This is a genomic window from Corynebacterium sp. HMSC071F07 (assembly GCF_001810285.1).
GTDB classification, from domain to species: Bacteria; Actinomycetota; Actinomycetes; order Mycobacteriales; family Mycobacteriaceae; genus Corynebacterium; species Corynebacterium simulans.
This window is the reverse complement of the sequence record NZ_KV800712.1, coordinates 85,209-175,836: the sequence shown is the minus strand read 5'-3', so window position 1 is coordinate 175,836 and position 90,628 is coordinate 85,209. Positions and strand designations below refer to the sequence as shown.

Annotated in this window: 84 protein-coding genes and 2 pseudogenes; 61 read left to right on the top strand and 25 right to left on the bottom strand. The window is 59.2% G+C overall.

Annotation, left to right across the window (positions count from 1 at the left end):
* Positions 1–103, bottom strand: a pseudogene (locus HMPREF2724_RS13225) (IclR family transcriptional regulator); the annotation flags it as partial.
* Positions 104–153: 50 nt separating this feature from the next.
* Between HMPREF2724_RS13225 and leuC the strand changes: the two are divergent.
* The 3 genes from leuC (at position 154) to HMPREF2724_RS07610 (ending at position 3,235) form a co-directional block, all read left to right on the top strand.
* On the top strand, positions 154–1,575 hold the full coding sequence (gene leuC, locus HMPREF2724_RS07620; RefSeq protein WP_070588078.1) for a 3-isopropylmalate dehydratase large subunit: 1,422 nt from the start codon (positions 154–156) through the stop codon (positions 1,573–1,575).
* Positions 1,576–1,641: 66 nt separating this feature from the next.
* Complete coding sequence (gene leuD, locus HMPREF2724_RS07615) at positions 1,642–2,232, top strand: 3-isopropylmalate dehydratase small subunit (protein WP_070588077.1); 591 nt, start codon at positions 1,642–1,644, stop codon at positions 2,230–2,232.
* Positions 2,233–2,326: 94 nt separating this feature from the next.
* A complete protein-coding gene (locus tag HMPREF2724_RS07610; protein WP_070588076.1) occupies positions 2,327–3,235 on the top strand; it encodes a hypothetical protein in 909 nt (302 codons plus the stop codon).
* 60 nt (positions 3,236–3,295) lie between these two features.
* Here HMPREF2724_RS07610 and HMPREF2724_RS07605 read toward each other — a convergent pair whose 3' ends face one another.
* On the bottom strand, positions 3,296–4,294 hold the full coding sequence (locus tag HMPREF2724_RS07605) for a bifunctional NUDIX hydrolase/histidine phosphatase family protein (protein WP_061922209.1): 999 nt from the start codon (positions 4,292–4,294) through the stop codon (positions 3,296–3,298).
* 216 nt (positions 4,295–4,510) lie between these two features.
* Here HMPREF2724_RS07605 and HMPREF2724_RS07600 point away from each other — a divergent pair, with 216 nt between their 5' ends.
* Together HMPREF2724_RS07600 and HMPREF2724_RS07595 are read left to right on the top strand one after the other, a co-directional pair.
* A complete protein-coding gene (locus tag HMPREF2724_RS07600; protein ID WP_062035168.1) occupies positions 4,511–5,509 on the top strand; it encodes an NAD(P)H-dependent glycerol-3-phosphate dehydrogenase in 999 nt (332 codons plus the stop codon).
* 22 nt (positions 5,510–5,531) lie between these two features.
* Positions 5,532–6,599: a D-alanine--D-alanine ligase family protein gene (locus HMPREF2724_RS07595; protein WP_070588075.1), complete on the top strand. Its 1,068-nt coding sequence runs from the start codon at positions 5,532–5,534 to the stop codon at positions 6,597–6,599.
* Positions 6,600–6,605: 6 nt separating this feature from the next.
* Here the strand turns inward: HMPREF2724_RS07595 and HMPREF2724_RS07590 are convergent, their stop codons facing one another.
* Positions 6,606–7,508 carry a DUF3515 domain-containing protein gene (locus HMPREF2724_RS07590; RefSeq protein WP_070588073.1) on the bottom strand — a complete coding sequence of 301 codons (903 nt, stop codon included), beginning with the start codon at positions 7,506–7,508 and terminating at the stop codon, positions 6,606–6,608.
* A 61-nt stretch (positions 7,509–7,569) separates the two neighbouring features.
* Here HMPREF2724_RS07590 and HMPREF2724_RS07585 point away from each other — a divergent pair, with 61 nt between their 5' ends.
* Genes HMPREF2724_RS07585 through HMPREF2724_RS07550 form a run of 8 tightly spaced genes read left to right on the top strand, consistent with a single transcriptional unit; the run spans position 7,570 to position 14,742 of the window.
* Positions 7,570–8,526 (top strand): thiamine-phosphate kinase, encoded by a 957-nt coding sequence (locus HMPREF2724_RS07585; protein ID WP_235597052.1) that lies wholly within the window; start codon positions 7,570–7,572, stop codon positions 8,524–8,526.
* A gap of 27 nt (positions 8,527–8,553) precedes the next feature.
* Entirely contained in the window at positions 8,554–9,231 is a 678-nt protein-coding gene (locus HMPREF2724_RS07580) for a uracil-DNA glycosylase (RefSeq protein WP_235591037.1), read from the top strand.
* A 10-nt stretch (positions 9,232–9,241) separates the two neighbouring features.
* Entirely contained in the window at positions 9,242–10,588 is a 1,347-nt protein-coding gene (locus tag HMPREF2724_RS07575; RefSeq protein ID WP_070588071.1) for a DAK2 domain-containing protein, read from the top strand.
* Between the two features lie 2 nt (positions 10,589–10,590).
* A complete protein-coding gene (locus HMPREF2724_RS07570; RefSeq protein WP_070588068.1) occupies positions 10,591–12,717 on the top strand; it encodes an ATP-dependent DNA helicase RecG in 2,127 nt (708 codons plus the stop codon).
* A gap of 10 nt (positions 12,718–12,727) precedes the next feature.
* Positions 12,728–12,943, top strand: coding sequence for a biotin/lipoyl-containing protein (locus HMPREF2724_RS07565; protein ID WP_070588066.1), 216 nt, complete (start codon positions 12,728–12,730; stop codon positions 12,941–12,943).
* The gene (gene rsmD / locus HMPREF2724_RS07560) at positions 12,940–13,515 is read left to right on the top strand and encodes a 16S rRNA (guanine(966)-N(2))-methyltransferase RsmD (RefSeq protein ID WP_070588064.1); all 576 of its coding nucleotides are present in this window, start codon (positions 12,940–12,942) and stop codon (positions 13,513–13,515) included. Before HMPREF2724_RS07565 ends, rsmD begins: the two co-directional genes overlap by 4 nt.
* 10 nt (positions 13,516–13,525) lie before the next feature.
* On the top strand, positions 13,526–14,002 hold the full coding sequence (gene coaD, locus HMPREF2724_RS07555) for a pantetheine-phosphate adenylyltransferase (RefSeq protein ID WP_061922236.1): 477 nt from the start codon (positions 13,526–13,528) through the stop codon (positions 14,000–14,002).
* Complete coding sequence (locus tag HMPREF2724_RS07550; protein WP_062035154.1) at positions 13,999–14,742, top strand: sulfite exporter TauE/SafE family protein; 744 nt, start codon at positions 13,999–14,001, stop codon at positions 14,740–14,742. The genes coaD and HMPREF2724_RS07550 overlap by 4 nt, the downstream gene beginning before the upstream one ends.
* A gap of 27 nt (positions 14,743–14,769) precedes the next feature.
* Here the strand turns inward: HMPREF2724_RS07550 and HMPREF2724_RS07545 are convergent, their stop codons facing one another.
* From HMPREF2724_RS07545 to HMPREF2724_RS07525, 5 genes are all read right to left on the bottom strand, one after another.
* A complete protein-coding gene (locus HMPREF2724_RS07545) occupies positions 14,770–15,264 on the bottom strand; it encodes a hypothetical protein (RefSeq protein WP_062040965.1) in 495 nt (164 codons plus the stop codon).
* Between the two features lie 2 nt (positions 15,265–15,266).
* Positions 15,267–15,827 (bottom strand): hypothetical protein, encoded by a 561-nt coding sequence (locus HMPREF2724_RS07540; RefSeq protein WP_070588062.1) that lies wholly within the window; start codon positions 15,825–15,827, stop codon positions 15,267–15,269.
* 42 nt (positions 15,828–15,869) lie between these two features.
* Positions 15,870–16,358, bottom strand: a complete 489-nt coding sequence (locus HMPREF2724_RS07535; protein ID WP_062040960.1) for a YbjN domain-containing protein — start codon at positions 16,356–16,358, stop codon at positions 15,870–15,872.
* A complete protein-coding gene (locus HMPREF2724_RS07530) occupies positions 16,351–16,854 on the bottom strand; it encodes a YbjN domain-containing protein (RefSeq protein WP_061922251.1) in 504 nt (167 codons plus the stop codon). Before HMPREF2724_RS07530 ends, HMPREF2724_RS07535 begins: the two co-directional genes overlap by 8 nt.
* An 80-nt stretch (positions 16,855–16,934) precedes the next feature.
* Entirely contained in the window at positions 16,935–18,356 is a 1,422-nt protein-coding gene (locus HMPREF2724_RS07525) for a TIGR01777 family oxidoreductase (RefSeq protein ID WP_070588060.1), read from the bottom strand.
* A 469-nt stretch (positions 18,357–18,825) separates the two neighbouring features.
* On the opposite strand from HMPREF2724_RS07525, the gene pyrR reads away from it, so the two are divergent.
* From pyrR to secG, 29 genes and pseudogenes are all read left to right on the top strand, one after another.
* Positions 18,826–19,404, top strand: a complete 579-nt coding sequence (pyrR, locus tag HMPREF2724_RS07520; RefSeq protein WP_070588059.1) for a bifunctional pyr operon transcriptional regulator/uracil phosphoribosyltransferase PyrR — start codon at positions 18,826–18,828, stop codon at positions 19,402–19,404.
* A gap of 1 nt (position 19,405) precedes the next feature.
* Positions 19,406–20,359 carry an aspartate carbamoyltransferase catalytic subunit gene (locus HMPREF2724_RS07515; protein WP_070455610.1) on the top strand — a complete coding sequence of 318 codons (954 nt, stop codon included), beginning with the start codon at positions 19,406–19,408 and terminating at the stop codon, positions 20,357–20,359.
* 39 nt (positions 20,360–20,398) lie between these two features.
* Positions 20,399–21,748, top strand: a complete 1,350-nt coding sequence (locus HMPREF2724_RS07510; protein WP_070455611.1) for a dihydroorotase — start codon at positions 20,399–20,401, stop codon at positions 21,746–21,748.
* A 40-nt stretch (positions 21,749–21,788) separates the two neighbouring features.
* Positions 21,789–22,961, top strand: a complete 1,173-nt coding sequence (carA, locus tag HMPREF2724_RS07505; protein ID WP_062035139.1) for a glutamine-hydrolyzing carbamoyl-phosphate synthase small subunit — start codon at positions 21,789–21,791, stop codon at positions 22,959–22,961.
* A 25-nt stretch (positions 22,962–22,986) separates the two neighbouring features.
* Positions 22,987–26,328, top strand: a complete 3,342-nt coding sequence (gene carB / locus HMPREF2724_RS07500; protein ID WP_070588057.1) for a carbamoyl-phosphate synthase large subunit — start codon at positions 22,987–22,989, stop codon at positions 26,326–26,328.
* Positions 26,312–27,163: an orotidine-5'-phosphate decarboxylase gene (gene pyrF, locus HMPREF2724_RS07495; protein ID WP_070588053.1), complete on the top strand. Its 852-nt coding sequence runs from the start codon at positions 26,312–26,314 to the stop codon at positions 27,161–27,163. The genes carB and pyrF overlap by 17 nt, the downstream gene beginning before the upstream one ends.
* Before the next feature lie 279 nt (positions 27,164–27,442).
* On the top strand, positions 27,443–27,763 hold the full coding sequence (mihF, locus tag HMPREF2724_RS07490) for an integration host factor, actinobacterial type (RefSeq protein WP_005531652.1): 321 nt from the start codon (positions 27,443–27,445) through the stop codon (positions 27,761–27,763).
* Between the two features lie 8 nt (positions 27,764–27,771).
* On the top strand, positions 27,772–28,341 hold the full coding sequence (gene gmk, locus HMPREF2724_RS07485) for a guanylate kinase (RefSeq protein WP_061922273.1): 570 nt from the start codon (positions 27,772–27,774) through the stop codon (positions 28,339–28,341).
* Positions 28,342–28,381: 40 nt separating this feature from the next.
* Positions 28,382–28,684 carry a DNA-directed RNA polymerase subunit omega gene (gene rpoZ, locus HMPREF2724_RS07480; protein ID WP_061922276.1) on the top strand — a complete coding sequence of 101 codons (303 nt, stop codon included), beginning with the start codon at positions 28,382–28,384 and terminating at the stop codon, positions 28,682–28,684.
* Between the two features lie 199 nt (positions 28,685–28,883).
* Positions 28,884–30,101: a bifunctional phosphopantothenoylcysteine decarboxylase/phosphopantothenate--cysteine ligase CoaBC gene (coaBC, locus tag HMPREF2724_RS07475; protein ID WP_070455651.1), complete on the top strand. Its 1,218-nt coding sequence runs from the start codon at positions 28,884–28,886 to the stop codon at positions 30,099–30,101.
* Between the two features lie 134 nt (positions 30,102–30,235).
* Positions 30,236–31,467, top strand: a pseudogene (gene metK / locus HMPREF2724_RS07470) (methionine adenosyltransferase).
* A gap of 11 nt (positions 31,468–31,478) precedes the next feature.
* Positions 31,479–33,515 carry a primosomal protein N' gene (locus HMPREF2724_RS07465; RefSeq protein ID WP_070588051.1) on the top strand — a complete coding sequence of 679 codons (2,037 nt, stop codon included), beginning with the start codon at positions 31,479–31,481 and terminating at the stop codon, positions 33,513–33,515.
* Positions 33,516–33,621: 106 nt separating this feature from the next.
* Entirely contained in the window at positions 33,622–34,131 is a 510-nt protein-coding gene (gene def / locus HMPREF2724_RS07460; RefSeq protein ID WP_061922284.1) for a peptide deformylase, read from the top strand.
* 50 nt (positions 34,132–34,181) lie between these two features.
* Complete coding sequence (fmt, locus tag HMPREF2724_RS07455; RefSeq protein WP_070588048.1) at positions 34,182–35,144, top strand: methionyl-tRNA formyltransferase; 963 nt, start codon at positions 34,182–34,184, stop codon at positions 35,142–35,144.
* Positions 35,141–36,640 carry an RsmB/NOP family class I SAM-dependent RNA methyltransferase gene (locus HMPREF2724_RS07450; protein ID WP_062040932.1) on the top strand — a complete coding sequence of 500 codons (1,500 nt, stop codon included), beginning with the start codon at positions 35,141–35,143 and terminating at the stop codon, positions 36,638–36,640. Before fmt ends, HMPREF2724_RS07450 begins: the two co-directional genes overlap by 4 nt.
* 54 nt (positions 36,641–36,694) lie before the next feature.
* Positions 36,695–37,360, top strand: coding sequence for a ribulose-phosphate 3-epimerase (rpe, locus tag HMPREF2724_RS07445; RefSeq protein ID WP_061922292.1), 666 nt, complete (start codon positions 36,695–36,697; stop codon positions 37,358–37,360).
* 54 nt (positions 37,361–37,414) lie between these two features.
* A complete protein-coding gene (ribD, locus tag HMPREF2724_RS07440; protein ID WP_061922295.1) occupies positions 37,415–38,440 on the top strand; it encodes a bifunctional diaminohydroxyphosphoribosylaminopyrimidine deaminase/5-amino-6-(5-phosphoribosylamino)uracil reductase RibD in 1,026 nt (341 codons plus the stop codon).
* A gap of 53 nt (positions 38,441–38,493) precedes the next feature.
* On the top strand, positions 38,494–39,108 hold the full coding sequence (locus HMPREF2724_RS07435) for a riboflavin synthase (RefSeq protein ID WP_061922298.1): 615 nt from the start codon (positions 38,494–38,496) through the stop codon (positions 39,106–39,108).
* Positions 39,109–39,119: 11 nt separating this feature from the next.
* Complete coding sequence (locus HMPREF2724_RS07430) at positions 39,120–40,424, top strand: bifunctional 3,4-dihydroxy-2-butanone-4-phosphate synthase/GTP cyclohydrolase II (RefSeq protein ID WP_061922301.1); 1,305 nt, start codon at positions 39,120–39,122, stop codon at positions 40,422–40,424.
* A 19-nt stretch (positions 40,425–40,443) separates the two neighbouring features.
* Positions 40,444–40,923: a 6,7-dimethyl-8-ribityllumazine synthase gene (gene ribH, locus HMPREF2724_RS07425; RefSeq protein WP_061922304.1), complete on the top strand. Its 480-nt coding sequence runs from the start codon at positions 40,444–40,446 to the stop codon at positions 40,921–40,923.
* A 30-nt stretch (positions 40,924–40,953) separates the two neighbouring features.
* Positions 40,954–41,508, top strand: a complete 555-nt coding sequence (locus HMPREF2724_RS07420) for a PH domain-containing protein (protein WP_070432909.1) — start codon at positions 40,954–40,956, stop codon at positions 41,506–41,508.
* A 3-nt stretch (positions 41,509–41,511) separates the two neighbouring features.
* On the top strand, positions 41,512–43,563 hold the full coding sequence (uvrC, locus tag HMPREF2724_RS07415; protein WP_061922310.1) for an excinuclease ABC subunit UvrC: 2,052 nt from the start codon (positions 41,512–41,514) through the stop codon (positions 43,561–43,563).
* A 45-nt stretch (positions 43,564–43,608) separates the two neighbouring features.
* Positions 43,609–44,481, top strand: coding sequence for an RNase adapter RapZ (gene rapZ / locus HMPREF2724_RS07410; RefSeq protein ID WP_141744794.1), 873 nt, complete (start codon positions 43,609–43,611; stop codon positions 44,479–44,481).
* Positions 44,482–44,530: 49 nt separating this feature from the next.
* Positions 44,531–45,499: a gluconeogenesis factor YvcK family protein gene (gene yvcK, locus HMPREF2724_RS07405; RefSeq protein ID WP_070588046.1), complete on the top strand. Its 969-nt coding sequence runs from the start codon at positions 44,531–44,533 to the stop codon at positions 45,497–45,499.
* A gap of 158 nt (positions 45,500–45,657) precedes the next feature.
* Positions 45,658–46,647: a DNA-binding protein WhiA gene (whiA, locus tag HMPREF2724_RS07400; RefSeq protein WP_061922316.1), complete on the top strand. Its 990-nt coding sequence runs from the start codon at positions 45,658–45,660 to the stop codon at positions 46,645–46,647.
* A 498-nt stretch (positions 46,648–47,145) separates the two neighbouring features.
* On the top strand, positions 47,146–48,153 hold the full coding sequence (gene gap / locus HMPREF2724_RS07395) for a type I glyceraldehyde-3-phosphate dehydrogenase (protein WP_061922319.1): 1,008 nt from the start codon (positions 47,146–47,148) through the stop codon (positions 48,151–48,153).
* A 138-nt stretch (positions 48,154–48,291) separates the two neighbouring features.
* A complete protein-coding gene (gene pgk, locus HMPREF2724_RS07390; RefSeq protein WP_070588043.1) occupies positions 48,292–49,509 on the top strand; it encodes a phosphoglycerate kinase in 1,218 nt (405 codons plus the stop codon).
* Positions 49,510–49,560: 51 nt separating this feature from the next.
* Entirely contained in the window at positions 49,561–50,340 is a 780-nt protein-coding gene (tpiA, locus tag HMPREF2724_RS07385; protein ID WP_070498428.1) for a triose-phosphate isomerase, read from the top strand.
* A 125-nt stretch (positions 50,341–50,465) separates the two neighbouring features.
* A complete protein-coding gene (secG, locus tag HMPREF2724_RS07380; RefSeq protein WP_061922327.1) occupies positions 50,466–50,702 on the top strand; it encodes a preprotein translocase subunit SecG in 237 nt (78 codons plus the stop codon).
* An 85-nt stretch (positions 50,703–50,787) separates the two neighbouring features.
* Here secG and pgl read toward each other — a convergent pair whose 3' ends face one another.
* From pgl to tkt, 5 genes are all read right to left on the bottom strand, one after another.
* Positions 50,788–51,555, bottom strand: a complete 768-nt coding sequence (gene pgl, locus HMPREF2724_RS07375; RefSeq protein WP_070588040.1) for a 6-phosphogluconolactonase — start codon at positions 51,553–51,555, stop codon at positions 50,788–50,790.
* A gap of 44 nt (positions 51,556–51,599) precedes the next feature.
* Positions 51,600–52,532, bottom strand: coding sequence for a glucose-6-phosphate dehydrogenase assembly protein OpcA (locus HMPREF2724_RS07370; RefSeq protein ID WP_061922333.1), 933 nt, complete (start codon positions 52,530–52,532; stop codon positions 51,600–51,602).
* Positions 52,533–52,545: 13 nt separating this feature from the next.
* Positions 52,546–54,117 carry a glucose-6-phosphate dehydrogenase gene (zwf, locus tag HMPREF2724_RS07365; RefSeq protein WP_083281271.1) on the bottom strand — a complete coding sequence of 524 codons (1,572 nt, stop codon included), beginning with the start codon at positions 54,115–54,117 and terminating at the stop codon, positions 52,546–52,548.
* 63 nt (positions 54,118–54,180) lie between these two features.
* A complete protein-coding gene (gene tal, locus HMPREF2724_RS07360; RefSeq protein ID WP_070588038.1) occupies positions 54,181–55,263 on the bottom strand; it encodes a transaldolase in 1,083 nt (360 codons plus the stop codon).
* Between the two features lie 7 nt (positions 55,264–55,270).
* Entirely contained in the window at positions 55,271–57,340 is a 2,070-nt protein-coding gene (gene tkt, locus HMPREF2724_RS07355; RefSeq protein WP_210386693.1) for a transketolase, read from the bottom strand.
* A 291-nt stretch (positions 57,341–57,631) separates the two neighbouring features.
* Between tkt and HMPREF2724_RS07350 the strand changes: the two genes are divergently transcribed.
* Positions 57,632–58,576, top strand: coding sequence for a heme o synthase (locus tag HMPREF2724_RS07350; RefSeq protein WP_062035102.1), 945 nt, complete (start codon positions 57,632–57,634; stop codon positions 58,574–58,576).
* A gap of 61 nt (positions 58,577–58,637) precedes the next feature.
* On the opposite strand, the gene HMPREF2724_RS07345 is transcribed toward HMPREF2724_RS07350, so the two are convergent.
* From HMPREF2724_RS07345 to mptB, 5 genes are all read right to left on the bottom strand, one after another.
* Positions 58,638–59,609 carry a quinone oxidoreductase family protein gene (locus tag HMPREF2724_RS07345; RefSeq protein ID WP_070588033.1) on the bottom strand — a complete coding sequence of 324 codons (972 nt, stop codon included), beginning with the start codon at positions 59,607–59,609 and terminating at the stop codon, positions 58,638–58,640.
* Positions 59,610–59,745: 136 nt separating this feature from the next.
* Positions 59,746–60,750 carry a COX15/CtaA family protein gene (locus HMPREF2724_RS07340; protein ID WP_062035098.1) on the bottom strand — a complete coding sequence of 335 codons (1,005 nt, stop codon included), beginning with the start codon at positions 60,748–60,750 and terminating at the stop codon, positions 59,746–59,748.
* 271 nt (positions 60,751–61,021) lie between these two features.
* Positions 61,022–61,783, bottom strand: a complete 762-nt coding sequence (locus HMPREF2724_RS07335; RefSeq protein ID WP_061922353.1) for an ABC transporter permease — start codon at positions 61,781–61,783, stop codon at positions 61,022–61,024.
* A gap of 9 nt (positions 61,784–61,792) precedes the next feature.
* Positions 61,793–62,722, bottom strand: a complete 930-nt coding sequence (locus HMPREF2724_RS07330; RefSeq protein WP_061922357.1) for an ABC transporter ATP-binding protein — start codon at positions 62,720–62,722, stop codon at positions 61,793–61,795.
* Between the two features lie 6 nt (positions 62,723–62,728).
* Positions 62,729–64,456, bottom strand: coding sequence for a polyprenol phosphomannose-dependent alpha 1,6 mannosyltransferase MptB (gene mptB, locus HMPREF2724_RS07325; RefSeq protein WP_070432911.1), 1,728 nt, complete (start codon positions 64,454–64,456; stop codon positions 62,729–62,731).
* A gap of 148 nt (positions 64,457–64,604) precedes the next feature.
* On the opposite strand from mptB, the gene HMPREF2724_RS07320 reads away from it, so the two are divergent.
* The 13 genes from HMPREF2724_RS07320 (at position 64,605) to HMPREF2724_RS07265 (ending at position 76,196) form a co-directional block, all read left to right on the top strand.
* Positions 64,605–65,288, top strand: a complete 684-nt coding sequence (locus HMPREF2724_RS07320) for a helix-turn-helix transcriptional regulator (protein WP_061922363.1) — start codon at positions 64,605–64,607, stop codon at positions 65,286–65,288.
* A 16-nt stretch (positions 65,289–65,304) separates the two neighbouring features.
* Entirely contained in the window at positions 65,305–66,750 is a 1,446-nt protein-coding gene (gene sufB / locus HMPREF2724_RS07315) for a Fe-S cluster assembly protein SufB (protein ID WP_070588030.1), read from the top strand.
* Positions 66,751–67,932, top strand: coding sequence for a Fe-S cluster assembly protein SufD (sufD, locus tag HMPREF2724_RS07310; protein WP_070588027.1), 1,182 nt, complete (start codon positions 66,751–66,753; stop codon positions 67,930–67,932).
* A gap of 29 nt (positions 67,933–67,961) precedes the next feature.
* Positions 67,962–68,720, top strand: a complete 759-nt coding sequence (sufC, locus tag HMPREF2724_RS07305) for a Fe-S cluster assembly ATPase SufC (protein ID WP_061922373.1) — start codon at positions 67,962–67,964, stop codon at positions 68,718–68,720.
* An 8-nt stretch (positions 68,721–68,728) separates the two neighbouring features.
* Entirely contained in the window at positions 68,729–69,973 is a 1,245-nt protein-coding gene (locus HMPREF2724_RS07300) for an aminotransferase class V-fold PLP-dependent enzyme (protein ID WP_061922377.1), read from the top strand.
* Positions 69,973–70,422, top strand: a complete 450-nt coding sequence (sufU, locus tag HMPREF2724_RS07295; protein WP_061922380.1) for a Fe-S cluster assembly sulfur transfer protein SufU — start codon at positions 69,973–69,975, stop codon at positions 70,420–70,422. The genes HMPREF2724_RS07300 and sufU overlap by 1 nt, the downstream gene beginning before the upstream one ends.
* Positions 70,423–70,830: a metal-sulfur cluster assembly factor gene (locus HMPREF2724_RS07290; RefSeq protein ID WP_061922383.1), complete on the top strand. Its 408-nt coding sequence runs from the start codon at positions 70,423–70,425 to the stop codon at positions 70,828–70,830.
* A 122-nt stretch (positions 70,831–70,952) separates the two neighbouring features.
* Positions 70,953–72,584, top strand: a complete 1,632-nt coding sequence (locus HMPREF2724_RS07285; RefSeq protein ID WP_061922386.1) for an ABC-F family ATP-binding cassette domain-containing protein — start codon at positions 70,953–70,955, stop codon at positions 72,582–72,584.
* A gap of 53 nt (positions 72,585–72,637) precedes the next feature.
* A complete protein-coding gene (locus HMPREF2724_RS07280) occupies positions 72,638–73,576 on the top strand; it encodes a nucleoside hydrolase (protein ID WP_061922389.1) in 939 nt (312 codons plus the stop codon).
* A 106-nt stretch (positions 73,577–73,682) separates the two neighbouring features.
* Positions 73,683–74,432, top strand: coding sequence for a hypothetical protein (locus HMPREF2724_RS07275; protein ID WP_061922391.1), 750 nt, complete (start codon positions 73,683–73,685; stop codon positions 74,430–74,432).
* Positions 74,429–74,662, top strand: coding sequence for a hypothetical protein (locus HMPREF2724_RS13220; RefSeq protein ID WP_246818229.1), 234 nt, complete (start codon positions 74,429–74,431; stop codon positions 74,660–74,662). The genes HMPREF2724_RS07275 and HMPREF2724_RS13220 overlap by 4 nt, the downstream gene beginning before the upstream one ends.
* A 191-nt stretch (positions 74,663–74,853) precedes the next feature.
* Positions 74,854–75,111, top strand: a complete 258-nt coding sequence (locus HMPREF2724_RS13215; RefSeq protein ID WP_246818228.1) for a hypothetical protein — start codon at positions 74,854–74,856, stop codon at positions 75,109–75,111.
* A 20-nt stretch (positions 75,112–75,131) separates the two neighbouring features.
* Positions 75,132–76,196, top strand: coding sequence for an ATP-binding cassette domain-containing protein (locus HMPREF2724_RS07265; RefSeq protein ID WP_168164878.1), 1,065 nt, complete (start codon positions 75,132–75,134; stop codon positions 76,194–76,196).
* Here HMPREF2724_RS07265 and HMPREF2724_RS07260 read toward each other — a convergent pair whose 3' ends face one another.
* A complete protein-coding gene (locus HMPREF2724_RS07260) occupies positions 76,197–77,561 on the bottom strand; it encodes a PFL family protein (protein WP_061922400.1) in 1,365 nt (454 codons plus the stop codon).
* Between the two features lie 2 nt (positions 77,562–77,563).
* The gene (locus tag HMPREF2724_RS07255; RefSeq protein ID WP_049062390.1) at positions 77,564–77,833 is read right to left on the bottom strand and encodes an ACT domain-containing protein; all 270 of its coding nucleotides are present in this window, start codon (positions 77,831–77,833) and stop codon (positions 77,564–77,566) included.
* A gap of 118 nt (positions 77,834–77,951) precedes the next feature.
* Between HMPREF2724_RS07255 and HMPREF2724_RS07250 the strand changes: the two genes are divergently transcribed.
* The gene (locus HMPREF2724_RS07250; RefSeq protein ID WP_371440786.1) at positions 77,952–78,539 is read left to right on the top strand and encodes an SDR family oxidoreductase; all 588 of its coding nucleotides are present in this window, start codon (positions 77,952–77,954) and stop codon (positions 78,537–78,539) included.
* A 5-nt stretch (positions 78,540–78,544) separates the two neighbouring features.
* Here the strand turns inward: HMPREF2724_RS07250 and HMPREF2724_RS07245 are convergent, their stop codons facing one another.
* Both HMPREF2724_RS07245 and can read right to left on the bottom strand, forming a co-directional pair.
* A complete protein-coding gene (locus tag HMPREF2724_RS07245; RefSeq protein WP_061922406.1) occupies positions 78,545–79,117 on the bottom strand; it encodes a TetR/AcrR family transcriptional regulator in 573 nt (190 codons plus the stop codon).
* A 154-nt stretch (positions 79,118–79,271) separates the two neighbouring features.
* Complete coding sequence (gene can / locus HMPREF2724_RS07240; RefSeq protein WP_210386687.1) at positions 79,272–82,088, bottom strand: aconitate hydratase; 2,817 nt, start codon at positions 82,086–82,088, stop codon at positions 79,272–79,274.
* A 394-nt stretch (positions 82,089–82,482) separates the two neighbouring features.
* Between can and HMPREF2724_RS07235 the strand changes: the two genes are divergently transcribed.
* The 3 genes from HMPREF2724_RS07235 (at position 82,483) to HMPREF2724_RS07225 (ending at position 87,732) form a co-directional block, all read left to right on the top strand.
* On the top strand, positions 82,483–82,980 hold the full coding sequence (locus HMPREF2724_RS07235) for an Rv1476 family membrane protein (RefSeq protein ID WP_061922409.1): 498 nt from the start codon (positions 82,483–82,485) through the stop codon (positions 82,978–82,980).
* Positions 82,981–84,744: 1,764 nt separating this feature from the next.
* A complete protein-coding gene (locus HMPREF2724_RS13210) occupies positions 84,745–86,628 on the top strand; it encodes a DIP1281 family NlpC/P60 protein (protein ID WP_070588021.1) in 1,884 nt (627 codons plus the stop codon).
* 30 nt (positions 86,629–86,658) lie between these two features.
* Positions 86,659–87,732, top strand: coding sequence for a ferrochelatase (locus HMPREF2724_RS07225; RefSeq protein ID WP_070588018.1), 1,074 nt, complete (start codon positions 86,659–86,661; stop codon positions 87,730–87,732).
* 6 nt (positions 87,733–87,738) lie between these two features.
* On the opposite strand, the gene HMPREF2724_RS07220 is transcribed toward HMPREF2724_RS07225, so the two are convergent.
* Positions 87,739–88,506, bottom strand: coding sequence for a hypothetical protein (locus HMPREF2724_RS07220; RefSeq protein WP_070588015.1), 768 nt, complete (start codon positions 88,504–88,506; stop codon positions 87,739–87,741).
* 33 nt (positions 88,507–88,539) lie between these two features.
* Here HMPREF2724_RS07220 and HMPREF2724_RS07215 point away from each other — a divergent pair, with 33 nt between their 5' ends.
* Positions 88,540–89,382: a DUF3097 domain-containing protein gene (locus HMPREF2724_RS07215; RefSeq protein WP_070588013.1), complete on the top strand. Its 843-nt coding sequence runs from the start codon at positions 88,540–88,542 to the stop codon at positions 89,380–89,382.
* Here HMPREF2724_RS07215 and HMPREF2724_RS07210 read toward each other — a convergent pair.
* Both HMPREF2724_RS07210 and HMPREF2724_RS07205 read right to left on the bottom strand, forming a co-directional pair.
* Positions 89,379–89,951 (bottom strand): MarR family transcriptional regulator, encoded by a 573-nt coding sequence (locus tag HMPREF2724_RS07210; RefSeq protein ID WP_070588009.1) that lies wholly within the window; start codon positions 89,949–89,951, stop codon positions 89,379–89,381. The two genes, HMPREF2724_RS07215 and HMPREF2724_RS07210, sit on opposite strands and share 4 nt — an antisense overlap.
* Before the next feature lie 119 nt (positions 89,952–90,070).
* A partial coding sequence (locus HMPREF2724_RS07205) for a TVP38/TMEM64 family protein (RefSeq protein WP_070588006.1) occupies positions 90,071–90,628 on the bottom strand: 558 nt, incomplete at its 5' end.

The window sequence follows — 90,628 nt, the reverse complement described above, 5'->3', positions numbered from 1 at the left end:
CACAGAGCTCGTTGAGGTTGGACGGACGGTTGGCGGCTGCCATCATGATGGCGACGGCGCGATCTAAAACCTTGATTCCGGATATTTCGCTATATTCTCCCATATAATGAAATTTACGTTCCAATTCATGAGATTTCAAGCGGAGTGGTGAATATGTCGGAAAAACTGACTTTGGCTGAGAAAGTCTGGCGTGATCACGCAGTCCAAAAGGGAAGCGATGGCGCACCAGATCTCATCTATATCGACTTTCAACTCCTCCATGAAGTTACCAGCCCGCAGGCCTTCGATGGGCTGCGTTTGTCTGGCCGTCCTCTTCGCCACCCAGAGCTGCACCTGGCAACGGAGGACCATAACGTTCCAACCCGCAGGATTGCCACGGGAAATCTGCTGGAGATTAAGGACGAGGTCTCACGTACACAGGTCAAGACCCTCCGAGAAAATTGCGAAGAGTTTGGGGTGCGGCTGCATTCGATGGGCGAGGAGCAGCAGGGAATCGTCCACACCGTGGGCCCGCAACTTGGAATTACGCAGCCGGGTATGACCATCGTCTGTGGCGACTCGCATACCTCGACGCACGGTGCTTTTGGATCCATCGCCATGGGCATCGGTACCTCCGAGGTTGAGCACGTTATGGCAACGCAGACGCTTTCTTTAAAGCCATTCAAAACCATGGCTGTAGAGGTAAACGGCGACCTGCCGGAAGGCGTGAGCGCGAAGGACCTGATTTTGGCCATCATTGCCAAGATTGGTACCGGCGGCGGCCAAGGCTACATCATTGAGTATCGCGGCGAGGCGATTCGCAACATGTCGATGGAAGCGCGGATGACCATCTGCAATATGTCTATCGAGGCGGGCGCGCGTGCGGGAATGGTCGCTCCGGACGAGACCACTTTTGAGTATGTGCGTGACTGCGAGTTTGCCCCAAAGGGCAAGGACTGGGAAGCCGCCGTGGCCTATTGGAAGACCCTTCCTACCGATGAGGGCGCGCATTTTGATGCGGTCGTGGAAATCGATGCTTCCGAGCTGTCCCCATTTGTCACCTGGGGCACCAACCCGGGCCAAGGCTTGCCATTGAGCGCAAATGTGCCAGACCCAGAGGATATTGGTGATGAGAACCTTAAGGCCGCAGCGCAAAAGGCTCTGGCCTATATGGATCTTGAGCCCGGCACGCCGCTGCGAGACATCAAGATCGATACCGTCTTCTTGGGCTCGTGCACGAATGCGCGAATCGAGGATTTGCGCGCGGCCGCCGCGGTGGTTAAAGGAAAACGCATCCATCCCGAGACAAACATGCTCGTGGTGCCTTCCTCTACCTTGGTCAAGGCCCAAGCTGAAAAAGAAGGCCTCGACACGATTTTCAAGGACTTTGGCGCGCAGTGGCGTACGGCGGGCTGCTCCATGTGCCTGGGCATGAATCCGGATCAGCTAAAGCCGGGGGAGCGTTCAGCTTCGACCTCAAATCGCAACTTCGAAGGCCGGCAGGGCCCAGGCGGGCGAACTCACCTGGTTTCTCCCGCCGTGGCCGCGGCGACTGCGGTCTTAGGGCATCTGGCCAGCCCAGCAGACCTTAGCTAGGCCAATCCACCCGTTTCTAGATTCGGTACCAACATCAAACCCTATTAAGCAAAGAAGGCAACCACCATGGAGAAATTTTCTACCCATATCGGCATCGGCGTGCCGCTGCGCGCTTCCAATGTCGATACTGATCAAATTATTCCGGCCCGCTACCTAAAGTCCGTCAAGCGCACGGGCTTTGCCGAGGGACTTTTTTCAAATTGGCGCGCGGATGAAAACTTCGTGCTTAACCGTGAGCCTTTCTGCAACGGCTCGGTGCTTTTCGCAGGCCCCGACTTCGGTACCGGTTCATCGCGTGAGCATGCGGTGTGGGCGCTGCGGGAATTCGGTTTCAAGGCAGTATTTTCCTCGCGCTTTGCGGATATCTTCCGCGGCAACTCCGGCAAGGCGGGGCTGCTCACTGGCATCATGGCGCAGGAAGACATTGAGCTGATATGGAAGCAGCTGGAACAAAACGAGACTTCGGTGACGGTGGACCTGGCGGCGCGACGCTTAAGCGTTGGCGGCAATCAGTATTCCTTCGAGATTGATGACTACACGCGCTGGCGCCTCATGGAGGGACTCGATGACGTAGGGCTGACGCTGCGCAACGAAGACGCGATCACAGACTACGAAGACCGGCGTCCAACTTTTAAACCTTCTGTTGCTTCTTTTTGATAATTGCCAGTCACTTACCCCTGTTGCGTTAACAATCGGTAACAGGACTGATTTTCTCTAGAAACCTTGCACGCGTCAGAATAGTCTGTGAGTCGTGACTCAAGAATTTGGAAACAATAACGGTTTTAACGCTAACGGTAACTACCCGAACGCTAACCAGAACGACCCGAACAATCCCTTCGGGCAGTCTGGCCAACCTGTTCAGGGCGGACAGCCTAATCCGGGCCTGCCTCCATATGGCGAGTACGGCGCACAGGGCGGCGCGGGTTATGCCGGTGCTGGCAACGCCCCTAATGGCAACCAGATGACTGGTCAGTTGCAGGGGCCGCCGCCAAGGTTAGATGCCGGCGACGCCATCGGACAGGGGTTTAAGGGCTTCTTCCGCAATCCTGGACCGTGGATTTTGGCACCGCTTGCGCACTTTGTCATCATGTTTCTGCTCGCGGGGGTAATAGTAGCAATCGTCGCGGGGCTAGCACCGAGCACTTCCGATCCTTCCGAAGCTGGAAATATTTTGGCACCGATTGGGGGCGTTTTCTGCGTAGTCTTCATGTTGTTCTATTGCTTTTGGATGACAGCAAACGTCTACAGAGCCGCCGCGAAAGAGACGGACGGCCAACGCGCGAGCTTTGGAGACTTCTTTAAAAGCGGAAATACCTTTGGCTTAATGGGTCACTACATCGTGGTCCAAATCATCGTGTATGTGGGCCTTATCCTGCTTATCATTCCGGGTTTGCTTGCCAGCTTCTTCCTCTCCTTCGTTCCATATATCAAGGCGGATAACCCAGAGATGAGTCTCGGCGAAACTTTCCGCACCTCCTTCAATCTGACCAAGAATAACGTTGGCCAGTCTCTCCTGTGCCTCATTGTGGGCGGATTGCTCGTTAGCCTCTTGGCCTGCATTCCAATCGTCGGGCTCTCGTTCGCCCTCGGCATCCAGGCATTCATGATGATGATTTTCTACAGGCAAGCCACTGGCCGCCCGGTTCACCGTTGGGTATAAAACGGCGAAAACCTAAAGAACTCGGATTCCTAAAATAGGATCCGAGTTCAATACGTTTTGCTAGCGAACTGGCAGCGCGCTAGCGAGGTAGTCAGCGCCGGTGAGCACGCCGTTGTTGAAGGAGAGCACCCACACCGAGCCCTTCTTGAAGCGAAGGTCTTCGAAGTCGGTCTTGAGGAACTGTGGCTTTAGGCTTTCGAGAATGCCGGGGATGGTTTCACCTTGGCTGACGATGACCGGCACGCCGCCCTTCGCCACCACCCGTTGGAAGGCTTGCTCGGCAGCTGCGGGGGACTTTTGCCAGCCCTCGTCCCCGAAGTCCTTGTTGACAGCAATGTCGAGCCCGAGTTCGTCGGCAAGCGGCGCTGCGGTTTGCTGGCAGCGCTGTGGGCTCGCCGAGTAAATGGCGGTGGGGTGGTAGGGCGAAAGCATCGGAACGAGCATTTCTGCTTGGCGACGCCCCTTTTTATCCAACGGGCGCAGATTATCGTCACCCTCCCAGTTACGACGCTGATGGGCGCGTGCATGGCGCACATAGAGGACGCGGGTGGTGGGAGCCAAGCGCAGGCGCTTCTTGGCCTTAGTTAAAACGTCAGTATCGACGTCATAGGTAAGCAGCTCGCAGGCCTCATCGATGGGCAGCCAGCGCAGCTCATCGGTTTCGCTATTGTCTCCGAAGCTGCCTTTAAGATACTGGGCCAACCAGTAGTAGACCACCTTCGTGCGGCCTTGGACTGGATAGGTGACCTTGCCGATGAGCTTGCCAAGCTTGACGTCATAGCCAGTCTCTTCAAGGATCTCGCGCGCCGCCGTGGTGGGTAGGGACTCACCTGGATCGACCTTGCCCTTAGGCAAAGACCAATCGTCGTAGTGGGGGCGGTGGATTACCGCTACCTCGGGATCCTGCGGATTGCCACGCCACAGCACGGCGCCGGCTGCCAAGGTCGTGCGCTTGAATTCTTTGGCGGGATCGGTAGGAATTTCCTGATGACGGCCCGAGATGAAGACCTCAGACTTTGCGTCTTTGTCTGTCTCATGCATGTTTTTTGCCTTGGGCATTTCGCTCCTTAACAGATGGCTGCGCAGCTTATTTTTAACTATCTTGCGCTCTTTGGGCGCGCTTTGCATCCGCACGCGCCGGTTCTTCGCGTTCGGTTAGCTGAATATTATTTCACTTACCCCCAGTTGGCCCGCAAGCTGAAAAAGCTTGTCTTTTGTGCGGGTCGGTTGGGCTAATCTAGGTATGTTGCACGAGATACGCAAAGGGGAGAGCTAATGCAAAAGGTTGCAGTAATGGGCGCGGGTTCTTGGGGAACCACCTTGGCGAAAGTCTTCGCTGATGCGGGAAGCGAGGTCCACTTGTGGGCGCGCCGCCCCGAGCTGGCTGAGGCTATTAATACGACGCATATTAACCCTGATTACTTGCCGGGCCTCGAGCTGCCCTCGGGCCTTATTGCGACGTCGGATGCCGCAGCGGCGCTCGACGGTTCCGCCATCGTGATTTTCGGTGTGCCCTCGCAGACCTTGCGCAGCAACTTGGAAAAGTGGGCGCCCTTGCTGCCTGCTGATTCCACCTTGGTGTCCATCTCGAAAGGCGTGGAGGCAGCAACTCTAAAGCGCATGAGCGAGGTCATCGCTGATGCAACTGGTGTCGATGAATCGCGCATCGCAGTACTTTCCGGCCCGAACCTGGCTAAAGAGGTAGCGGAGGAGCAGCCGGCGGCCACCGTCATCGCGTGCACCGACGAGGAGCGCGCGAAGGCTGTCCAGCATGCAGCGGCCGCACCGTATCTGCGCCCATATACCAACACCGATGTCATTGGTGCCGAGATTGGTGGTGCCTGCAAGAACGTCATCGCCCTCGCCTGCGGCATGGCCTCTGGTCGTGGCTTGGGCAATAACACTCTGGCCACGATCATCACCCGCGGTCTTGCGGAGATCACTCGCCTCGGCGTGGCTTTGGGTGCTGACCCGTTTACTTTCTCTGGACTTGCTGGCATGGGTGACCTCGTGGCCACCTGTAGCTCGACCCTCTCGCGTAACCGCACCTTTGGCTACCGCTTGGGCCAGGGCGGCACGTTGGAAGAAGCCAAGGCTGCGACGAATGGCCAAGTGGCAGAAGGCGTTATCTCCTCGGATTCGATTTTCCGGCTGGCTCAGCAGGTGGGCGTCGAGATGCCTATTACCCAAGCGGTCTACGGAGTTTGCCACCGCGGCGTCGACGTCGAAGACATGATCGTCGCGTTGATGGGGCGTTCAAAGAAGTCGGAATAGTGCGAGGGTAAAGTTTGCCGTTATGAGCGAAAAGATCCGTGTAGCCGTTGTATATGGCGGTCGTAGTTCCGAGCATTCTGTCTCTTGTATTTCCGCAGGCGCGATCATGAATCACCTTGACCCTGCGAAGTACGAGGTGGTGCCTATCGGAATTACTAAGGAAGGCCAGTGGACGCCGGGAACCACCGAAGGCCTAGAAATCATCGATGGCGTTATGCCAGAGGTGACCTTGGGCGATGAATTGGCGTTGTCCCTAAACCCAGCCACCAAGGGCCGTTTCCACAACGTCACTCAGCACAACCACTATGCGGAAGTCGATGTCATCATCCCGGTTCTGCACGGACCATATGGCGAAGACGGCACTGTCCAGGGGCTGTTTGAGCTTTCCGATATTCCTTATGTGGGCACCGGAGTTCTGGCTTCTTCGGCCGGAATGGACAAGGAATTTACCAAAAAGCTGCTCAAGGCAGAGGGCCTGCCGGTAGCGCCCGAGGTGGTGCTCAAGGAGCGCACCGCGTTGACCGAGGAAGAAAAGCAGGAACTGGGTTTGCCGGTCTTTGTAAAACCTGCACGTGGTGGTTCTTCCATCGGCGTTTCCAAGGTCAGGGATTGGGCGGATTTCCCGCACGCAGCCGAGGTGGCCTTCGAAAGCGATGGCAAGGTGCTCGTCGAGCCCGAGATCGTGGGTGCTGAGGTAGAAATCGGTGTACTGGAGTATGCGGATGGCTCCATCATTGCCTCGGTTCCAGCACAGCTCAATGGCATCGAGGAGGCCGACGAAGGCTTCTATGGCTTCGATGCCAAGTACATCGATGAGGGCGTGAGTGCACAGATTCCGGCCCCGCTTGCAGAAGACCTAACCAAGACTTTGCGAGAGACCGCCATCGCAGCTTTCCGCGCACTGGGCTGCGAGGGCATTAGCCGCGTGGACGTTTTCATCACCGAAGATGCTTTCTACATCAACGAGATCAACACCTTCCCGGGCTTTACCCCGATCTCCATGTATCCACAGGTATTTGCCGCCACCGGCGTCGATTACGCAGCGCTTCTCGACGCCTTGGTAGATAGCGCTCTCGCCCGCGCGAAATAATCCTCGCTATTGGCCAGGGGTGTGCTTGGCCAAAGTGTCGCTCATGCGCACCAGCGCAGAGTTGGCAACGTCCTGGGGTGCGAACAAGGCTAAGTCGTTCGCACGGCCCAGGGCGAACCAGGTTCCGCCGGTAGTTCCCTCGGCCAAGGTGGTGTCTTCGAACCAAGGCACATCGTTTACTTGCTGGAGCTGTACGCCCGGTTTGTAGTTTTCGGGTTCGCCGACGCCGCAGCGCACCACGATGTCTTCTCGGCCTTCCGCGCTCCAGACGTAGGTGTTTTTGTCCTCGATGTCGCTGCGGCGGGTGTAGCCATCCGCGATGTGCTCCGGTAGTGCCTTTTCCAAAGGGGCACACATCTTGTCCGGGCCGTCGGCAAGCTGCGAAAGCGGTGCCGGGCGGGGCTCGTGGTGCTTCTTGCGCAGCGGCTCGAGCGTCTTATCCAAACCGGTGGGACGCTCGTCGTTGAAGGTGGTTACCGCTACCACGGGGCTGCGATCGGTGTTGTACCACGTGGTGAGGTTGGAGCCTGGGGTCATGTCTTTGACCTTGAGCCAAGCATCGCCGTCGATGTCCTCGGTCTGGGAGTAGGCGGTGTACTGATAAGGCAGGTTGGCGCCGCAGCGCAAGCTGACCGACTCGGAGGAAAGTTTTGCCCACGCAGCGGCGCCTGCCGGAACCGGCTCGGCGATTTCGGCTCGGGGCTGGCCCATGAACTCCTCGGGCGCTGCCGCGACGACGGACTTACACTCCGCGGAGTTAGCGTCGTCTGATTGAATGGGGGACAGCGCAACTGGTGCTTTGGCCGTGTTTTCGAAGTAGAACTTCGCGCCAAAAATAACCGCGAATACCATCGCAATGGATAGTCCAAGTGAGATAAATACGGCGGGGCGGTTAAATTGGTTGGTCATAAGCGTTCATCCTAACGCGTAAAGCAATGTCAGCATTAACCTCCCGTTGAGAAAGGCCATCGTGCATTTGTCGCATACCCTCGGGCAAGCAGGCGAGCAACATGTCATCGGTGAAATCGTAGCCGCGGCGCCCAGCGCGCTAAACGGCGATGACGCCGCCGTCATGTTCCCGGATCCGCCGAACTCACGCACGGTGGCTTGCACCGACATGATGGTGGAGGGCAGGCATTTCCGCCGTGACTGGTCCACTCCGATGGAGGTGGGCCAGAAAGCGATTCTGCGCAACTTTGCCGATATCGAGGCGATGGGCGCGCGTCCCACTGCAGCGTTGCTCGCGATTGCGGCGCCTACGGAGACCCACGTGTCCTTCGTGCGCGGTATTGCGGAAGGCATCGCCCAGCGTTGCGCCCTTTATAACGCAGAGCTGGTTGGCGGTGACCTCACGCGCGGTTCACAGCTGGTTATCACCGTTACCGCAATTGGCACGTTGGGCGGAAGCCAACCCCCATTGACTCTGGATGGGGCACGAGCGGGGCAGAAGCTGGTCAGCCACGGCAAGATTGGTTACTCTGCGGCGGGTCTCGCATTGCTGCAGGAATATGGGCGCGACCTACCGCCCGAGCTCTCGGAGCTATGGCCGCTTATCGACGCCCACTGCAATCCTTCGCTCAAACCGGGCCGCGGCGTAATCGCCCGCGCCACGGGGGCTACCGCCATGACGGATAACTCGGATGGCCTCGTGCCAGATATCGCGGGTGTTGCAAAGCGCTCCAACGTGCACATCGACTTGCACTCCACCGCCATTGCTCCTGACGCTTTGCTCACTGAAGCCGGTGTGGTCTTGGGCGTTGACCCATGGGAATGGGTGCTCACAGGCGGCGAGGACCATACCTTGGTGGCTACCACCAACAAGGAAGCGCCATCGGGGTTCCGCGTCATCGGCACCGTCAACCGCGGCACTGGGCTGACCGTGGATGGTAAGAAGCCGAGGTATGACGCTGGCTGGCAGAGCTTTTAAAGCAGCGAGGAATTTTCAGGGGAGGAAATGATGACTGCGCCGTACTCGCAACTTTTTGATACCTCGGTAATCGATAGCTCGTGGTTGCCGGTCTTGGCGCCGGTACTAGAAGAGCACCTGCCTGCCATCGAGCAGCAATTGCAGCAGCTGCCGGAAGATGGATTCCTGCCAGCGGCCGAAAATGTCTTTGCTGCCTTTCGCGTGCCTTTGCCCGAAGTGCGCGTGCTCATCGTGGGGCAGGACCCTTATCCCACGCCAGGACATGCGGTAGGTCGGTCCTTTGCCACGGCACCTGGGGTTAAACCGCCGCGTTCCTTGCACAACATCTACAAAGAGTTAAGCGAGGACGTAGGCGTTGCCCCGCGCGAAGACGGTGACTTGCGCGCTTGGGAGTCCCAGGGAGTCATGCTTTTAAATCGCGTGCTCACGGTGGCACCGGGTGAGGCGGGCTCGCATCGTAAGCTCGGCTGGCAGGCCATCACGGAGGCTGCAATCCGGGCGCTCAACCGGCAGCCGATGGTGGCCATCTTATGGGGCAATGACGCCAAGGCCTGCGCGAAGTTCTTGCCGGACGTGCCGACTATCTCTTCGGCGCATCCTTCGCCTCTTTCTGCACGCCGAGGATTCTTTGGCTCACGGCCGTTTTCGCGCGCTAATGAGCTTTTGCGCGACCAGGGCGCGCCGGATGTCGACTGGCACTTGTAAACTATTCGGCATGTCATATCCGAGTTCGTTAGATGCCCGTGGTCTTCATAACTGGGCGATCCGAACTGTTGGTGAACTTTCCCACCGACGCGCTGAAATCAATGCGCTTAACGTATTCCCGGTTCCAGATTCCGATACCGGCTCCAACATGGCCCACACCATGGAGGCTGCGCTCGAGCAGGTGGAAAAGGGAGGCGACGTAGCCGAGGCACTTGCTATCGGTTCCGTGCGCGGCGCCCGTGGCAACTCCGGCATGGTGTTATCCCAGGTGCTGCGCGGCATCGCGGATACCACGGTTGATTCCCGCGTAGATGGCCAGACTTTTGCGTCTGCTTTGAGCCTCGCAGTGCAGCTGGTGGAACGCGCCATTGCGCGTCCGGTGGAGGGCACGGTCATTTCGGTCTTGCGTGCGGCGGCAGCTGCGGCTTCCGCGTCTGCTGAGCAGCCTGGCAAGCAATTCCACGACATCGTGGTCGAAACCATCACTGCCGCCCGCACTGCATTGTCCAAGACCCCTTCGCAGCTTGCTGTACTGCGCGAGGCCGGTGTGGTCGATGCTGGCGGTACCGGGTTCGTCATCCTGCTTGAGGCCTTGCTGGCTGAGATCGAGGGCGGCGCGGTGCGCGAGGCCGAACACGAAGACGAGGTTGAGGCCGAGCTCGAGGTGGTCTTCTTCTTCGAAGGGGACCTGGACGCACTTGGTGAAAAGATAGGTGAGCATGGCAATAGCCTCGTCATTGCCCGCGCCACTGAGAACTCCGGCTCGGTACACATTCATACCCGTGAGGCCGGCCCTGTAATCGAGATGGCCTTCGGCTCCGGCGTGGTAAGCAACCTGCGCTTGGAAGTACTGCCGGAGCAAGCAGACGAACCCGTAGCGGAAGTGTCATCCCGGCGCATCTTTGCGGTAGCGCCGGCAGGCCCGGTCGCAGCACTTTTTGAAACCGTAGGCGCCAAGATTGTACGCCCAGGCGAACAAGTCACGGTTTCGCAACCGCAGGATATTTACCTGCCCAACGGCTTTGAGGGCGATGCCGGAGAGGCCCGCGTGGTGCCCACTGAGTCTTTGGTTGCAGGCCTGGCGGCAATCTCCGTCTATGAGCCGGATAATCCTGACACCGATTCCATGGTTTCTGTTATGCGGGATGCCGCGCGTTCCATGCGCGTGGATAAACCTGCGCATGAAGACGCTGAATCTATCTTGGTCAAAAGCCGTGAGATGTTGGCTGCCGGGGGAGAGCAAGTCACCGTCCTCACCAGCCTTAAGCTGGATGATGATTACCTGTCTGAGGCACTCGAGGTGGAGGTCGTTGCCATCCATGTTGAGGGCATCAAGACTGAGATCGGAGTGGAGTAAGCATGCTGGGATGGCGGGACGAGCGGGAGTTGAAAGAAATCTTGCCGGCCAAAGACGCCACCAAAATCAAAAAGGCATTTGGGTACACCACCTGCGGTGAGCTGCTCAGCCACTATCCGCGTGACTACATCCGCCACAACAAAGACGTAGGCCTGGGCGGTGCCAATGAAGGCGATTATGTCACCGTCACCGGCCAGGTGGTGCGTCTGCAGCAGCGGAACACCGGCAAGACCTTCTTGCTCACGTTATCGATGGATAACGGGATCACCGCCACCTTCTTCAACGCGCATTATCTCACCCGCGTGCTGCGCCAAGGCATGCGTTTGATGCTAAGCGGCAAGCTGAAGTTCTACCGTGGGCAGCCGCAGCTTCAACATCCTGACTTCGTGGTTATCGATGCAGGCGGTGCAGGCAGCGCGAGCAACGCGCTTTACGACGCAGCGCCTTCCGGAAGCAGCGGCGGCAAGGTTACGGCTACAGGCTCGCTGCGTAACCTCTCGCAGTTCGGGCAACTGGAATCTTTGCTTGAGCGCGAGTGGATTCCTATTTATCCCGCCAGCGGCAAGGTGACCTCGTGGTACATCATGGGCGCTATCCACATGGTGCTGGAGAATACTCCGACGATCCCCGAGCCGCTGGACTACCGGATGATGGTGGAACTTGACCAAGCTATCCGTGAAGTCCACGAGCCCACAGCGGCTGGCCCGGAAAGAGCTATTCAGCGTTTGAAGTACAACGAGGCTTTGTCCATTGGCCTCGTCATGGCCCTGCGCCAACGCGACTTCAAGGCGCGTACCGCCGTGGCGATGCCTTCCATCTTGGACGGCTACCGTGATGGGCTGCTGAGCAACCTACCCTTCGAACTAACGGCAGGGCAGCGTAAGGTCATTGCGGAAATCGACGAAGACCTCTGCGGCACACTGCCCATGATGCGCCTGCTGCAGGGCGAGGTTGGTTCCGGCAAGACCATGGTGGCTACGTGTGCGATGTTGCAGGCGGTCGATGCAGGCAAACAGGCGGCACTGCTCGCACCGACTGAGGTGCTGGCGGCGCAGCACGGGGCGTCGATTAGCGCGAGCGTGCCCGATGGCGTCAAGGTCGCCGTCCTGACCGGTTCCCAGCGCTCTGCGGAAAAGCGCCAGGCACTGCTGGACATTGTCTCCGGCGAGGCCGACATCGTCATCGGCACGCACGCCATTATCCAGGACTCTGTAGAGTTCTTCGACCTAGGTCTCGTGGTAGTAGACGAGCAGCATCGCTTTGGCGTGGAGCAGCGCGATAGCCTGCGCTCGAAAACTCGAGAGGGCACGAGCCCACACATGCTGGTCATGACGGCAACGCCGATTCCGCGCACCATCGCCATGACTGTCTTCGGTGACTTGGCGGTATCTACCCTGCGCGAGCTGCCTGGCGGGCGCAAGCCCATCCAGTCCAGCGTGGTTCCGGAATGGGCACCAGCCTGGGTGCAGCGTGCTTTAGCGCGCATCCGTGAGGAGGTGCAGGCTGGCCACCAGGCCTATATCGTCTGCCCGCGCATCGAGGGAGAAGGTGGCGTACTCGAGGTGGCGTCCCAACTCCAGGCCGGACCGCTACGTGACCTTAAACTCGACGTTCTGCATGGTCGCATGAACGATAAAGATGAGGTCATGTCGCGCTTTGCGCGGGGTGAAACAGATGTGTTGGTCTCTACGACCGTCATCGAGGTCGGCGTTGACGTGCCCAATGCCACGGTGATGCTCATTCGCGAGTCCGAGAACTTTGGTGTCTCGCAGCTGCATCAGCTGCGGGGCCGCGTTGGCCGCGGCGGCAATGCTTCCATCTGCCTGTTCCATACCACCGCGGCTGAAAACACGGGCTCTTTTAAACGCATCATGCAGATTGCGGACACCACCTCAGGCTTCGAGTTGGCGGAGATTGACCTGCAACAGCGCCACGAGGGAGACATCCTGGGCACCCTGCAATCGGGAACCCAGCGCTCGCTGCGCCTGCTGGACTTGGCCCATGACCGCGACATCATTGAGCGCACGCACGATGATGCGTACCGTTTAGTGCAGCGCAACCCAGAATTGGCGGTGGAATTAACCCGGAACATGACCGAGAGCGAGCAGGAATACCTAGAAAAGAACTAATCTAGAGCCCATGAACATTTGCGCACCTTTTGCCGACACTGTGCGTTTTCACGTGAGCGTGGGCCAAGAGGTCTCTGCGGGAGATGCCATCGCTACCGTGGAGGCCACCAAACTAGAAGCTCCCGTCGTAGTCCCGGGACGTGGAGTGGTGGATAAGTTGTGTACTGAAGACTTTGCCGCAGTCTATGGCGGTGACGTACTAGCGATTATTGGGGAGGCACGATGACCAGAATTATCGCCGGAGAAGCCCGCGGGCGCAGCATCAAGGTGCCAGAGTCCGGCACGCGCCCTACCGCGGACCGCGCACGCGAGGGCCTCTTTTCTTCGTTGAATGTGCGCTGGGGTTTTGCTGATAGCCGCGTGCTGGATTTGTTTGCCGGCTCTGGTGCCTTGGGACTGGAGGCAGCTAGCCGCGGCGCGGAGGAAGTCGTTCTGGTGGAATCTAACCCGGCGGCAGTGAAGGTGATCAAGCACAACGTGGGCGTCGTCAAGCCCCCGCGCGTGGACGTACGCGAGATGAAGGCCTCCACCTACCTGGCCACCGCACCGCGCGGTTACTTTGACATGGTGTTGGCAGACCCACCTTATGCTTTCAACGATGTACAGGGCCTGCTGGACGCCATTGAGCCCGTGCTTGATGATGCAGCGATTGTCGTCATCGAGCGTCACGTAGACAGCCCAGAACCGCAGTGGCCCGAAGGCTTTGAGCCCACCGGCCAGAAGCTCAAGAAGCGCACATTTGGTATAGCGCGCTTTGATATGGCCATCTACCACCGTCCGGATGCAAGCGGGGAGTAAAGGAAAACCTATGCCGACTAAAGCAGTATGCCCGGGTTCTTTCGACCCCATTACCTTGGGCCACGTGGACATCATCAACCGTGCGGCGGCGATGTTCGACGAAGTAACCGTGTTGGTCACCGGCAACCCGGATAAGCCTTCCGGCCTATTTAGCGTGGAAGAGCGCGTGCAGTTTATTCGTGCGACTTTCGACGAGCACATCAAGGTCGATTATTGGTCCGGCCTGCTCGTGGACTACACCACGGAACACGGTGTGGACACACTGGTCAAGGGGCTGCGCTCCTCCTTGGACTACGAATACGAGCTGCCGATGGCGCAGATGAACCGTCGCCTTTCCGGCATCGATACAGTCTTCTTGCTCACCGATGAAAAGTACGGCTACATCAGCTCCTCGCTGTGCAAGCAGGTGGCCAAGTTTGGTGGGGACGTCACGGGCATGTTCCCAGCGCACGTGGGACGCGCGGTGGTGGAGAAGTACGCCCAATGATTGCAATCCCACTCGCGATCCTACTGACCGTGACGTTGGGCTCTTGCCTGCAACGAGTCTCCGGCATGGGGCTTGGACTCGTCGGCGGACCTATTTTGACGCTGCTTCTAGGCCCAGTCCAGGGCATCATGGTCATCAACGTGCTGGCGGTGGTCAACGCGATGCTGACCACGTATTCGATGCGTGCCAACGTGGACTGGGGCAAGTTCTTGCGTATTGCGCCGGTGATGGTGCTGGGCGCAATCCCGGCGGCCTTGCTGGTGGCTAATATCGACTCGGCCGCCTTGCTGGTTTTGGTGGGCGCGGCCCTGCTCATCGCACTGGGCGTGGTGACCTTTGGCAAGCGCTTCGTGCCGGAAATGCACGGCCTTGGCCCCTCCCTGTCAGCGGGTGTGCTCGGCGGTTTCACAAACACGCTAGCTGGTGTAGCCGGCCCCGTTATTACCGTTTATGCGCAGGCGGCGCGCTGGCCGCAGGCGGTCTACGCCGCTACGTTGCAGCCTTGTTTCATCGTGGGCGGTCTATTCTCAGTGAGCACCAAGTTGGCCGTGGGTGCGGGCGGATTCGGTGATGTGACGTGGCTAATTTGGCCCGCCGGCGTCATTGGCATGTTCCTCGGCATCGCCACGGGCACTCGTATTGCGCGCCACGTGCCGCGCGAGAAGGCACGCATTCTTTCTTTGACCGTGGCTTCCCTGGGCGCAGTCAGCGCTTTGATTCGTGGCCTGATTAGTCTCTAAACGGGGACGGAGGCCCCTCAGCCTCCCTTAGCTTTCTGATTCCTGGACCGCGTGAGCGAACTCGTTGAAGCGGTCCAGGGTGCTAAGAAGCGCGTCTTGGGCGGCGATGACCGCGAGGTTCAACGCGTGGAAAAGCTGCTCGTCGTTCATGCCCGCGGTGGTGACGAAGGTGGCGTCGCCACGCAGTTCCACGGTGTCTTCTTCGCTCCGGCCCACGAGAGCGCGGCCGTCGAAAGCAGAAGCGTTGTGCTCGTTGGCGATGACGTGGAAGACGGGGGAGACATCCTCGTAGGAAAGGGTGGTGGGCAGGAGGCACTCCAGCTTCACCAAATCTTCCGCCGCGCTGATGACCCACTTCAAGTTATTAAGGTGAGCACTCAAGGAATCCGGAAAGTCCGGGTTATCCTCCGGAAACATGTTCATCTCCGGGGTGCTGAGTTGCTCGCGCACGCGCTTTAGCGTTACTGCAGGAAAATCAGGCTTGCTAAACAGGTCAAAAGGAAATGCGTTCGGGGTAGACATTCTTAGCTGCGACCTTTCTTGTTTGCTGCCTTATCGTTCCACTTAGCTGCCTGCGGGAAGGCTTCGGCAACGGCGTCGAAAGCCATGCCGAAGCTATCGAAGGCGCTCAAGACGAAGCTGCCTAGCTGGTTAGAGCTAAGGCCGATGCCTACGCCCATCGCGCGGTTGGCGCAGATGGCAATTTCTTCTTCCTCCTGCTTGGCGCCCGCGCCAGTGCCTTTCGGACGGAAGTCATAACTTAAGGTCGGCGCGGACATGTTCCAATTGAATTCCGCAATGAATGCGCCAACCTTGTCTTCCGCGCTTGCCGGGAGGCGACCTTCCCACACCGCGAAGGCACTTAAGGTGTCATCCTCGATGTCGAAGTGGATGGTGATGTGTGGCAAACCAGTCTGCAGCACCAAGCCTTCGCCGACGCCAGCTTCTGCGCCATCGCCGTCAGCGGCAGCGTCCTCCCGGGCGGGGTCTTCGATTTTGTCGAGTAGGACGTAATCGGCCTCGAGCTGCTCGAAGAGCTCTGCGAGCCGGTGAATGTTGACTTCAGAGATGGACTGGTTGGTCACAACGCACGCTTTCTAGAGGTGTTTCGCGGGGTTAAAGGAGCGCTATTCGCCGGCTGAGCTAGCCTCGCCAGCCTGGGCTGCGGTTTCGGAACCGAGCTTGGCCATCTCCTCGGCGGAGGCAACCATGGCATCCTGAGCGCCGATGACGCCGTCGACGGCAACCTTCAAAGCAGCGGTCAGCTGCTCATCGGACAGGCCAGCGGCGCAGGGGATATCGCGCTCGGTACGTACGACAAGCAGGTTCTCGTGCTCGGAGATAACGGCACGTGCGCCGAAAGCGACGGAGTTGATCTGGTTTGCGGCTAGGAACAGGCCAGCATCGGCCTGGGTGTAGACGGCGTCGGTTGGCACATCGCAGCGCACGATGGCGACGGAATCCAGAACCGCGAACAGGCAAGGCAGGCCGTTCAAGTTAGCGGTAGCGGCATCGTCGCGGCCTTCGACCTTGGTCAACTCGATGTCGAAGGTCTGCATTGCGCTAATGATGCGGTCGAGCGTGACCTGCGGCTGAGCATAAGCTTGATTAGTCATTTTCGTGTTCCTCCCAGGTGACGAGTTGCGGGTACTGCTGCTCAATCCAAGCGAAAGACTGCAGGATGGCGTCCAAGGTGGACATAACGAAAGCGCCCAGCTGGTTGCGGGAAGCACCGTGGGTGGTGTCCAGCTCGCGCACGCCGGAGACCGCCAAGGTATTTTCCGGGCCTTCGAAGAAGCGGAAGGTCGGCGCAAAGTGGTTCTGGTTCCACTGGTTAATGTGCATCAGAAGGTTCGGGCCCTCAGATGCCGGAATGGTGCCGCGCCACACGGAATCGGCGGTGATGGCGTTCTCGCGCAGCTGGAATGCGATGGCTGCGTTCGAGAAACCAGTGCGCAGCATCTTGACGGTCTTTTCTTCAGAAACTGGCTGTTCTTCGATGCGGTACTCCAACTTCTCAGAGTCGAAGATTTCCGCAATGCGCTCGAGCGTCACTGGCTCGATAGGGGTATCGGGCAAGATGGTTGGTTGACCATCGGCTTGATCAGTCACTGAAAATAATCCTCACGTTGCTTACATGGTGAATAAATCGGAATCTTGATCAAGGCTACCGGAGCCGGGATGCGTGCCTGCTAGTTGGCCGCCCGCGTGGCGGGAGTCCACAACTCCTCGCCTCCTAGCTCGTGTGCAAGCGCAGCTGCGACTGTGGAGTAACGGAAGGTGTGGCCGAGCTCCTTCAGGCGGGCCGGGATGACCTTCTGGTTAGCCAGAGCGAGCTCGCTTGCGCCCTCCTTGCCCAAGAGCAGTGCCGGGCCGAAAGTTGGAATGGGCACGACCGCTGGGCGCTTGAGCTCCTCACCGAGCGCATGGACAAAATCCTTGTTAAGGACCGGGGTAGGCGAGGCGGCGTTGACTGGGCCAGCAAGTTGCGAATCGACTGCTGCGCGGAAGTAGATATCAGTCAGATCATCCATGGCGACCCAGCTGTACCAGAATTCGCCCTTGCCAAACGCGCCGCCGAGTCCTGTAGAAAACAGCGCCCGTAAAAGCGGTAGCAAGCCGGAATTGCCGGAGAGGGCGATTCCGGTGCGAACATTGACCACACGCTTTCCGGCCTCCCGGGCAGGTTCGCAGGCGCCCTCCCAATCACTGACCACGTCAGCCAAGAAGCCGTCACCGCGACTGGACTCTTCAGTCAGCTCGGTATCGCCCCGGTCGGTGCCGTAGATGCCGATTGCCGATGCACAGACCATTGCCTTGAGCTCAGGCGTTGCGGCGGCAACCTCAGCGAGCAGCTGTGTCGGGTCCACGCGAGAATCCCGTATGTCTGCCTTATGGGTGGCGTTGAAGCGGCCGAAAATGGGTTCGCCGGCCAAATGAATAAGGACGTCGACGCCCTCCAAGAGATCCGGCGCTGGCAGGTTCGGGCGCCATTGGCGCTGGCCGGGCTTCGGGGTATTACGCACCAGCTGGATAACCTGGTGTCCTGCCGTGGTCAGCTGCGCGGTGAGCTTTCGTCCCACACCGCCACGGGAGCCAGTGATGGCGAAAACCAACGGGCGGACATTGTTCGAAGAATCGACGGCCGGTGCCGTAGCGTGGGTGCCAAGGTCGCGCAGACGGTTCAAAAACTGGAAGTCCTCGATGAGCTGGTGTTGGCGGTAAGCAAACACGGAGTTGACGGCCCATGCCGGAATGCGGGTGTCGACGGGGTCGGTGATTTGGGTAGCGCCAGCATCGTTATCGGAACCGGTAGTGGCATCGGCAAAGAGATGGTGATGGCGCCATGTGGCCCAGGAGCGCATGGGAGCGTTGAGGCAAACGTCGCTGAAGCTGACGTTGGTTTGGAAGCGTGAAAGGTCGTGGCGGGCAACCCACTTGAGGCCGCCCGGCAGGCCCAGGATCGAGGTGCCATCAGCCAAGGATTCTGTCTGCTTTAACGGGGTCATGAAAGTAAAAGGAGGAGTAAGGCGCGCTAGTGCGCCGCGACGGGTATGCCATTGCCATACCTGCTCGCGTGGGGCTGGAACTTCGTGTTTGGCCGAAAAGCTCACGTGGTTTTGGTCTTCCTCTCCTTATATCTATGCCGATCGCGCAGGATATTGATACCGACTGTACGGGACAAGAATTCAGCGGATTTAGGTGCCAGTACGGCGGACTCATGGGGAGCCCAAATACTTTTTATTCCCTAAACATTAACAATTGGGCGAGAAGCGCCGCAGTTCAACCGGAACTAGTGTGCAGGCTCACACCTGCGAGCGGGGTTGGGTAGGCTGCGCTGACCGCCGCGATACGTGAAAAGGTCGGCGAAATTGAGATCGTTGCTACTTGTGGGGGTAGTAGCTGAATGAAACGACTTCGAGGAACTATAGGTTGATGCTAAAATCATCGTTGTCCATGTGAGCAACCACGTTGCTCGGACGCTTGAGGCAATTTTCCGCCCACGGTGGGCGCAAAGTTACTTCATTCCCATTTACCGGCATCCTTTAAAGACCGCACTGTGAGGCGGGGAAGGAGGTCACGATGAGTGGAATTGACACCAACGCGGAGTCTAACGAGCTGTTGAGCTCTGATGACGTCGCGCGCACTGTCGCACGCATCGCGCACCAGATCATTGAAAAGACGGCGCTCGACTCTGAGAACGCAACTCGGGTCGTACTCCTTGGCATTCCCTCTGGTGGCGTGCCATTGGCTCAGCGTCTTGCACAAAAAACTGCGGAATTTTCCGGCGTAGAAATCCTATGGGGATCCCTAGACATCACGCTCTATCGCGACGATCTCCACAACAAGCCGCACCGCGCATTGCAGCCCACCAAAATTCCGAACGGTGGTATCAACGGCGCGACCGTCATCCTGGTCGATGACGTCCTATATTCCGGTCGCTCCATTCGCGCTGCACTTGATGCGCTGGCCGACGTTGGCCGTCCGGAAATCATTCAGCTCGCAGTCCTCGTGGACCGCGGCCATCGCCAGCTGCCGATTCGCGCAGACTACGTCGGCAAAAACATTCCAACGGCACGCGACGAAGATGTCATCGTCTACAACGCCGAAATTGATGGCCGGGACGCGGTAGTCCTGACCCGCAAGACCGCGGAGGCTTAAAATGAAGCACCTACTTTCCATCGCTGATCTCAACAAAGACGAAATCGTTGGTCTGCTCGATGAGGCAGACCGTTTCCACGAAGCGCTTGAAGGCCGGGAAGTGAAGAAGCTTCCGACCCTTCGCGGACGTACCGTCTTTACACTGTTCTATGAAAACTCCACTCGTACCCGCTCCTCTTTTGAGACGGCGGGTAAGTGGATGTCCGCAGACGTCATCAACCTGTCGACCTCGACGTCGTCAGTGAAAAAGGGCGAGTCCTTGAGGGACACCGGCCTCACGCTTAGCGCTGTCGGTGCGGATGCCATCATCATTCGCCATGCATCGTCTGGCGCGCCGCAGCAGTTGGCGGGTTGGGTAGCGCCTAACGGCGATGGCCCTTCCGTTATTAACGCCGGCGATGGTGCACATCAGCACCCAACGCAGGCGCTTCTCGACGCCGTGACTATGCGCCAGCGCCTTGGCATCAAGGGCGGCAACTTCTCTGGGCTCAAGGTCAAGATTGTGGGTGACTGCCTGCACTCCCGCGTGGTTCGCTCGAACGTTGACCTTCTTAACGCCCTCGGTGCGGAAGTCACCCTGGTGGCTCCGCCTACTCTTCTCCCATTCGGCGTCGATACCTGGCCGGTTAAGGTCTCCTATGACTTTGATTCCGAGCTGGCCGATGCAGACATCGTCATGATGCTGCGCGTTCAGGCAGAACGCATGAACGGCGGCTTCTTCCCATCGCACCGCGAGTACGCGAACCTTTATGGCCTGTCCAAGGCGCGCGCCGCAGCCATGAAGAAGGATGCAATCGTAATGCACCCGGGCCCAATGCTGCGCGGTATGGAAATCAACTATGCCGTCGCCGACTACGACAAGGCTGCGGTTCTGCAGCAGGTAAACAACGGCGTATACGCCCGCATGGCGGTGCTGTTCACGCTGTTGACCAACGGAGAACACGCCGGAATCTAATTCAGCCGGAATCAAGAAAAGGGAAGAGAGTAAGAGACCATGACTAACTATCCAGAAACCGGCCGTCTTTCTGCCGCTGCGGAAAAGCGATTGCTGATTAAGAACGTGCGCCCCTACGGCGAGGGAGAGCCAGTGCAGGTGCTCATCGCCGACGGTGTCATTGCGGATATGGGCGCTGACCTTGAGTCAAGCGCGCAGTTCGATGAGGCAATCGACGCCGAAGGCAACGTGCTGCTGCCGGGCTTGGTCGATATGCACGTGCACCTGCGCGAGCCAGGCCGCGAGGACACTGAGACCATCGAAACCGGTTCCCGCGCTGCTGCCAAGGGCGGCTTTACCGCCGTATTTACCATGGCCAACACCAACCCGGTGACCGATCAGCCGATTATCGCGGAGTCCGTTTGGGCTAAGGCACAGGCGCTCGGCCTGTGCGACGTTCACCCGGTGGGTTCTATTACCAAGGGTCTGGAGGGTAAGACCCTCACCGAGTTCGGCATGATGGCGCGCTCGGACGCGAAAGTGCGCATGTTCTCCGATGATGGCAAGTGCGTGCAGGACCCGCAGTTGATGCGCCGCGCGCTCGAATACGCCAAGGGCTTGGACGTCTTGCTCGCGCAGCACGCGGAAGACCACCGCATGACCGAGGGCGCATCTGCCCACGAAGGGGAGACGGCAGCCAAGCTGGGCCTGCGCGGCTGGCCGCGCGTGGCGGAAGAGTCCATCGTCGCCCGCGATGCACTGCTGGCGCGTGACTACGGCAATCGCATGCACATCTGCCATGCATCCACCGAGGGCACCGTCGAGCTGCTGAAGTGGGCAAAGGGCCAGGATATTCCACTGACTGCGGAGGTTACCCCGCATCACCTGCTGCTTACTGATGAAAAACTGGTGAGCTATGACGGCGTCTTTCGCGTGAATCCGCCGCTGCGCGAGGAGCGCGACACCTTGGTTCTGCGCCAGGCGCTGCTCGACGGCGTCATCGACGTCGTGGCAACCGACCACGCACCGCATGGTTCCGAAGACAAGTGCGTTGAGTTCGAAAACGCGAAGCCAGGCATGCTGGGCCTTGAGTCCTCGCTGGCGATTATCGCCAAGATTTTCGTGGCCTCCGGTCTCGCAGACTGGCGCTTCGTCGCCCGTGTGATGTCGGAGCGCCCGGCAGAGATCACCAAGCTGCCGGACCACGGCCGTCCGATCGCAGTGGGCGAGCCCGCCAACCTCACCATCGTGAACCCCGAGCACAAGTGGGTCTCCGATTCCACCAAGCTGGCTTCGAAGTCTGAGAATAACCCTTATGAGGGCGAGGAGTTCAGCGCACGCGTCACCCACACTATTCTGCGCGGCACCGTGACCTACGAACTGGCCGCAGACGAAGCTGAAGGCAAGTAACCTTGCCCCCTATAGCCCCACCAAGCCACAGAAAGGCCACATTGTGACTGAGACTAAACCAGCAAGAATCCCGGCAATTCTCGTGCTGGCTGATGGCCGCACTTTCCGCGGATACGGCTTTGGCGCCACCGGCACCACCCTCGGTGAGGCAGTGTTCAGCACTGCAATGACTGGTTACCAGGAAACTTTGACTGACCCTTCCTACCACCGCCAGATCGTCGTTTCTGCAGCGCCGCACATTGGTAACACCGGCTGGAACGACGAAGACAACGAGTCTCATGGCAACCAGATTTGGGTTGCCGGCCTGGTTATTCGTGACCTCGCACAGCGCGTATCTAACTGGCGCGCGGAGCGTTCCCTTTCGGATGAGATGGAAGCCCAAGGCATCATCGGCATCCGCGGAATCGATACCCGCACCTTGGTTCGTCACCTGCGCAACTATGGCTCCATCGCCGCCGGTTTGTTCTCCGGTGAGGACGCGCAGCGCCCAGTAGAGGAGCTGCTTGAGGAGGTCAAGGGCCAGCCATCGATGGAGGGCCTGGATCTATCTGAGCAGGTCGCTACCGAAAAGCCATATACCGTGGCGGAAGAAGGCGAAAAGAAGTTCACCGTCGTGGCCTACGACATGGGTGTTAAGACCGCTACGCCGGGCAACTTTGCCAAGCGCGGCATTGAGACCATCGTGGTACCGGCTAATACCCCTTATGCTGAGATTAAGCAGTACAACCCGGATGGCGTCTTTGTCTCTAATGGCCCTGGTGACCCAGCTACCGCCGACAAAATGGTGGCCATCGTCCGCGACATCCTGGATGCCCGCATTCCCTTCTTCGGAATCTGCTTTGGCAACCAGATTCTAGGCCGCGCGCTGGGCCTAGACACCTTCAAGATGAAGTTCGGGCACCGTGGCATCAACGTACCGGTACGCAACGTCTTGACCGGCAAGATCGACATCACCGCGCAAAACCATGGCTTTGCCATCGCTAGTCCGTCTGGCCAGGAGAACCCGGCTGGCGAGGAATTCGATACCGACTTCGGCCGCGGCATCGTCACCCATACCTGTCTCAACGACAACACGATTGAGGGCGTAGCGCTCAAGGACGGAATGGCTTTCTCCGTTCAGTATCACCCAGAGTCCGCTGCGGGCCCGCATGACGCAAACCCGCTGTTTGATCAGTTCGTTGAGCTGATGACCGAAAAGACCCCTAACAAGTAGGCACCAGGAAGAGGATTAGAAACTTATGCCAAAGCGTAACGATGTAAACCACGTCCTGGTTATCGGTTCTGGCCCAATTGTTATCGGCCAGGCCTGCGAGTTCGACTACTCCGGCACCCAGGCTTGCCGCGTGCTGAAGGAAGAAGGCCTGCGTGTCACGCTGGTCAACTCCAACCCGGCAACCATCATGACGGACCCAGAATTCGCAGACCACACCTACGTGGAGCCGATTGACCCTGAGTTCATCGAAAAGATCATTGTTAAGGAACAGCAAGAAGGCCACAAGATTGATGCGGTGCTTGCAACCCTGGGCGGACAAACCGCACTGAATGCTGCGGTGCAGTTGGACCGCGCAGGCATCTTGGACAAGTACGGCATCGAGCTCATCGGCGCCGACATTGAGGCGATTGAGCGTGGTGAGGACCGCCAGAAGTTCAAGGACATCGTCGAGTCCATCGGCGGCGAGTCCGCGCGTTCCCGCGTGTGCCACAACATGGACGAGGTGCACGAGACCGTCGCAGAGCTCGGCCTGCCGGTAGTCGTGCGTCCTTCTTTCACCATGGGCGGCTTGGGCTCTGGCCTGGCTTATAACCAGGAAGATCTCGACCGCATCGCAGGCGGCGGCCTAGCTGCTTCACCCGAGGCAAACGTGCTCATCGAGGAATCCATCCTCGGTTGGAAGGAATTCGAGCTGGAGCTCATGCGCGACGGCGACGATAACGTCGTGGTCATTGCCTCCATCGAAAACGTCGATGCCTTGGGCGTGCACACCGGTGATTCCGTCACCGTTGCTCCGGCTCTGACCTTGACCGACCGCGAGTACCAGAAGATGCGTGACCTCGGCATTGCGATTATTCGCGAGGTCGGCGTTGACACCGGCGGCTGCAACATCCAGTTCGCCGTCAACCCGGTTGATGGCCGCATCATCGTCATCGAGATGAACCCGCGTGTGTCTCGTTCCTCCGCGCTGGCTTCCAAGGCCACCGGCTTCCCAATCGCGAAGTTGGCAGCCAAGTTGGCAATCGGCTACACCCTTGACGAAGTACAAAACGACATCACCGGCGTTACCCCTGCGGCATTCGAGCCGACCTTGGACTACGTCATCGTCAAGGCACCACGCTTTGCCTTTGAGAAGTTCCCGGGCGCTGATGACACCCTGACCACCACGATGAAGTCCGTCGGCGAGGCCATGGGCATCGGCCGTAACTACATCGCCGGTCTCAACAAGGTCATGCGCTCCCTGGAGTCCAAGCAGCACGGCTTCTGGACCCGCCCGGATGAGTACTTCGCCGGCGATCGCGCGACGGACCTGGATGCAGTGCTCAAGGACCTAGAGCGTCCGACCGAGGGCCGCATGTACGACGTAGAACTGGCTTTCCGCCTCGGCGCTAGCGTCGAACAGCTCTACGAGCACTCCCAGATCGACCCATGGTTCCTTGCTGAGCTCAAGGCCTTGGTTGACTTCCGCGAGGAGCTGCTGAACGCACCGGTCCTGGACGCGCAGCTGTTGCGTGAGGCGAAGTTCTACGGGCTTTCCGACGCCCAGATTGCCGCCCTGCGTACCGAGTTCGCTGGCGAAGATGGCGTGCGATCCCTGCGCTGGTCGCTGGGCATTCGCCCGGTCTACAAGACGGTCGATACTTGTGCTGGCGAGTTCGAGGCGCAGACCCCGTACCATTACAGCTCCTACGAGCTGGACCCAGACGCAGAGTCCGAGGTCAAGCCGATGCCTGCCGATAAGTTGGGCAAGGTCATCATTTTGGGCTCTGGCCCGAACCGTATTGGCCAGGGCATCGAGTTCGACTACTCCTGCGTCCACGCAGCGTTGGAGCTGTCCGAGCGCGGCTACGAGACCGTCATGGTCAACTGCAACCCGGAGACGGTCTCAACTGACTATGACACCGCTGACCGCCTGTACTTCGAGCCGTTGACCTTCGAGGACGTTATGGAGGTCTACCACGCGGAGTTGCAGTCCGGCCCTGTTGCCGGCGTCATCGTTCAGCTCGGCGGCCAGACTCCGCTGGGCCTTGCAGAGCGCCTGACCGAGGCTGGGGTTCCAGTCGTCGGTACCTCCGCTGCGGCAATCGACTTGGCTGAGGACCGCGGCGAGTTCGGCAAGGTACTGGCAGAAGCAAAGCTTCCAGCGCCAGATTTCGGCACCGCAACCTCCTTCGAGGAGGCACGTTCTGTAGCCCGCGACATCGGCTACCCGGTCCTGGTTCGTCCTTCCTACGTGCTCGGCGGCCGTGGCATGGAGATTGTCTACGATGAGGACTCCCTGCGTGACTACATCGACCGCGCAACGGAAATCACCTCCGACCACCCTGTATTGGTGGACCGCTTCCTCGACAACGCAATCGAGATTGACGTGGATGCTCTCTGCGATGGCGAAGAGGTCTACTTGGCCGGCGTGATGGAGCATATCGAGGAGGCCGGCATTCACTCCGGTGACTCCTCCTGTGCACTGCCACCGATGACTCTGGGGCCTGAAGACATCGATAATGTTCGCCGCTCCACCCGCGCGCTAGCTAAGGGCATCGGTGTACAGGGCCTGATGAACGTGCAGTACGCGCTGAAGGATGACACGCTGTACGTCATCGAGGCGAACCCGCGCGCATCGCGCACCGTGCCTTTTGTTTCCAAGGCCACCGGCGTGCCGCTGGCTAAGGCTGCAGCTCGCGTCATGATGGGCGAGTCCATCGCTAATCTGCGTGCAGAAGGCATGCTGCCTACCGAGGCCGATGGTGGTTCCTTGCCACTGGAGCACCCGATTGCGGTCAAGGAAGCTGTGCTGCCTTTCAACCGCTTCCGCCGCCCAGACGGCACGCTGCTTGATACCTTGCTCTCCCCAGAGATGAAGTCCACGGGCGAGGTCATGGGCCTAGCAAGCAACTTCGGCGCGGCTTTTGCCAAGGGCGAAATCGCTGCCTTCGGCCACTTGCCGACTGAGGGCACGGTCTTCGTCTCCGTGGCTAACCGCGACAAGCGCACCCTCATCTTCCCAATCCAGCGTCTGGCCTTCATGGGCTACAACATCGTGGCTACCGCAGGCACCGCGCAGATGCTGCGCCGCAACGGCGTGGAGTGCGAGGTAGCGGTCAAGGTCTCCGAGGCAGCAGATGGCCAGGAGTCCATCGTTGACCAGATTCTTGCCGGCAAGGTCGACCTCATCCTCAATACCCCGGCTGGTTCAGACAACGCGCGCCACGACGGCTACGACATCCGCGCGGCGGCTGTTTCCGTGGGCGTTCCGCTTGTTACCACCGTCCAGGGCGTTACCGCTGCGGTCCAGGGCATCGAGGCGCTGCGCATCGGCAACCTTGAGGTACGTGCACTGCAGGAGCTTGAGCATGACGCAAAGCACTAGCGCCTTCGGTGAGCGGCTCGTCGCTGCCGGCGCCGAGCGCGGCAGGCTGTGCGTGGGCATCGACCCGCATGCGCATCTGCTGCGTGCTTGGGGCTTAAACGACGACGTCGATGGGCTACGGAGATTCGCGCGTACCTGCGTGGAGGCATTCGCCGAGACCGTCGCAATGGTTAAGCCGCAGGTGGCCTTCTTCGAGCGCTTTGGGTCTGCGGGCTTTGCGGTGTTGGAAGAGACCCTGCGGGACTTGCGTGAAGCAGGTTGCTTGACGCTTGCCGACGCCAAGCGTGGCGACATCGGCTCCACGATGGCCGGCTATGCTGCTGCATGGCTTAGCGATGATTCGCCGTTGTCCGCGGATGCAGTGACCGTCTCTCCATATCTAGGAGTCGGTTCGCTCCAGCCGGTGTTCGACCTGGCGGAAGAAAAGGGCAGGGGAGTCTTCGTTCTGGCTGCAACTTCCAACCCGGAGGCCGTGGCGTTTCAGTCCATCATGGACGAAGAAGGCGTGACGCTGGCGCAGGGCGTGGTCAACCAATGCGCCGCGCTCAATGCCGCGTACAAAGTCGCAGGACGTCCGGGCAACGTCGGCGTCGTAGTCGGCGCCACGCTTGCGCAGCCGCCTGTCCTAGACGAGCTGAACGGCCCGGTTTTGCTGCCGGGCGTCGGCGCCCAAGGAGCTACTGCGCAGGACGTGAAAGTAATCACTGCGGCGGCCCCGCAGTTGGGTTTCGCCAACGTTTCCCGTTCGGTTCTTTCCGCAGGCCCGCAGGTTGTTGACCTGCGTGAAGCAGTGAAATCTGCCCTGGCAGAGGCTACCGAAGAGACCGCTTTTTAAGGTTATGGCGCGGCCGATTATAAGGCCCGCCATTTACCTGGTATTTTGAGAAACGCACCGCGATGACGTGCAGGAATTCCGCACAATACGGACCCAAATAATGTCATCGCGTAATCACCAGTGCTAGGATTGCCTGAAGTCGGTTCGCGCCGAGCCTGTGACTAGTGATTTTAGTCGTTTTGCTCGGCACTGCGGGATTTTGATTCCCGTTATCGCGACCGGATTCTGGTAAGACTTACTGGACGGAAATTATCAATCTAATGAAATCGGAGGAAACCCGTGGCCCTTCCAAAGTTGACTGATGAGCAGCGCAAGGAAGCTCTCGCAAAGGCCGCTGAGGCCCGCAAGGCTCGCGCCGAGCTCAAGGCTGCGCTGAAGCGCGGCGAAACCAACCTGAAGGACGTTCTGGACAAGGCTGAGACTGACGAGATCATCGGTAAGACCAAGGTCTCCGCTCTCCTCGAGGCTCTGCCGAAGGTTGGCAAGGTCAAGGCTAAGGAAATCATGGAAGATCTCGAGATTGCTCAGACCCGTCGTCTGCGCGGCCTCGGCGATCGTCAGCGCCGTGCCCTGCTCGAGCGCTTCGGCTACGGCGAATAAGATTCGCGATGTCTGACGCAACTGCACGCGGTAACCTGGTCGTTCTGGCTGGGCCTTCCGCTGTGGGTAAGTCCACTGTGGTTTCGCGTCTGCGCGATGACGTCGATCAGCTGTACTTCAGCGTCTCAATGACGACGCGTCAACCCCGACCTGGTGAGCAGGACGGGGTTGACTATTTCTTCGTTACTCCTGAAGCTTTCCAGCAGCGCATTGACGCCGGTGAAATGCTCGAATGGGCAGATATTCATGGCGGGCTCCAGCGCTCCGGCACTCCTGCACAGCCCGTAAAGGAAGCAATGGAGGCAGGCCGCCCCGTCCTCGTAGAGGTGGACCTGGAAGGCGCTCGCAACGTCAAGGCCGCCCTGCCGGAAGCTAAAACCGTGTTCTTGGCACCGCCGTCATGGGAGGTGCTCGTTGAGCGCCTGACCGGCCGTGGCACCGAGCCGCAGGACGTCATCGACCGTAGGCTTAAGACCGCACACGCTGAACTTGCCGCACAAGACGAGTTCGAGCACGTCGTTGTCAATGAGAATCTTGATGACGCCGTGGCAGCTATTAGTGCTATCCTGCAGGGATAGAACTAGATTTTGACCATTTCCAAGTGAAGTAAAGGTGCATGTGACTAACGTGACCACCCCTGCTAATGCTGAGGCCCCGAAGCCAGAGCCAGTGTTCGATCCGCCAGTGGGCATTACTGCTCCGCCGATCGACGAGCTCCTCGATAAGGTCTCGTCCAAGTACGCTCTGGTGATCTTCGCCGCTAAGCGCGCGCGTCAGATCAACAGCTACTACCAAGAGCAGGATGAGGGTGTCTTCGAGTTTGTCGGTCCTCTGGTAACCCCTGAGGCGGGCGAGAAGCCGCTTTCCATCGCTCTGCGTGAGATTGAAGCTGGTCTCCTCGATCACGAGGAAGGAAAGTAAAAGCTTTCAAATAAGCTTTGTCGGGCCCAGGTGTCCTGCCGCCATCTTGGCGGGGGGAGCCTGGGCCTTTTGGCGTCTTGCGGCCGAAAAGTTTCCGGGCTGTAGAATTGGCCGGGTGAATCAAGCGAACCTTCATTCTTCTGCATCTTCTTCCGCGCCTTCTACTGCATCAGAAACATCCGCTCGGCCGCGCAATATCGTGGTGGGTGTAGCCGGTGGTATCGCCGCATACAAGGCTTGCCATTTAGTCCGCGACTTCAAAGAGCACGGAGATAGCGTCCGCGTTGTGCCAACTCAAGCGGCACTGCAGTTCGTGGGCGCGGCTACCTTTGAGGCGCTTTCAGGCAGCCCCGTGAGCACCTCGGTTTTCGATGATGTGGATTCAGTCCAGCACGTCAATATTGGTCAGCACGCAGACGCCGTTGTTGTAGCTCCCGCCACGGCCGATGTCATCTCCCGCATCGCCGCTGGCCGTGCCGATGACTTGCTGACGGCCACGGTGCTGGTGGCGACCTGCCCTGTCATCGTTGTCCCTGCAATGCACACCGAGATGTGGCAGAACCCGGCCACGGTGGATAACGTTGCCACCTTGCGGCGCCGCGGAATCACCGTGATGGAGCCAGCACACGGCCGCCTAACCGGCCGCGATTCGGGCCCGGGGCGTTTGCCCGAGCCAGAGCAGATTGCCGAGCTCGTGCGCACCGAGTTGGCGGGCTACCGCATGGGCCAGGGGCTTGCAGGCAAGAATGTCGTTATTTCTGCAGGCGGTACGCAGGAGAACCTTGACCCGGTGCGTTACTTGGGTAACCGTTCCTCCGGCCGGCAAGGCTTCGCACTTGCCGAGATTGCCGCACAACGCGGCGCGAACGTCACCCTCGTCGCCGGTAACACGGAGAAGCTGCCTGTTCCGTCTGGGGCAAAGGTTCGCAACGTTGTTTCGACGGCGGAGCTACAGGCGGCGATGGAGGAGGAAGCGCGCGATGCGGACGTGGTCATCATGGCCGCTGCCGTGGCCGATTACCGCCCGGCACACATTGCAGAGTCAAAGATGAAGAAAGGCCAGGCAGATGCCGAGCTTTCTAGCATTCAGCTAGTGGAGAACCCTGATGTGCTCAAAGGGATCGTCGCCAAGCGTGATGCAGGCGAGCTTAACCCCAATGCCGTCGTCGTGGGCTTTGCCGCGGAGACCGGCGATGCCACCCATTCCGCGCTCGATTTTGCCAAGGAAAAGTTTTTAAAGAAGGGCTGTGACCTCTTGATGGCCAACGAGGTTGGCGAGGGTAAGGTTTTTGGGCAGTCCGATAGCGAGGGCTGGATTTTAAGCCGCGATGCGGCGCCACAAGTGGTTGCTCACGGCTCAAAGCATGTGGTCGCGTCCCAAATCCTCGACGCAGTACAAGAGATAATGAGCAACTAGGCCAAGGCCTAATTGATTTAATAGACCGCTTGGTCTATGCTGGCTAGTTGTTAAAGCTTGGGGCCAGAACCATGCATCGAACGCTAAAAGAGCTTTCGCTAGTTAAGCTTTTCTGTCTGCACTAAGGAATATCTGTGACTTTAAACCCTGCACCGGCTACCCGTTTGTTCACCAGCGAATCCGTGACTGAGGGCCACCCGGACAAGATCTGCGACGCTATCTCCGACACCATTTGGATGCGCTGTTGGAAAAGGATCCGAAGGCGCGCGTGGCAGTGGAAACCCTCGTGACCACCGGCCAGGTTCACGTTGTCGGTGAGGTTCGCACCACCGGCTACGTAGAAATCCCGCAGTTGGTCCGCAAGACCTTGACGGACATCGGTTTTACTTCCTCCGACGTCGGATTCGACGGCCACACCTGTGGCGTTAACGTCGCCATCGGCGAGCAGTCCCAGGAAATTGGCGCTGGCGTCGATACCTCTACGGAGGCTCGTGACCGTTCCGATGACTACGACGAGGAAAATGATACCGCCGGTGCCGGTGACCAAGGCCTGATGTTCGGCTACGCCACCAACGAGACCGATGAGTTCATGCCGTTGCCTATCGCACTGGCACATCGCCTTTCGCGCCGCTTGACCGAGGTTCGCAAGCAGGGCATCGTCGATCACCTGCGCCCAGACGGCAAGACCCAGGTGACCTTCGCCTACACCGACGATAACCGACCTTCCCACCTGGACACCGTGGTTATCTCCACCCAGCACGATCCCGAGGTTTCCCAGGAGTGGCTCATGGAGCAACTGCGCGAGCACGTCGTGGAATGGGTTATCAAGGACGCCAAGCTCGAGCACTTCTACGGCGAGGACACCACGCTGCTGGTCAACCCTTCCGGCTCCTTCATCTTGGGTGGCCCGATGGGCGATGCTGGCCTTACCGGCCGCAAGATCATCGTCGATACCTACGGCGGCATGGCTCGCCACGGCGGTGGCGCGTTCTCCGGCAAGGACCCGAGCAAGGTGGACCGCTCTGCGGCCTACGCCATGCGCTGGGTAGCTAAGAACATCGTCGCTGCGGATTTGGCTGACAAGGCTGAGGTCCAGGTCGCCTACGCCATCGGCCGTGCGAAGCCGGTGGGCCTGTACGTCGAGACCTTTGGCACTGCGAAACACGGGCTTGACGACGCCACGATTCAGGCCGCCGTCAACAAGGTCTTCGATTTGCGCCCGGCCGCTATCATCCGCGATCTCGACTTGCTGCGTCCCATCTACCGCCAGACCGCAGCCTACGGCCACTTCGGCCGCACCGACATTGAGCTGCCATGGGAGTCCACCGACCGTGCCGTCGCACTGCGTGAGGCTGCCGGCCTGTAGTATCAGAGCCTATGCCAGCTAGAACACCCGCCGCCCATAAACCGGTCGCGCGGGTGTTGCCTTTATTGGGCGTCGCCCACCTAGACCGCGGCTTCGATTATCGCGTCGACGAATCGCAGTCGGCTGCTGCTAAGCCCGGCGTGCGCGTGCGCATCCGCTTCAATGGGCGGCTGACAGACGCCATCGTTTTGGAGCGCCGCAATGACAGCGAGTTCGACGGCCAGCTGCGCTATCTGGACCGCGTGATTTCGCCTTATGCGGTCTACTCAGCTGAGCTTGCCGAACTCATCGAGTCGCTCGCGGCCCGCTATGGGGCGGTGCGCTCAGACATTATTCGCTCCGCGATTCCGCCGCGGCATGCCAAGGCAGAAGAATCCGATCTCGCCACCCCGTGGGAGGAGATGGGCGAGGCACAAGAACCAGATCTTTCGGGGTGGTCGGCATATCAGCATGGTGAGTCCTTTGTGGACTCGGTATTGGCCGGTGGGCTGGCCCGCGCCGCATGGCAGATTGCGCCGGGCGATGACTGGGCGAGTGCCGTCGCGGCATTGGCCGCAAAAGTGGCACTCGACGGCGGCGGAGTCTTGCTCGTGGTGCCGGACCAACGCGGCGTCGACAAGCTGGAAAAGGCTTTGCGAAAAGTGGTCGCAGCCAAGCAGATCACCGTCTTGGGCAATGCCACGGGTCCGCAGGCACGCTACCGCCGATATCTTTCCGCTTTGGTGGGGCAGGCGCGCATTGTGTTGGGTACCCGCTCGGCGGCCTTTGCGCCGGTACAGAACCTACGCCTGGCGTTCATTTTTGATGATGGCAACGACAACCTCGTAGATAACCTAAAACCCTATGTCCACACCCGCGAGGTGCTGACCACGCGCTCAGCTAAGGAAGGCTGCAGTCTGATTCTGGCGGGGCATGCCCGCAGCGCAGAGACACAGCTGCTGGTCGAATCTGGGTGGGCGCATGACCTGCTCGCTAGTGAATCCACGTTGGAAACACGGCGTCCTGCAATGACTGCGGTAGGGGCGTTTGGCCTGCAGGTTGCGCGTGATCTGCAGGGCGGAACCACCTCGGTTACAGGGCCTGCCTTCCAAGCTGCGAAGCGTGCGCTGGACCGTGCGCAGCCGGTGCTCGTGCAGGTCCCGCGGAAGGGCTACGCACCAATTCTGGCTTGCGGCAATTGCCGAGCCCCCGCGCGCTGCCGCCACTGTAACGGCCCCTTGGGCCTTGCCGCCGATAGACGCGGGGGAGATACGCACCATGCCTCCTTGCCCACGTGTCGGTGGTGTGGCCGCATCGAGTCGAAATTCCGCTGTGTCGAATGCGGCTCGCCGCGGCTGCGGGCTATCGTACTGGGCTCTGAGCGCACGGCGGAAGAGTTGGGACGGGCGTTTCCGAGTACCCGCATCGTTGTCTCGGGCGGCAACAAGGTCGTAGACGAGGTCGCAGATGAGGCGGCACTGGTCATCGCAACGCCGGGCGTAGAACCGGCCGTCGCCCACGGCGGGTACTACGGCGCAGCTTTGCTGTTGGATGCAGGCACGCTGCTCAACCGCCAGGATCTGCGCGCCACGGAGGAAGCTCTCTCTAAGTGGGCGTCTGCAGCTACCTTGGTCTGTTCGCACAACAAGGGCGGTGAAGTGGTCATCGCCGCTGACGGTGAACTGCCGGTCATTCAGTCCTTGCTGAATTGGGACATGGTTGGTGCCGCACGCCGTGAGCTGGCGGGGCGTCGGGAAGTGCGTTTCCCGCCAGCAGTGCACATGGCTGCGGTCGATGGTGCCGATGCCAGCCTGGATCACTTCATGTCTATTGCGGAGCTACCGGAAAACGTGGAGGTTTTGGGACCCGTACCGTTGCCACCGGGGCTGAGCCTGCCCGGCGAATATGACGAGCAGCGATTTGGGCCGCCGCAACGCGTACTGATTAGGACCCCGTTGGGCCCGCGTGCCCAATTGGGCAACGCCTTGCGTAAGGCCAATGCCGCCCGCAGCGCGCGCAAGGACGAGCTTCCTTTGCGCATCCAAGTCGATCCCATCCACATCGGCTAGTCCTTCCATACCCCGTTAGGCGGTGCCGGGGGATTGTTCCACTATTGTCGAGGGCAGCAAATAAAAGAAGAATCAACGTGGATGAGGCGAGGAAGGCTCCTATTAAATGGCACTAAGAGCAATCCGCATGTACGGCGACCCAGTTCTCACCTCCCGTGCGGTGGAGATTGAGAAATTCGATGCTTCACTTGCAGCGCTAGCGGCTGACATGCTGGAGACTATGGACGAGGCAGGCGGAGTAGGACTTGCGGCGAATCAGATTGGCTTGACCAAGCGCATCTTTGTCTACGATTGCTCGCACGTGCAAACGGGTTTGCGTGGCGCAATCATCAATCCCGTGTGGGAGCCCATCGGACAGGCGAAGCAGGATGGCCCTGAGGGCTGTCTTTCCATCCCTGGGATTTCTGAAAATACGGAGCGTTACGAAACCGTGGTTTTAAGCGGCCGCGATATCCGTGGTAACGCCATTTCTATGGTCGCCTCCGGGCTCATGGCGCGCTGTATCCAACACGAGACCGATCATCTCGATGGCGTGTTGTTCCTGGACCGGTTGACTAAGGAAAAGCGCAAGCAGGCCATGCAGGTAATCCGCAATTCTGACTGGTTTAATTCTTAAAAAACTACCTAGTATTTTTCAAAGCATACTTATAAAGGAGACGCCACAGCATGAGAATCATCTTCGCTGGAACGCCGGAACCCGCGGTCGTGGCACTGGAAAAGCTGATTGCCTCTGAACACGAAGTCGTCGCCGTACTTACCCGGCCGGATGCTCGCAAGGGGCGTGGGCGCAGTCTGCATCCGAGCCCGGTGAAAGAGCTGGCGCAAAAGCACGGCATAGAGGTGTTAACTCCTACCTCGCTGAAGCCGGATACCGAGGATGGAAAGGCGCTGCGTGAGCGCCTGCATGAGCTCGAACCGGCTGCGATTCCGGTGGTGGCGTATGGCAATCTGATTACACCGGACCTGCTGGATGTACCCGAGCACGGTTGGGTAAACCTGCACTTTTCTTTGCTCCCGGCATGGCGAGGGGCGGCGCCGGTCCAGGCAGCGATTGCGGCAGGCGATGAGCGCACGGGCGCTACCACCTTCCGCATCGATGAAGGCCTCGATACCGGTGAGATTCTCGGAGTCGTGGAGTCAGATATCTCGGAGACCGACACTGCCGATGACTTGCTGACCCGCCTGGCTTTTAAGGGGGCAGATCTGCTGGTTGAGACAATGGACGGTTTGGCAGCCGGCAGCATCACACCGCGCCCGCAGGAGGGCGAGGCCACGTACGCCTCCAAGATTGCGGTGGAGGACGCGCAAGTGGACTGGACGGCACCGGCTACCGTGGTGGATCGCCACATCCGCGCGCATACTCCGGGGCCAGGCGCTTGGACGCTGCTGGATTCTCAGCGCGTGAAGCTTTCACAAATAAGCCTTGTCGAGGAAGCTGAGTCTGGCGCGGCGCTTGCCGACGTCGCGCTCGAACCAGGTCAGGCGCACATCACGAAGAAGGCCGTATACGTTGGAACGGGCGAGGGGATTGTCAAGCTTGATCGCCTGCAACCCCCAGGAAAGAAGATGATGAACGCTGCAGACTGGGCACGCGGTCTTGGCGGCGCTAAAGAAGTGAGGTTTTCATGAGCGGCGGATTCCGTTCTCGTTCCAAGTCTGGAGACAAGCCTAAGGAAACGTCCCAGAATAAGGGGCGCGGTCAGTCTGGCAAACCTAATAAAGGTAATAGGCGGCCGGTGCGCAACAATGCGCGCGGCAGGAAGGAGAACCCTTCCTTCGTGAAAGCAGCGCGCCGCGCGGGCATCGATGTCCCGCGCGCGGTTGCCTACGAGGTACTGCGCCGCGTGCACAGTGATGATGCTTTTGCGAATCTCACCCTGCCGAAGGCGCTGCGCGTACACAAGTTGGAGGCCCGGGACGCAGCTTTCTGCACCGAGCTGACCTACGGGGCGTTACGCAGTGAGGGCGTGCTCGATGCCGTCATCGAAAAGTGCTCTTCCCGTGGGCTCGATGCCATCGCACCAGAGGTGCTCGACGCATTGCGTCTGGGTACCTATCAGGTGCTTTTCACCCGCGTTGAGGCTCACGCTGCGGTTGATACCACCGTGCGCTTGGTGGAGGCCGCCGGCTTCGAGAAGGCGAAGGGCTTTGCCAATGGCATTATGCGTACGGTAACGCGCACGCCTTCCGAGAAGTGGCTGGACAAGCTCGCGCCGAGTGGTGAGGTAGCAGCGCTTGCCTTCAAGCATGCGCACCCGACCTGGATTGCGGAATCCTTCGCCCGCGTCGTCGGCTTGGGCGAGCTGGAGGCCGCCTTGGAGGGGGATTCGCAGCGCCCGATCGTGCACTTGGTGGCACGTCCTGGTGAGATCAGTGCGGAGGAGCTGGCCCTTATGACCGGCAACGAGGAGGGCAAGTACTCGCCTTATGCGGTGTACATGTCTGCCGGTGATCCAGGCGATCTGGAGCCGGTCAAGCAAGGACTTGCCGCAGTGCAGGACGAGGGTTCGCAGCTTATCGCCCGCGCCGTTGCGGAGGCGCCGCTGGAAGGGGAGGATTCCGGACGCTGGCTGGATCTGTGCGCCGGCCCTGGCGGTAAGGCGGCGCTGATGGGTGCGCTGGCGCGTATTGAGCAGGCCACCGTTGATGCAGTCGAGGTCTCACCGCACCGTGCGGAGCTCATCAAAAAGACCGTGGCGGATCTCCCGGTGCGCGTGCACGTGGGGGATGGCCGCGAACCTGGCCTGGAGCCGGGCTTCGATCGCGTGCTGGTCGACGCCCCGTGCTCCGGCCTGGGTGCTTTGCGCCGCCGTCCGGAGGCTCGTTGGCGGAAGGCTGAAAGCGACATTGCTGACCTCAATGAGCTGCAATTTGAGCTGCTCGAATCCGCGCTGCGGCTCGTCCGTCCTGGCGGCGTGGTGGTTTATTCCACCTGTTCGCCAGACCTTAGGGAAACGCGCGATATTGTGGACCGCGCCGTCGCCAAGCTGGGCGCAGAGGAACTCGACGCGCATACGCTAATTCCAGACATGGGGGATGTGGGCCGCCACAAGTCGGTCCAGATGTGGCCGCACCGTCATGGCACGGATGCGATGTTCTTCGCAGCTTTGCGGCGCACGAACTAGGCGCCGAGCCGGTTTCGCGGCGAGGCGTCGCAGGTTAGGTCTAGACTATGGGGCATGTCCGCTCCGATTATTTCCCCATCCATCCTCGCCGCTGACTTCTCCTGCTTGGGCGAAGAAGTGCGCGCCGTATCCAACGCTGATTGGATCCACGTCGACATCATGGATGGACACTTCGTCCCCAACCTTTCCTTTGGCCCAGACATCACAAAGACCGTTGACGCAGTCACGGACCAGGTGCTTGATGTGCATCTGATGATTGAGGAGCCAGAAAAATGGGTGGAGACCTATGCTGCAGCCGGCGCCGATTGCATCATTTTCCACGCGGAAGCTGTTGCGGATGTGGCGGCCAGCCTCGCCTTGGCGGAAAAGATTCGGGGGCTGGGCGTGCGCGCAGGTATCTCGGTCAAGCCGGATACCGCAATCGAGCCGTGGTTGGACAAGCTCGCTAGCTTTGATTTGGTGCTCGTGATGTCCGTGGAGCCGGGCTTTGGCGGCCAGAAGTTTATGCCGGAGATGCTGGATAAGGTGCGTGCTTTGCGTGCAGTTATTGATGATGAAGGGCTTGCAACTCTCATCGAGATCGACGGTGGCATTTCGGCGGAGACCATCCGTGAATCAGCAATGGCTGGCTGCCATGCTTTCGTTGCCGGCTCTGCAATTTATAAGCAGGAGGATAAAGCTGGCGCAGTCGCGGAATTGCGCGAGCTGGCCACCCTGTAGAAGACCGTGAATAGAGCTTTGAATCGAAGCTCGCAAAAGCCTGAAAGAATTTTCATGAAGCTTGATTTAGAAGCGGCCCTGCTGCGTGCAATGGAGGCTGGCCAGTCTGTCCGCGGTACCACTAGCCCCAATCCGCCTGTGGGTGCCGTCATTTTAGATGCTCAGGGCGAATTGGTTGGTACTGGTGCCACCCAGCCGGCAGGAGGTGCGCACGCGGAAGTAATGGCTCTCAACGAAGCTGGGGAGGCTGCGCGCAATGGCACTGCGGTGGTCACCCTTGAACCGTGTAACCACACCGGGCGCACCGGTCCGTGCGCGCAGGCGCTTATTGATGCTGGGGTTTCGCGGGTCTTTTTCCTGCATGGCGATCCAAACCAGGAAGCAGCCGGGGGAGCGAGCACCCTGCAAGCAGCTGGGATTGAAGTTGCACAGGTTGCGGCACCCGTTGACAAGGATGTTCCCGACGCGCTCTTGCCGTGGTTGCGTGCCATCGAAATGGGCAGGCCACACGTCACCCTCAAATTTGCGCAGACCCTCGACGGGTTCACCGCCGCAGTAGACGGCACCAGCCAGTGGATTACTGGCGAGCATGCCCGCGCCTGGGTGCACGTTGACCGCTCACAACGCGACGCTATCTTGATCGGCACGGGCACGGCTTTGGCCGATAACCCGTCGCTTACCGCCCGCCGCCCAGACGGCAGCCTTTTTGAGCAGCAGCCGCGCCGCGTGGTGATTGGTCGCCGCAACTTGGAGGACGCGGGCGCGGCGGCCAGCAACTTGCGCGAGCTCGGCTACCTGCAGTTTGAGGACATCGACCAAGCCTTGTGCGAGCTCTATGCGGATGGCGCACGCGATATTTTGGTGGAAGGCGGGGCAGGTCTTGCTAGCTCTTTTCTCAACGCAGGCTACGTCGATGCAGTGCAGGCTTATATTGCCCCGGTTCTTTTGGGCGAAGGCCGTGGCGTATTGGCGCATCCGGTGGCCCAGACCTTGAGCGACGCTAAGCGTTTCCGCCGCAGTGCCACCAAGGTCTTGGGTGATGATGTCTTAATTGAGTACGTGCTCAATTCGCCGAGTTAGACGCACAGAGTTAGACACACAGAGTCAACAAATCATAAATAGAAGGAGTTTGCTTGTTTACAGGACTCGTAGAGGAACTAGCCACCGTCTGCTCCGTTGAGGAGCAGGGCGATGCGATTCGGCTGGGGATTAGAGCGCCTCACGTGCTTAGCGACGCCGCGCTCGGTGACTCGATTGCGGTCAACGGAGTCTGTCTTACGGTGGCAGCGCTGGATGGCGATGCTTTCGTCGCCGACGTCATGGCCGAGTCGTTGCGACGCTCGGCGCTGGGGCAGTTGCGCGAGGGCTCCGTCGTCAACGTGGAGCGGGCGCTTTTGCCCACCACGCGTTTGGGCGGACACATCATGCAAGGCCACGTGGACGGCACCGCAGAACTTTTATCGCGTACCCCTTCGCAGAATTGGGAAGTGTTGCGCTTTAGCCTTCCCCACGACCTTGCACGATACGTCGTCGAGAAGGGCTCAATCGCAGTTAGCGGCACCTCGTTGACCGTAAGCGCGATCGGAGCGGACTGGTTTGAGGTGTCGCTGATTCCAACCACCCTGCGCGACACAATCTTCGGCACGATGGGGGTCGGCGCTGCCGTAAACCTAGAAGTAGATGTGTTGGCCAAGTACGTTGAGAAGATGTACGGGCCTAACGCGCAGGACGCAAACCACAGGGGCTAAAGTAAATCCTTATGACCGCAGCAGAATCTTCCGTCAAACTCGACACTGTTGAACAGGCCATTGCTGATATTGCGGCCGGCAAAGCGGTGGTTGTGGTTGACAACGAAGACCGAGAAAACGAAGGCGACCTCATTTTCGCCGCGGAGCTGGCAACCCCAGAACTCGTGGCCTTCATGGTCCGCTACACCTCCGGCTATATTTGTGCGCCGCTGTTGCCAGAAGATTGCGCGCGACTGAACCTGCCGCCGATGATGGCGCTTAACGAGGACGTGCGCGCCACCGCTTACACGGTGACAGTAGATGCAGCGACCGGCACCACGGGAATCTCCGCGGGCTCCCGAGCAGAGACCATCCGGCGCTTGGCTGATCCGACCACCACGGTCTCTGACTTCACCCGTCCGGGTCACGTGGTTCCTTTGAGCGCACGCCCAAGCGGCGTTCTGGAGCGTGATGGACACACGGAAGCTGCGGTAGATCTCGCGCGCTTGGCGGGGCTGCGGCCGGCCGGCGTTTTGTGCGAGATCGTCTCCGAGGAAGACCCCACCGATATGGCGCGTTCGCCGGAACTGCGACGCTTTGCCGATACCCATGGGCTGACCATGATCTCCATCGAGCAGCTCATTGATTGGCGCCGCCACAAGGAAACCCAGATTCGCCGCTCGGTGGCATCGCGCCTGCCCACCGATCACGGCCTGTTCAATGTGCTGGGATACACCCATGACATCGACGGCAACGAGCACATCGCGCTGGTTGCAGGCGACGTCGAGGAGCTTCGCGGCGCGGAAGACGTGCTGGTGCGCGTGCACTCTGAGTGCCTCACGGGTGACGTGTTTGGATCCCGTCGCTGTGATTGTGGCCCTCAGCTCAACGCTTCGCTCAAGGCGGTTCAGGAAGCCGGACGTGGCGTGGTGATTTATCTGCGTGGCCAAGAAGGCCGTGGCATTGGCTTGGTGAACAAGCTGAAAGCCTATCGTTTGCAAGACAAAGGCCTTGACACCGTCGATGCCAATCTCGAGCAGGGCCTGCCCGAAGACGCGCGCGAGTATTCCGTGGCGGGTCAGATTCTGCGGGACCTTGGCATTGCTTCCGTTGTCCTCATGACTAATAATCCGCACAAGGGTGAGGGTTTGGCCGGCTTTGGTGTCGATGCTTCTCAGCACACTACGCTTGCTGTGGAAGCAAACGAGGACAACATCACCTACCTGCGCACCAAGCGTGACCGCATGGGCCATGACCTGCCGCAGGTTGAACACTGGGATATGCAGCATCCAGCAGGTGGTGCCCACGACGCGAATGATGAAGACCACCGCAACTAAGCACTAAGAAAGGTTTCCGATGGCTAAAGAAGGCTTGCCTGAAATTGAATTGGTCCCCGCTGAGGGGATCCGCGTGGCTGTCGTAACCGCGACGTGGAACGCCGAAATCTGCGACCAGCTGCACAAGCGCGCTGTAGAGACTGCTCGTGCATGTGGCGCGCAGGTGACCGAGACTCGCGTGGTTGGGGCACTCGAACTTCCCGTCGTGGTGCAGGCGGCGGCCCGGACCCACGATGCCGTGGTTGCGCTGGGCTGCGTGGTAAAGGGCGGCACCCCGCACTTCGATTACGTGTGTGACTCCGTAACGCAGGGCCTAACCCGCATCGCTCTAGACGAGTCCACTCCGGTGGGCAACGGCGTGCTCACCGTGAACGAGTATTCACAGGCAGTCGATCGCGCAGGCTTTGCCACCTCAGATGAAGACAAGGGCGCGGAGTCGATGGTGGCGGCTTTAGACACGGTATTGAAATTGCGTACACTAGATGGGCTGGCAGGCTAGGCCAGCCTGTAAACCACGAAGAAGGAACTAATGACTGACGCACAAGAATCTGGGGCCCGCGAGACGTCGACACGCACGCAGCTTACCGACGCCGAGGTTCTGGCCTACACCAGTGCGGATCCGTTCGCGCAGACGTCGACGAAGCCGTGGATTTATGAGGCTAAGTCGCAATTTTTGCGCAAGGTGGCCATCGGTTGGGTCATCCTCGTCATGGCTATCCATATTTTCATGGGCCTTACCTTGGATATCTCCTTCACCGGTGCTGCCGTCACCACTATCGATAAGTTCGCTTTCCCCGGCGTGGGCCTGCTTATCTCGGTTCTGTCTTGGCTGGCCCTGACGCGCCCGCGCTTGCGTGCGAATGAAGACGGCGTCGAGGTGCGTAACATCGTAGGTACCCGTTTTTATCCTTGGCAGGTCGTCTACGGACTATCCTTCCCAGAGGGCGAGCGGATGGCGCGCATCGAGTTGCCCGACTTCGAGTATGTGCCGGTTTGGGCACTGCAGGCTGGCGATAAGGCCGCCGTTATTCCGAAGGTTCGCGCTTTCCGCGACCTTGAAGCTAAGTACATGCCGCAGGATTAAAAAGTGGCAGATCCCGCTACCTACCGACCAGCGCCAGGCACTATTCCCACAGAGCCTGGCGTTTATAAGTTTCGTGATGAAAACCGCCGGGTAATTTACGTAGGCAAGGCCAAGAACCTGCGCGCACGTTTGTCCAACTATTTCCAGGACATCACGCAGCTGCATCCGCGCACGCGCCAGATGGTGCTTACCGCTGCGTCGGTGGAATGGACCGTGGTTGCCAGCGAGGTGGAAGCGCTGCAGCTGGAATATACCTGGATTAAGCGCTTCGACCCGCGGTTTAATGTCATGTACCGCGACGATAAGACCTATCCGATGCTTGCGGTATCGGTAGGAGAGATCGTCCCACGCGCCTTCTTTTACCGTGGCCCGCGGCGGAAGGGCGTGCGTTATTTTGGTCCGTATTCCCATGCTTGGGCGGTGCGCGAAACCTTGGACCTGCTCACGCGCGTGTTCCCCATGCGCACCTGTTCCAAGGGCGTCTACAACCGGCACGAGCGCTTGGGCCGTCCGTGTCTATTGGGATATATCGGCAAATGTTCGGCACCGTGTACCGGTGCGGTATCGAAGGCAGATCATAGGGAGACCGTAAATTCGCTGGTTTCCTTTATGAACGGCAATACCTCCGCCGTGACCCGTGAACTAACCCAGCGCATGGAGCAAGCCGCGGAAAACCTCGAGTTTGAGCTTGCTGCACGCCTGCGCGATGACTTAGGCGCAATCAACAAGATTATGGAGCAGCAGGCCGTCGTGTTCAATGACGGAACTGATGCGGATCTCATTGCCTTTAGCTCTGATGAGCTGGAGGCCGCTGTGCAGATCTTCCATGTGCGTGACGGCCGCATCCGTGGCCAGCGCGGCTGGGTCGTAGAACGCTCAGGCGACCAAGCCCCGACGGGGCCGTGGGAAGAAGGCGAAAGCGATCCGGCTTTGCCGGCGTTGATGCAAAACTTCCTGATCCAGTTCTATTCGGATGCGGCAGACCGCGAGCAGCAAGAGATGGAGGAAGACGCTGCTCTTAGCAGGCGCGGTGTGGACCAGGAATCGCATACGGAAACCCGCCGCGGCAACGTGATTCCGCGGGAGATCTTGGTGCAGGCCATGCCGGACGAGTCGGCTGAAGTCATCTCCCTGCTCGAGGATCTGCGTGGGGCGCAGGTGAATATGCGAGTACCGCAGCGCGGCGATAAGCACTCCCTGATGGAGACCGTCGAGCGCAACGCTAAGGAGCAGCTGCGCCAGCACAAGCTCAAGCGCGTCGGTGATCTCACCGCGCGTTCGGCGGCCCTGCAGGACATCCAGGAAGCCTTGGGGATGGACCAGGCGCCGCTGCGCATCGAGTGCACCGATATCTCCCATATTCAAGGCACCGATGTGGTTGCTTCCCTCGTGGTCTTTGAGGACGGTCTGCCACGCAAGGCTGATTACAGGCGTTACCGCATCAAGGAGGCGGCTGGTGAGGGTCGCTCTGATGACGTCGGCTCCATCGCCGAGGTAACTCGCCGCCGTTTCAAGCGCCACAACGAGGACAAGCTCGCCAACCCAGACGAGGAAGTCGAGGAGTCCACCTTCGACGACGAGAATGTGCAGGAAGAATCCGCAGAAGCGGGACGTCGTTTTGCCTACCCGCCGCAGCTATTCATCGTGGACGGTGGCGCTCCGCAGGTTGCGGCAGCGCAAGAGGTATTTGATGAGCTCGGTATCGTGGACGTGACCCTCGTTGGCCTTGCAAAGCGCTTGGAGGAAATCTGGGTCCCGGGTGATGATGAACCGGTTATTCTCCCGCGTAACTCGCAGGCGCTGTACTTGCTACAGCAGATCCGCGACGAGGCACACCGCTTTGCTATTACTTATCACCGCCAGCAGCGTTCCAAGCGCATGCGTTCTTCGGTACTGGATTCGGTGCCGGGCTTGGGGCCGCAGCGCCGCACCGATTTGGTCAAGCATTTTGGCTCGGTGAAAAAGCTCAAGGAAGCCTCGGCGGAGGAGATCGCAGCGGTCAAGGGCTTTGGCCCGAAACTTGCCGGTGTGGTCTATGAACATCTGCATGGTTAAAGAAATTCAGTGTTCTATAAGTCTTCGCGGGCTAAGATGGGCTGCATGACGCACTTAGAATCCCCGCCCATCTTCATCACCGGTATGTCGGGTGGTGGCTTGACCTCCGCAGCCAAAGTCTTGGAGGACAAAGGCTACTACGTTGCCCACAACATCCCGCCGAAGGCCATCATTGATCTTCTCAAGCTGTGCGCGATGGAGGAGACCAAGGTTAAGAAGGTCGCAGCGGTAACTGACGTGCGTTCCCGTATGTTTCTAGGTTCGCTGCTGGAGACCATCGATGAAGTTACCGAACTCGGCATGAAGCCAACGGTACTGTTTCTCGATGCACGCGATGACGTTTTGATTCGCCGTTTCGATTCCGTGCGCCGTACCCACCCCCTACAGGGTGGAGACACGCTGAAGGCAGGCATTCAGAGGGAGCGAAAAGCCATCGCGCATGCCCGCGAGCGTGCGGACATCATCATCGATACCACCAATCTCTCCATCCATGATCTGCGGCGTGCGATGGAGGCCGCCTTCGGTGATATGCGCAAAGACGTCCAGCACGTCACCGTCGAGTCCTTTGGCTTTAAAAATGGCTCGCCTCGCGATGCAGACCTTGTGCTTGACGTGCGATTCTTGCCCAATCCTTATTGGGTTCCGGAGCTGCGCGGCTACCGTGGCACCGATGAGCCGGTCTCGGATTATGTCTTGGCCCATCCTGCCGCCGAGAAGTTCATTGAGCACTTTCTGGATATGTTCGGCACCATGCTCAAGGGCTATCGTCACGAGGGCAAGAACTTCATCACAGTTGGCGTCGGCTGTACGGGCGGCCACCACCGTTCCGTTGCCGTTGCCGAGGAATTGACCCGGCGCCTGCGTCAGCGCGGAGACCTCGAGGTAAACGCTCTGCACCGCGATATTCAACGCGGCTAGTTTTTCTATTTCCTTGCACAATTGACCCGGAAAGCTTATAAATCCACCAATGACTCGACAAACCCACATGGCTTGCCTCGGTGGCGGCCATGGTCTTTATCAAACCCTTCTTGCTGCCCAGATGACGGGCGTGGAGCGGATCTCAGCCATAGTTACCGTCGCCGATGACGGTGGCTCTTCAGGGCGTCTGCGCTGTGAGCTGGACATCATTCCACCCGGTGATCTGCGCATGGCGCTGGCCGCGCTTTCCGATGACACGGAAACTGGCCAAATGTGGGCAGAGACGTTGCAACATCGTTTCCGGGGCAACGGTGCGATGGCAGGGCACGCCGTGGGTAATTTGCTTATTGCTGGCCTGACTGAGGTTCTCGGCGATTATCAGGCGGCCCTGGATAAGGTAGCCCAGCTGACCAATTCCCGCGGCCGCGTGCTGCCGGTGGTCAATCAGCCGCTGGACATCGAGGCGGAGGTCGCCGGACTTGACGAGGATCCCCGCATCATGCGGGCCGTACGCGGCCAAGTGGCGGTGGCTTCCACTCCGGGTCAGGTACGTCGCGTACGCATCCTTCCGGCGCATCCACAGGCCAATCCGAACGCTTTGGCCGCGCTTTCCGACGCCGACCTCATCACCATCGGCCCCGGCTCTTGGTTTAGCTCGGTGCTACCGCACGTGCTGGTGCCGGAAATCGTGAACACTGTGAAGAACTCTTCCGCGATGCGCGTGGTTGTGCTGAACCTTTCGGCAGAGCCGGGCGAGACTCAGGGCTTTTCTGCGGAGCGGCATCTCCACGTGTTGGCGCAGCATGCGCCGGAACTGCGCATCGACCGCGTCTTGGTGGATTCCAACGCTATCCCTAGTGAGAGTGAGCGCAGCTATCTGCAGCGCGCAGCCAACGTACTGGGCGCCCAAGCGGTATTCGCTGACGTTAGCCTGCGTGATGAAAACGGCGTGCGTCTAAACAAGCATGATCCACACAAGCTTTCTGCTGCGTTGAAAGGATTGCTCGAGCAAAGCTAGCCTAGTGCGGCCAAGGATTTATCGTGCAGGCTAGACTAGTGTTTCTCTATGTCTGTATAAGGCATTCCGTGCCTGATAGGGCATACCGCGTCTGCGCAGACCTGGTTGGATGATGCTCGGTCTGTACAGCAAGAATCATTGAGAAAGGGGCAAGGACTTTGTCTGCTTCATTGACCGAACAGGTCAAGGATGAACTCACAGCAGTCTCCGTTCCACGCCAGTCCGCTCGTGCCGCGGAAATTTCCGCCATGTTGCGCTTTGCCGGCGAGCTGACCGTAAGCGGGGACCAGATGGCCTACGAAATCGAAGTGGACAATCTGCGCATTGCCGAGCGGCTCATCGAAGCCCTCGATGACCTCTACAGCGTGAAGGCAACCTCGCATGTTGTGGGGCCGGCCGGTTCGCAGAAGAAGTCTCGCGTTCAGCTGCGCGTTGCCTCCGGCGCAAAGGAGCTAACGCGTCGCCTAGGGTTGGTCACTCGTTCGGGCCATCCGGTGGTGGGACTGCCGCCGCAGGTAATCTCGGGCTCTATCGCCGACAACGAGGCCGCATGGAGGGGCGCATTCCTTGCCCAAGGGACGCTGACCGAGCCGGGCCGTTCTTCTACCCTCGAGGTGCTATGCCCTTGCCAAGAGGCCGCGCTGGCTTTGGTGGGCTGTGCACGCCGCCTGGGAATCTCTGCAAAAACCAAGGAAACCCGTGGCGCCGATCGCGTCGTTGTGCGCGATGGCGATGCTATTGGCGCCTTGTTGACCCGCATGGGCGCTCAGGAAACCCGCTTGACGTGGGAGAAGAAGCGCGTCAAGCGCGAGGCGCACGATACCTCGAAGCGCCTGGATAACTTCGATGATGCTAATTTGCGCCGTTCCGCGCGTGCTGCGGTAGCTGCCGCCGCCCGTGTAGAGCGCGCGATGGAAATATTGGGCGACGACGTGCCCGAGCACCTCGCAGATGCGGGCCGCCTGCGCGTCCAGCACCGCGAGGCCTCCTTGGAGGAACTGGGACGCCTGGCTGATCCTCCAATGACTAAGGATGCTGTTGCCGGACGCATCCGGCGCTTGCTTTCCATGGCAGATAAGCGCGCCGAGGAGCTTGATATTCCGGACACCAACGAATCGATCACTGATGATCTTTTTGACGAGTCGTAGACTTTACTAGGTGAAAAAGTTTCTGATTTTCAAGGTTTCGATCAAAGCCTTAGCCGCCAGCCGCCTTGTCCGATCGGACGGGGCGGTTTTGTTCGGGCAAAACAGGCACATTCGGGAGTAGGCGGATACTTTACGCCCAGCATTGCTGCGTCTGGTACCTGCTGGATATGTTTGCTAATCAGGGCTGAGCTGGGGGAGTGATATATCCCACCCCAGGCAACATAAACCAACACATACGGACAAACTCGGGGGTAGTGCAGGGGGTTTTCGGTGCGGATTAGTCATGTGAGCCAAAAATTGTACGCCTGTTTTTGCCTTTCGTCATTACCTGGTTCTAGAAAGCCTCGGGTGGCCCTTTGACCGCTGCATGCTTGGTGTTTGCTCGGTAGTATCGGCCGTGTTGGGAAAACTCACCGAGGTTCTTCGCACCAAAGACGAACTAGAGGAGATGCCTCGGAGCCCACATAACTTTTACTCGATTTATAGAGGAGAAAAACAGTGACCATCCGCGTAGGCATCAATGGCTTTGGCCGCATCGGCCGCAACTTCTTCCGTGCAGTTGCCCAGGGCGACTCCGACCTCGAGGTAGTTGCAGTCAACGACCTCACCGACAACGGCAGCCTGGCAAATCTTCTCAAGTACGATTCCGTTCTCGGCCGCTTCGACGGCGAGATCACTCATGATGACGAGTCCATCACCGTCAACGGCCACCGCATCGCAGTTTCTGCTGAGCGCGATCCAAAGAACTTGAACTGGTCCGAACACAACGTTGACATCGTTATCGAGTCCACCGGCTTCTTTACCGATGGTGAGGCAGCAAAGGCTCACATCGAGGCTGGCGCCAAGAAGGTCATCATTTCTGCACCGGGCAAGAACGTTGACGGCACCTTCGTCTACGGCGTCAACTCCGACGAATACGACGCTGCGAAGCACAACGTTATTTCCGCAGCTTCCTGCACAACCAACTGCCTGGCACCGATGGCAAAGGTCCTCAATGACAAGTTCGGCATCGAGAAGGGCCTGATGACCACCGTTCACTCCTACACCGGTGACCAGCGCATCCAGGATGCACCACACAAGGACCCACGCCGTGCACGCGCTGCAGCGGTCAACATGGTTCCGACCTCCACCGGCGCTGCAAAGGCAGTTGCACTGGTTCTTCCGGAGCTTGAAGGCAAGCTGGACGGCTACGCAATGCGCGTTCCGACCATCACCGGTTCCGCAACCGACCTGACTTTCACCGCTTCCCGCGACGTCACCGTTGAGGAAATCAACGCTGCAATCAAGGAAGCCTCTGTTGGCGAGTTCGGCGAGACCCTCGCATACACCGAAGACCCAATCGTTTCCACCGACATCATCACCGACCCACACGGTTGCATCTTCGACGCCGGCATGACCAAGGTCTCCAACGGCAACCTCGTCAAGGTCCTTGGCTGGTACGACAACGAGTGGGGCTACACCAACCAGCTCGTGCGCACCACCTCCTTGGTCGCTTCCAAGCTTTAAGCTCGGCGCTTGCAAGTCTTAACTAGAGGCTTGGCTTAGATGTTCTACCGGCTCACGCAATTTCCCGCCCAAGGGTCATGCGTGGGCCGGTAGTCTTGTATAGAACGCTTTTTAAAGATTTCAATGAAGGAGAATCCAATGGCTTTCAAGACCCTTGATGACCTCATCGCAGAGGGTGTGGAGTCCCGCCACGTCCTCGTACGATCCGACTTCAATGTGCCGCTCGACGAGGAAGGCAACATTACTGACTCCGGACGTATCACCGCATCCCTGCCAACCATCAAGGCACTCGTTGAAGGTGGCGCCAAGGTCATCCTTTCCGCACACCTGGGCCGTCCAAAGGGCGAGGTAAACGAGAAGTACTCCCTGGCACCGGTAGCAGAGGCTCTTTCTGAGGCACTGGGTCAATACGTAGCGCTTGCTGGCGACGTAACCGGTGAGGACGCACACGAGCGCGCAAACGGTCTTAACGACGGTGACGTCATGCTGGTCGAGAACGTGCGTTTCGATGCTCGCGAGACCTCCAAGGATGAGGCTGAGCGCGGCGCTTTCGCTGATGAGCTCGCTGCCTTGGCTGCGGATAACGGCGCCTTCGTCTCCGACGGTTTTGGCGTTGTCCACCGCGCGCAGGCTTCCGTATACGACGTCGCTAAGCGCCTGCCGGCGTTTGCAGGCAAACTCGTGCAGAAGGAAGTCGAGACGCTCGCAGCTGTCGCTGAAAAGCCAGAGCACCCATACGTGGTTGTCCTCGGCGGCGCGAAGGTCTCTGACAAGCTCGGCGTCATCGAAGCGCTGGCAGATAAGGCTGACAAGGTCATCATCGGTGGAGGCATGTGCTACACCCTGCTCGCGGCACAGGGCTACAACGTTCAGAACTCTCTGCTGCAGGAAGACCAGATCGACAACTGCAAGGACCTGCTCGAGCGCTTCGGTGACAAGCTCGTTCTGCCGGTAGATCTCATCGCCGCTACCGAGTTCAACGCTGATGCGGAAAACAAGGTTGTCGCCCTCGACGGCATCCCAGAGGGCTGGATGTCCCTAGACATTGGACCTGAGTCCGTTAAGGCATTCGACGAGGTTATTGCATCCTCTAAGACCGTATTCTGGAATGGTCCGATGGGCGTATTCGAGATGGAGGCATTCTCCAAGGGCACCGAAGGCGTTGCTAAGTCCATCATCTCTGCCACCGAAAACAACGGCTCCTTCACCGTTGTCGGCGGTGGCGACTCCGCGGCTTCGGTTCGCCTGCTTGGCCTGAATGAAGAGGGCTTTTCCCACATCTCCACCGGCGGCGGCGCATCCCTCGAGTTCCTCGAGGGTAAGGAACTGCCGGGCGTATCCGTTCTGCAGGCATAAGCACCGCAGTTACACAGGCCTACGCACAAAACCCCGAAAGGAAAATTTTCCATGGCACGTAAACCACTGATTGCCGGTAACTGGAAGATGAACCTGGACCACAAGGAAGCAATCGCCTCCATCCAGAAGTTCGACTTCTCCCTGCCGAAGGACTACTACGACAAGGTCGACGTCGCCTTCATGGTGCCGTTTACTGACCTGCGCACCATGCAGACCCTCTCCGAGGGCGACAAGCTGCTTCTGACCTACGGCGCACAGGACATCTCCAAGCACGATTCTGGCGCCTACACCGGTGAGGTCTCAGGCAAGATGCTCGCATCCTTGGGCTGCAAGTGGGCCGTAGTTGGCCACTCTGAGCGCCGCGAGTACCACGGCGAGACTGACGAGCTCGTATCGGAAAAGGCTGCTGCAGCACTCAAGCACGGCTTGAGCCCGATCGTCTGCGTCGGCGAGCCGCTCGACGTTCGCGAGTCCGGCACCCACGTTGACTACGTGGTCAACCAGACCCGCAATTCCCTCGCAGGCCTGTCCGCTGAGGACTTGTCTAAAACCGTCGTTGCCTATGAGCCTGTCTGGGCCATCGGCACCGGCAAGGTTGCCTCCGCTGACGACGCCCAGGAGGTTTGCGCTGCAATCCGTGCTCTCGTGCGCGAACTTGCGGGCGAAGAGGTGGCAGAAGGCATTCGTATTCTCTACGGCGGTTCCGTCAAGGTTGACTCCGTCGCTGAGATCGTGGGCAAGCCCGACGTCGATGGCGGGCTAGTTGGCGGCGCTTCCTTGGTAGGCGACGAATTTGCCAAGCTCGCTGCGAACGCATCCACCGTTGTCTAAGCACCGAGTCAAGAAATAGGTACCGGATAACCAGCGCTACGCATGTGGGTCGAAGTATTCTTCGGCCCGCGTCGTGGTGTAGAGTAGTCCGGAGTTAATTAATAAATTCTGAGAGGAACGATCCTATGATCTTGGCACTGGAAATCATCTTGGTGATTGCCGCGATCCTCATGTCCATCTTCGTGCTGCTGCACAAGGGCAAGGGCGGCGGACTTTCCAGCCTCTTCGGCGGCGGCGTCCAGTCCAACCTTTCTGGCTCCACCGTCGTGGAGAAGAACTTGGACCGCTACACCATCGTGATGGTCATTATCTGGTTGGCCTGCATCGTAGCACTCAATCTGATCCAGGCATACGCCGTTTAAAGCCTAAGCAGGCTTAAAGAAAGGCCGCGCTTCCTTTACTTTTAAGGAAGCGCGGCCTTTTACTTTTCTGCTTATTCTTCGTTGCTTATTCTTCGATTACCGTCGCGGCGTCGTCGCTTAGGAAAAGAATGGTTTCGCTGGTGCCATGCGCACCGGCTGCAGGCCATTCGATGGCGGGGGAGCCAGCCACGATGTGGGAGGCCGCCTCAGCCTTTTCCTCACCGGAGACCAAGAACCACACACGCTCGGAGCGGTTAACCGCAGGCAGCGTCAGCGTGACTCGCTCTGCTGGTGGCTTGGGAGAGTCGGGGACTGCTACAACGAGGTCTTCTTGTTCCATTACTGCCGCAGAATGCGGGAACATGGAGTTGATGTGGCCCTCGCCGCCCATGCCGAGCAGATGTAGGTCGAAGCCGTTAGGTGCGAACTCCGAAATCTCGCCCGCATAGGCCTTCGCCGCATGTTCCATGGCGATTGCGCCCAAGTCGAGACCGTGAATGTGTTCTTCCGGAACGCCCGCTGCGTGCAGGAGTGCCGCACGGGCCTGGCCCTCGTTGGAATCAGGATCGGAGACTGGAACATTGCGCTCATCGCCAAAGAAAACGTGCACGCGGGTCCAATCGATGGCCAAGGCTGGGTAATCCTCACTCTGCTGCTTCGCAGCGGCATCGAGGCGAGCCAGCTCGCGCAGGGTTCCAATGCCGGCACCACCGCCGGTGAGAACGACGCGCGCCACGCCGTCGTTGTGAAGGCCGCCGCCCGGGGCCTGGACCGACGTGACTACGTCGATGAATTTGCGGGCGGCAGAGGATATGAGTTCGTCTACATCGCTCACGCGGGGAAGAGTGACCATGTGTGTTTGATCCTTAAAAGGGGTGTAAAAATAAAGATGTACGACTAACTGTAGTCCACGCGCGACAGTGCGCGAAGCGAGTGCGCATATGTCTTGTCAGAGTCGAGGTGGCGCAGGTCCTCAGAGAGGATTTCTGCCTGCGAACGCACGCTCAACGAGACCAGGGAATCCGGGGAACCCGGAACCTGTACACGGACGGTGCTAACGTCGACGACGTCGACTGTTACGTGTGAGGATACGCGGTTAAAGCGCAGGGAGTGGATAGGAAACGCCCCCGGCTCCGGAGCAGCCGTTGTTTTCCTGGTTACCGGAACACCCAGGGCGTCGACAAGCCAGCCCGCAGCAAAGTCAGCGGCCGGGCTTTCTGCCGCTCCGCAGATCTCCACGGACTCGACCGGCTCATGTGGGTGGCGGTCAAGCGCCGATGCTACGATGCCGCGCCACAGGGTAATGGCTGCCCAAGACATATCCGAGTCCCCCGGGGTATAGCCGCGGGAGAGCTGCATGAGCTCCTCATGGCTCGCCCCATCCCCGTAGGCCACGTTGGTGATCCGGCGCTGCGCCAGCTTGCCGATTGGGCTCTGCGCTGGATTAGCTGGGCACTTGGTGGGCCACCATGCAACCAGTGGCGTATCCGGAAGCAGCAGCGGGATAACCACGGACTCGGACTGCTCAGCTAGGTCGCCGTGCAGGTGCATGACGACAATCTCCGAGGCACCAGCCTCACCGCCGACGCGCAGCTCGGCATCGAGGTGGGTTTCCTTGTCGCCGGAGCCGGCGATGACGACGAGCACGCGGGAGGGGTGCTCGTGCGAAGCGTCGCGAACGGAGGCTAGGATTCCCTCGATATCGTCGCCCTCGTTAGCGGCAACAATAAGTGTGAGCACGCGGCCAGTGGTCAGCGTGTAGTGCTCCTGCGCCTCAACGAGCTTCTTGGAGATCTTGCGGGTCGTGGTATCAGGCAATGGGATAATCATCGCTGTAGCCTCCTTAAGGGCGACGCCAGGTATGGCCCCGGCGGCGCAGCATCGTGTTGGCGGATTCAGGGCCCCAAGTGCCCGCTGGGTATTCTTCTGGCTGCCCGGCCTTGGCCCAATAGTCAAGAATTGGGTCGAGGATGGACCAGGAGAGCTCGACTTCCTCGTTGGTCGGGAAAAGCGAGGACTCGTCGAGCAAAGCATCGAGGATGAGGCGCTCATAAGCCTCAGGAGATTCCTCGGTGAAGGCCTCTGCGTAGGCGAAGTCCATGTTGACATCGCGGACTTCCATGGTGGAACCCGGCACCTTTGAACCGAAGCGCATTGTTACGCCCTCGTCTGGTTGGACGCGAATGACCACGGCATTCTGGCCGAGAGACTCTGCCTGACCGTTGTTGAACGGCTGGTGCGGGGCGGTCTTGAATACCAGTGCGATCTCGGTGACGCGGCGGCCGAGGCGTTTGCCGGTGCGCAGGTAGAAAGGCACACCGGCCCAGCGACGGGAGTTGACCTCAAGGGTGCAAGCTGCATAGGTCTCAGTGGTAGAAGCAGGATCGAATCCGTCCTCCTCACGCAGGCCCCGCACGTACTCGGAGCCCTGCCAACCTGCAGAATACTGGCCGCGGGCAGTGGTCTTGTTCAACGGGTGAACCGGCTGGGTCGCGCGCAAGACCTTGGTCTTTTCCGCCTGCAGTGCCTCCGGTTCAAAGGAAGAAGGCTCTTCCATAGCTACGAGGGCGAGCAGCTGCAACAGGTGGTTCTGGATGACGTCGCGGGCGGCGCCGATGCCGTCATAGTAACCGGCGCGGCCTCCCAAGCCGATGTCCTCTGCCATAGTGATCTGCACATGGTCGATGTAGTGCGCATTCCACATCGGCTCGAAGATCTGGTTGGCAAAGCGCAGCGCCATAATGTTCTGGACGGTTTCCTTGCCAAGGTAGTGGTCAATGCGGAAGACGGAAGACTCCGGAAAGACCGCGTTGACAATCTCATTGAGTTCACGAGCAGATGCTTGGTCGTGGCCGAAAGGCTTTTCAATGATGACGCGGCGCCAAGAATCGTCAGCGCTGTTGGCCATGCCAACGCGCTCAAGCTGGTGGCAGATGCTGGAGAAGAACTCCGGTGGAACAGAAAGATAATAAGCCCAGTTGCCGCCGGTACCGCGGGAGGAATCTAGCTCCGCCAAGCGTGCGGACAGGGCGTCGAAGCCGGCGTCATCAAAAGCTCCGTGCACGAACTCGATGCCCTGCGCCAGGTGCTGCCAGACGTGCTCGTTGAACTTGGTACGGGCGCCTGCCTTGACTGCGCCCATCACGTAGTCGCAGAACTCTTGTTTGTTCCAGTCACGGCGGCCATAGCCCACCAAGGTGAAACCAGCGGGCAGGAGGCCGCGGTGTGCAAGGTCGTAAATGGCGGGTAGCAGTTTCTTATAAGCGAGGTCACCGGTTACACCGAAAATCACCATGCCCGAGGGACCGGCGATGCGCGGTAGGCGCTTGTCCTTCGCGTTGCGCAGTGGATTTACCCAGGCGCTCGTTTCCGTCACAGGGGGTTCCTTTCCCAATTTAATTCTCCAGCGACACATTCTAGCGACAAGCGCCCCGCCGAGGTTAGTCAGCGGGGCGCGCGGCCAAAGAGGCGGCCGCAGCTACAGGCGAGCGGCCATCGATTCCAGAAGTTCTTCCCAAGCGGCGACGAACTTATCGACGCCCTCTTTTTCCAGGACTGCGAAGACATCGTCGAAGTCGATACCGAGTTCTGCCAGCTCGGTGAAGACGGCTTCTGCCTGCTCGGTGGAATCGCTTAGGGTATCACCGTGCAAGTTGCCTTCTGCTAGCACTGCGTCGATAGTTTTTTCCGGCATGGTGTTGACCGTGTGCGGGCCAGCCAACTCGGAAACGTACAAGGTAGCGGGGTAGTCGGGGTTCTTAACGCCCGTCGACGCCCACAGCGGGCGCTGCACATTCGCTCCTGCGGGAAGATCGCCTGCCTCCAGCAGCTCCTTCTTGAACAGGGCGTAGGCGCGCTGGGCATTGGCGACGCCCGCCTTGCCGCGCGCTGCCAAGGCAGCATCGCTTCCGATTGCCTCGAGGCGCTTGTCGACTTCGCTGTCCAAACGGGAGACGAAGAAGGAAGCCACGGAGTGAATCTTGGAAACGTCGTGGCCGGCCTCCTCGGCGCGGCGCAGGCCCTTCTTGAAGGTGTCGATGACTTCACCGTAGCGCTCGACGGAGAAGATCAAGGTGACGTTGACGGAGATGCCATCGGCAAGCGCGTCAGCGATGGCCGGAAGGGAACCCTCGGTGGCTGGAATCTTGATCATCAGGTTCGGACGGTTAACGCGCGCCCACAGCTCGCGTGCCTGCTGGATGGTGGCCTCGGCATCGGCGGAGATGCGGGGATCGACCTCGATGGAAACGCGCCCGTCGCGGCCTAAAGATGCCTCGTAGATTCCTGCGAACATATCGCATGCGCGGGCAACATCCTCGATGGCAAGGGCATAGACGGCGTCGTCAGCCTTTGCGCCCTCTTCTTTAAGCTGCGCAATCGCGGCATCGTAAGCGGTGCCCTTGGACATCGCAGCGGCGAAGATGGCCGGGTTTGTGGTGACACCCACGATGGACTTGGAGGAGATGATCTCCTCGAGGTTGCCGGAGTCTAGGCGCTCGCGGGAAAGATCGTCCAACCAGGTAGAGGTACCGAGTTGAGCGAGTTCATCAATATGCGACATGTTTTCCTTACTTGCTAGCGGTGATGGATTCGTGGGCGGCGTTGACTACGGCTTCGGTGGTGATGCCAAACTTCTCGAAGAGCTCGCCGGCTGGGGCAGAAGCGCCGAAGTGCTCGAGGGAGACATTGCGGCCGAAGGTGCCGGTGTACTTGTACCAAGGCATTGCGAGAGCAGCCTCGACGGAGACGCGGGCGCGGACTGCGGAAGGCAGCACGGACTCGCGGTAGGCATCGTCCTGCTCGTCGAACCATTCCAGGCATGGCGCAGAGACAACGCGGGTGGCGGTGCCTTCTGCTTCGAGCTGCTTTGCGGCCTCGACAGCCAGCTGCACCTCGGAGCCGGTGGCCAGCAGGATGACGTCTGGGGTTTCCTTGGATGCTTCTACCAAGACGTAGGCGCCACGACGTACGCCCTCGGCTGCCTTTTCCTTGGTGCCGGCAAGCACCGGCAGGTTCTGGCGGGAAAGCGCAAGGCCCTTTGGAGCTGCCTTGTACTCGAAGGCGGCGGCCCAAGCCTGCGCAGTCTCGTTGGCGTCGGCTGGGCGGATGACCGAGAGATTCGGGATAGCACGAAGGGCAGCCAAGGTCTCGACCGGCTGGGGGGTTGGGCCATCCTCGCCCAAGCCGATGGAGTCGTGGGTCCAGACGTAGTAAGTATCGGTGGACATCAAGGCACCGAGACGGACGGCCGGGTACTGATACTCGGAGAAGATCAGGAAGGTGCCGCCGTAAACGCGGGTGTTGCCGTGCAGCGCGATGCCGTTCATGACTGCGGACATCGCGTGCTCGCGAATACCGAAGTGGAGGTTGCGGCCGTAAGGCTTAGCATCCCAAGCGCCGGTGGTGATGGACTCAGGGCCGAAGGAGTGGGCGCCCTTGATGACGGTGTTGTTGGAGCCAGCCAGGTCGGCGGAACCGCCCCACATCTCCGGAACTGCAGCAGCCAGTGCCTGGATGGTGGCCTCAGAGGCCTTACGGGTAGCGATGGAATCACCCTCGTCCCAGACCGGTAATTCTGCTGCGAAGTTCTCCGGCAGCTTACGTGCCTGCATGCGGTCAAAGAGCGCCTTGCCCTCTGGGTTTGCGGCAGCCCAAGCGTCGAGCTTTTCCTGCCACTTAGCGTTCGCCTCGGCGCCGCGCTCACGCAGCTTGCGGGTGTGGGCTACTACCTCGTCGGAGACCTCGAAAGTCTTTTCTGGATCGAAGCCCAGAACTTCCTTGGTGGCGGCAACCTCTTCATCACCTAGCGCAGCGCCGTGCACGCCGCCGGTGTTCATTTTGTTTGGTGCCGGGTAACCGATGACGGTCTTGACGCGGATGAAAGATGGGCGCTCGGTTTCCTCGCGGGCGGCCTGTGCAGCGGCCTCGAGCGCCTCGACGTCTTCACCGGACTCGACGGTCTGGACGTGCCAGCCGTAGGCCTCGTAGCGCGCTACGACGTCCTCGTTGAAGGCGATGTTCGTATCGTCCTCGATGGAGATGCGGTTGTCATCCCAAAAGACGATGAGGTTGCCCAGCTTCTGGGTCCCTGCCAGCGAGGAAGCCTCGGCGGTAACGCCTTCTTGTAGGTCACCATCAGAGGAGATGACGTAAACGAAATGATCGAACGGGGACTCGCCGGCCGGGGCTGCGGCGTCGAAAAGCCCGCGTTCCTTGCGGGCCGCCATGGCCATGCCGACTGCGGAGGCCAACCCCTGGCCGAGCGGGCCGGTGGTGATCTCCACGCCGTCGGTGTGGTTGACCTCGGGGTGGCCTGGCGTCAGCGAACCCCAGGTACGGAGGGATTTGAGGTCCTCCAGCTCCAGGCCGAAGCCGCCCAAGTAAAGCTGGATGTACTGCGTCAGCGAGGAGTGACCAACAGAAAGAACGAAACGGTCGCGGCCGGCCCACTTAACATCGTTCGGGTCATGATTGATGACGCGCTGGTACAGGGTATAAGCCAACGGTGCCAGGGACATCGCGGTGCCGGGGTGGCCGGAGCCGCACTTTTGGACAGCATCTGCTGCGAGAACGCGGACGGTGTCGACCGCGCGAGTATCCACATCAGTCCAGTCAGCCGGATAACGGCGCTCGACCATGGCTTGCAATTCTGGGGTCAGCTTTTCTTGCGACACTGGGGACGCCCCTTACTTTGTGGATCGGTTGAGTATTGACCCCTCAAGTCTAGATGTTTTGATTAACGGGTGGTGGATTGTCACGGATTGTGGTGGATTATCTAAAACGGTCCAAGAAACTGTAGGCTGGCATGGTTAAGAAGCCTTGGTTAAAGGCGGGGGAACTTTCTAACCCCCGAAGCCGACAACTAGATTGCGGCCATAACCAGGCGGCCACAAAAGTTTACCCCGTGCCAGATACTGGAGGAATATTCCTTGGAGACGTTAAAGGCCTATTTTGCGCTGACGAAGCCGAGGATCATTGAGCTTTTGCTAGTCGCCGCAATTCCGGCGATGCTCCAAGCGCAGCGTGGTGTTGAATCCGTCACGGATAACTTCTGGCTAATCCTTTCCACCATCTTCGGCGGCTGGATGGGCGCTGCGGCTGCCCACACCTTCAACAATGTGGTGGACTATGAGATCGACCAGAAAATGCAGCGCACTCGCGCTAGGCCGCTCGTGCGTGCGAGTATCTCGCGCCGCAATGCTGCCATCTTTGCGTGGGTGATGTTGGCGCTTTCGGTCTTCTGGCTGGGCGTTCTGGCGCACTCCTGGCTGGCAGCGTTCTTCGTCATCCTGACTAACTTCTTCTATGTCTTCGTCTATACGAAGTTTTTGAAGATGCGCAATTCCCAAAACATCGTCTGGGGCGGCCTCGCTGGCTGTATGCCGGCGATGGTGGGATGGGCAGTAATTCGTGACAATGCCCCTGCTGGTGAGCCCGATAAGTGGTGGCAGGCTATCGTGCTGTTCCTTATTATCTTCTTTTGGACACCGCCGCATACGTGGGCACTGGCAATGAAGTACAAGGAGGACTACCGCAAGGCAGGCGTTCCGATGCTGCCGGTAGTCGCCCCTGAGGTCGAGGTAACCCGCCAGATTGTCTGGTACACGGTCGGTACGCTCATCGTGACCTTCCTGATCATCCCTGCCGCCTCGTGGATCTATTTGGTGGCTGCAGTTGGTTCCGGCGCCGTCTTCTTGTGGATTGCCGTTGCACTTCACCGAGGCGTCAAGCAGGGCGAAAAGGTCAAGCCCATGCGCTTGTTCATCTACTCCAATAACTACCTGTCGGTCTTGTTCATCGGCCTATCTATCGACGCTGTGCTGGGCTGGGAATCCATCGGCAGCATGCTTGGCTGGTCGACGGCTTGGTTCTAACACGATCAGCCAACTTGGTGGGTCTGAAGGTGAAATAGAACAAGCGGCAATAAAACCTAGCCTAGTTGTCCTCGCGCACTCTTAAGACGATAGAACCGGTGGTCTTGCGCTCTTGGAGATCGCGATGGGCTTGCGCGGCTTCTGCGAGCGGGTAGGAGGCCGTGACGTTGAAGACCACGTCGCCGTCGGTTACCGCCTGAACGACTGCCTGGGCACGCATTTGGAACTCGCCTTCCTGGGAGGTCCACGCGCCCAGAGAAGGCCGGGTCAAAAAGATTGAGCCGGGCTTGTTGAGTAGCTGCGGATCCATCGGTGGAACCGGGCCGGAGGCCGCGCCAAACAGTGCCACGGTGCCGCGTGGACGCACCACTTCGAGCGACTCCATGAAGGTATCCTTGCCGACGCCGTCGTAGACAACGTCCACACCGAAACCACCGTTGAAGCGGCGAACCTGCTTAGCAAGTCCTTCGCCGTAACGGAACACTTGGTCAGCGCCAGCCTCGTATGACAAGGCTTCTTTTTCATCGGTAGAGACCACCGTGTAAACCGTGGCACCGGCTGCCTTAGCCATTTGGGTGAGTATAAGGCCCTCGTCTTCTGCGCCCGCGGTGATAAGGCAGGAGGCGCCCTCGCCGAGCTGGTACACGCCATTTGCTAGGTAATGAGCGGTCATTCCCTGCAGGAGCATCGAACCAGCTACCTCAGGCGGGAAGTCATCGGGGACCGCAACGATGCGGTCGCGCGGCACGCATACTTGCTCCGCATAGGAGCCGAAAGCGTGGTCCCAAGCCACCATGGTGCCCTCGGCGATTTCGCCCTTTGGGTCGTGGACAACGCGACCAGTGCCTTCGAGGCCGAGGATGAAAGGAGGCGTGGCGCTGTAGATGCCTTCGCGGTAATAGGTGTCGATGTAGTTGACACCGGCCACGATTACGTCGACAAGCAGCTGATCCTCGGTAGGGGTGGGTGCCGAAGTCTCTACATACTCGAGGACCTCTGGGCCACCTTTGTGGTTGACCTGAATTGCGTACATGTTTCAAGGCTATCGCAGCTACTCGCATACATGCAGGAAAACCGCTCCACCGAACGGCCTCAGGGCCGGTTTGAGTAGGTGGAGCGGTTTCGCCGAAGACTATTAAGTCTCGGGAGTCTACAACCTGGTTTAAGTTTTATTTCGCCAGTGTTGCCTGCCGTGCAGCGAACTTTTCTTCGGCTGCTGGGGAGCCAGTCTTCAGGCCCTCTGTGCCGTTGACGCGGCGAACACCATGCGCCCATAGGAGAGCGGTGAAAGCGGTGACTACGGAAGACATGCCGATGTGGATTGGCACCGTCCAGCGCGGGATGTGCATGTAGAACTGGGCGACGCCGATACCCCATTGGATGAGAATGCAGGCGATGAGCATCCACGCGGCCTTCTTGACCAAAGCTGGTGCTTGAACGCGGTAAAGCATGAAGACCACAATGACGGTGAGGATCAGGTAGGCGTACATGCAAATCGCATGAGCCACGGCCATCATCTCGGTATCGACGTTGAGGCGCCCTTCCATGCCGACGCCATCGTCGCCAGAGTGGACACCAGAGCCGGTGACCATGGTGCCGGTGGTGAGAACCACGGCGAGGGCAATGGATGCCATCGCGGCCAACACGCGGATGGCCTGCGGGAAGATCTGGGTACGCACGCCGTCGTCAGGCTCAAGGATGCGGGAGTAAAGCATTGCAGCCAACCAGACGAGAACCATCGATGGCAGGAAGTGCAGCGCCACGGCCCACCAGTTGAGCTTCAATAAAACGGAGATGGCGCCGATGATTGCCTGAACCACGATGCCGGCCAAGTTCAACCACGCGTAAACCTTCAACTCAGTGCGGCGGCGCGCCATATGCATCGCCATGATGGCAGCCACTGCGGCGGCCGTGACGACGAAGGTAAGTAGGCGGTTACCGAACTCGATGAGTTGGTGGATCCACGGTGCTGCGCCGGAGAGAGGAACAAGCGAGCCCGGGTGGCACTCGGGCCAGGTGATGCAGCCAAGGCCGGAACCAGTAACGCGCACAATGGCGCCGGATACGGTAATGCCGCCTTGGCAGACAAGCAGAATCATCGCGATGAAACGCTGCGCCTTGATGGCGGGCGTCGCCTCGCGGAAAAACGTAGATACTTTGTTACCGGAATTCACGTTAAAAAGACTACCGCTCGGACAGGCTCGGAACGAAACCCCGAATGCCTGCGGGAGCGAAAAAGATAAAAGTCACATTTGCTGCCAGAAATGGAACTTTTTCGCGGTTGCATTTCGCAGTTTCCAAATGGTGAGGTCGACTTGGTGAGGTGAGGCTACACCAGTCTCAGCGCAATACTCGGGTCACAGCTGTTACGGGGTGACCTCACCATTTGCAGATGTGGGCCCTCACCAAACGGTTCAAGCCCGCGTGGTGCAGTCAGGTGCGCGATTAGCCCTCGAAGCGGAACCAGCGCACCGCTGCGAAGGAGGCGGCGCCGGCCCAGGCGAGGAGCACGAGGAGTTCCTGCCAGGGGAGGGTGTGGTTGAGGGCGTCGGCAAGCGCGCTTGCCATCGCGACCGTGGGCACCACGGTAAGGATGCCGTCATTGCTCAAGCCTTGGGTGTACATGGCCCAGCCCACGACTCCCATCAGAATGAACCAGATGAGGTTCGCAACCGCGAGGACTACCTCGGAACTTAAAGTACCGCCGAGGAGCAGGCCGAGCGCGGTGAAGGCGCACACGCCCAGGATGAGGGTGATAAGCCCCAGCAAGATGCCGCCAAGGCTAGCCCGAAGGCCAAGCAGGAAGGCAACGCCGCCGAGGACGAGGACTTGGACCGCGACCATTGAGAAGACAGCGGCAATCTTGCCCACGATGATGGTCCAGGCCGGGACGCCGGAGGCGCCAGTTCGCTTCAGTGCGCCGTAGCGGCGGTCAAAGGCCAGCGCAATGGCTTGGCCGGTAAAGCCGGAGCTTGTGGCCGCCACCGCCAAGACCATAGGGAATATTTCCTTCAGGCCGTGGCCGGTAATGTGCTCCATCCGTGCCGCGCCAATCAAAATGGCTAGGGGAATGACGATGCTGAGCAGTTGCTGCTCACCGTGGCGCAGCATGAGTTTGGACTCGATTAGGCCCTGAGCTCGTGCCATGGTCCAGACGCTGGCACGCTGCGGGTGAGGCTGAAAGGTTCCCGGTTCGAAACGCGTCATGATTACTCCTTAGCTGCGCAGCTCGCGGCCGGTGATGTCGAGGAAGACGTCCTCAAGGTTGCGGTGGGTGGTGTCCAGGTTGCGTAAGGTAACGCCTTGCTGGGCAAGCTCCTGGGCCAGGCGGGCGATGACGTCTGGGGTAGCCGGGGTTTCCACGCGGTAATGCAGTGGGCGGGTGGCCTCAGTGGGCAGCCCTGCCGCGTTGAGCGCGTTAAGGTCCACCTCGGTGGCTGTCTCGAAAGTGATGAGCGGTGAGCCCGTGGATTCCATGAGCTCTGCCGTTGTACCCTGCGCCACCATGTGCCCGTGGTCCACGATGACAACGTGGTCAGCCAAAGCCTCGGCCTCGTCCATCAGGTGGGTGGTCAGAACGGTGGTTACTCCGTCATTGCGGAGCGCGCGGATGAGATCCCACACGGCCAAGCGGGATTGGGCGTCGAGTCCTGCAGTTGGTTCATCGAGGAAGACCAACTCCGGGCGGCCGATGATTGCCAGCGCTAGGGACAGGCGCTGTTGCTGGCCACCGGAGAGGCGCCGATAAGTGTTTTTCTCCACTCCTTTAAGCCCCAGCTGTTCAATCAGCCAGTCGGGATCGAGCGGGTTTGCACTGTACTTGGCGCTGAGCTGTAGCATCTCGCGTACGCGGATGCCAGAGTAGGAACCGCCGCCCTGGAGCATGATGCCGATGCGCTCGCGCACGGCGTCGGGATCGGTGCTGGGATTAAGGCCCAAGACGCGGATGCTTCCCGACGTCGGCTTCTTAAAGCCCTCACACATCTCGATGGTGGTGGTTTTGCCGGCGCCGTTAGGTCCAAGCAGGCACAGCATCTCGCCGCGTTCTACGCGGAAGCTGAGCCCGTCGACGGCCCGTTTATCGCCGTAGGACTTGACCACGTTGCTGAGCTCTAGCGCTGGTGCTCCATCGAAAGTTGCATTCACGAGTGCCTAGTTTAGGACACTGATTCGCGAACGGCGTAATAGCACCATCCACAGTCCCATGACCACGAGATAAGTCACGATAGCTGCGGTATAAATGACCACGATTGTGCCGGGCGGTAGGCCAAGGCCGCGAGGGAGCACGAAGAAACTCATCGCCGCAGAATATATAACCACCGTGATCCGGAAGATGAGACGGTTGGCCCACGCCGCCAAGGGCAGCACGGCCCACAGGATGTACCACGGGTGGACCACTGGGAAGAAGATGACCAGCACCAAGGTGGCGATGCCGAGGCCGCCTACCGGGTGGATGCTGCCACGATATGTGGCTAGCAACATACGCAGCATGAAACCGGCTGCGATGATAACACCGATGGTACGGGTGAAAGTGAGGATGGCGTCGGTGTGATCGCCCAAACCTAAGAGCATTCCGAGGAAGCCAGCACTGACGCCGACTGCAGTACTAGAGGACAACCACGAGCGGATGGATGCTGCGCCGCCTTGCCCGGTTATCCAGCCAAGCCCGATTCCGGAAGTCAGCGTGACAAGGGCAATTGCGGCCAACAGGATGAAAAACTGCAGGGCGACGGCGCTACCGATGGCGCGTGGGGTGGAGTATCCGCGGCGGATGAATAGCACGCGGGCGAGCGCCATTCCAACGAATCCCAGCCCGATGAAGCCCGTAACCTTGACCATTCCGGCGCATGAAATGAGCAATCCCGAGCATAAAAAGTACAGCCACGCCGGAGCGCCGCCTAGGCAGTCGACGCCGCGCAGGCCGAGCTCGACGCCGACCAAGGCCAATCCCAACATGACCGATTCATTGTGGATGCCGCCTACCAGGTGCAACGTGGTCAGCGGGTTGAGGATGCCCAACCACAGTGCGGACTCGGGCGAGACTCGACAACGGATAGCCAACTGCGAGATGGCCCAGCCGGCGGCGATTATGCCGGCTAGCGAAAGCAGCCGGTGTGCGATAACCCCCAAGATGATTGAATTGCCGGTGAGCAGGCTGACTATCCCGGCCAACCCGAGTGCGACGGGGCCATAAGGTGAGGGCGAGTTAGCCCAGATGAAGGGGACCGAGCGAGCCAAAGGATCGGCTGAACCGAGGAGCTCCACCGGGCCCCCAGAGTATGGGTCGAGGCCCTGGGTGACGATGGAGCCGTTGGCCAGATAGGAATAAATGTCCTGGGTAAAAAGGGGCGCAGTGAAAACAAGTGGGATAACCCAACCAGCCCAGGTACGCCAGAGCTGGCTTTCAGTAACCAACCGGCGCGGCCGCGAATGCTCGCCATTGCTTTCGGTGTTGCGGAGAGGCGTTCCAACAAACGGGGCCATGAGCACCCATGCGGTGACCATCAGGCCTACGCCGCAGAAGACGAGGGCAGAAGCCGATTGCAACATGCGCGACATCAATGAGCCGAAGGGCACGTTGTCATAGGGGTTGCCTACTACGGGCAGTGCGCCGGCCCCAAGGCCGCCGACGGCGATGAGGATGGCACCCAGCGTGCCCATCCATCGCAGCACAAAGAAGGCACGCAGCTGGGCGATGGTGGTACGCGGGCGAGCGGCGTCTTCATCTGGCAGAAGGTCGTAGAGTGCGCCGGGCAGGGAGCCGGGTGCATCTTCGCTATTTCCATCGGCATGCAGCTGCGCGGAACGCGATCCCGCACTGCCAAGACGCGGGAGATCCTGGCGGATACCCGTGAGGAAAGCAGTGAGGCGTTGTTTCATAAATGTTTACTCTAGCGGGCCGCCAATTGGCTTGGGGGTGAGGGCTCGCCACGCCGGGTACCTGCGTTGGTGGAAATTGGGAATGAATTAGGGAACACTAGTGTTGTCTAAAAATAGTCGTTCGCTTTCAAGACGGGAGGTGTAGCAGATGGTCCCAGAAAAGGAGACCAGGACCACTGAAGGCGATACCCGCCGCCAGGTCATGCTTCTCCTCCTTAAGGATGGGCCGGTTACGGCCTCGTATCTTGGCGAGCGCCTAGGTCTTTCGGCCGCCGGTATCCGCCGGCACTTAGACATTCTGGTGGAAGAAGAGCTCACGGAGGTGGTCCAGCGTAAGTCGCTCGCGGCTGGCCGCGGCCGCCCCGCCAAGCATTTCCGCCTCACAGACCGCGGGCGTGCACAATTCGGGCATGCCTACGACGCGCTGGCTTCCGATGCCCTGAACGCCCTAAGGGCGGCAGGTGGAGCCGAGGCCGTGCGCAGTTTTGCAAAGGCCCGCTTTGAAAAGCTCCTTGAGGACGTGCACCCGCTTATCGGGGAAGATGAGTCCGTAGAGGAAGTGGCCCAAAAGTTGGCTGCTGTCTTGGACGAACATGGCTATGCCGCGACCGTCAACAGTGCCGGTTTTGGTGTGCAGATTTGCCAGCACCATTGCCCAGTCGCCCATGTGGCTGCAGAGCATCCGGAACTATGTGAGGCTGAACAGGAAGTCTTTTCTGCCCTGTTAGGTAAACACGTGCAGCCCTTGGCTTCTATTGCAGATGGCCATGGAATCTGCACCACAAACATCCCCTTGACACCGGTTAACCAAGACCGGGAAACAAAGCATTAGACGAAAGGAGCGGGTTATGACTCAGGCACAACCGGCGCCAGGCCTCGAGACCAAGATGAGTGATGACGAGATCATCTCTTCCATCGGTGGTTACGAGTACGGCTGGCACGATTCCGACGAAGCGGGCCAGGCAGCTCACCGAGGACTCAGCGAGGACGTCGTCCGCGATATTTCTGAGAAGAAGAACGAGCCGGAGTGGATGCTGGAATCCCGTCTGAAGGCGCTGCGCATCTTTAACAAGAAGCCGGTTCCAACGTGGGGCCCGGATCTCTCCGCTATTGACTTCGACAACATCAAGTACTTCGTGCGCTCCACTGAGAAGCAGGCGCAGACCTGGGACGATCTTCCTTCTGATATCAAGGAGACCTACGACAAGCTGGGTATCCCGGATGCAGAAAAGAAGCGCCTGGTCTCCGGCGTTGCTGCGCAGTACGAGTCTGAGGTTGTCTACCACAAGATTCGCGAGGACCTGGAGGCCCAAGGCGTTATCTTCGTCGATACCGATACCGCAGTGCGCGAGTACCCGGAAATTCTCCAGGAGTACTTCGGCACCGTCATTCCGGCTGGCGATAATAAATTCTCCGCGCTGAACAATGCCTGCTGGTCCGGCGGCTCCTTTGTCTATGTTCCAAAGGGCGTGCACGTGGATATTCCGCTGCAGGCATACTTCCGCATCAACACCGAGAACATGGGCCAGTTCGAGCGCACCCTCATCGTCGTTGAGGAGGACGCTTATGTTCACTACATCGAGGGTTGTACCGCTCCTATCTACAACTCCGATTCTTTGCACACCGGCGTTATCGAGATCGTCGTGAAGAAAGGCGGCCGTTGCCGCTACACCACGATCCAGAACTGGTCCACCAACGTCTACAACCTGGTTACCCAGCGCGCAAAGGTGGAAGAGGGCGGCACCATGGAATGGGTCGATGGCAACATCGGTTCCAAGGTCACCATGAAGTACCCGTCTTGTTGGCTGACCGGCGAGCATGCCAAGGGCGAAGTTCTCTCTCTGGCTTTCGCTGGCGAGGATCAGGTCCAGGACACCGGTTCCAAGATGCTGCACATGGCTCCGCGTACCTCCTCCAACATCGTGTCTAAATCCGTCGCCCGCAACGGTGGCCGCGCGGCTTACCGCGGCCTGGTGCAGGTCAACGCGAACGCATCCAACTCCACCGCGAACGTCGAGTGCGACGCATTGCTCGTGGACAACAATTCGCGTTCCGATACATACCCGTATAACGACATCCGTAATGACCACGTGACCTTGGGCCACGAGGCAACGGTGTCCCAGGTTTCCGAAGAGCAGCTGTTCTCCCTCATGCCCCGCTGCATCGCGGAAGAGGAGGCAATGGCGATGATCGTGCGCGGCTTCGTGGAGCCAATCGCGAAGGAGCTTCCGATGGAGTACGCCCTCGAGCTCAACCGCCTTATTGAACTGCAGATGGAAGGATCGGTGGGCTAAGTGGTCGCATCTAACGAATTCAATCCGGCTGACGTCACCAAGGGCGATCAGTTCACGTCTTTCAATGTGGAGGACTTCCCAGTACCGCACGGTCGCGACGAGGTTTGGCGTTTTATCGCCCTGCGTAACTTGCGTGGCTTGCACAACGGCGAGTTCGCTCCGGCGGTAGCGCAGAAGATTGCTGTCAGCGCACCGGAAGGCGTTAGCTCCGAGACCGTCGCTGCCGACGATTCCCGCCTAGGCAAGGCAGGTGCTCCTGCAGACCGCGTTGCAGCCCAGGCATGGTCTTCCATGCCAGAAGCGCAGTTGGTCACCATCGATGCTGAGGCTCAGCTGGATAAGCCAGTGGAAATCACCATCACTGGCGCGGGTGAGGGCGTGACCTCCTTCGGTGCAACCTCCATCCAGGTGGGCCACCATGCAGAGGCCACCGTCGTGCTCAAGTATGTCGGTTCCGGCACCCACGCTGACAACGTTGAGTTCATCGTCGGCGACGGCGCCAACGTCACCGTTGTTGTCGACGCTGACTGGGAAGACAACGTGGTACACCTGGGCCACCAGGTTGCCTCCATGGGTCGAGATTCTGTTCTGCGCCACAACACCGCCATCTTCGGCGGCGAAATCGTGCGAATCGTTCCACGCGTTGCCTTTACCGCTCCAGGCGGCGACGCAGAGATGCTCGGCGTCTACTTCGCCGATGCAGGCCAGTACTTCGAGAACCGCCTGCTCGTTGACCACTCGGTACCGAACTGCCGCTCCCGCGTGTTCTACAAGGGTGCGCTGCAGGGTGAAACCCATGCTGACGGTTCCGCCGAGTCTGGCCGTGCTGAGGCGCGCACCTGCTGGGTTGGCGACGTACTGATCCGCAAGGATGCCACCAACACCGATACCTATGAGACCAACAACAACCTCATCCTGACTGAGGGTGCTCGCGCCGATGCGATCCCGAACCTGGAGATCCAGACCGGCGAAATCGTGGGGGCTGGCCACGCCGCAACCGTTGGCCGCTTCGACGACCTCGAGCTGTTCTACCTGATGTCCCGCGGTATCCCGGCTGCAGAGGCACGCCGCCTTATCATCCGCGGCTTCTTCTCCGAGGTCATCTCCCGCATTCCAGTTGAGTCCTTGCGCGAGGATCTAGAAACCCGCGTCATTGACGAGCTCGAAAAAATCAACGCCTAGAAACAATCCCCGAAAGCAGGTCTAACTCAATGTCTACCCTGGAAATCAAGAATCTCCACGCGCAGGTCCTCCCGAACGAGGAGGACGGTGAGGCCAAGGAAATCCTCAAGGGCGTCAACCTGACCATCAAGTCCGGTGAGACCCACGCCGTCATGGGCCCGAATGGCTCCGGCAAGTCCACCTTGTCCTACGTCATCGCTGGCCACCCGAAGTACGAAGTAACCGAGGGCGAGATCCTGCTCGATGGCGAAAACGTCCTTGAGATGGAAGTTGACGAGCGCGCACGTGCTGGCCTCTTCCTGGCCATGCAGTACCCAACCGAGGTTCCGGGCGTGAAGATGGCGCAGTTCATGCGCTCTGCCGTCACTGCTGTGCGCGGCGAGGCTCCGAAGCTGCGCGAATGGAACAAGGAGCTTAGCGAGGCACGTGAGAAGCTTTCCATCGATAAGTCCTTCGCACACCGTGCCGTCAACGAGGGCTTCTCTGGTGGCGAGAAGAAGCGCCACGAGGTTATGCAGCTCGATCTGCTCAAGCCAAAGTTCGCAATCATGGATGAGACCGACTCCGGCCTGGACGTCGATGCTCTGCGCGTTGTTTCCGAGGGCATCAACCGCTTCCAAGAGGAGACCAACGGCGGCATCTTGATGATTACCCACTACAAGCGCATCCTCAATTACGTGAAGCCGGACTTCGTCCACGTCTTCGCCAACGGCCAGGTCATCAAGACCGGCGGCGCTGAGCTGGCTGACCAGCTTGAAGAGTCCGGTTACGACCAATTCGTTAAGTAAGAAGGACAATGTCTAACTTCGACGTTTCTGCCATCAGGGAGCAATTCCCGATCCTGAGCCGCACCGTGCGCGACGATAAGCCGCTGGTGTACCTCGATTCGGGAGCTACGTCCCAGCGTCCGCTGCCAGTGTGGAAGGCGGAGGAGGAGTTCGTACTGGGCACGAATGCTCCGGTCCACCGCGGTTCCTATCAGCTGGCGGAGGAGGCGGACGACGCTTACGAGTCTGCTCGCCAAGCCATCGCGGCTTTCGTGGGCGCTGATCGTGATGAGATTGCTTTCACCAAGAACGCAACTGAGGCTCTCAACGAGGTTGCCTACGTGCTTTCCGACGAACGCGCAGGCGATCTGTACGTAGGCGAGGGCGACACCGTGGTCATTACCGAGCTGGAGCACCATGCCAATCTCGTGCCATGGCAGGAACTGTGTCAGCGCACCGGTGCGCAGCTGAAGTGGTATTCCATGACCGAAGACGGGCGCATCGATCTCGACTCCCTCGAGCTCGATGATTCCGTCAAGGTAGTGGCTTTCACCCATCAGTCCAACGTCACCGGCGCGGTGGCCGACGTCGACGAGCTGGTGCGCCGCGCCCGTGAGGTCGGCGCGTTGGTCGTCCTCGACGCCTGCCAGTCCGTGCCACACATGGCAGTGGATTTTCACGCGCTCGACGTCGACTTCGCTGCGTTCTCAGGCCACAAGATGTGTGGTCCGACCGGCATCGGTGCCCTGTACGGAAAGGCTGAGCTACTGGAAAAGCTCCCGCCTTTCCTAACGGGTGGCTCGATGATCGAAATCGTGAAGATGGATGAGACCACCTTCGCCGCGCCGCCGACTCGCTTTGAGGCGGGCACTCAGATGACCAGCCAAGTAGTTGGTCTTGGTGCGGCGGTGAAGTTCTTGTCTGAAATCGGCATGGACAATATCCATGCGCATGAGCAAAAACTCACCGCCCGCGCTCTGGACGGCCTGCAGCAGATCCCTGGCCTGCACATCGTGGGTCCGAAGGATACCGAAAGCCGCGGTGGTGCGGTCTCGTTCGTCGTCGATGGTGTGCACCCGCACGATCTGGGCCAGGTCCTAGATTCCCACGGCGTCGCGATCCGCACCGGCCATCACTGCGCGTGGCCGCTGCACCGTGCAGGCAACGTCAATTCGACTGCGCGCGCCAGCTTCTACCTCTACAACACGGAGGAAGAAGTAGATAAGCTCATCGAGGCCGTCAAGGCAGCACGCGAATTCTTTGGAGTGGAGTAATGAATCTAGATTCGATGTATCAGGACGTCATCCTGGACCACTATAAGAACCCGAAATTCGCGGGCTTGCGTGAAGGACAGGCCGAGGTTCACCACGTCAACCCATCCTGCGGTGACGAGATCACCTTGCGCGTGAAGCTTTCGGAGGACGGCAAGACCGTAAAGGATGTTTCCTACGACGCCGAGGGCTGCTCCATCTCGCAGGCCTCCACCTCCGTCATGGCGGAGGAGATCGTGGGCAAGTCCTTGGATGAAGCGCGCGCGAAGCTCGACGAGTTCGAAAAGATGGTCACCTCCCGCGGAGAAATCGAGGGCGACGATGAGATCATTGGAGACGGTGTTGCTTTCGGCGGCGTCGCCAAGTTTCCCGCCCGCGTCAAATGCGCTTTGCTCGGATGGAAGGCCTTTCAGGCCGCATCCATGGAAGCACTCAATGAACTGGAGAAATAAATGTCTGAACCAGTAGATCCATATCAGGATTCCAACGCCAATTTTTCCGGCAGCGGCGAGCGTCCACCGCAGACCGAGGAGCAGATTGCCAAGGCGTTTGATATCACCGAGTACATGCGCGACGTGATTGACCCAGAGCTGGGCATCAACGTCGTGGACTTGGGCTTGGTCTATGATGTCTGGCTCGAGGACGTCGACGGCAAGGAGACCGCCAAGATCAACATGACGCTGACCTCGCCGGCGTGCCCGCTGACCGATGTCATCGGCGAGCAGGTCGAGGCGGCTGTTGTGGGCAACAAGCTTGCCGACGCCGTCCAGATCAACTGGGTCTGGATGCCGCCATGGGGTCCGAACATGATCACCGAGGAAGGCCGCGAAATGCTGCAGGCCCTAGGCTTCGCAGTCTAGGCGAGCAATTTAAACTTCCGCATCTTGATAAGTCCCGCTGCCGAATGGCCGCGGGACTTATCTTGTTTTCTGGTTTTGGCTCAGCTATGACCTGTTAGCGCCGGTTGATAGACTGTTTCCTCGTGATTGTGACCAATGATTTCGAGGTGCGCGTGGGCGCACGTACGCTTCTCGACGCCCCTGGCCAGCACCTGCGTGTGCAGCCGGGCGACCGCATCGGGCTGGTCGGACGCAACGGTGCGGGCAAGACGACCACCATGCGCATCCTGGCAGGGGAGACCGAGCCCTATGGCGGGTCTGTCACGCGTTCCGGCCCCATTGGTTACCTGCCACAGGACTCCCGCGAAGGCAATATCGAGATCACCGCCCGTGAGCGCGTTCTCTCCGCCCGCGGTTTGGACGAGATCAAGCGCCGTATGGCAAAGCAGCAGGAGCTGATGGAGACTGCCACGGATGAGAAGTTCCGTGACAAAGCCATCCGCAAATACTCCCGCTTGGAGGAGGAGTACCACTCGTTGGGTGGCTACGAAGCAGACTCCGAGTGCGCGCAGATTTGCGATAACTTGGGCCTGCCGCAGCGCATCCTCGACCAGAAGTTGAAGACCCTGTCTGGCGGTCAGCGCAGGCGTGTGGAGCTGGCGCAGATATTGTTCGCGGCTTCGGCAGGCTCTGGTAAGTCCCAAACCACCTTGCTGCTGGATGAGCCAACCAACCACTTGGATGCTGACTCCATTACGTGGCTGCGCGGATTCTTGTCCAAGCACGAGGGCGGCCTCATCATGATTTCGCACGATGTGGATCTGCTTGAGGCAGTCTGCAACAAGGTATGGTTCCTTGACGCGGTGCGCGCTGAAGCAGACGTCTACAACATGGGCTTTAAGAAGTACCTGGATGCGCGCGCTACCGATGAGGCACGTCGCCGCCGTGAGCGTGCCAATGCGGAGAAGAAGGCTTCCGCCCTGCAGAAACAGGCGGCGAAGCTGGGTGCCAAAGCCACCAAGGCTGCTGCGGCTAAGCAAATGCTTGCGCGCGCCGATCGCATGATGAACGAGCTCGATGAGGTGCGCGTGGCCGATAAGGTTGCCTCCATCAAGTTCCCGGAGCCGGCGCCGTGCGGCAAGACCCCGATGAACGCGAAGGGCCTTACCAAGATGTACGGCTCGTTGGAGGTCTTTGCTGGCGTCGATCTCGCCATTGACAAGGGTTCCCGCGTGGTTGTTCTCGGTTACAACGGAGCTGGTAAGACCACGTTGCTGAAGCTGCTTGCGGGAGTAGAGCGCACCGACGGTGAGGGCGGCATTGTTTCCGGCCATGGTCTGCGTATCGGCTACTTCGCGCAGGAGCACGACAACATCGACCCGAACAAGACCGTGTGGGAGAACACCATTGAAGCCTGCCCGGACGCAGGCCAACAGGATCTCCGTGGCCTCCTCGGTGCCTTTATGTTCTCCGGCGACAAGCTGGAGCAACCCGCCGGTACCTTATCCGGTGGTGAGAAGACGCGTCTTTCGCTTGCAACTCTGGTTTCCTCGCGCGCAAACGTCTTGCTGCTGGATGAGCCTACTAACAACTTGGACCCGCAGTCGCGCGAACAGGTCCTGGATGCGCTATCCACTTACACCGGTGCGGTCGTCCTGGTCACGCACGACCCTGGTGCGGTTAAGGCCCTAAAGCCGGAGCGCGTGATCATCATGCCTGATGGCGACGAAGACATGTGGAGCGACGAGTACATGGAGATCGTCGAGCTAGCCTAGTTCGTTGGCCTATTCCACACCAAGGTTAAAAGGACCTATAGAGAGGAAAGCAGATGGCAGCACGCAAGGTCTTTATCGATTGTGATCCAGGCATTGATGATGCCTTGGCCCTGCTCTATCTCGCGGGGCTGCATCACGCCGGCGAGATTGAGCTGGTGGGAGTGACTACCACGGCCGGCAACGTCGATGTTTCGACCACCGCACGCAATGCTGCTTTCATCTTGCAGGTCTGCGGGCTGGGCGGCGTTCCCGTTGCGCCGGGCCATCCCGTCCCGCTCGAGGCGGAGCTGGTGACCACACCTGAAACTCATGGCGCTGCCGGTTTGGGTTATGTCAGCGCGCCGAAGTTTGAGCCGCACCACGATTGGCGCGAGCTTTGGCAGGCCGCAGCCGACGCCCGGGCCGAGCTCGTCGTCACCGGCCCGCTAACAAACGCCGCCTTGGCCGGCACTTCAGGATTTTCCAAGGTCAGCGTTATGGGCGGCGCGATTAACTATCGAGGCAATACCACACCCACGGCCGAGTGGAATTTCTGGGTGGACCCGCATGCGGCACAGCAATTCTTTGATGCTCTCCAGCGCGAAACAGTCAACGCTACCTTGTGCTCTTTGGAGGTCACCGAGCAATTCCTCATCGATCCACCACGCCTGGAGGCGCTGATGAAGGAGTTGGGGGAGCACCCCGTGAAGGCGCACCTTCCGGAGATCCTCCGTTTTTACTTCGAGTTTCACCGCGCGCAGGGCGAGGGATACCAAGCACAAATCCATGACCTTTTAACGTGCATGATTGCGCTCGAGCGCGTGGACTACCTAAAGCAAGAGACCACCGTGGCGGTCGAAGCGGATTCACAGTTGATGCGAGGAACCAGCGTCGCGGACTTGCGTGGGCATTGGGATCTGCCGCATAATGCGCGGCTCGTGCAGGCCGTGGATATCCCCGGCGCGCATGCTGAGTTTCTTCGCGCCGCGCGGATTTTGAGCAAGCACGCCTAGTCTGCCTATTATTGGTGCGTTGCCCGAGGTGACATAGGGCATTAAATCCAAAGCAGATCCGTTTGCTTTTCCTTCTTTCATTTCTTTTATCTGGAGAATTCTTTTTATGTCACAGTTATCTCTAACGCCTGCGCGCAAGGCTATGGTCCTGGCCGGCGGCCTTTTGGTTGCAGCGACGTGGATTTATCTGGTCCTCGTGCGTCCGACCTCTTGGGAATCAGTAGCCGGTTCGACCGAGGCACTCATTACCTTGGGCGGCTATGTGGGCGGTGCCGTGTTTTTGTTGGCAGGCACATTGCCTGTTCTTCCAGCCCGTACTATCGCGATCATTCCAGTAGCTCTGGTCTTAAACATCGTGGTAGGCGAGATCATCGGTTCTATCGGAGTGCCTTTGTATTTGGACGCGGTCGGCACGATCCTCGTAGCCGCTCTTGCCGGGCCAATCGCAGGCCTTGCCACGGGCACGTTGTCTTCGGTGGTGTGGGGACTCATCAATCCCGCAGCACTTCCGTTTGCGGCCGTTTCTGCAGCTACTGGGTACCTTTCCGGGTGGGCTATTTCCCACGGCGCGTTTAAGAAGTGGTGGCGCGTTGTTGCTTCTGGTGCTGTTATCGGCATCATCTCCGGCATGCTTGCGGCACCGGTTGCGGCTTTCGTTTATGGAGGAACAGCCGGCCTGGGTACGGGCGCTGTGGTCTCGCTTTTCCGCGAGTTGGGAAACTCTCTACTCGCATCGGTGACGTTGCAGTCCTTTATCTCCGATCCGCTCGATAAGATCATCGTGTTTTTGATCGTGTGGGCCACCGTCAAGGCATTGCCCAAGCGCACCCTGGAATCGCTGCGCCCTCAGCTATGATTCATCCCGCAACTATCTTCAGTGCGGCCGCATCAACGTGGTTTCTCGTCGTGGCGATCAACCAGCCCTGGCTTAGCTTTGTGCTGCTTAGCGTATGGCTTATATGCGGCACCATCTGGTCACGCTCCATCTCCGTGGTAGCGACCACCGCGGTATTGGCGCTTCCCGCTGCCGCCTCGATGGTGCTTATCCATGCGCCCTATGGTGATAATCGCCTCGCGCCCTTTTAACCAGTGACGGGCTGTGGCTTGCAGCTAAGCTTTCGCTGCGATTCGCCACGCTCATGGGATGCATCCTCGCTGCAGCGGCAGCACTAAAGGTAAGTGACGTAGCCAAATGGCTGCAAACCTCGCGGTTTGGACACAAGGCCGCATATGTTGTGGGGGCGTCGCTCCAATCATTGCCGCAGGGTGCTGCAACGGTGGCCGCAGTACGCGATGCTAACCGCCTCGCCGGGGCGAAGATTCACTTGGGCAATGTTGCACCCCGTGTCATCATTCCGGTCATCGCACGCTTGCTTACCCAAGGCGCAAGCCGCGGGCATGCGTTGGGAGCCATTGGCTTCGATACCCCGGGCAAACGTACAGTGCTGGTCCCCGTACCAGATAGTAAGTTCCAGCAAGTATTGCGCTGGACCTTGCCAGTATTTAGCATCTTGGGAGCGGTGATATGGAGCTAAAACCTGGTGAAATCCACCCCTTGAGGGTCGCTTTTGAGGAAAACGCCGATGAAGTGGCACAGGAACTCGCGCGGGAGTTAGGCGTAAATACTGTCATTGGTTCCTTTGCGGCTGCGCACGTTACTTTTCTGCGCGATACCGTGCGTGAGGGACTGGCTTTGGCCTTGGAGAACCAAGGCAGGCAGTGCGAGGAGATGGCCCAGCGTGTTGACGCCACGCTTGGCGATGTCGACCTTGATGGCACCCGCAATCCCGCCACGCTGTCGGGCGGTCAAACGCGTCGGCTCGCACTGGCACAAGTCGCCATCGCGCGACCGGAAATCCTGATTATTGTTGAGCCATGGGCCGGCCTAGACGCGCATTCCCGCGAACGCATCGCGGCCTACTTAGGAAAGTTGGATCAAACAGCCGTGGTGTTGGTCGAGCACGAGATGCAGATGCTCGCGCAGGACGGCCAAGAACTGGAAGCGATTGTTCCGTCTGGTGAGGCAATCGTTCTAGACGGTATTCAAGCCAAGCGCGGTGGCAGGCGCAGGCGGTGGTGGAACCTGAAACCTGTGGACTCCAAGCTTTTCACGGTAGGGCCGGTGGATTTGCGGTTGCAGCACGGCGCCGTGCTGTGGCTGCGCGGCGACAACGGCTCCGGCAAGACCACGCTGTTGCGCGCGATGGCCGGCCTCGACGGAAATGCTCCTGTGCATGCGAGCACATCGCTGGCTTTACAGTCGCCGCTAGATCAGATTATTGAACCCACCATCGCCCAGTGGATCGGGGAAGGGACTCTACCCGAAGAACTCTTGAGCCAGCTTTCCGCCGAGATTGCCTTCGATGATCATCCGCTGGACGTCTCTATGTCCCAGCTACGCGTAGCACAGATTGCCCACGTGGTGGCGCAGGGGCGCGAGGTCGTGATGTTGGATGAGCTAGACACGCTTCTCGACGCCCGGGGCACAACGTGGGTGCACCGGCTCATGCACCACGCTTTAGCAAGGGGAGCAGCCCTCGTGGTGACCTGCCATGAACCTCGTTTCGTAGAAGAAATTGCGGCTTATGCGCAGGTCACCTCTCTAGCTCTACGCTGCTGATTAATTTCGGAAGCCGTGGACCGGTGCCGGGATAAAGCCGCCGCGATTGACAAACGTAGAGTTGCCCACGGTGTTGACCGGGATGACCGGAGCGTATCCGAGCAGACCACCGAAGTTGACTTCGTCGCCAATCTTGGCACCCGGTACTGGAATAACGCGGACCGCGGTGGTCTTATGGTTCATCACACCGATGGCGGCTTCATCAGCAATCATGCCGGCAATAGTTGCCGCAGAGGTATCGCCAGGAAGCGCAATCATGTCGAAGCCGACCGAGCAGATTGCGGTCATGGCTTCCAGCTTGTCCATGGAGATGGCACCGGAACGCACTGCGTCGATCATGCCCTTGTCCTCGGAGACCGGGATGAAGGAACCCGAAAGGCCGCCGACGCGGGAACACGCCATCATGCCGCCCTTCTTCACTGCGTCGTTAAGCAGCGCCAGCGCGGCGGTAGTGCCGTGCGTGCCGACCTGGTCAAGGCCCATGTGCTCGAGGATGTGTGCCACTGAGTCGCCGAGCTCGGCCGTCGGTGCCAGGGAAAGGTCAATGATGCCGAAGGGAACGCCAAGGCGCTCGGAGGCCATGTTGCCCACGAGCTGGCCAGCACGCGTGATCTTAAACGCGGCCTTCTTGACCTCCTCGGCAACCTGATCCAGGGTGGCACCCTCGAGGTTGCCCAACGCACGGTCAACCACGCCGGGGCCGGAAACGCCCACGGAAACCACGCAATCCGGTTCCTCGATGCCGTGGAAGGCACCCGCCATGAACGGGTTGTCGCCCACGGAGTTTGCAAAGACCACCAGCTTGGCGCAGGCGATCGCCGACTGATACTTGGTCAGTTCGGCGGCCTCCTTGATGACCTCGCCCATGCGCTTGGCGGCATTCATGTTGATGCCCGCGCGGGAGGACGCGATATTTACGGAGGAGCACACGAGCTCCGTGGTGGACAGTGCCTCAGGGATCGAATTGATGAGCTTCTTTTCCGCGGTGGTGGCGCCCTTTTCCACGAGAGCAGAGTAGCCGCCGACGAAGTTGACGCCGGTCTCAGCTGCGGCACGGTCCAGGGCCTTGGCTACCTCGACCGGGTTGCCGTCGACACCAGCCACGATCAGGCTGACCGGGGTCACCGAGATTCGCTTGTTCACGATCGGGATGCCGAGCTCTTGCTCGATGCCTTCGCAGACTTCCACCAAGTGCTTGGCTCGCTCGGTGACCAAGTCATAGACAGCCTGTGCTGTAGCGTCCATAGAAGAGCGCGTGCAGCTAAGCAGCGAGATACCCATGGTGACGGTACGGATATCGAGACGGTACTTATCGATCATCTCGATCGTGTCGAGGATACTTACGGTATTAAAGCGATTGAGCATATCTAGATCTCGTTCATCGCTGTAAACAGCGCCTCGGATTGAACACGGATGGACTGGTTGATGTCTTCGCCCACCTTATTCATGCGCTCTTGAATCTGTTGGATCGAAACCTCAGATTCATCAAATTCCACGCGCAGAATCATGGTGAAGAAGCCAGACATCAAGGTCTGGGAGACGTCAACGATGTTGACTCCAAGTTCAGCGAGACTGGTTGTAACAGAAGCGATAATTCCGGTGCTATCCGCACCGGTAACAGTCATAATGGCAATCATGGATTAAATTCTATCGCTCTTCACGTACGGTGGGGGCCATGACTTTGACGAAAAAGAAAGTACTTTACATTGGCGGACACGGAAAGGTCGGTCTGCTTGCCACCCGAAGATGCTAAAAGTGGGCCACAACGTTCATTCGCTGATCCGCTCCGAGTCCCAAGTGGAGGAGATTGAAAACCTAGGCGCTACCGCAGTGCTGAAGGACATCACAAAGACCAGCGCCCAAGAATGGGCTGAGCTTTTCGCGGACTTCGACACCGTGGTGTGGGGTGCCGGTAACGGCGGCCGTGGAGGCGCAGACCTTACCTGGGCTGTAGATCGCGATGGCGCAATGGCAACTATCGACGCCCTAGAGCTGCTCAAAGCAGAGGGCAAAAAGGTACCTGATTACGTGATGATCTCCTACGTTGGCGCAACGCACAACGAGACCGATCCCAATGATGAGTCTTGGTACGCCTACGTTGAGTCAAAGAAGGCAGTAGACAACCGCCTGAATTCTTCTGAACTGAACTATGTCATCCTCGGCCCATCTGCGCTTACGGAAGAGCCAGCGGGCGGCATCGAGGTAATCGAGGATACGAATCCTCACGGCCAGACTAGCCGTGAGCTGGTTGCCGAGGTGATTACTGAAGTTGTTGGCCGCGAGAGCCTTCCGGCTAGCCCGTTGGCCTTCATCGATGGCGAGAATCCAGTCAGCAGTATTTAAGCCGGCTAGGCACCCGCTTTATCTTTACGGATGGTTTGCTCCACGAGGTCTAGCACAGCTCTAAGACCAGCGTGGTCACCGAGTGCTAGGCGGGAAATGAAGCCATCCATGAAGGTCTCGAGGTAGAGCACCAACGTGTCCACGCTGACGTCGTCGCGCATGCGACCTTCCTCAGCGTTGGACTGTAGGCGGGCACGGACTGCGTCGGAAAGCACCGATTGTTGGTCCACCCACCGCGCGCGGAACGAAGGATCGGTCCGCAGCAGCGATGAGATCTCCAACCGAGTAGCCAGCCAATCGTGGCGCTCTGGGTGGCGGAGCATCTCACTCATTACTTCGACCAAGCCGTTATTCGCAACGACCTCCGCCTGGCGGGCAGCGTCTTCACGCGCCAGCGCCAAGAACAATGACTCTTTGTCGCCAAAGTGGTGGAAGATGGCGCCGCGGGACTTGCCCGTGGCCTCTTCTAGAAGGCGGACCGTAGCTCCCTCGTAGCCATGCTCGGCGAAACACTTGCGTGCACCAACGAGGATGTCATGTCGACGTCGGTTGAGCTCAGCATCACTCACGATGGGCATAGAAAATCCGTTTCTTCTAGATAGCAAGTTAGAAATATTTAGTTCTAACCGGAGCTTGGATTCCCCCGGTCAAGTCTAAAAGGGGGACCGCAAGATAACTTGCGATCCCCGCTCTACCTAGGGTTTTACCTAGGAATTAGATGGTGTGAAGACCTTAAGCCTTAACCATCTGGCGCAGCACGTACTGCAGGATGCCGCCGTGGCGGTAGTAGTCGGCCTCACCCGGGGTATCGATGCGGACCTTAGCGTCGAACTCGACGGACTCGCCAGACTCCTTGGTAGCGGTCACGTGAACCGACTTCGGGATGCCACCCTCGTTGAGAGCGGAGATGCCTTCGATGTCGAAGGTCTCGGTGCCATCCAGGCCGAGGGACTCGTGGGACTCGCCCTCCGGGAACTGCAGCGGGATAACGCCCATACCAATGAGGTTGGAGCGGTGGATACGCTCGAAGGACTCGGTAATGACAGCCTTGACGCCAAGCAGGTTGGTGCCCTTAGCAGCCCAGTCACGGGAAGAACCGGTGCCGTACTCCTTGCCAGCGATAACAACCAGCGGAATGCCAGCTGCTTTGTAGTTCTCGCAAGCGTCGAAGATGAAGGACTGCGGTGCGCCTTCCTGGGTGAAGTCGCGGGTGTAGCCACCAGCAACGTCGACCAGCTGGTTCTGCAGACGGATGTTGGCGAAGGTACCACGCATCATGACCTCGTGGTTACCACGACGGGAACCGAGGGAGTTGTAGTCCTGACGCTCAACGCCGTTTTCATCCAGGTACTGAGCAGCAGGGGTGCCCGGCTTAATGGAGGAAGCAGGGGAGATGTGGTCGGTGGTGACGGAATCGCCCAGCTTGGCAAGAACGCGAGCGCCCTTGATGTCCTCGACTGGGGTCGGCTCTGCCGGCATGCCGTCGAAGTACGGTGCCTTGCGGATGTAGGTGGAGTCGTCGTTCCAGTCGAAGGTCTCGCCCTCTGGCACATCGAGGGAGCGCCATGCATCGTCACCCTTGAAGACGTCAGCGTAGTCAGCCTCGTAGAGCTCGCGGGAGATTGCCTTCTGGATGGTGTCCTCGATCTCCTCGGAGGAAGGCCAGATGTCCTTCAGGAAGACATCGTTGCCGTCCTGATCCTGACCCAGAGCCTGGGTGTCGAAATCGAAGTCCATGGTACCAGCAATAGCATAAGCGATAACCATGATTGGGGAAGCCAAGTAGTTCATCTTGACGTCCGGGGAGATACGTCCCTCGAAGTTACGGTTACCGGACAGGACTGCGGTTGCAGCCAAGTCATGCTCGTTGATGGCAGCGGAGATCTCCTCCGGAAGCGGGCCGGAGTTGCCGATGCAGGAGGTGCAACCAAAGCCGGAGAGGTAGAAGCCCAGAGCCTCAAGATCTTTCCAGAGGTCTGCACGCTGGAAGTAACCGTCAACAACCTGGGAACCCGGTGCACAGATGGTCTTAACCCATGGCTTGGAGGTCAGGCCCTTTTCAGCAGCCTTGCGGGCGATGAGGCCAGCGCCAACCATGACGGATGGGTTAGAGGTGTTGGTGCAAGAGGTGATAGAAGCGATTGCAACCATGCCGTGGTCCAGGGTGTACTCGCCGCCATTAGGGGAGGTGACGGTAACTGGGTTGGACTGACGGCCGGAGCCACCCTTGGCTGCGGACTCGCCGTGACCCTCACGGGAGTTGTTCAGACCGCCGGTGACGTCAACGAGTGCCTCGTCAGCGTCGCCCTCGGAGGTCATGCGCTTTGCCTCAAGGGAGGACTCGTCAACGACGACGTCGCCAGTTGCGTAGGTAGGCAGATCCTTACGGAACTGCTCCTTAGCCTCGGACAGCAGGATGCGATCCTGTGGGCGCTTTGGACCAGCGATGGAAGGAACAACGGTGGACAGGTCCAGCTCGAGGTACTCGGAGTACTCTGCCTCTGGAGCGTCCTGCTCCAGCCACATGCCCTGCGCCTTGGCGTAAGCCTCGACGCGCTCGATCTGCTCCATTGGGCGACCGGTGAGCTCGAGGTACTTGATGGTTTCCTCGTCAATCGGGAAGATTGCGGCGGTGGAGCCGAACTCTGGGGACATGTTGCCGATGGTTGCGCGGTTAGCCAGCGGAATGGACTTAACGCCATTGCCATAGAACTCAACGAACTTCTGGACAACACCGTGCTCGCGGAGCATCTCGGTGATGGTTAGAACGACGTCGGTTGCAGTAACGCCGACTGGGATCTCGCCGGTCAGCTTGAAGCCGACAACGCGCGGGATAAGCATGGAGACCGGCTGGCCGAGCATTGCAGCCTCAGCCTCGATGCCGCCAACACCCCAGCCCAGGATGCCCAGGCCGTTTTCCATGGTGGTGTGGGAGTCGGTACCGATACAGGTATCTGGGTATGCGACACCGTCGTTGTCGAAGACGACGCGGGACAGGTACTCGATGTTGACCTGGTGGACAATGCCGGTTCCCGGTGGGACAACGCGGAAGTTGGAGAAGTTCTCAGCACCCCATCGCAGGAACTGGTAGCGCTCCTGGTTGCGCTCGTACTCAATTTCAACGTTCTTCTCGAGCGCTTCTGCGGAACCGAAGGCCTCAACGATAACGGAGTGGTCGATGACCATCTCTGCCGGGTTCAGCGGGTTAACCTGCTCTGGCTTGCCACCCAGAGCGGAGATTGCCTCACGCATGGTGGCGAGGTCGACTACACACGGAACACCGGTGAAGTCCTGCATCAGCACACGTGCCGGAGTGAACTGGATCTCGGTGTCCGGCTCAGCGGACGGATCCCAGTTAGCAAGTGCGTTGATGTGATCCTTGGTTACATTCTTGCCGTCCTCGTAGCGCAGCTGGTTCTCAGCAAGCACCTTCAGGGAGTAAGGCAGCTTCTCCAGGCCAGCGACTGCGTTGATGTCAAAGTAGTCATAGGACTTGCCGTTGACGTCAAGAGTCTTCTTGGCACCGAAGGAGTTTAGGCTTTCAGTCACAGGGAGCTCCATTCCTTGTTTGTCAGAACAAAAGTTCATGGTTTCCAGCTCTACCGCCTTAAAGGTAAGCCGCCACTTTCCATGTTCACATATATGGTTCACATATATATGAGGAATAAGGCGCTTGCGTTTAAGGCCAAGGCGCTGGAAACGAGAAGAACGCGAAGGTTCGGAAACCAGTCTAATGGTTTCGACCGACGACCGTGTCAACTATAACAGTACGAGCGTTCTGTTTCACCTTTTGGGAAGGTTTCGCGCGTCACATAGGCAATCCTGATGATGGCAGCGTTACTTTATGAATCGAAGCTGCTTGCTCACAGGCGCCCATGGGCTGCTATTTATAGGGTGGGTTACGGCAAGGCAGCATTAGCAACCGAAGTAGAGGAGGGGAGCAATGAGTGCGGAAAGCGCTGAGTCTCCGGCGATCGATATCGCTGACCTCGCCGCGCAGCTACGCGCGGATGGCTCCGCCTTTACTAATACGGACCTGGCCAACGATCAATCCGTCCAGGACTCCATTTCTGCGGCGTTGCATGCCGGCCATGGCGTTGCTGTTGTGGATGACTACACCGCCACTGCGGCAGAAAGCCGCAACCTTGCCGTCGATCTTCAAAATGCCACGGGATTAGACACCGTCATCGTTCAAGTGCCTTCGCATGTCTCTGCCGTGAGTGGCTCGCTGTCGCGTGCGGAACTCGAAGCAGTGCAACGCAAGATTCCTAGGGGCATCGATCAGGTTGAGCTCCTTGAACGCTTTTACGACGGCATAGATCGGTTTGACGTCCATTCGGTGATTCTCACCGCCTTTATGGTGGTGCTCGCGCTCGCCGTTGCTTGGATAGCTTTCAGGTCTGCATCAAGGCGTGAAACGCGTTCCGAGAAAATGGGCTAGGCCCAACGGTGGGACGATTGTCCGCCGAACCTCGGTTCAACCGAAGCTCGAAGATTTCTCTCGTTTTCAGCGTTTCGGAAACTATGAGACTTAGATTTGTTCGAAAAACTATCCCCAGAACCTGAGTGAACCGTCGGGGTCACCGGGTGCCGAATGAGGGGAACCGTGCGGTTGCAATCAACCCGAAAGTTGGCCATCAAATTTACCGATCTGGCTACACCTGAGTCATCGATCTCGCGCGGATCTGGACCTCAATCCGTTGGGAATTTGCCTCCCATTTAACGCTGGGCGAGGCGATCGTTTTGCGCCCTTTAGTTAAAGCGGAAACCAATCCATGCCCATCTGGTGGCTATGGGATTGTGGACATCTGGGCGCCGGCGGATGTCGAAATTGGTCTGGCGAGTGTCAAATTCCAAGAGTGGGGTAGGGGATCTAGTCAACCACCCTGACTTGACAAGCGGTGGGGGAGGGGCTGCTAAAGGGGGTTTGCGTGGAGATTTCACTAGTAGTGTGATGAAGCACACAATCACGGGAAGGTAACAAAATTATTGCAGGTTGGCTGCCTTTGTAACGTCATGTGGCGCGACTTGACTGGAGTGAATTTTGAGGAAAGTGTGCGCGACGGTGTGTCGGTGACGTATGGTTCAAATATCGACTCACGGGTTGATTCTTGTTCCATACGTTCATGGGCCAAGCCTTGACTCTCAATCGAGATGACACACGGGTATGTGGGGAAGCACGCCACGAGTGGAAATCGCGGGATTGAGGTTCGCCGCCTGGCTCACGATGAGCAGATGGGATGGGGCCTAGTTGTTTGAAGCCCTGACGCATAACGCTTTAAGGCGCGAGCCTTTAACTCTGTTGCGTGTCGGAGACAGCGGCGTCGTAAAGCAGCGCTGGCTTATTTCGAACACACCTGGCACCCCAAGAACGATTCGTCGAAGCCGATTCCAGTGTTCGAATTTTTTAAGAATTGACACACCCACATTCCGATTGGGGACAAGCAAGCCGGTTGGTCTTGTCGTCGCCTCACCGGGTGCCGGTGCAGCTTCAGCCTTCTGGGGCGAGAAGCTTCTGCGGGTTCTCGGTAAGGGGATGGCAATGTGATCGGCATAGCGAGTTACTCGTAGGGCTAGCTTCGTGCGGCCCGTTCAAGGTTCGTGGATTTTGCTTTCCGCCCTCCCGACCGCGCGCAAGCGCAACGGAATTGCGGCGACGGCAGGCCACGGATTTTAGAGCGGTTCATACGGGGTTAAGACGCGAGTTCAACACAGCATTGCTTCTCCCGCGCCTGTGATCGGCGCATAAACGTCACGCATTTTCACCGTAGGCACAACCTGCCTAAAGGTTGTACTGCCAGGGCGGTGTACGCATCGAATGCGTATATCTGCACCTACTCCAAGGCTGCCTGGTGCCGGGTAACGTGCCCCTAACTTTTGCCATTGTGCGATTAGGTAAAAGAGTTCAAAGGGGTGCGCTAGTTAAGACATGCGCTTTTAAGCTGGCTTAAGTTAAGTCCCGGGCATTCCTATATCTAAATCAACAGTGTAAACCCGCTAGCTTTCTGCCAGCCAGCTCGCTGACAGGCGCATCTGTATCTTGTGCCGAGGTGGATGCTCGAAGGCTACCTCGCCGGTCGCAGGCGAGGACTCTCATAGCTTCTATCGGGTTTGGCTGGGCTGATTGTGGCTGATTGTGTAGGGATGAGCTTTTGCATGACGTGAAACAATTCGGCGAAGCGTGGGTGTCTAGGAGATACTTCTCGTGGCCACCATCTTTAAGTACGGCTCTCGGCGTCTGAAGACGCTGTTAGTCACCGTCGCAACCACCGCGACGCTATCTACCGTTTCCACCCTTGCTCCGGTTGCCGCCCAGGCGGAAGAACCGGTCAACATCCAGTCCTTGCTTTCCTCGAAAGATGCATCTGTCGCTGACCTTGCTGGCGCCATTGCCACCATTGAAGAGCAGATTGCGAAGCTCGAGGGAGAAATTGGAATGCGACGTGAGGCAGTAAACCGTGCCTTGGTCGACCTCCAGGACGCGCGTACGGAAGCCGCTCAGGCTCGCCGTGGCACCACTGCGGCGCGTGGTGAACTCGATTCCGCACAGTCGGAAGTCGAAAAGGCTCAGAAGAAGCTCAATGAGCTTTCGCGTACTGCTTACCGCCGTGCCAATACTTCTGACGCTGTCTCCACGGCTGCGGGAAATGACGCGCGCGGCGAGATGCTGGAGCGCCAGACCTATCTGCATACGCAAACCAAGGATCAGCAGGCGGTCTTGGATCGGTTGGAGCGAGAGCGCACTGAGAAGGCGAACAAGGAATCGCAGCTTCGCAAGACCCAGGAGTTGGCACAGCTGCGCGAGGAAAAAGCTACCGAGGCTGAGGCCCAAGCGCGTCAAACCCTGGAAGAAAGCCAGTCGAACGTGGCCGAGTTTTCCTCCGAGCGCGAGAGCTTGCTAAAGCAGCGCTCCCAGGTGCAAAATGCGCTAAATCAAGCCAAAGAGCTAGATTCCAACGAGTCTAAGACTGGAGAGTCTGGCTCAAACGTCCAGTCAAATAACTTGACCAAGAGGAAGGCTCAGACCGATAGCGCGGCTACTTCGCAGGCGCCGGCAGCAGGCTCCCAGGAGTCCGCGGCGGCAAGCAATGCTGCGGGCGCAACGCAGTCGACGTCGGAAAGCGCCTCTGCGAATGCTAATGCCAACGGTGGCGAAGCGGCGCTTGCTCCTGACGCTTCTGCGGCGGAGTCATCTACATCTGCTACCGAGTCTGACTCGATGATGCAGGGCGGCGAGCCAGATTCCGTAACCCGGGACTTCCGTGCGGATAAGTCGGGCTCGCAGCTTAGCGCGAGCGACGTCCAGAAGGCAGCGGAGGCGGCCCAGGAGCTGTCTTCGGATCCGAACGTGCAAAAGCTTTCCTCCGAAGGTTTCAGCATGCAGGGTTCTTCCGTTGACTCCTCGACGCTGGCGCTCGCGGGCACCGCAATCGGTGCGGCTGCTGCGATTGTTGGTGCGGCTCAGCCAAATCATACGGGCTTGACCCAGGAGGAGCTGGACTCGCTGGCGCAGGGTTCTTCGCAGCTCGCAGCTCTCCAGGGCGGCAGCACCACCAGCAACACCGAGGACGATGAATTGACCAATGAGGTCTCTGACGTCCTAGGCGAGTTGGACACCACGGATGATGTCACGGAAGAAGCAACGAACGCGCTTGGCGACGCCGACCGCAGCGCGAAGATTGAAGCGGTCATTGCCCGTGCAAAGTCCCAGATCGGCATGCCCTATGCATGGGGCGGTGGCAACGCGAACGGCCCCACCAAGGGAATCCGCGACGGCGGCGTGGCTGACTCCTTCGGCGACTACAACAAGGTCGGCTTCGACTGCTCTGGCCTTACGATGTACGCCTTTGCCGGTGCCGGCATCTCCTTGCCACACTACACCGGCTACCAGTACCAGAAGGGTACTCAGGTCCCAGCTAGCGAGATGCAGCGCGGCGACCTTATCTTCTACGGGCCCGGCGCAAGCGAGCACGTAGCTATCTATCTTGGCGACGGCACTATGATTGAGGCCCCTCAGTCTGGATCTAACGTTCAGATTTCTCCTGTGCGTTGGTCCGGAATGACGCCTAATGTCGTGCGCCTCCTCTAAGCCCCAACCTTTGGTTGGTAAAATTGCGGTATGACTGACGCACAACAGCTTTCCCGCAATTACGACGCCCTCCTCGTTCTTTCTTTCGGTGGCCCGGAAGGAAACGAGGAGGTCGTTCCGTTTTTGGAGAACGTTACCCGCGGGCGCGGCATTCCACGTGAGCGCCTTGAGGTAGTGGGCGAGCACTATTTCCATTTCGGCGGCGTAAGCCCGCTCAACAAGCTCAACCGTGAAATCATCGACCATGTCGAGCAGGAGCTGAAAAAACGCGGACATAATCTACCTGTCTACTTCGGTAACCGCAATTGGCACCCATTCGGCACCGAGACAGTGGAGCGGATGGCTGCCGACGGCGTGCGTAACGCCGCCGTTCTCGCAACCTCTGCGTGGGGCGGTTACTCTGCCTGCCGCCAGTACGACGAGGATATTCGCCAGCTGCGCGAGCATCTCGCCGAAAAAGGCCTGCCTGAGATTGAGTTCACCAAGATCCGTCAGTTCTACGATCACCCGAAGTTCATCGCAGAGATGACGCAGGCGGTAAAGGATGCCTATGCCAAGATCCCAGAGGGCAAGCAGGCACGCATGCTCTTTACTGCGCACTCCGTACCTACCGCGCACGATAACGTCGGTGGCGGCGAAGGCGATAAAAATATCTACTCCCGCCAGGTCGCCGAAGCCTCCCGTCTCGTGGCAGAAGCCGCAGGTGTAGCTGACTATGACTTGGTCTGGCAGTCGCGTTCCGGCAACCCAAAGACCCCATGGCTCGAGCCCGATATCGTCGACCACACCACCGAAATCCATGACAAGGATGGCGTTGAGGCGATCGTCGTTTGCCCGATCGGCTTCATCTCTGACCATATGGAGGTTGTATGGGACCTCGATACGGAGCTTAAGAAAGCGGCCGGTGACATGGGTGTGCTCGTTGAACGTACCCGTACCGCTGGCCCGACCGATTCCTTTGCATCGATGATCGTGGATCTTATTGAGGAGCTCGAGCAGGATAAGCAGTGGGAGAGCATTGGCAACGTCACCGTTCAAGGCTGTACTACCAACGGCGCTCCCTGCGCTGAGGGCTGCTGCGATATTTGGTCGCTGCGTAAATAATGGCCCTTAGCGGCTGAAATCCGAAAGCGCGTGTGCAACGCCCGCCATACGCGCTTGACGGATGTGCCGCCACAGACCTAAAAGGTGATGATCGAGGCTGTGATCGTTCATTCTTTCCGTCACGGTTTCGATAATCGCTCCCACGCGGTCTGCACGGGCGAAAAGCTTTGCGGCCCGCGGTGATACTGATCGTGGAAGTCCCGGAGTGTCATAAAAATCGCTGAGGCTGCCTACGGTAAGCCGTGGATTATGCAAAGCATCCGATTTATAGCCCGCAGCTTCGATGAGTATTGCGGCTTGGTTGGTTGCCTTGCTGAGCAGCTCGTCAGCCTCGCCCGGACTCAGCCACGCAGGTGCAGGCAAGGGCAGTTCCTCCTCGAACACGTGCCAAGTGGTGCTGGAGTTTCCATAGTGGGGCACGAGCACTAAGTGGCGGTTGTGATCATTGGTACGCACAACGATTGCGCCCGCATCGCTTGCGGCCGCCGCCTTCCATGATTTCGAGCCTGCCGGCAAAAGCGGGGACTCACCCGGCCCGGAAAGGACAAGACGCAGCACGGGTTCGAGCTCGCCGTTTTGCACAATCGCGGAAGTTTCTGCCCGCAGGTAAGCTAGCAAATCCACAAAGGGTGCTTCATCCTCCATCACATGCAAGCCACCGAGCTCCTGCATCGCATCCAAGAGATCGTCCGTGGACTCGTGTCCCCACAGCCAGGCGCCCAGCCAGACTGCGGTGTTTTGTAAAGGAGACCAAACCTCGGCGCGCATATCCATGACGGCAAAGTTTAGTAGATAGACTTTTGGCCCATGAGTATCGATCCATACGGCGGCGACATCTTTGCAGGCCATAAGCGCGCACAGAAGAAGGAGTACCCAAAGGTTCCAGCAGAACCTGGAATGGTTGTTGAGGTACGTGGCGACGACTTTGTCGGCGCAGTGATGGGCGTAGACAAGACCGTGTTCGGTCAAGTAGTCCGCCTCGAGGATCGTTACGGAAAAGAGCGTGTTTTCAACTTGGTGGAAGGCGGCTTCCTGTTGGAGGGGCAGCCGGTCACCCTGACGCGCTACGTCGAAAAGCAGGCCCCGCAAAAGTCCAACTCCGGTTCGCGGCGGGTGGCCAATGTTGAGGCAAAGGTTGCGGCACCCTCGCGCATCTGGGTTGAGGGCATTCACGACGCCGCGATTGTGGAGAAGGTCTGGGGCCATGACCTGCGCGTTGAGGGCGTGGTAGTCGAATACCTGGAGGGTCTAGACAACTTGGAAGAACGTCTCGCCGAGTTCCAGCCTGGCCCTGGCCGGCGCGTCGGCGTTCTGGCAGACCATCTAGTCGAAGGTTCTAAGGAAACCCGCCTTACCCAGAGTGTGGGCGAGCACGTGCTGGTAACGGGCCATCCTTTTATCGATATTTGGGCGGCGGTAAAGCCCGAGCGTCTGGGGCTTCGCGAATGGCCGGAGGTGCCATACGGTGAGGATTGGAAGACGGGCATCGCTAAGCGCGTGGGCTGGTCTGACCCGAAGGAAGGCTGGAGCCGAGTATATACCGCCGTCACTACGTTCCGAGATCTAGATCCGACGCTGATTGGAGCAGTGGAAAGGCTGGTCGATTTCGTGACCACGCCGGAGCTTTCGAAAGCTGACCTCGGATATTAAAGAGTATCGGCGCGCTCAATGATGTTGACCGCCAGCTGCCAACCCGCCATCTCGGCGGCCCAACCAGCGGCCTGCAGACGCTGCGACATTGCCTGCTTGGAGATGCCGAGTTCCTCGGCCGCCTCATTCTGATTTAGCCCAGCGCGCACTAGCGAGGTTGCCTCGCGGCCCTCAATCGTGCGCTTGTGGAGCACGAATCCAAGCAAGGCAAAGGTGGCGGCGATATCGTTAGCTTCCGAAGCGCGCCCTCGCTTGCTGATCTTGGCGTATCCCTGGCCCGCGCGCGCCGAGCCTTTCAGCGCGGCAGTGGCCACCTGACGGGCAGCGTCTTCGTCGCCGCGTGCTCCGGGGGATACGCCGATGCCGATGGCCCAGTCACCGTCGGCAAGCAGCGCCATGACAACGTCACACACGGAGGACGCAGAGTGCGCCACCGCGCAGATGTCCTCGACACCCAGGACGTGGAACTCACCGACTCCGTCGAGCGTGGAAAGGGCGGTGGCGGATCGCTGCACCAGTTCCGCGCGGCGTACCGAACGGCCGCGATAACGTGCGTGTACAGCGAGCATTGTGCCTCCTAGGGTCGAAGAATATTCAAAGCGAAGTGCTAATCAGCATAGCGTCCATAAAGTCTATAGGTGAAACTTGACTCGCCGGTCTTTGGCTTTCATGGCGTTTGAGGGTTTAACTAGGGGCGCATCGGCAACTTGGCGTCGAGAACCAAGCCTGCGACGCCTATGGCGGCGAGAAAGGCAATGGCGACGAAGATCCAAGGCTCCGATTGGCCGGTCAGGGTATCACCGAAGAATACGCCGATTGCGGTGGTAGGAATGGAGCCCACAAGTGTGGCTACGGTGAATTGGCCGACTGGGATAGGGGTGAGCGCGGCGACATAATTGAGGAGGGAAAAAGGCACGCCTGCCACCATTCGCAAGCTTGCGATGGCAAGCCACCCGCGCCTTTCTAACCTCGTGTTGATTTTGAAGACCGCAGGGTGGGTTAGGTGCGGGCGAATCCAGTCGCCGAGGAGAAGGCGAACGATGAAAAGCGAAAGCACTGCAGATACGGTCAATGCCGCAAGAGAGATGCTAAGACCGAGCCAAGGGCCGAATAGGATACCTGCAGCCACGGTCCAAAAGGTACGGGGCAGCGGAAATTGCGTAAATATGACATAACCTAGGAAGAAGGCGATAATGAACCAGGTGCCCATATTCTCGGCCCAGGAGCGCAGGGCGGTGATGTCAGG

What these genes read in the sequence shown, in the direction of transcription:
- HMPREF2724_RS07335 (WP_061922353.1), bottom strand. Translation starts at nt 61,783, where the DNA reads ATGACGCGTTTCGAACCGGGAACCTTTCAGCCTCACCCGCAGCGTGCC.
- pgl (WP_070588040.1), bottom strand. Translation starts at nt 51,555, where the DNA reads ATGGTCACTCTTCCCCGCGTGAGCGATGTAGACGAACTCATATCCTCT.
- HMPREF2724_RS07550 (WP_062035154.1), top strand. Translation starts at nt 13,999, where the DNA reads ATGATTGCAATCCCACTCGCGATCCTACTGACCGTGACGTTGGGCTCT.
- HMPREF2724_RS07320 (WP_061922363.1), top strand. Translation starts at nt 64,605, where the DNA reads ATGGTCCCAGAAAAGGAGACCAGGACCACTGAAGGCGATACCCGCCGC.
- sufU (WP_061922380.1), top strand. Translation starts at nt 69,973, where the DNA reads ATGAATCTAGATTCGATGTATCAGGACGTCATCCTGGACCACTATAAG.
- ribD (WP_061922295.1), top strand. Translation starts at nt 37,415, where the DNA reads ATGAAGCTTGATTTAGAAGCGGCCCTGCTGCGTGCAATGGAGGCTGGC.
- HMPREF2724_RS07210 (WP_070588009.1), bottom strand. Translation starts at nt 89,951, where the DNA reads ATGCTCGCTGTACACGCACGTTATCGCGGCCGTTCGGTACGCCGCGCG.
- carB (WP_070588057.1), top strand. Translation starts at nt 22,987, where the DNA reads ATGCCAAAGCGTAACGATGTAAACCACGTCCTGGTTATCGGTTCTGGC.
- HMPREF2724_RS07280 (WP_061922389.1), top strand. Translation starts at nt 72,638, where the DNA reads ATGGCAGCACGCAAGGTCTTTATCGATTGTGATCCAGGCATTGATGAT.
- leuC (WP_070588078.1), top strand. Translation starts at nt 154, where the DNA reads ATGTCGGAAAAACTGACTTTGGCTGAGAAAGTCTGGCGTGATCACGCA.
- leuD (WP_070588077.1), top strand. Translation starts at nt 1,642, where the DNA reads ATGGAGAAATTTTCTACCCATATCGGCATCGGCGTGCCGCTGCGCGCT.
- HMPREF2724_RS07465 (WP_070588051.1), top strand. Translation starts at nt 31,479, where the DNA reads ATGCCAGCTAGAACACCCGCCGCCCATAAACCGGTCGCGCGGGTGTTG.
- HMPREF2724_RS07595 (WP_070588075.1), top strand. Translation starts at nt 5,532, where the DNA reads ATGAGCGAAAAGATCCGTGTAGCCGTTGTATATGGCGGTCGTAGTTCC.
- ribH (WP_061922304.1), top strand. Translation starts at nt 40,444, where the DNA reads ATGGCTAAAGAAGGCTTGCCTGAAATTGAATTGGTCCCCGCTGAGGGG.
- HMPREF2724_RS07605 (WP_061922209.1), bottom strand. Translation starts at nt 4,294, where the DNA reads ATGCCCAAGGCAAAAAACATGCATGAGACAGACAAAGACGCAAAGTCT.
- HMPREF2724_RS07450 (WP_062040932.1), top strand. Translation starts at nt 35,141, where the DNA reads ATGAGCGGCGGATTCCGTTCTCGTTCCAAGTCTGGAGACAAGCCTAAG.
- HMPREF2724_RS07575 (WP_070588071.1), top strand. Translation starts at nt 9,242, where the DNA reads ATGTCATATCCGAGTTCGTTAGATGCCCGTGGTCTTCATAACTGGGCG.
- rpe (WP_061922292.1), top strand. Translation starts at nt 36,695, where the DNA reads ATGTCCGCTCCGATTATTTCCCCATCCATCCTCGCCGCTGACTTCTCC.
- secG (WP_061922327.1), top strand. Translation starts at nt 50,466, where the DNA reads ATGATCTTGGCACTGGAAATCATCTTGGTGATTGCCGCGATCCTCATG.
- tpiA (WP_070498428.1), top strand. Translation starts at nt 49,561, where the DNA reads ATGGCACGTAAACCACTGATTGCCGGTAACTGGAAGATGAACCTGGAC.
- sufB (WP_070588030.1), top strand. Translation starts at nt 65,305, where the DNA reads ATGACTCAGGCACAACCGGCGCCAGGCCTCGAGACCAAGATGAGTGAT.
- HMPREF2724_RS07245 (WP_061922406.1), bottom strand. Translation starts at nt 79,117, where the DNA reads ATGCCCATCGTGAGTGATGCTGAGCTCAACCGACGTCGACATGACATC.
- coaD (WP_061922236.1), top strand. Translation starts at nt 13,526, where the DNA reads ATGCCGACTAAAGCAGTATGCCCGGGTTCTTTCGACCCCATTACCTTG.
- tal (WP_070588038.1), bottom strand. Translation starts at nt 55,263, where the DNA reads ATGTCGCATATTGATGAACTCGCTCAACTCGGTACCTCTACCTGGTTG.
- HMPREF2724_RS07600 (WP_062035168.1), top strand. Translation starts at nt 4,511, where the DNA reads ATGCAAAAGGTTGCAGTAATGGGCGCGGGTTCTTGGGGAACCACCTTG.
- def (WP_061922284.1), top strand. Translation starts at nt 33,622, where the DNA reads ATGGCACTAAGAGCAATCCGCATGTACGGCGACCCAGTTCTCACCTCC.
- pyrF (WP_070588053.1), top strand. Translation starts at nt 26,312, where the DNA reads ATGACGCAAAGCACTAGCGCCTTCGGTGAGCGGCTCGTCGCTGCCGGC.
- HMPREF2724_RS07255 (WP_049062390.1), bottom strand. Translation starts at nt 77,833, where the DNA reads ATGATTGCCATTATGACTGTTACCGGTGCGGATAGCACCGGAATTATC.
- pgk (WP_070588043.1), top strand. Translation starts at nt 48,292, where the DNA reads ATGGCTTTCAAGACCCTTGATGACCTCATCGCAGAGGGTGTGGAGTCC.
- HMPREF2724_RS07370 (WP_061922333.1), bottom strand. Translation starts at nt 52,532, where the DNA reads ATGATTATCCCATTGCCTGATACCACGACCCGCAAGATCTCCAAGAAG.
- HMPREF2724_RS07510 (WP_070455611.1), top strand. Translation starts at nt 20,399, where the DNA reads ATGACTAACTATCCAGAAACCGGCCGTCTTTCTGCCGCTGCGGAAAAG.
- HMPREF2724_RS07225 (WP_070588018.1), top strand. Translation starts at nt 86,659, where the DNA reads ATGACTGACGCACAACAGCTTTCCCGCAATTACGACGCCCTCCTCGTT.
- HMPREF2724_RS07515 (WP_070455610.1), top strand. Translation starts at nt 19,406, where the DNA reads ATGAAGCACCTACTTTCCATCGCTGATCTCAACAAAGACGAAATCGTT.
- sufC (WP_061922373.1), top strand. Translation starts at nt 67,962, where the DNA reads ATGTCTACCCTGGAAATCAAGAATCTCCACGCGCAGGTCCTCCCGAAC.
- HMPREF2724_RS13220 (WP_246818229.1), top strand. Translation starts at nt 74,429, where the DNA reads ATGATTCATCCCGCAACTATCTTCAGTGCGGCCGCATCAACGTGGTTT.
- rapZ (WP_141744794.1), top strand. Translation starts at nt 43,609, where the DNA reads ATGACGCACTTAGAATCCCCGCCCATCTTCATCACCGGTATGTCGGGT.
- rsmD (WP_070588064.1), top strand. Translation starts at nt 12,940, where the DNA reads ATGACCAGAATTATCGCCGGAGAAGCCCGCGGGCGCAGCATCAAGGTG.
- fmt (WP_070588048.1), top strand. Translation starts at nt 34,182, where the DNA reads ATGAGAATCATCTTCGCTGGAACGCCGGAACCCGCGGTCGTGGCACTG.
- zwf (WP_083281271.1), bottom strand. Translation starts at nt 54,117, where the DNA reads ATGTGTCGCTGGAGAATTAAATTGGGAAAGGAACCCCCTGTGACGGAA.
- HMPREF2724_RS07545 (WP_062040965.1), bottom strand. Translation starts at nt 15,264, where the DNA reads ATGTCTACCCCGAACGCATTTCCTTTTGACCTGTTTAGCAAGCCTGAT.
- HMPREF2724_RS07535 (WP_062040960.1), bottom strand. Translation starts at nt 16,358, where the DNA reads ATGACTAATCAAGCTTATGCTCAGCCGCAGGTCACGCTCGACCGCATC.
- mptB (WP_070432911.1), bottom strand. Translation starts at nt 64,456, where the DNA reads ATGAAACAACGCCTCACTGCTTTCCTCACGGGTATCCGCCAGGATCTC.
- HMPREF2724_RS07565 (WP_070588066.1), top strand. Translation starts at nt 12,728, where the DNA reads ATGAACATTTGCGCACCTTTTGCCGACACTGTGCGTTTTCACGTGAGC.
- HMPREF2724_RS07290 (WP_061922383.1), top strand. Translation starts at nt 70,423, where the DNA reads ATGTCTGAACCAGTAGATCCATATCAGGATTCCAACGCCAATTTTTCC.
- HMPREF2724_RS07300 (WP_061922377.1), top strand. Translation starts at nt 68,729, where the DNA reads ATGTCTAACTTCGACGTTTCTGCCATCAGGGAGCAATTCCCGATCCTG.
- yvcK (WP_070588046.1), top strand. Translation starts at nt 44,531, where the DNA reads ATGACTCGACAAACCCACATGGCTTGCCTCGGTGGCGGCCATGGTCTT.
- HMPREF2724_RS07260 (WP_061922400.1), bottom strand. Translation starts at nt 77,561, where the DNA reads ATGCTCAATCGCTTTAATACCGTAAGTATCCTCGACACGATCGAGATG.
- gmk (WP_061922273.1), top strand. Translation starts at nt 27,772, where the DNA reads ATGTCTGACGCAACTGCACGCGGTAACCTGGTCGTTCTGGCTGGGCCT.
- HMPREF2724_RS07420 (WP_070432909.1), top strand. Translation starts at nt 40,954, where the DNA reads ATGACTGACGCACAAGAATCTGGGGCCCGCGAGACGTCGACACGCACG.
- tkt (WP_210386693.1), bottom strand. Translation starts at nt 57,340, where the DNA reads ATGGTCGAGCGCCGTTATCCGGCTGACTGGACTGATGTGGATACTCGC.
- HMPREF2724_RS07215 (WP_070588013.1), top strand. Translation starts at nt 88,540, where the DNA reads ATGAGTATCGATCCATACGGCGGCGACATCTTTGCAGGCCATAAGCGC.
- pyrR (WP_070588059.1), top strand. Translation starts at nt 18,826, where the DNA reads ATGAGTGGAATTGACACCAACGCGGAGTCTAACGAGCTGTTGAGCTCT.
- HMPREF2724_RS07235 (WP_061922409.1), top strand. Translation starts at nt 82,483, where the DNA reads ATGAGTGCGGAAAGCGCTGAGTCTCCGGCGATCGATATCGCTGACCTC.
- HMPREF2724_RS07590 (WP_070588073.1), bottom strand. Translation starts at nt 7,508, where the DNA reads ATGACCAACCAATTTAACCGCCCCGCCGTATTTATCTCACTTGGACTA.
- HMPREF2724_RS07220 (WP_070588015.1), bottom strand. Translation starts at nt 88,506, where the DNA reads ATGGATATGCGCGCCGAGGTTTGGTCTCCTTTACAAAACACCGCAGTC.
- HMPREF2724_RS07430 (WP_061922301.1), top strand. Translation starts at nt 39,120, where the DNA reads ATGACCGCAGCAGAATCTTCCGTCAAACTCGACACTGTTGAACAGGCC.
- HMPREF2724_RS07570 (WP_070588068.1), top strand. Translation starts at nt 10,591, where the DNA reads ATGCTGGGATGGCGGGACGAGCGGGAGTTGAAAGAAATCTTGCCGGCC.
- HMPREF2724_RS07345 (WP_070588033.1), bottom strand. Translation starts at nt 59,609, where the DNA reads ATGTACGCAATTCAGGTCAACCACAAAGGTGGCCCAGAGGTCCTCGAG.
- HMPREF2724_RS07275 (WP_061922391.1), top strand. Translation starts at nt 73,683, where the DNA reads ATGTCACAGTTATCTCTAACGCCTGCGCGCAAGGCTATGGTCCTGGCC.
- HMPREF2724_RS07580 (WP_235591037.1), top strand. Translation starts at nt 8,554, where the DNA reads ATGATGACTGCGCCGTACTCGCAACTTTTTGATACCTCGGTAATCGAT.